111 protein-coding genes, 1 tRNA gene and 2 pseudogenes (1 of these 114 cut by a window edge) are annotated in these 112921 nt (G+C 66.3%); 79 read left to right on the forward strand and 35 right to left on the reverse strand.

The annotated features are described in order from the left end of the window. On the reverse strand, positions 1-881 hold an 881-nt coding region (locus tag KF708C_RS01520), incomplete at its 3' end, for a UvrD-helicase domain-containing protein (RefSeq protein WP_231586356.1). 53 nt (positions 882-934) lie between these two features. After that, positions 935-3073, reverse strand: a complete 2139-nt coding sequence (locus KF708C_RS01525) for an ATP-dependent nuclease (protein WP_059410517.1) — start codon at positions 3071-3073, stop codon at positions 935-937. Positions 3074-3776: 703 nt separating this feature from the next. Between KF708C_RS01525 and KF708C_RS01530 the strand changes: the two genes are divergently transcribed. The 3 genes from KF708C_RS01530 to KF708C_RS01540 all read left to right on the forward strand — a co-directional run bounded on the left by KF708C_RS01530 (position 3777) and on the right by KF708C_RS01540 (position 7794). Continuing rightward, entirely contained in the window at positions 3777-4601 is an 825-nt protein-coding gene (locus KF708C_RS01530) for a DUF932 domain-containing protein (RefSeq protein ID WP_059410518.1), read from the forward strand. Positions 4602-4681: 80 nt separating this feature from the next. Further along, on the forward strand, positions 4682-6724 hold the full coding sequence (locus tag KF708C_RS01535; RefSeq protein WP_059410519.1) for a ParB N-terminal domain-containing protein: 2043 nt from the start codon (positions 4682-4684) through the stop codon (positions 6722-6724). Between the two features lie 755 nt (positions 6725-7479). After that, positions 7480-7794, forward strand: a complete 315-nt coding sequence (locus tag KF708C_RS01540) for a DUF736 domain-containing protein (protein WP_026437459.1) — start codon at positions 7480-7482, stop codon at positions 7792-7794. Positions 7795-7859: 65 nt separating this feature from the next. Here the strand turns inward: KF708C_RS01540 and KF708C_RS01545 are convergent, their stop codons facing one another. After that, positions 7860-8153: a helix-turn-helix domain-containing protein gene (locus KF708C_RS01545; protein WP_082079407.1), complete on the reverse strand. Its 294-nt coding sequence runs from the start codon at positions 8151-8153 to the stop codon at positions 7860-7862. A gap of 318 nt (positions 8154-8471) precedes the next feature. On the opposite strand from KF708C_RS01545, the gene KF708C_RS01550 reads away from it, so the two are divergent. The 4 genes from KF708C_RS01550 to KF708C_RS01565 all read left to right on the forward strand — a co-directional run bounded on the left by KF708C_RS01550 (position 8472) and on the right by KF708C_RS01565 (position 11210). Continuing rightward, positions 8472-8822, forward strand: coding sequence for a DUF2958 domain-containing protein (locus KF708C_RS01550; RefSeq protein ID WP_059410520.1), 351 nt, complete (start codon positions 8472-8474; stop codon positions 8820-8822). Between the two features lie 365 nt (positions 8823-9187). Continuing rightward, positions 9188-9943: a DUF2285 domain-containing protein gene (locus tag KF708C_RS01555; RefSeq protein WP_059410521.1), complete on the forward strand. Its 756-nt coding sequence runs from the start codon at positions 9188-9190 to the stop codon at positions 9941-9943. A gap of 125 nt (positions 9944-10068) precedes the next feature. After that, positions 10069-10350, forward strand: a complete 282-nt coding sequence (locus tag KF708C_RS01560; protein WP_059410522.1) for a helix-turn-helix transcriptional regulator — start codon at positions 10069-10071, stop codon at positions 10348-10350. 86 nt (positions 10351-10436) lie between these two features. Next, entirely contained in the window at positions 10437-11210 is a 774-nt protein-coding gene (locus KF708C_RS01565; RefSeq protein ID WP_231586361.1) for a replication initiator protein A, read from the forward strand. 162 nt (positions 11211-11372) lie between these two features. Here the strand turns inward: KF708C_RS01565 and KF708C_RS36865 are convergent, their stop codons facing one another. Then, positions 11373-11501: a hypothetical protein gene (locus tag KF708C_RS36865; protein WP_269432132.1), complete on the reverse strand. Its 129-nt coding sequence runs from the start codon at positions 11499-11501 to the stop codon at positions 11373-11375. Between KF708C_RS36865 and parA the strand changes: the two genes are divergently transcribed. From parA to KF708C_RS01585, 5 genes are all read left to right on the forward strand, one after another. Then, positions 11500-12138, forward strand: coding sequence for a ParA family partition ATPase (gene parA / locus KF708C_RS01570; RefSeq protein ID WP_059410524.1), 639 nt, complete (start codon positions 11500-11502; stop codon positions 12136-12138). The two genes, KF708C_RS36865 and parA, sit on opposite strands and share 2 nt — an antisense overlap. Further along, positions 12135-12386, forward strand: a complete 252-nt coding sequence (locus KF708C_RS01575; RefSeq protein ID WP_059410602.1) for a hypothetical protein — start codon at positions 12135-12137, stop codon at positions 12384-12386. Before parA ends, KF708C_RS01575 begins: the two co-directional genes overlap by 4 nt. Continuing rightward, the gene (locus tag KF708C_RS01580; protein ID WP_059410525.1) at positions 12383-12928 is read left to right on the forward strand and encodes a DUF2840 domain-containing protein; all 546 of its coding nucleotides are present in this window, start codon (positions 12383-12385) and stop codon (positions 12926-12928) included. Before KF708C_RS01575 ends, KF708C_RS01580 begins: the two co-directional genes overlap by 4 nt. Further along, positions 12925-13512 (forward strand): S26 family signal peptidase, encoded by a 588-nt coding sequence (locus tag KF708C_RS34245; protein WP_082079408.1) that lies wholly within the window; start codon positions 12925-12927, stop codon positions 13510-13512. Before KF708C_RS01580 ends, KF708C_RS34245 begins: the two co-directional genes overlap by 4 nt. A 448-nt stretch (positions 13513-13960) precedes the next feature. After that, positions 13961-15922: a relaxase/mobilization nuclease and DUF3363 domain-containing protein gene (locus KF708C_RS01585; protein WP_059410526.1), complete on the forward strand. Its 1962-nt coding sequence runs from the start codon at positions 13961-13963 to the stop codon at positions 15920-15922. 3 nt (positions 15923-15925) lie between these two features. On the opposite strand, the pseudogene KF708C_RS34255 reads toward KF708C_RS01585, so the two are convergent. The 4 genes and pseudogenes from KF708C_RS34255 to KF708C_RS01600 form a co-directional block, all read right to left on the reverse strand. Further along, positions 15926-16060, reverse strand: a pseudogene (locus tag KF708C_RS34255) (M24 family metallopeptidase); the annotation flags it as partial. Positions 16061-16143: 83 nt separating this feature from the next. Then, on the reverse strand, positions 16144-16908 hold the full coding sequence (locus KF708C_RS01590) for a siderophore-interacting protein (protein ID WP_082079395.1): 765 nt from the start codon (positions 16906-16908) through the stop codon (positions 16144-16146). Positions 16909-16926: 18 nt separating this feature from the next. After that, positions 16927-17325, reverse strand: coding sequence for a hypothetical protein (locus tag KF708C_RS01595; RefSeq protein ID WP_231586357.1), 399 nt, complete (start codon positions 17323-17325; stop codon positions 16927-16929). Further along, the gene (locus KF708C_RS01600) at positions 17318-17734 is read right to left on the reverse strand and encodes a hypothetical protein (protein ID WP_059410603.1); all 417 of its coding nucleotides are present in this window, start codon (positions 17732-17734) and stop codon (positions 17318-17320) included. Before KF708C_RS01600 ends, KF708C_RS01595 begins: the two co-directional genes overlap by 8 nt. Before the next feature lie 390 nt (positions 17735-18124). Between KF708C_RS01600 and KF708C_RS01605 the strand changes: the two genes are divergently transcribed. From KF708C_RS01605 to KF708C_RS35385, 13 genes are all read left to right on the forward strand, one after another. Next, a complete protein-coding gene (locus KF708C_RS01605) occupies positions 18125-19255 on the forward strand; it encodes an efflux RND transporter periplasmic adaptor subunit (RefSeq protein WP_059410529.1) in 1131 nt (376 codons plus the stop codon). Positions 19256-19267: 12 nt separating this feature from the next. After that, positions 19268-22360 carry an efflux RND transporter permease subunit gene (locus KF708C_RS01610; RefSeq protein ID WP_059410530.1) on the forward strand — a complete coding sequence of 1031 codons (3093 nt, stop codon included), beginning with the start codon at positions 19268-19270 and terminating at the stop codon, positions 22358-22360. Between the two features lie 25 nt (positions 22361-22385). Further along, positions 22386-23828, forward strand: a complete 1443-nt coding sequence (locus KF708C_RS01615; RefSeq protein ID WP_059410604.1) for an efflux transporter outer membrane subunit — start codon at positions 22386-22388, stop codon at positions 23826-23828. A gap of 104 nt (positions 23829-23932) precedes the next feature. Next, a complete protein-coding gene (locus KF708C_RS34260) occupies positions 23933-24505 on the forward strand; it encodes a Fur family transcriptional regulator (RefSeq protein ID WP_082079396.1) in 573 nt (190 codons plus the stop codon). A gap of 495 nt (positions 24506-25000) precedes the next feature. Continuing rightward, positions 25001-26002: a tetratricopeptide repeat protein gene (locus tag KF708C_RS01620; RefSeq protein WP_059410531.1), complete on the forward strand. Its 1002-nt coding sequence runs from the start codon at positions 25001-25003 to the stop codon at positions 26000-26002. Beyond that, positions 25999-28293 (forward strand): TonB-dependent receptor, encoded by a 2295-nt coding sequence (locus KF708C_RS01625; RefSeq protein ID WP_059410532.1) that lies wholly within the window; start codon positions 25999-26001, stop codon positions 28291-28293. The genes KF708C_RS01620 and KF708C_RS01625 overlap by 4 nt, the downstream gene beginning before the upstream one ends. 7 nt (positions 28294-28300) lie before the next feature. Then, positions 28301-28984: a Fe2+-dependent dioxygenase gene (locus KF708C_RS01630; protein WP_059410533.1), complete on the forward strand. Its 684-nt coding sequence runs from the start codon at positions 28301-28303 to the stop codon at positions 28982-28984. A gap of 70 nt (positions 28985-29054) precedes the next feature. After that, the gene (locus KF708C_RS01635) at positions 29055-29363 is read left to right on the forward strand and encodes a DUF3649 domain-containing protein (protein ID WP_063922932.1); all 309 of its coding nucleotides are present in this window, start codon (positions 29055-29057) and stop codon (positions 29361-29363) included. Then, the gene (locus KF708C_RS01640; protein WP_063922934.1) at positions 29363-30976 is read left to right on the forward strand and encodes a PepSY-associated TM helix domain-containing protein; all 1614 of its coding nucleotides are present in this window, start codon (positions 29363-29365) and stop codon (positions 30974-30976) included. Before KF708C_RS01635 ends, KF708C_RS01640 begins: the two co-directional genes overlap by 1 nt. Further along, complete coding sequence (locus KF708C_RS34265) at positions 30973-31506, forward strand: DUF3325 domain-containing protein (protein ID WP_082079398.1); 534 nt, start codon at positions 30973-30975, stop codon at positions 31504-31506. The genes KF708C_RS01640 and KF708C_RS34265 overlap by 4 nt, the downstream gene beginning before the upstream one ends. Then, complete coding sequence (gene exbB, locus KF708C_RS01645; protein ID WP_059410536.1) at positions 31503-32372, forward strand: tonB-system energizer ExbB; 870 nt, start codon at positions 31503-31505, stop codon at positions 32370-32372. The genes KF708C_RS34265 and exbB overlap by 4 nt, the downstream gene beginning before the upstream one ends. 4 nt (positions 32373-32376) lie before the next feature. Then, complete coding sequence (gene exbD, locus KF708C_RS01650; RefSeq protein WP_059410537.1) at positions 32377-32805, forward strand: TonB system transport protein ExbD; 429 nt, start codon at positions 32377-32379, stop codon at positions 32803-32805. After that, the gene (locus tag KF708C_RS35385) at positions 32789-33631 is read left to right on the forward strand and encodes an energy transducer TonB (protein ID WP_156173694.1); all 843 of its coding nucleotides are present in this window, start codon (positions 32789-32791) and stop codon (positions 33629-33631) included. The genes exbD and KF708C_RS35385 overlap by 17 nt, the downstream gene beginning before the upstream one ends. 123 nt (positions 33632-33754) lie before the next feature. Here KF708C_RS35385 and KF708C_RS01660 read toward each other — a convergent pair whose 3' ends face one another. Further along, a complete protein-coding gene (locus KF708C_RS01660; protein ID WP_059410539.1) occupies positions 33755-34549 on the reverse strand; it encodes an SDR family NAD(P)-dependent oxidoreductase in 795 nt (264 codons plus the stop codon). Between the two features lie 63 nt (positions 34550-34612). Between KF708C_RS01660 and KF708C_RS01665 the strand changes: the two genes are divergently transcribed. The 3 genes from KF708C_RS01665 (at position 34613) to KF708C_RS01675 (ending at position 37421) form a co-directional block, all read left to right on the forward strand. Continuing rightward, positions 34613-35317 carry a TetR/AcrR family transcriptional regulator gene (locus tag KF708C_RS01665; RefSeq protein WP_082079409.1) on the forward strand — a complete coding sequence of 235 codons (705 nt, stop codon included), beginning with the start codon at positions 34613-34615 and terminating at the stop codon, positions 35315-35317. A 173-nt stretch (positions 35318-35490) separates the two neighbouring features. After that, the gene (locus tag KF708C_RS01670) at positions 35491-36687 is read left to right on the forward strand and encodes an FAD-dependent monooxygenase (RefSeq protein WP_059410540.1); all 1197 of its coding nucleotides are present in this window, start codon (positions 35491-35493) and stop codon (positions 36685-36687) included. Further along, positions 36684-37421 (forward strand): siderophore-interacting protein, encoded by a 738-nt coding sequence (locus KF708C_RS01675; RefSeq protein ID WP_063922937.1) that lies wholly within the window; start codon positions 36684-36686, stop codon positions 37419-37421. Before KF708C_RS01670 ends, KF708C_RS01675 begins: the two co-directional genes overlap by 4 nt. A 50-nt stretch (positions 37422-37471) precedes the next feature. Here the strand turns inward: KF708C_RS01675 and KF708C_RS01680 are convergent, their stop codons facing one another. Continuing rightward, positions 37472-38311: an AraC family transcriptional regulator gene (locus KF708C_RS01680; RefSeq protein ID WP_059410541.1), complete on the reverse strand. Its 840-nt coding sequence runs from the start codon at positions 38309-38311 to the stop codon at positions 37472-37474. A gap of 228 nt (positions 38312-38539) precedes the next feature. Between KF708C_RS01680 and KF708C_RS01685 the strand changes: the two genes are divergently transcribed. The 17 genes from KF708C_RS01685 (at position 38540) to KF708C_RS35390 (ending at position 53258) form a co-directional block, all read left to right on the forward strand. Then, complete coding sequence (locus tag KF708C_RS01685) at positions 38540-38950, forward strand: hypothetical protein (protein ID WP_059410542.1); 411 nt, start codon at positions 38540-38542, stop codon at positions 38948-38950. 58 nt (positions 38951-39008) lie between these two features. Next, positions 39009-39953, forward strand: coding sequence for a LysR family transcriptional regulator (locus KF708C_RS01690; protein ID WP_059410607.1), 945 nt, complete (start codon positions 39009-39011; stop codon positions 39951-39953). Continuing rightward, entirely contained in the window at positions 39950-40204 is a 255-nt protein-coding gene (locus tag KF708C_RS01695) for an EexN family lipoprotein (RefSeq protein ID WP_059410543.1), read from the forward strand. The genes KF708C_RS01690 and KF708C_RS01695 overlap by 4 nt, the downstream gene beginning before the upstream one ends. A 221-nt stretch (positions 40205-40425) precedes the next feature. Then, positions 40426-42426, forward strand: a complete 2001-nt coding sequence (locus KF708C_RS01700) for a conjugal transfer protein TraG (RefSeq protein ID WP_059410544.1) — start codon at positions 40426-40428, stop codon at positions 42424-42426. Beyond that, on the forward strand, positions 42423-42899 hold the full coding sequence (locus KF708C_RS01705) for a ribbon-helix-helix protein, CopG family (protein WP_059410545.1): 477 nt from the start codon (positions 42423-42425) through the stop codon (positions 42897-42899). Before KF708C_RS01700 ends, KF708C_RS01705 begins: the two co-directional genes overlap by 4 nt. Then, on the forward strand, positions 42896-43921 hold the full coding sequence (gene trbB, locus KF708C_RS01710) for a P-type conjugative transfer ATPase TrbB (protein WP_059410546.1): 1026 nt from the start codon (positions 42896-42898) through the stop codon (positions 43919-43921). The genes KF708C_RS01705 and trbB overlap by 4 nt, the downstream gene beginning before the upstream one ends. Further along, on the forward strand, positions 43918-44301 hold the full coding sequence (locus tag KF708C_RS01715; protein ID WP_059410547.1) for a TrbC/VirB2 family protein: 384 nt from the start codon (positions 43918-43920) through the stop codon (positions 44299-44301). The genes trbB and KF708C_RS01715 overlap by 4 nt, the downstream gene beginning before the upstream one ends. After that, positions 44298-44567, forward strand: coding sequence for a VirB3 family type IV secretion system protein (locus KF708C_RS01720; protein WP_059410548.1), 270 nt, complete (start codon positions 44298-44300; stop codon positions 44565-44567). Before KF708C_RS01715 ends, KF708C_RS01720 begins: the two co-directional genes overlap by 4 nt. Positions 44568-44581: 14 nt before the next feature. Beyond that, positions 44582-47056: a conjugal transfer protein TrbE gene (trbE, locus tag KF708C_RS01725; RefSeq protein ID WP_059410549.1), complete on the forward strand. Its 2475-nt coding sequence runs from the start codon at positions 44582-44584 to the stop codon at positions 47054-47056. Continuing rightward, the gene (trbJ, locus tag KF708C_RS01730) at positions 47053-47781 is read left to right on the forward strand and encodes a P-type conjugative transfer protein TrbJ (protein WP_059410550.1); all 729 of its coding nucleotides are present in this window, start codon (positions 47053-47055) and stop codon (positions 47779-47781) included. Before trbE ends, trbJ begins: the two co-directional genes overlap by 4 nt. A 5-nt stretch (positions 47782-47786) precedes the next feature. Further along, positions 47787-48080 carry a hypothetical protein gene (locus KF708C_RS01735; protein ID WP_059410551.1) on the forward strand — a complete coding sequence of 98 codons (294 nt, stop codon included), beginning with the start codon at positions 47787-47789 and terminating at the stop codon, positions 48078-48080. Continuing rightward, positions 48077-49450 (forward strand): P-type conjugative transfer protein TrbL, encoded by a 1374-nt coding sequence (gene trbL, locus KF708C_RS01740; protein ID WP_059410552.1) that lies wholly within the window; start codon positions 48077-48079, stop codon positions 49448-49450. Before KF708C_RS01735 ends, trbL begins: the two co-directional genes overlap by 4 nt. A 23-nt stretch (positions 49451-49473) precedes the next feature. Beyond that, a complete protein-coding gene (gene trbF / locus KF708C_RS01745; protein ID WP_059410553.1) occupies positions 49474-50178 on the forward strand; it encodes a conjugal transfer protein TrbF in 705 nt (234 codons plus the stop codon). Continuing rightward, positions 50175-51164, forward strand: coding sequence for a P-type conjugative transfer protein TrbG (gene trbG, locus KF708C_RS01750; RefSeq protein ID WP_059410554.1), 990 nt, complete (start codon positions 50175-50177; stop codon positions 51162-51164). Before trbF ends, trbG begins: the two co-directional genes overlap by 4 nt. Before the next feature lie 2 nt (positions 51165-51166). Next, positions 51167-52483, forward strand: a complete 1317-nt coding sequence (locus KF708C_RS01755) for a TrbI/VirB10 family protein (RefSeq protein ID WP_059410555.1) — start codon at positions 51167-51169, stop codon at positions 52481-52483. Next, positions 52480-52725: a DUF2274 domain-containing protein gene (locus tag KF708C_RS01760; RefSeq protein ID WP_059410556.1), complete on the forward strand. Its 246-nt coding sequence runs from the start codon at positions 52480-52482 to the stop codon at positions 52723-52725. The genes KF708C_RS01755 and KF708C_RS01760 overlap by 4 nt, the downstream gene beginning before the upstream one ends. 383 nt (positions 52726-53108) lie before the next feature. After that, positions 53109-53258, forward strand: a complete 150-nt coding sequence (locus tag KF708C_RS35390; RefSeq protein ID WP_020205196.1) for a hypothetical protein — start codon at positions 53109-53111, stop codon at positions 53256-53258. 151 nt (positions 53259-53409) lie between these two features. Here the strand turns inward: KF708C_RS35390 and KF708C_RS01765 are convergent, their stop codons facing one another. The 3 genes from KF708C_RS01765 to KF708C_RS01775 form a co-directional block, all read right to left on the reverse strand. Beyond that, positions 53410-53616 carry a hypothetical protein gene (locus KF708C_RS01765; protein ID WP_059410557.1) on the reverse strand — a complete coding sequence of 69 codons (207 nt, stop codon included), beginning with the start codon at positions 53614-53616 and terminating at the stop codon, positions 53410-53412. Between the two features lie 235 nt (positions 53617-53851). Then, positions 53852-54232 (reverse strand): hypothetical protein, encoded by a 381-nt coding sequence (locus KF708C_RS01770; RefSeq protein WP_063922939.1) that lies wholly within the window; start codon positions 54230-54232, stop codon positions 53852-53854. Positions 54233-54355: 123 nt separating this feature from the next. After that, positions 54356-55270, reverse strand: coding sequence for a DMT family transporter (locus KF708C_RS01775; protein ID WP_029044073.1), 915 nt, complete (start codon positions 55268-55270; stop codon positions 54356-54358). 182 nt (positions 55271-55452) lie between these two features. Between KF708C_RS01775 and KF708C_RS01780 the strand changes: the two genes are divergently transcribed. Beyond that, entirely contained in the window at positions 55453-55923 is a 471-nt protein-coding gene (locus tag KF708C_RS01780) for an Lrp/AsnC family transcriptional regulator (protein WP_029044072.1), read from the forward strand. On the opposite strand, the gene mdcH is transcribed toward KF708C_RS01780, so the two are convergent. Genes mdcH through mdcA form a run of 7 tightly spaced genes read right to left on the reverse strand, consistent with a single transcriptional unit; the run spans position 55920 to position 62182 of the window. Continuing rightward, a complete protein-coding gene (gene mdcH, locus KF708C_RS01785) occupies positions 55920-56864 on the reverse strand; it encodes a malonate decarboxylase subunit epsilon (protein WP_059410609.1) in 945 nt (314 codons plus the stop codon). The two genes, KF708C_RS01780 and mdcH, sit on opposite strands and share 4 nt — an antisense overlap. A 5-nt stretch (positions 56865-56869) precedes the next feature. Next, the gene (locus tag KF708C_RS01790; protein WP_059410558.1) at positions 56870-57538 is read right to left on the reverse strand and encodes a malonate decarboxylase holo-ACP synthase; all 669 of its coding nucleotides are present in this window, start codon (positions 57536-57538) and stop codon (positions 56870-56872) included. Positions 57539-57559: 21 nt separating this feature from the next. Then, a complete protein-coding gene (gene mdcE, locus KF708C_RS01795; protein WP_059410559.1) occupies positions 57560-58423 on the reverse strand; it encodes a biotin-independent malonate decarboxylase subunit gamma in 864 nt (287 codons plus the stop codon). Then, positions 58420-59271 carry a biotin-independent malonate decarboxylase subunit beta gene (locus KF708C_RS01800; protein ID WP_059410560.1) on the reverse strand — a complete coding sequence of 284 codons (852 nt, stop codon included), beginning with the start codon at positions 59269-59271 and terminating at the stop codon, positions 58420-58422. Before KF708C_RS01800 ends, mdcE begins: the two co-directional genes overlap by 4 nt. Then, positions 59268-59594, reverse strand: coding sequence for a malonate decarboxylase subunit delta (locus KF708C_RS01805; protein ID WP_020205186.1), 327 nt, complete (start codon positions 59592-59594; stop codon positions 59268-59270). The genes KF708C_RS01800 and KF708C_RS01805 overlap by 4 nt, the downstream gene beginning before the upstream one ends. Then, on the reverse strand, positions 59595-60524 hold the full coding sequence (locus KF708C_RS01810) for a triphosphoribosyl-dephospho-CoA synthase (RefSeq protein ID WP_059410561.1): 930 nt from the start codon (positions 60522-60524) through the stop codon (positions 59595-59597). Further along, on the reverse strand, positions 60524-62182 hold the full coding sequence (gene mdcA, locus KF708C_RS01815; RefSeq protein WP_020205184.1) for a malonate decarboxylase subunit alpha: 1659 nt from the start codon (positions 62180-62182) through the stop codon (positions 60524-60526). Before mdcA ends, KF708C_RS01810 begins: the two co-directional genes overlap by 1 nt. Positions 62183-62461: 279 nt before the next feature. Between mdcA and madL the strand changes: the two genes are divergently transcribed. After that, positions 62462-62866, forward strand: coding sequence for a malonate transporter subunit MadL (gene madL, locus KF708C_RS01820; RefSeq protein WP_059410610.1), 405 nt, complete (start codon positions 62462-62464; stop codon positions 62864-62866). A 12-nt stretch (positions 62867-62878) separates the two neighbouring features. Then, positions 62879-63652: a malonate transporter subunit MadM gene (madM, locus tag KF708C_RS01825; protein ID WP_020205182.1), complete on the forward strand. Its 774-nt coding sequence runs from the start codon at positions 62879-62881 to the stop codon at positions 63650-63652. Here the strand turns inward: madM and KF708C_RS01830 are convergent. After that, entirely contained in the window at positions 63649-64566 is a 918-nt protein-coding gene (locus KF708C_RS01830) for a LysR family transcriptional regulator (RefSeq protein WP_029044070.1), read from the reverse strand. The two genes, madM and KF708C_RS01830, sit on opposite strands and share 4 nt — an antisense overlap. Positions 64567-64829: 263 nt before the next feature. On the opposite strand from KF708C_RS01830, the gene KF708C_RS01835 reads away from it, so the two are divergent. The 7 genes from KF708C_RS01835 to KF708C_RS01865 all read left to right on the forward strand — a co-directional run bounded on the left by KF708C_RS01835 (position 64830) and on the right by KF708C_RS01865 (position 71906). Next, positions 64830-65315, forward strand: coding sequence for a MarR family winged helix-turn-helix transcriptional regulator (locus KF708C_RS01835; RefSeq protein WP_020423897.1), 486 nt, complete (start codon positions 64830-64832; stop codon positions 65313-65315). Positions 65316-65320: 5 nt separating this feature from the next. Continuing rightward, on the forward strand, positions 65321-67411 hold the full coding sequence (locus tag KF708C_RS01840) for an FUSC family protein (protein WP_059410562.1): 2091 nt from the start codon (positions 65321-65323) through the stop codon (positions 67409-67411). 43 nt (positions 67412-67454) lie between these two features. Beyond that, positions 67455-67664, forward strand: a complete 210-nt coding sequence (locus KF708C_RS01845; RefSeq protein WP_020205178.1) for a DUF1656 domain-containing protein — start codon at positions 67455-67457, stop codon at positions 67662-67664. Beyond that, positions 67661-68602 carry an efflux RND transporter periplasmic adaptor subunit gene (locus tag KF708C_RS01850; RefSeq protein WP_059410563.1) on the forward strand — a complete coding sequence of 314 codons (942 nt, stop codon included), beginning with the start codon at positions 67661-67663 and terminating at the stop codon, positions 68600-68602. The genes KF708C_RS01845 and KF708C_RS01850 overlap by 4 nt, the downstream gene beginning before the upstream one ends. Beyond that, entirely contained in the window at positions 68599-70053 is a 1455-nt protein-coding gene (locus tag KF708C_RS01855; RefSeq protein ID WP_059410564.1) for an efflux transporter outer membrane subunit, read from the forward strand. Before KF708C_RS01850 ends, KF708C_RS01855 begins: the two co-directional genes overlap by 4 nt. Positions 70054-70105: 52 nt before the next feature. Next, entirely contained in the window at positions 70106-70939 is an 834-nt protein-coding gene (locus KF708C_RS01860; RefSeq protein WP_059410565.1) for a MetQ/NlpA family ABC transporter substrate-binding protein, read from the forward strand. A 379-nt stretch (positions 70940-71318) separates the two neighbouring features. Beyond that, positions 71319-71906, forward strand: coding sequence for a thioredoxin fold domain-containing protein (locus KF708C_RS01865; protein WP_059410566.1), 588 nt, complete (start codon positions 71319-71321; stop codon positions 71904-71906). Between the two features lie 56 nt (positions 71907-71962). Here the strand turns inward: KF708C_RS01865 and KF708C_RS01870 are convergent, their stop codons facing one another. Next, positions 71963-72610, reverse strand: a complete 648-nt coding sequence (locus KF708C_RS01870) for a hypothetical protein (protein ID WP_059410567.1) — start codon at positions 72608-72610, stop codon at positions 71963-71965. Positions 72611-72846: 236 nt separating this feature from the next. Continuing rightward, entirely contained in the window at positions 72847-74262 is a 1416-nt protein-coding gene (locus KF708C_RS01875) for an aminotransferase-like domain-containing protein (protein ID WP_059410568.1), read from the reverse strand. A gap of 205 nt (positions 74263-74467) precedes the next feature. On the opposite strand from KF708C_RS01875, the gene cyoA reads away from it, so the two are divergent. The 11 genes from cyoA (at position 74468) to KF708C_RS01930 (ending at position 88316) form a co-directional block, all read left to right on the forward strand. Continuing rightward, positions 74468-75529, forward strand: a complete 1062-nt coding sequence (gene cyoA, locus KF708C_RS01880) for a ubiquinol oxidase subunit II (RefSeq protein WP_231586359.1) — start codon at positions 74468-74470, stop codon at positions 75527-75529. Between the two features lie 3 nt (positions 75530-75532). Beyond that, positions 75533-77509: a cytochrome o ubiquinol oxidase subunit I gene (gene cyoB, locus KF708C_RS01885; protein ID WP_059410570.1), complete on the forward strand. Its 1977-nt coding sequence runs from the start codon at positions 75533-75535 to the stop codon at positions 77507-77509. Positions 77510-77512: 3 nt separating this feature from the next. Then, the gene (cyoC, locus tag KF708C_RS01890) at positions 77513-78142 is read left to right on the forward strand and encodes a cytochrome o ubiquinol oxidase subunit III (protein ID WP_059410571.1); all 630 of its coding nucleotides are present in this window, start codon (positions 77513-77515) and stop codon (positions 78140-78142) included. Further along, positions 78139-78513 carry a cytochrome o ubiquinol oxidase subunit IV gene (cyoD, locus tag KF708C_RS01895; protein ID WP_059410572.1) on the forward strand — a complete coding sequence of 125 codons (375 nt, stop codon included), beginning with the start codon at positions 78139-78141 and terminating at the stop codon, positions 78511-78513. The genes cyoC and cyoD overlap by 4 nt, the downstream gene beginning before the upstream one ends. A gap of 229 nt (positions 78514-78742) precedes the next feature. Next, positions 78743-79696: a tripartite tricarboxylate transporter substrate binding protein gene (locus KF708C_RS01900; protein ID WP_020205168.1), complete on the forward strand. Its 954-nt coding sequence runs from the start codon at positions 78743-78745 to the stop codon at positions 79694-79696. A gap of 23 nt (positions 79697-79719) precedes the next feature. Beyond that, positions 79720-80520: an enoyl-CoA hydratase/isomerase family protein gene (locus KF708C_RS01905; protein WP_059410573.1), complete on the forward strand. Its 801-nt coding sequence runs from the start codon at positions 79720-79722 to the stop codon at positions 80518-80520. A 4-nt stretch (positions 80521-80524) separates the two neighbouring features. Further along, complete coding sequence (locus KF708C_RS01910) at positions 80525-82672, forward strand: acetate--CoA ligase family protein (RefSeq protein ID WP_059410574.1); 2148 nt, start codon at positions 80525-80527, stop codon at positions 82670-82672. 113 nt (positions 82673-82785) lie between these two features. After that, positions 82786-83589 (forward strand): IclR family transcriptional regulator, encoded by an 804-nt coding sequence (locus KF708C_RS01915; protein ID WP_020423895.1) that lies wholly within the window; start codon positions 82786-82788, stop codon positions 83587-83589. A gap of 297 nt (positions 83590-83886) precedes the next feature. Then, positions 83887-86211, forward strand: a complete 2325-nt coding sequence (locus tag KF708C_RS01920) for a bifunctional salicylyl-CoA 5-hydroxylase/oxidoreductase (RefSeq protein ID WP_059410575.1) — start codon at positions 83887-83889, stop codon at positions 86209-86211. 40 nt (positions 86212-86251) lie between these two features. Beyond that, positions 86252-87865 (forward strand): AMP-binding protein, encoded by a 1614-nt coding sequence (locus tag KF708C_RS01925; protein WP_020204390.1) that lies wholly within the window; start codon positions 86252-86254, stop codon positions 87863-87865. 58 nt (positions 87866-87923) lie between these two features. After that, positions 87924-88316, forward strand: coding sequence for a RidA family protein (locus KF708C_RS01930; protein ID WP_020204391.1), 393 nt, complete (start codon positions 87924-87926; stop codon positions 88314-88316). Positions 88317-88521: 205 nt separating this feature from the next. Here the strand turns inward: KF708C_RS01930 and KF708C_RS01935 are convergent, their stop codons facing one another. From KF708C_RS01935 to KF708C_RS01945, 3 genes are all read right to left on the reverse strand, one after another. Then, entirely contained in the window at positions 88522-88755 is a 234-nt protein-coding gene (locus KF708C_RS01935; RefSeq protein ID WP_059410576.1) for a DUF2798 domain-containing protein, read from the reverse strand. Between the two features lie 105 nt (positions 88756-88860). Then, complete coding sequence (locus KF708C_RS01940) at positions 88861-89595, reverse strand: cysteine hydrolase family protein (RefSeq protein ID WP_059410577.1); 735 nt, start codon at positions 89593-89595, stop codon at positions 88861-88863. A gap of 116 nt (positions 89596-89711) precedes the next feature. Continuing rightward, a complete protein-coding gene (locus tag KF708C_RS01945; protein ID WP_020204394.1) occupies positions 89712-90302 on the reverse strand; it encodes a TetR/AcrR family transcriptional regulator in 591 nt (196 codons plus the stop codon). A 276-nt stretch (positions 90303-90578) separates the two neighbouring features. On the opposite strand from KF708C_RS01945, the gene KF708C_RS01950 reads away from it, so the two are divergent. After that, positions 90579-91094, forward strand: coding sequence for a helix-turn-helix domain-containing protein (locus KF708C_RS01950; RefSeq protein WP_059410578.1), 516 nt, complete (start codon positions 90579-90581; stop codon positions 91092-91094). Next, positions 91091-91705 (forward strand): PIN domain-containing protein, encoded by a 615-nt coding sequence (locus KF708C_RS01955; protein ID WP_020204396.1) that lies wholly within the window; start codon positions 91091-91093, stop codon positions 91703-91705. The genes KF708C_RS01950 and KF708C_RS01955 overlap by 4 nt, the downstream gene beginning before the upstream one ends. Before the next feature lie 126 nt (positions 91706-91831). On the opposite strand, the gene KF708C_RS01960 is transcribed toward KF708C_RS01955, so the two are convergent. The 5 genes from KF708C_RS01960 to KF708C_RS01980 all read right to left on the reverse strand — a co-directional run bounded on the left by KF708C_RS01960 (position 91832) and on the right by KF708C_RS01980 (position 96786). Beyond that, a tRNA-Met gene (locus KF708C_RS01960) sits at positions 91832-91908 on the reverse strand. A gap of 205 nt (positions 91909-92113) precedes the next feature. Continuing rightward, on the reverse strand, positions 92114-93814 hold the full coding sequence (locus tag KF708C_RS01965) for an MFS transporter (RefSeq protein WP_059410579.1): 1701 nt from the start codon (positions 93812-93814) through the stop codon (positions 92114-92116). A gap of 257 nt (positions 93815-94071) precedes the next feature. Further along, positions 94072-94374: a DUF4212 domain-containing protein gene (locus tag KF708C_RS01970; RefSeq protein WP_020204398.1), complete on the reverse strand. Its 303-nt coding sequence runs from the start codon at positions 94372-94374 to the stop codon at positions 94072-94074. A gap of 74 nt (positions 94375-94448) precedes the next feature. Next, entirely contained in the window at positions 94449-96014 is a 1566-nt protein-coding gene (locus tag KF708C_RS01975; protein ID WP_020204399.1) for a sensor histidine kinase, read from the reverse strand. An 85-nt stretch (positions 96015-96099) separates the two neighbouring features. Then, positions 96100-96786 carry a response regulator transcription factor gene (locus KF708C_RS01980; protein WP_020204400.1) on the reverse strand — a complete coding sequence of 229 codons (687 nt, stop codon included), beginning with the start codon at positions 96784-96786 and terminating at the stop codon, positions 96100-96102. A 286-nt stretch (positions 96787-97072) separates the two neighbouring features. Between KF708C_RS01980 and recA the strand changes: the two genes are divergently transcribed. The 8 genes from recA to KF708C_RS02020 all read left to right on the forward strand — a co-directional run bounded on the left by recA (position 97073) and on the right by KF708C_RS02020 (position 106127). Continuing rightward, positions 97073-98140, forward strand: coding sequence for a recombinase RecA (gene recA / locus KF708C_RS01985; protein WP_020204401.1), 1068 nt, complete (start codon positions 97073-97075; stop codon positions 98138-98140). 390 nt (positions 98141-98530) lie between these two features. Further along, positions 98531-98998 carry a recombination regulator RecX gene (gene recX / locus KF708C_RS01990; protein WP_059410580.1) on the forward strand — a complete coding sequence of 156 codons (468 nt, stop codon included), beginning with the start codon at positions 98531-98533 and terminating at the stop codon, positions 98996-98998. Between the two features lie 367 nt (positions 98999-99365). Continuing rightward, on the forward strand, positions 99366-100040 hold the full coding sequence (locus KF708C_RS01995; protein ID WP_059410581.1) for a DUF2889 domain-containing protein: 675 nt from the start codon (positions 99366-99368) through the stop codon (positions 100038-100040). A gap of 68 nt (positions 100041-100108) precedes the next feature. Next, on the forward strand, positions 100109-101275 hold the full coding sequence (sucC, locus tag KF708C_RS02000; RefSeq protein ID WP_059410582.1) for an ADP-forming succinate--CoA ligase subunit beta: 1167 nt from the start codon (positions 100109-100111) through the stop codon (positions 101273-101275). Positions 101276-101366: 91 nt separating this feature from the next. Further along, positions 101367-102248 (forward strand): succinate--CoA ligase subunit alpha, encoded by an 882-nt coding sequence (gene sucD / locus KF708C_RS02005; RefSeq protein ID WP_020204405.1) that lies wholly within the window; start codon positions 101367-101369, stop codon positions 102246-102248. 324 nt (positions 102249-102572) lie between these two features. Beyond that, positions 102573-103268 (forward strand): TerC family protein, encoded by a 696-nt coding sequence (locus KF708C_RS02010; protein ID WP_059410583.1) that lies wholly within the window; start codon positions 102573-102575, stop codon positions 103266-103268. A 369-nt stretch (positions 103269-103637) separates the two neighbouring features. Then, entirely contained in the window at positions 103638-104135 is a 498-nt protein-coding gene (locus KF708C_RS02015; protein ID WP_063922947.1) for a pilin, read from the forward strand. Between the two features lie 111 nt (positions 104136-104246). After that, the gene (locus KF708C_RS02020; RefSeq protein ID WP_059410584.1) at positions 104247-106127 is read left to right on the forward strand and encodes a PglL family O-oligosaccharyltransferase; all 1881 of its coding nucleotides are present in this window, start codon (positions 104247-104249) and stop codon (positions 106125-106127) included. A gap of 78 nt (positions 106128-106205) precedes the next feature. On the opposite strand, the gene KF708C_RS02025 is transcribed toward KF708C_RS02020, so the two are convergent. The 3 genes and pseudogenes from KF708C_RS02025 to KF708C_RS02035 form a co-directional block, all read right to left on the reverse strand. After that, on the reverse strand, positions 106206-106745 hold the full coding sequence (locus tag KF708C_RS02025) for a glycine zipper family protein (RefSeq protein ID WP_052165950.1): 540 nt from the start codon (positions 106743-106745) through the stop codon (positions 106206-106208). An 85-nt stretch (positions 106746-106830) separates the two neighbouring features. After that, positions 106831-107124, reverse strand: coding sequence for a hypothetical protein (locus tag KF708C_RS02030; protein ID WP_370552782.1), 294 nt, complete (start codon positions 107122-107124; stop codon positions 106831-106833). A gap of 409 nt (positions 107125-107533) precedes the next feature. Beyond that, positions 107534-107713: pseudogene (locus tag KF708C_RS02035) on the reverse strand (cyclic pyranopterin monophosphate synthase MoaC); the annotation flags it as partial. 587 nt (positions 107714-108300) lie between these two features. On the opposite strand from KF708C_RS02035, the gene KF708C_RS02040 reads away from it, so the two are divergent. From KF708C_RS02040 to KF708C_RS34125, 3 genes are all read left to right on the forward strand, one after another. After that, on the forward strand, positions 108301-109278 hold the full coding sequence (locus KF708C_RS02040; protein ID WP_082079400.1) for an ADP-ribosylglycohydrolase family protein: 978 nt from the start codon (positions 108301-108303) through the stop codon (positions 109276-109278). An 81-nt stretch (positions 109279-109359) separates the two neighbouring features. Then, the gene (locus tag KF708C_RS02045; protein ID WP_059410585.1) at positions 109360-110247 is read left to right on the forward strand and encodes a hypothetical protein; all 888 of its coding nucleotides are present in this window, start codon (positions 109360-109362) and stop codon (positions 110245-110247) included. Positions 110248-110302: 55 nt separating this feature from the next. Next, entirely contained in the window at positions 110303-111055 is a 753-nt protein-coding gene (locus KF708C_RS34125) for an FRG domain-containing protein (protein ID WP_156173696.1), read from the forward strand. A 90-nt stretch (positions 111056-111145) separates the two neighbouring features. Here the strand turns inward: KF708C_RS34125 and KF708C_RS02055 are convergent, their stop codons facing one another. Continuing rightward, positions 111146-112921: the 3' portion of a BT4734/BF3469 family protein gene (locus tag KF708C_RS02055; protein WP_082079401.1), read on the reverse strand. The gene runs 1116 nt beyond the window's last position; the window shows 1776 of its 2892 coding nt (coding positions 1117-2892); its start codon lies off the right edge, out of view — the gene reads right to left on this strand; it ends in the stop codon at positions 111146-111148.

The raw sequence follows: 112921 nt of genomic DNA on the forward strand, positions 1-112921 counted from the left end.
ATAAGACTCTGGTAAGCCTTTGCATCTGAGGCCGCCTCGATAACGGTTGCATGAACATTGAAATTTCCGAAGTAATCAATGATGCGCTCCGAAGAGCGGTAATTCCTTGATAGTTCACGTTCCTCAATGTCGATGCCAGCCATCGCCTTGAAATCTTCATACGCAATCGGATAGCCACCGAGCGACTGATAAATCGCCTGATTGGGATCGCCGACAATAAAGGTCTTGGTCGTGCCTTGGCCGGCTTTCAAGATCGCAGCGATGATCGAATATTGGATTCGCTTGGTGTCCTGATACTCATCAACCAGTACGAAAGAAAACAACTGCGCCAGGAGGGTGCTGATCGCAGGATGACGCGCAATCAGTTGGTAGGCATAAAATAGAATGAGTTCGAAGTCGATTTGCCGACTTTCCCGAAGAATATCGAAGTATCTACCCAATATTTCACGCAGGCCGTCGTGCTTCCATGTCTGCGGGCAAGAAAGCACATAGTCGGTTTCGGTGAAATAGAACTCGCAATCCCAGAACGTGATCTTTGGCTTCTGATAAGGCTTGCACAGGGCTTCGAGAATCTTCTCACGCTCAAACTGATCGATCACGCGGAAACCTCGGTCCAACGCTTCGTGATAGACCCCGTATGGCTTCAATATCCATTCCAGACAAAAAGAATGGATCGTTCCTATCCAAAGGCGGGATGTGTCCACCCCAAGGCTCTCGATGCGCTCGTGAATCTCGTCGGCGGCACGATGCGTATAGGTGATCGCAACAACGAACTGCTTGTTCGACTCCAGCCTGGACAGCTCGTAGGCAATCTTGTAGGTCAGCGTGCGTGTCTTCCCGCTACCGGGACAGGCAATGAGAAATACGCTCCCAGCTTCCAAGATGGCAGTTTCCTGCTCCGGATTTAGATCACCTTTGTCCCATATAAACATGGCTAGAAGACCTTAAGGACGTCGTTGATACGATCATCGGGAAAGGTGGCCAGCATCTCGTTCCGGATGCCGACGAAATCGATTTCTCCTCTTCTAAAAGCCAGAAGTTTTTCCCTAAACTCGGTGAAAACCGCCGACGCAGTGACTAGATCGTCCTCATCGATGTAATTCACGCGATAGCTTAGTACGTTGAACCAGACCTCCTTTGCAACTATCGGATGCGCGAAAGCGATGGCGTCCAAAATGTGTTCTGGGATAGCCGTCTCTGGATCGACCTTTTTCCCCAGCAGGATGGCAAACCACCCCTTACCATAGTTGTCCGCCATGGTCAGCGCTCTTTGGCCATACCGCGCAATGTCGGCAGACTCAAGATCTGCCTTGGCTGTCGCAATGGTTGGCGCGTCCGTGTAGATGTCAGGAAGAATGCCCACCACCTTGCGAGCATTACCAGCCGCGACAAAATCGACCTCGAATGTGTGGGGAGAGAAAAACGGCGAAACCCAAGGGTTGTCTTGAAACAACTGTTCTAGAAGCGCTTTTCTAGCGACGCCTTTCTCTTGAGAGGCCTGGTACTTTCTCTTGCGCCGCTGCGTCCCTTCGGCGTCTCCGGCGACGGGCGCTGTGTCAATGATGGACTTGTCGAGATCCGTGACGATGCTGCATCGCTTTCGAATTCGATCATCGTGGAACAGAACCGCGACGTTCTGGAAGCCGGTGCTTCGGATGTTGATCAAGCTGATGCCGAGTTCGTCGAGGCTGACACCTAGCACCTTCTTGATCAAAATCGGGATCAGGATTTCTTCGGCATCACCCTCTACAAGAACGACGCTTTTGGCAAACAGCAGGTTGCTGCGTACCGCATCCAGATAGCGCTGGATATTACCTATTTCCTCGGGGTCCAAACCCGTTGCAGGCTGATAAGCCTCGCATCGATCACGCTCTCTGCCAAGAATGTTCACGTTCTGAACATTGCTGACTTCCGAGATATGTGTCGAATGGGTGGAATAGATGATCTGTGTGTCGTCGTATTGAAGTTTGTCGAACAGCGTCTTCTGAATATGTGTGTGAATGTGCGCTTCGGGCTCTTCGATCAGCAAGAAGTTGGCGATCGATTGCTTGGCCTTTTGATACTTAAATTCCAACAACTTCAACGTAAGGAAGATCAGGTTTGCCCCGCCTAGGCTCAATTCGTGGATAGGTCCTTCGTGGCCTTCTCCCGACTCCCCGACGAACAGCTTGAGCGACTGGAACAGCTTGTCAGCTTCGTCTGGCAAGTCAGACTTGATCGAAAGCGATGAGGGCGAGTAAGCCTCGCCCGCTGCGTCCTTAATGGTGTCTCGTATATCGGCCCGGACTACTTGGACATCTGGCAATGCCTCAATAGAGTCATTCAGTGCTTTCACTCCATCGGTAATCGCTTGGAATGCCACAGGGTCGATATCTCCGCTCTTGCCTTTCAAAAGTGACAGCAGCGGGTTGGTCCTATTGTTGTGAAACTCCGATACAACATCTCGCAGCGCCTGAACGAAAGTGAAGGAAATTTCCTTGGAAACCGACAACACGCTTGGAATCTTGGCGCCGATGGCGGGGAATTCGATTTCTTCGTTGAATCTGACGTTCTCGAAGTCGCCGACCACCTCTTTGTAAAAGGCCTCGTCATTGAAGTCAGCGGCGCTACGACCCGTAAAAATAGTTTCGTAGTCGTCCAGGCTGACTAGATTAAGAATTGCAGCGAGACCAGCGTGGTCGCCATCATCTAACTGAGAAAGGCGAAGCCTGATCTCTTTTTTGGGTCGGAAGATGAGGTTATAGGTGGCCTTGCCGATTTCATCATCCTCGATGCCACCCGTCCCATGTCGGAATAAGGCTTGGACTGCCTCATCCGCGGAGATGTCTTCGAATTCAAGGCTGATGATGATCCAGTGCCCTTGCCACTTCCCCAAGCCTCGATGAAAGTCAGTCGAATCTAACCGAAAGGCCGAGCGGATCATGTTGTCGTCAAGCAGCAGTCGGACCGCTCGAAACAGGTTGGTTTTGCCCGATCCGTTTTCGCCAATGATGGTGTTGATGCCTTTTTTAAAAAGCAGTCTGGTATTGGCAAAATTCCTGTAGTTGACCAGGCTGAGCTTAGAAATGTGCATGGAGGGCCTCGTTCTTTTATTAGGGAAGCCACATCACGTGCCGGCCGCCTCGTGGAATACCTGCCATTTTACAAGGTGCCGCTACTTTCCGGCACTTTAACGACGTGTCTAAGACCGGTGCGCAACTGGTCGATATTTGTCTATCTGCGATCGTTCTCGTTGAGGATGTCAGCATGTTGCGCCTGCCTCAAGGTATGAGGTTCCAGTAACTTGAGAAATGGGCGTCCCCCGGCCGGGAAGGCATGGCCGGGCGCGCTCTCGTGCTTCGCATCGAGCCTCGCTGCGCGAGTCTCGCCCCCTTCGGGCTTCCATCGCTGACGCCTACGGCCCGGCTTCCAGCGTCGGGCCTGCGCGCTTCGCTTGCGTGCAGTCGGCACAAAGGGACGGACGTTGCCTGTCCAGCCATCTTTCCTGACCTCATCACCTTGCTCGCGACTGTAGCCCGCGGCCGTGTGCCGTCAAGGCGCGCAGGGCCGTGTCCTCGCTGCGCTGCGGGCCGCACCAACCCTGCGCTTGTCTCCTTGACGGCCCCCGTCCACGGGCTCCCTTCCGTCGCGGGCGATGAACTCAGGAAAGACGGTGGCAACGAGGCCAACCGGGTTCTTCGTGCCGACCGCACCGAACAGCCGAAAGGCTGGGCTCCAAATCTTGGAATCCGGTGTGCGGTTTGAACAGCCAACCCTTCTTTGTCAGGAGAAAGACCATGCAACTCGCATCCCGTTTCGCTTCCCATTCCCCGACGCTGCGCAGCGATTACCCGCTGTCCGACGACCAAATCCGCCGCGTGGCCCCGTCCATCTTCGCGGACGCCCCGCACGAAAGCCGGTCCGAACGGTACGCCTACATCCCCACCGCCGCCGTGCTGGCAGAACTGCGCAAGGAAGGGTTTGAACCCTTCATGGCAGCGCAAACCCGCGTGCGCCACGACGACCGCCGCGACTACACCAAACACATGCTGCGCCTGCGCCACGCCAGCCAGATCAACGGCGCGGAAGCCAATGAAATCGTGCTTCTGAATTCGCATGACGGCACGAGCAGCTATCAGATGCTGGCCGGGATGTTCCGGTTTGTGTGCAGCAATGGCCTTGTCTGCGGCGACACGGTGGCGGACGTGCGCGTGCCCCACAAAGGCAACGTAGCCGAACACGTCATTGAAGGCGCTTACGAAGTCTTGAGCGGTTTCGACCGGGTGAAGGAATCCCGCGATTCCATGCGCGCCATCACCTTGAACGATGGCGAATCCGAAGTGTTCGCCCGCGCCGCGCTCGCGTTGAAGTACGACGAAGGCAAACCCGCGCCCATCACGGAAAGCCAAATCCTGATGCCGCGCCGCTTCGACGACCGCCGCCCGGACTTGTGGAGCGTGTTCAACCGCACGCAAGAAAACCTGACCCAAGGCGGTCTGCGCGGGCACAGCGCCAACGGACGCCGCCAGCAGACCCGTGCGGTGCAGGGCATCGACCAGAACATCCGACTGAATCGCGCGCTCTGGCTGCTGGCCGATGGCCTGCGCCAGCTCAAAGCCTGAATCCCCACGCGGTAGGGGCAGGCAGCAGCCCTTGCCGCTTCTCTCGTTGCTGCATCCCTGAACCGATAGGAGTTATCACCATGAACGCCGTTACCCAAACCGAAGCCCGCGCCGTCCAATCCCCCGCGCTGGAAGCTGCTGACCCGACCAAGAACCTGATTCTGGTTCCGCTGTCGAGGCTGGTGTCGCGCCCCACTGGCCGCAACGTGCGCAAGACCCCGCGCATGTCGATTCCCGAACTCGCCGCGAGTATCCAGCGCGTCGGCCTGCTGCAGAACCTCATCGTCATTGCCGCCGCCGATGGCGAGCATTACGAAGTCGTGGCCGGTGGCCGCAGGCTGGCCGCGTTGAAGCTGCTGGCGAAGAAGCGCCGTATCAGCAAAGAGTGGGAGGTTCCTTGCCTGCTGGTAGCCGATGGCACCGCACGCACGGCCAGCCTCACCGAGAACGTGCAGCGCGAAGCCATGCACCCCGCAGACCAGTTCGAGGCATTCGCCGCGCTGGTGGCAGAAGGCCGACCGATCGAGGACATTGCCGCCGATTTCAGCGTGTCCCCGCTGGTGGTGCATCGCCGCCTGAAACTCGCCAACGTCTCGCCGCGCCTGCTGGCCGACTACCGCGCCGATGCCGTGACGCTCGATCAGTTGATGGCCCTTGCCATCACCGACGACCACACCGCGCAGGAGGCCGCGTTCTACGATGCGCCAACGTGGCAGCGCAGCCCGCATAATTTGCGTGACCGCCTGACCGAACGCGAAATCGACGCCTACCGGCATCCGCTGGTGCGGTTCGTCGGGCTGGACGCCTACGAGCAGGAAGGCGGCGGCATTCGCCGCGACTTGTTCGCGGAAGGTGACGCGGGCGTATATCTGACCGATGCCGCACTGCTGGAACGGTTGGCGCAGGACAAGCTGGCCGGTATCGCCGCCGAAGTGAAGACCGAAGGCTGGGCATGGGTGGATGCCACGCCCGCCGTGACCCACGCCGACCTGCATGCATTCCAGCACGCCCCGCAGGAACGCCGCACCCCGAGCAAGCGCGAAGCGCAGCGCATCGAGAAGCTGCAAGCCAAGCTGCACGAACTGGCCGAAGCCGTGGACGCCGCGCTGGACGCCGAAGACGAAGAAAAGGCCGACGCCTTGCAGGAGGAAGGCGAACGCCTGGGCGAGCAGTTGCAGGCGCTGGAAGATGGCTTGCAGAACTACGGCGCGAACACGAAGGCCACAGCCGGTGCCATCGTCACCATCGACCGCAATGGCGAGGCCGTGATTCATCGCGGTCTGCTGCGCGAAGCCGAAGCCAAGGCACTGCGCACGTTGGAACGACTGCGGCAAGGTTTCGGCAGCGTGGAAAGCGAAGCCGGGAACGACGACGCAGGCGAGGACGACACGCAGCCCAAGACCGCCGCCATGTCCGACCGGCTGGCGCAGCGGTTGAGCGCTCACCGCACCGCAGCGCTGCAAATCGAAGTCTCCCGGCATCCGCAAGCCGCGCTGGCTGCCGTGGTGCATGGCATGGTGCAGACGGTCTTGCAGGAACGCCGCTACGGCCACGACCTGCCGCTGGGCGTTAGCCTGAAAGTGCAAGACCGGCTGGAAGGCATGGCCCCGGACATACCGGATTCACCCGCCGCCGTGGCGTTGCGCGAGTTGCAGCAGGTGGCAGGCGAAGTCTTGCCGCAGGACAGCGCCGAACTGTTCGCAGTGCTGCTGGCGAGGCCGCAAGACGATCTGGTGCGGCTGCTGGCCGTGTGCGTGGCGTCCACCGTGGACGTGGTGACGCCCCGCGCCACGCAGCGCCAACCCGGCGCGGAACTGGCGCAGGCTGTGGGGCTGGACATGGCCGCATGGTGGCAGCCCACGGCAGACGGGTATTTCCAGCATGTGCCGAAAGCCGCGATTCTGGAAGCCGTGAGTGAGTTCGCGCCGTCGCAGGCTACCCGACTGGCGAAGTTGAAGAAGGCCGACATTGCCAGCGAGGCCGAACGGCTGGCCGATGGTACGGGCTGGATGCCCGCCGTGTTCAAGAGCGGACACGACACAGAGCCGCAGGAAGGCGCGCAGGACGTGGATGCGCCGGAAGATGCCGACGACGAGGTGGAAGCGCACGCGCTGGCCGCGTGAGGTAGCCGCATCACCCCGGCGCACTGCGCCGGGGCTTTCACTCGAACCGGGCGCGGCATGTCTGCCGCACCCGGTTTCAACATCCAAAGCAAAACCGCCACGTCGCCGCCTTCAACCAGGCGGCGACGTGGCGGGCGCACAAGTGCCTTGCACGCGGTACGGCGATCGGTGCCCGCCGATGCGGGCAAGGTTTCGATGACGCCCAGCCGCAATGGGCGGAGCATGTGGGGCTACGCCCCGGCTTGCTGCGGCAGGTTGTGCAAAAGCCTGCCGTCCACGACGCTGGCGGTTCGTCGCCTGTACGTCACGAAGGACGGTTCACCGACACACGCACCCGGCCTTGCTTATGGACTTCCACGCCAGCCTCAAGCACGGGGCCGCAAGCTGCGGCAGGGGCGCTCCCGCCTTGTCGCTGGGTATTGGCCTTGCCGCATCAGGGCACAAGCCAGTGAAGCCATCACGCGGGGATGTCGAGTCGGCCATGTCTCCTTTCGGGAGCGGTCGGCCTGTGCGTCTTTGGTCTGTTGTGAATCCTGGCGAGGGCACGGCTGCGCCTTGGGCTTCATGGCCGCAACCTTCCAGCGCAAACAATTTCCCCGCCGCTGCGCGGCTTCCTCGCGGGACAAATTCTTTGCGCTTCCAGGTTCTCCACGATGTTGCGACCGCTGCGCGGTGCGACCCGCCCATCCCTCGCCGACCGGATCACAACAAGGACGCACTGGCGCGATCTTGTTCAACCCGAAAGGAAAATCATCATGGCTAACATCGGCACCTTCACCGCAGACAAAGACGGTTTCACCGGCACACTCCGCACCCTGACGCTCAACGTCAAGGTCAAGCTGGTTCCCAACGACAAGGGCAACAACGAGAACGCCCCCGACTTCCGCCTGCAGGCGGCAAGCCACGACATCGGCGCGGCGTGGAAGAAGACCAGCGAAGCCGGACGGGATTACCTGTCCGTGACCCTGGACGATCCTTCGTTCCCGGCAACGGTCTATGCCCGCCTGATCGAAGGCGAGGACGGCACGCACGACCTGATCTGGTCGCGCAGCAAGCCTCAAGCGGCCTGACGGCCGCCACCAGCGCCCCGCCCATTGCGGCGGGGCGCAGTGCTGCTAGTGGCAGCACCGCGCGCCTACGGCGCGTCGCGCTTCTTCAAAATTGCCTCCAGCTCTTGGCGCACCTGTGCCAGAAGCTGATCGGCCTTGTGCGGACTGTCGCCGGCATAGGCCAGCGTCAACAGCGTGAGCGGATGCACTTCCATGACCTCGCACAGCTCGGTCAGTTTGTGCAGAGTCGGACTTTTCAGGTCGCGTTCCAGTGAACTCATATAGGTTCGGCTCGACACGTCAGAAAACGCTTCCTGGCTCAAGCCGCGCGCTTTTCTGGCTGTCCGTATTGCCGTTGCCAATGAGTTTTTTGCCGCCACCAATGGTTTTCCCTATAAAACCAAGATGACAACCCATTGCGCCCTATAGGGCTACAATCTATAGTGTTCAATTGGTGTTGTTGTTTTCCGTATTTGTGCCTTTAAGGAAATCCGCCTCTGAGGATTTCGCCAGAACCGGGGAGCCGCATTCGTGCCTTTCCTGACATCCACAATTCCGCGTCTGCGTTTCTGTGCATGTACGGATTCGAGAGTTTGCGCATCCGTGCTTGCGCACGAAAGCGCATATCCGGCTTGGCTGTTCCGTGCTTCGCCAGAAAAGCGTGTTCGTGCATTCGCAGATACGTGGGATTCCCGCCCATGACCCAGCCGCTCACCACCGCCGACGAACGCGCCCGACTGCTCGCCAACGGCGCGGCGCGCGCCGCCGGCCAGAGCATCGACCCACTGCCGGTGGTTCGACTGTTCACGCCCGATGCGCATGCGACCTGGCTGCTGGCCGCGCTCGACCCAGCCGATGGCGACACCGCGTGGGGACTGATCGACCTCGGCATCGGTATGCCCGCACTGGGGACGGTCAAGCTGTCCGACTTGACGGGCGTCGTCGAGCCGCAGCAGCGACCCATCCTGCGTGACCTGTATTTCCGCGCCTCGCGGCCGTTATCGGAATACGCCCATCTGGCGCAGTGCGATGGTTCGATCCCCGACTGACGAACCACCGGCTCCCTGCGGCGGGCCATCCAGAGACAGGCCGTTGCAGCGCATTGTGTCTTTCTCAGTCTGACTCAAGACGGCTGGGGTCTGAATCGGCACTCTTGCACCAAGAGTGTGCGGCTTGACCTAGAAAGACATGATGTGTGTCGCGGGCTGCGGCACGGTGTCAGTGCCGCGCCCCATTTCCGGGATGCGCGGCCGTCGCACTCGGACGACCCGAGCAAGGTTTCGGAGCTAATCGGTCTTGACACTCTCTCTACAGCTTAAGTTACGCCATTCCTGATGGCGCTTTGATGTCTTGATGCCGTAGCTATTCGCGCCCGAGGTCGTGGCGACGTTCCTGTTGAACAGGAGGTCGCGTCATGGCTGATCGAAGCGCCGATTTCTGGTATCCAACCGCCGCGTATCTCTACGTGCTGCACCTGGACGGGCTCGCGCTGGCCTGGGAGTATCTGCGCCGCCACCCCGACTACCGGCGCGACTGGCTGCGCCGTCGCCATCGGCCGGAAGCGGCGCACCCCTGGGGGTTGCGCCTGCTGGAAGACCCGGCGCTGGATGCGCGCGACGCGCATCCAGCCTGGTTCCCCGACCATGACGCCGTGCTCCAGCTCTACCCGGACGCCGACCCGCCACCCGATGCCGACGCGTTCGAGTTCTGGCGCATCCCGGGCCACAAGCATCTGATCCACGACGGCAAGCGCTTGGTGCTGGTGGCACGATGGCCCGGCTGCTGCGTGCGGCTCGCACTGGCACCGGGCCTGACCGATGGCATGGCCTATCTGTATGCCGTCCGCGCGTGCGCTGCGCCCTGCGCGCGCTACCGCACGATGGCGGCCGAACTGGACACCCTAGCCGCAGTAGCGGAAACCGCGCCTGCGGCAGCGGCCCGCTCCCGGCCCACGCCCGCCGCGCTGCTGGAGTTGCACACGCTCCAGGCACTCGACGCGACCTTGGCGGGCGCGTCCTTGCGCGAAACAGCCGCTGGGCTGTTCGGCACCGAAGCCGTGGCCAGCGGCTGGTACGCCGACGGTGGCCTGCGTTCGCGCGTGCGCCGCTTGGTGCAGCGCGGCCGATTGCTGATGCGCGGCGGCTATCGCCGCCTGGCACAGCTCGAATGACCTGCGGAGGGTCGCTGTGCCTGCACTGCAAAACGACCCTCTGCGCTCCGCACCTCTTTCTTGAGACTGCCTCCATCCGGTCGCGTTGTGTGGCCGGGCGTTCCTGACCGATGGAGGTTCTCACCATGCGACCCGCTCCCTTGCGACCTGCCGCCGCTGCCGCCGCCACGCCCGCGCAGCCACAACGCTATCTCACCAACGACGAGGCCGCCGACTATCTGCGCCTCTCGCCGCGCACGCTGGAGAAACGGCGCGTGATCGGCAATGGCCCGAAGTTCCGCAAGTTCGGCCGGCGTGTCATGTACGCGGTGGCCGACCTTGATGCCTGGGCCGACCAGCGCAGCTACGAAACCACATCCGACCCAGAATACGCCGAGCACCACTCGGCCGACAGCCGTGCGCGCTGATCGGTGGCTCGCCGGTGGCCATCGCCCTGTCCAACCCATCGCAGGAGCGGGAACAGCTCGATCTGTTCCGCGCCTTGCCGGGCGACATGGCGCCGCGCGACAGCCAGGACCTGATGGCCTTTCCGTTCTTCTCGCTGGCGAAATCGCGGCGCACGGCGCCGATCGACTTCCGCAGCGGCAACGTCACGATACGCGTGGAAGGGACACTGGAGCACGGCATCGCCACCATCTGGGATGCGGACATCCTGATCTGGGCCGCTTCGCAAATCGTGGAAGCGCGCGATGCGGGCATTCGCCCATCGCGCCTGATGCAAGCAACGCCCTACGAGATCCTGCGCTTCATCGGGCGCGGAACGTCGCTGCGCGACTACCAGCGTCTCAAGGCCGCGCTGGATCGCTTGCAGTCGACCACGGTGGCCACGTCCATCCGAGAGACGACAGGACGACGGCTGCACCGCTTTTCTTGGATCAACGAGTGGAAAGAGTTGGCCGACGCCCGCGGCACGCCGCTGGGCATCGAGCTGATCCTGCCGGACTGGTTCTATGCGGGCGTGCTCGATGCGGCACTGGTACTCACCATCGACCCGGCGTACTTCCGACTCACTGGCGGCATCGAGCGATGGCTCTACCGCTTGGTGCGCAAGCATGGCGGCAGACAGGAGGCTGGCTGGCAGTTCGACTTCCGACACCTGTATCGCAAGTCTGGCAGCAGCACGCGGTTCTCGGACTTCGCCTACGACTTACGCGCTTTGGTGGCGCGGCAATCGCTGCCGGGCTACGTCCTGGGCATCGAACGGATGCCAGGCGATCGAACAGAGCTATTGATCTTCCGGCCCGTGCCGTTCACGGCACGGGGATAACTGCGGGACAACCTGTGGACGGGCTCGTGCTATCAGGAGTAACGGGTATCGTGCTATCGGGAGTACGGCTATCGTGCTATCAGGAGTACGAATCGCCCGCAAAGCCAATAACGGCGCGGGTTTCGACGCCCCTTAACTTACCTAACTTAAATTCTCTAACTTTTAGTAGAAGCGCGCCGTTTCGGTGGACAACTGCCGAAACGCAAAAACCAAAGCAACTCCGAAAGAAAAAACAACCCCGGTTTTCAGGGCAAAAACAGGCTGGCTTTCCAGATCGGAGGGCCGCGCCATGATCGTTGCCTTGCTCAATCAGAAAGGCGGCGTGGGCAAGACCACGCTCGCCACGCACATCGCGGGCGAACTGGCGACGCGCGGGCAATCGGTCATCCTGCTGGATGCCGATCCGCAGGGCTCATCGCTGGACTGGACACAGCGCAGAAGTCAGCAAGGTCTGCCCAGGCTGTTTAGCGCCGTGGGCCTGGCACGCGAAACGCTGCACCAGGAGGCCCCAGAACTCGCCAGGCGGGCCGATCACGTCATCATTGACGGACCACCTCGTATCGCCGCCTTGGCGCGCTCTGCGCTGCTGGCGGCCGAGCGCGTGCTGATCCCGGTGCAGCCCAGTCCCTACGACCTGTGGGCCAGCGCCGAGATGGTGGCGTTGATACGCGAAGCGCAAGTGTTCCGACCTGCGCTGCGCGCGGCCTTCGTCATCAACCGGCGCGTCAGCACCACCATCATCGGCCGGGAGGCGCGGCAGTCGCTGGCCGAACAACCGCTGCCAGCACTGCGCTCGGAAGTGCATCAACGCATCGTCTTCGCCGATAGCGTGGCTGCCGGACGGCTCGCACGCGAGACGGCGCCCGAGAGCGCCGCTGCGCGTGAGATCGCCGCACTCACCGACGAACTGCTGCGGTGGCCGACATGACGAATACGCGCGGCAAACGCATCGGCATCGGCGCACGTCCGCCAGCGAATCCCCACGCTGAGGCGTGGATTCGCCAGGGCAACGCCGACGCTTTGCAAAAGGGCGACCTCTATACCGCGCGCCTGACCCTCGACATCACGCCCGCCATGCGGGCGCGCATCAAGGTGTCCGCCTTCACGCGTGGCGTGACGGTGGCCGAACTGCTGCGCGCACTGCTGGAACGCGAGTTTCCGGAGAACTCCCAATGAACGTACAACCTTCGGCGGTCACGGCCGCCACGACCAACACAAATCCGCCTTCGCTCGCGATGCTCGCCAGACGGGCCGGCACCGTACCGTTGACCCGCGTATCGCTCGCCTACGTCGAGCGGCGCATCGACCTCTATTTGCGCTTTGGCGAACCGTCACGCATCGTCCGGCTTGACCACTGGCGCCGTGTCGCGGTGTTCTTGTCGGGGGCCGTGTTTTGCCGCATCCGGTGGCAGGCCAATGACTACGGCACGACCCGTTGGGAACTCATGGTGATGCAGGCTTGCACGTCGCTGGATGCGGCGCAGCGCATCCCCGGCGTGTTGCCCGGCGCGCGGTTGCTGCTGCATGCCGAAGGGGAACCCGCCGTCCGCGCCGTGTTTGCGCAGCTCGACGCCATCGAGGCGCTGGGCATCGCGCCAGCCGACGTGTCGCCCGCGTACTGGCGCACGCTCGGCAACCGGCTCGCTGCGCGCTTGCCGCTACCCGAATACACCGCCGAGCGACACGCGGCTTGGCTGGCCGGGAGGGCATTGCCATGACGACGCTTTCCACATCCAGCATCGCACCGCATCCTCGTTCGCGCTTGCGCGCTCGCATCGCGCTGACGGGCTTCGCCGCTGCCGGCCTCGCTGCGCTGGCCTGGGCCGCGTTCGTGTCTCCGCTACCGCGTCTGACCTACAACCCGTCCGACAGTGTCGCGGTCGGCTGGTATCGCATCGAACCGTTCGGCCATCGGGCCGCCTCGCTGCCACATCCGTTGTCCGTGGACAGCATCGTGCTTGTCCCACTGCCGGCGGAAGCTGCCGCACTCGCTGCGCAGCGCGGCTACCTACGGACGCGCGTTCCGCTGCTCAAGCGAGTGGGCGCCATATCACCGCAGGAGGTGTGCATCGCTGGCGGTGTCGTTCGCATCGACGGCGTGCCTGCGGCCGCCGCGCTACCGGCCGACCGGCTGGGCCGCCCGCTGCCATCCTGGCAGCAGTGCCGCCGCCTTGAACCTGGCGAATTGTTTCTGTTGAGCGTGACCAACCCGGCATCGTTCGACAGCCGCTACTTTGGGCCGATTTCGGCTTCTACGGTGATCGGTCTTGCGCATCCGGTCTGGCTGGAGACACGCCCATGATGGCCGCCGATTCGCTGCACGTTCTCGTGCATCTCATCGTGTCATCCGGCGTGTCGTCCCGCTGGTCGCCACCGTGTCGTCGCGGGTGCAGTGCGGGCGCATTTGCGCCGCACTTCGCGCAACATCCGGCGCCACCTTCCCATGTGCAGGCGTCTTGCCTCGAACGCGCCCGGCCTGTGGCTGTGGCCGCGTTCGCCGGCGGGCTGGCTGCAGGCAGCGCAGCGCCGCCGGGACGCCGAGGCCCAGAGCGAAAGCGAGGGGCAAAGGCGGAAGGCAAGATAAAAGGTCGCGGCACATGGCCGCTTGAAAACCGTGTCTGCACATGGGGGGAGCGCGGCACGCGCTCAGGGGCGGCAGCGTGCCGCGAAGGTGCACCATGCCGCATCGGCTTTGGCGAAACCGCGTGCTTCGTCCGCTGGACTGCGCCGGTCTTGGATGGAGCCACACCATGAGCCAGCGCGACGATGACTACTTCCGCGTTCGTCCTGGTGCGCCGAAACAGCGCGGCGATGCCTACATCAACAAGGTGCTGCGGCAGGCCAACAAGGCTGGCGCGAAGCTCGGCAAGGCGGCCGGCAAGGTCGGCCAGCGGCCCGGTTCCCGGCTTGGTCGCGGCCATGTCGCGGCGCGCTTCGCTGGGCGCTCGCTGACCGCAACCGCGCGGCGCGTGACGATCAAGGCGCGGCTGGTCAATCTGGCGAAGGCCGGACCGCGCTCGACCGCCGCGCACCTGCGCTACATCGAGCGCGAAGGCGTCGATCGCCAGGGCGGGCCGGGTCACGCCTACGGCCCGACGACCGACACGGCGGATACCACCACCTTCGAGGAACGCGGGCGCGAGGATCGGCACCAGTTCCGTTTCATCGTCTCGCCGGAGGATGCCGAACAGCTTGACGACCTGCGCACCTACACCCGGCATCTGATGGCGCGCATGGAGGCCGACCTGGGCACACGGCTGGAATGGGTGGCCGTCGATCACTGGAACACCGACAACCCGCACACGCACGTCGTCCTGCGCGGCAAGGACGACACCAGCAAAGACCTCATCATTTCTCGCGACTACATCGCCGAGGGGATGCGCCGGCGAGCGTCGGAGTTGGCGACCGAATGGCTGGGGCCACGCACCGAGCTGGAGATGCAGCGCGCCATGCAGCGCGAAGTCGAACAGGAGCGATGGACGGGCCTGGATCGCACCTTGCAGCGCGAGGCCGGTGACGATGGCCTGGTGCACGTCGAACGCTTCGCCGAACCCCGACTGCAACGCCAGCGGCAGGCGCTGATCGGCCGCCTGCAATGCTTGCAGCGCATGGGGCTGGCGACCGAGCAACAGCTCGGCGCGTGGGCCGTCCACGCCGAGGCCGAGCCGACCCTGCGGGCGATGGGCGAGCGCGGTGACATCATCCGCACGATGCAGCGGGCCATGAGCGGTAAGCGGCGCGAGCTGGCCGTGTTCCAGCCGGGCGCAGATGGTCGTACCATCGTCGGCCGCGTCGCCGGCAAAGGGCTGGCCGATGAGCTGTACGACAAGGGTTATCTGATCGTCGATGGCACGGACGGCAAGGCGCACTATGTCGCGCTGCCGCAGAGGTCAGAGCTGGAGCAGTATCCGACCGGCGCCGTGGTGGAGGTAAAAGGTGCCGCTGACGTGCGCGCCGCCGACCGCAACATCGCCGCGCTGGCCGTCGATGGCGTGTACCGCACCGATCATCACCTAGCCGTCGCCCAAGGTCAGGCCACGTCCGACCGCGATCCGCGCGAGGTGGTGGCCGCGCACGTCCGGCGGCTCGAAGCACTGCGCCGCGCCAGCATTGTGGAACGCGAGGCAGAAGGCGTCTGGCGCATCCCCGGCGACCTGGCCGAGCGAGGCCGCCAGTACGACGCGCGGCGCCTCGGCGGCGATGTGGCGGTGGAGCTGAAATCGCACCTGCCGATCGAACGGCAGGCGCGCGTGATCGGCGCTACCTGGCTCGATCAGCAGTTGATCGGTGGCGGCAAGGGGCTGGGCGATTTGGGCTTTGGAGCCGAGGTCAAGGACGCGCTTCGCCAGCGCGCCGATTTCCTGGCCGAGCAGGGATTGGCCGAGCATCGCGGGCAGCGCGTCGTCCTCGCGCGCAACCTGCTGGCGACGCTGCGCGGGCGAGATCTGACACAGGCCGCGAAGGACATTGCCGCCGAAACCGGGCTGGAACATCGGCCCGTGGGCGACGGGCAGCGCGTGGTCGGCATCTACCGGCGCAGTGTCATGCTTGCCAGCGGGCGCTACGCGATGCTCGATGACGGTATGGGGTTCAGCCTAGTACCGTGGAAGCTGGTGATCGAACCGCAGTTAGGACAGCAACTTGCGGCGACGGTCCGCAGCGGCAGGGTGTCATGGGACATTGGGCAGCAACGCGGACAGTCAATAGGGTGACGTGTTGGGATCGCCGGCGAAATACATGCGGCTGGTGTCGCCGAACCGGCCATCCTTGATGATCGCCATGTCGATGTTGACGATGTCGCCTTTTTTCAAGACCTTCTGCGTAGAAGGGATGCCGTGGCAAATCACATTGGTTGACGGAGGTACAAACCGTTTGGTGATTTGATGAAACTGCGCTTGCCCATTTTTATATCTTCTGCGTGGTTCTGGATGGCTCAAGCCTCTTCGTCACGGTGATCGGCCTCGCCGCGCTTCCAATAGCCTGTGGCATGCAAATTGGCACGGTCGATGCCGCGCTCCTTGAGCAGCAGCTTGCGGATGGCGGCGACCTCAGTAGATTCGGCCGCAACCCAGATCGCCGTGACACCTGCCGGAATCTGCGCCGACCTGGCGGCGGCCTCCAGCGGCATTGCAGACGCTCGGGCGTTGTCTTCGCGGAACAACCAGGTCGCGGACAACGCGGCCGGACTGGCCAGCTCTTGCCGCTCGGCCGGGGTGGCTACTTCAGCGAAAACGTGCGCCTTGGCGTGCGCCGGTAGTGCCTCCAGGATCGCACCGATCGCGGGCAACGCCGTCTCGTCACCGAACAACAGGTAGTGCTCTGTGGCGGGATCGATGGAGAAGCCGCTGCGCGGATGCACGTCGCTGATCTCGAACCCGTCGCCCACTTGGGCGCGCTCGGCCCAGGCGGACACGGGGCCGCTGTCGCCGTGCAGGAAGAGGTCGATGTCGAGTTCCTGCGTCGCCTGATCAAAGCTACGCACCGTGTAAGCGCGCCCGTTACTGCGCTGGTCGTCCCCCAGAGGAACGAAAAGCTTGAACCATTGGGCTGGCAGCCCCAGCCGCAGTGTCGACAGACAACTGCCGTCGATGGTGATGCGCTTCATGTGCGGGGAAACCCGTTGGCAGCGTTTGACCGTCACGGGATGCAGTTGGTAAGGGGGACGTTCGGATGACATATCGTCGTGCTCGATGATCAATGGCAGGTGCGTAGCGGGCTACAACGCGGATGACGTGGCGCGCCCGGGCAGCAGTCTTTTTGCAATGTCCATTGCTTCATCGCGTGACGGGGCAAGAATCAGGGGGTAGCCCCAGAACTTGGCGAAGACGACCGAAAATGCCTTGAAGCCCAGGCGCTTGGCCGGGCTGGGCTCGACCAGAACCATCGCCAGAACCAGCTTGCGCAGCTCCGTCTTGTGCTTCTTCATCCAGAGCGAAGTGCGTTTCTTTTCTTCCGGTGTGTGCTCGTGGTCTTCGGCCGGAGCCGAATCGCTCAGGATAACGAACGGCTCGCCGCGCTTCAGGTTGGCCTCGAATTCCTCGAAATCCTTCTCAGAGTCATGCCCTGGCTCTTGCGAAAAGCTCATCCAGACGAAAGGAAAGTTCGAGCTATTCATCGACATCACGCGCTCCTTTGTTTTTGATGTGACGCCAGGAGGCCACGATGGCGCACGCGCCGGGAAGCGCGATGAAGAACACCGCCGAAAAGGCGATATGCCCTCCATCCCTGATCCCATCGAAGACCCCTGCGAGGGTATTCAGGATGACCATCAGGCTGCCAAGAATCAGTGCCGCCCATTGAGCCCCGGCGGTTCCGATCAAGGCGAGTAGGACCGTGACGATCCATGCGCCATAGAACGCGGAAATCATCCATAACGCGCTGGCATCGAACGTAATCGCCGGCATCGCACCGTGCGCCACAACATAGTCGTTGACGTAGGAGAACGACTGCAGCGTCACAAATAGCACGGCGCCGACGGCTGTGGTCAACCAGAACAAGGCGATCTTGTTTTGTTGGCTGTTCATGATCGGAGCTTTTACCTCTGTCGTGAGAGAAGACGTCATTACCAAACAATATCCATTTGCATTTAGATGCCTCATTTAACAATAGGCTGACTCGGCTTGATGGCGAAGTCTGGCCATATTGTTATTCATTTCGGCCAAATGTGAGGCCTTTGAGTCGTCTGGCCGTATTGCGAAATAAATTGACCCGCTTTCGCAATGTGGAGACGTGCCCGCGCGGGTAGGCTGCGCTTCATCGTGGTCTGCCATGCCTCACCAGCGTGCTTGGCCGACCGAACGAGCACTCCGTTCTTCCCGAGGAAATACCCCCATGCACTCACTTTGCCTTGGCGGATCGGCCACGCACAGCCGGTCACGCACCACCCCGATCCCCGTTGTCGGCGGGAGGACCGCATGAGCACCGCCGTTACCTCCCGTGCAAAACCCATCGTCATCAGCGTCATCAGCCTCGTCGTGGTCTTCGGCCTGCTGTATGCCTGGCGCACCACCCGCAGCGGCGGCGCAGACCATCAGGCCATGCCGCCGATGCCCGTCTCGACGCTGCGCGCAGCCCCCCGCAGCGTGGCCGACGAACTACAGGCAGTCGGCAGCTTGCAAGCGGTACGTGAAGTGCTGTTGGCTCCCGACACGTCCGGGCGCGTGACCGCCATCAACTTCGAGGCAGGACAGTTCGTGAAGGAAGGAACGGTCCTGGTTCAACTCTACGACGCCCCCGAACAGGCGGATCGCGCCTCCGCCGCAGCCAAGGCCGATTTCGCACAGTTGCAGCTCAAGCGTTCGCAGGAACTGGCACCCACCGGCGCCGAGCCGCGCGAAATGCTCGAACAACACAAAGCGGAAGCCGCCCAAGCTGTTGCGGCGGTTCGGCAACTGGATGCGCGCATCCAGCAGAAGGCCATCCGTGCGCCGTTCTCCGGCCAGCTCGGCATCCGGCGCATCAATCCCGGCCAGTACCTCAACGCCGGCGATGCGATCGCTACGTTGACCCAGCTCGACCCGCTCTACGTCAACTTCACGCTGCCCCAGCAGGACTTGCCCAAACTGACGCCGGGCGCGCCGGTGCAGGTAACAGTGGATGCCACACCGGGCCAGGTATTCACCGCCAAGGTCAGCACCATCGAGCCACGCATCGACGGCGAAACCCGCAACGTCGCTGTGCAGGCGCTGTTGCCCAATACCGACCGGCTGTTGAAGTCCGGCATGTACGCGACGGCGCGGCTGACGTTGCCAGCCACGACCGACGCCATTGTGTTGCCGCTGACGGCGATCCAGACCTCGGCCTCCGGTGACAGCGTGGTGCTCGTGCAAGGTGCCGATGCGCAGGGGATCGGCAAAGCGGTCGCCGTGCCGGTCGTCACCGGCCGCCGGCTCGGCGAAGAAGTCGTGGTGACGCAAGGCGTCAAGTCCGGCGACATCGTGGTGACAGCGGGCCAGAACCGGCTACCGCCTGGTGCGACCGTGAAAATCAGCACCGCGACGCCTGCGGCCCCGGCCGTTGCGTCCTCCACCGCCAGCGCGCGGTAAGGAGACGACACCATGCGTTTCACCGACATCTTCATTCGCCGACCCATTCTGGCGCTGGTCGTCAGCTTGCTGATCCTGCTGATGGGCGCTACGGCTGTGTTCCTGTTGCCCGTGCGGCAGTATCCCTATCTCGAAAACGCCACCATCACGGTAAGCACCACGCTTCCGGGCGCGACCCAGGACGTGATGCAGGGCTTCGTGACCACGCCGATCGCGCAGTCCATCGCCACGGCCAGCGGCATCGAATACCTCAGTTCGACCACCACGCAAGGCAAGAGCGAGATCAAGGCGCGGCTGGTGCTCAACGCCAATGCCGACCGTGCGATGACAGAAATCCTCGCCAAGGTGCAGCAGGTCAAGTACCAGTTGCCGACTGGCGTGACCGATCCGGTCATCAGCAAGTCCACCGAAGGCGGCACCGCCGTGCAGTACGTCGCCTTCTACAGCGACACGTTGTCGATCCCGCAGGTAACAGACTTTGCCACCCGCGTGGCGCAGCCGCTGTTCACCGGCATCCCCGGCGTCGCTTCGGCTGACATCATGGGCGGGCAGACGCTGGCGATGCGTATCTGGATCGACCCGGTGCGGCTGGCCGCGCATGGGCTGTCGGCCGGCGAGATTGCGGCCGCACTGCGCGCCAACAACGTGCAGGCCGCGCCGGGCCAGCTCAAGAGTTCGCTGACCGTCACCAACATCAGCGCCGCCACCGACCTTCGCGGTGTCGATGACTTCCGCCAGATGGTCATCAAGTCCAGCCCCGAGGGCGGCGTGGTGCGACTGTCCGACGTGGCCACGGTGGAGATTGGCGGCCAGAACTACAACAACGCCGCGTTCGCTACCGGCAAGCCGGCGATCTTCATCGGTATCCAGCCCGCACCCGACGGCAATCCAATCGACATCGTCAAGCAGGCCAAGGAGCTGATTCCCAAGATTCGTGAGATGGCGCCGCCTGGACTCACGGTGGCACCCAACTACGACGTGGCCACCTTCGTGAACGCTTCCATCGAGGAGGTCAAGCACACGCTGGTCGAAGCCATCGTGATCGTCATCGTGGTGATCTTCCTGTTCCTCGGTACCTTCCGCGCAGTCATCATCCCGGTCGTCACCATTCCACTGTCGCTGGTTGGAACCGCGGCACTGATGCTGGCCTGTGGCTTCTCGATCAACCTGCTGACGCTGCTGGCGATGGTGCTGGCGATCGGCCTGGTGGTGGACGATGCCATCGTGGTGGTGGAGAACATCCATCGCCATATCGAGGAAGGCTTGACGCCGGTACGCGCCGCCTTGCTGGGCGCACGCGAGATCGTCGGGCCGGTGATCGCCATGACCATTACGCTGGCGGCAGTCTATGCGCCCATCGGCATGATGGGTGGCCTGACCGGCGCGCTGTTCAAGGAGTTCGCCTTTACGCTGGCCGGCTCGGTTCTTGTTTCGGGTGTGGTCGCGTTGACGCTTTCGCCGGTGATGAGTTCGATGCTGCTCAGCGGCAAGCAAAGCGAAGGACGGCTGGCAAAGGCGGTTGAACACTATATGGAGGGTCTGACAGCGATCTATGGACGCCTGTTGGCTCACACGCTGGCCGCTCGCGGCGCAGTGTTGTTGGTCGGTGCCGTTGTGTTGGCCGCCATCGTGGTGCTGTTTTCCGGCACCCGTCACGAACTGGCGCCGATGGAAGACCAAGGTATCGTCCTGGTCGTCACCAAGGCGCCACAGTACGCGGGCGTGGGCTACACCGCCCGTTATGCCGAGCAGATCGAGAAGATATTCGAGTCGATCCCTGAGTTCGACAGCAGCTTCATGCACATCGCCGGTATCGCCGGTGGCCAGAACCAGATGCTCGGCGGGGCGATCCTCAAGGACTGGTCCGAGCGCAAGCGTTCGGCCACCGAAATCCAAGGTCAGATCCAGGCTGCTGGCGGTGCCATCGACGGAGAAACCGTCACGGCCGTGCAGATGCCTCCATTGCCGGGTTCCAGCGGTGGCCTGCCGGTGCAAATGGTGCTGCGCTCGCCCGATGACTTCAAGACGCTGTACGAGACCGGCGAGAAGATCAAGACGGCCGCCTATGCCAGCGGGTTGTTCCTCTACGTGCAGAACGACCTGTCCTACGACAGCCCGCAGGCGCACATCAGCATCGACAATGCCAAGGCCAGCGAAATGGGCGTGACCATGCAGTCGGTCGCCGATACCTTGGCGGTGCTGGTCGGCGAGAACTACGTCAATCGCTTCAACTTCCACGACCGCTCTTACGACGTGATCCCGCAGGTACGCGGCAGCGAACGCATGACGCCGCAAGACCTTGGCCGCTTCTATGTCAAGGCGACGTCCGGCGCACTGGTGCCGCTATCGACCGTGACCCGCGTCGAAATGCGTCCGCAGGCCAACCAGCTCACCCAGTTCGGCCAGATGAACTCGGCCACGCTGGAAATGCTGCCGGCACCGGGCGTAAGCATGGGCGAAGCGGTGAAGTTCCTACAGGCGCAGCCGCTACCGCCTGGAACCAGCGTGGACTGGCTCAGCGACAGCCGCCAGTTCGTACAGGAAGGCAACCGCCTGCTGGTGTCGTTCTGCTTCGCTCTGGTGGTGATCTTCCTGGTACTGGCCGCGCAGTTCGAGAGCCTGCGTGATCCGCTGGTGATCCTGGTAACGGTGCCGCTGGCGGTCTGCGGCGCGCTGGTGCCGCTGTGGCTGGGTTTTGCCACGCTCAACATCTACACGCAGATCGGGCTGGTGACGCTGATTGGTTTGATTTCCAAGCACGGCATCCTGATGGTCACGTTTGCCAACCACATCCAGCACCACGAGAACCTGAGCCGCATCGAAGCCATCGAGAAGGCCGCGGCGGTGCGTATGCGTCCCGTCCTGATGACCACCGCCGCGATGGTCGCCGGCCTGGTGCCGCTGCTGTTCGCCGACGGCGCGGGCTCGGCCAGCCGCTACTCCATCGGCATCGTGGTGGTGATGGGCATGCTGGTCGGCACCTTCTTCACGCTGTTCGTGCTGCCCACCATCTACAGCTTCATCGCTCAGGATCACCGGGCGGCGGCGGAAAGTCCTCGTGCCCGCGAACTTGCTACTGCGGAGGCACCCGATGTCGCACTCTAAGTCGTTTCCTATTCGCGTTGACGCCATGACTGTTCCTCAACGTCGAGCCATGCTTCCCGCTTGGCGTACCACCTTCCTGGCCATTGCCATTGCGGCCCTCGTCACCGGCTGCGCCAGCGGCCCCGACTATCGCGCTCCAGCTTTGCCGGAAACCGCCGGCGGTCCCTTTGTCAGCAAGCCGGCCACCACGGACGCCGCAGCACCGCTGCCGGCGGACTGGTGGAGGCTGTACGACGATCCCGCACTCGACAATCTGGTTCAGGAAGCCTTGTCGGCCAATACCAACCTGCGCGTGGCCCTGGCCAATCTCGACCGCGCGCAGGCCATCTACAAGGAGGCGCGCGGCGGGCTTTTCCCCTCGACCAATGTGTCAGGAGGCGCGGGCTATGGGCGCGATCAGACCACTTGGTTTGGCACCGGCCAGGCACCCACGCAACGGAGCTACACCGGCGGACTCGACGTCTCCTACGAACTCGATTTGTTCGGTCGGGTCAGGCGAGACATCGAAGCCACACGCGACGACACCGATGCGGTGGCAGCCGCCTACGATGCCGCCCGGGTGGTCGTCGTCGCTGAGACGACGCGGGCCTATGTGGATGCCTGCACCTACGGCGAATCCATCGACGTCGCGCGCTCGTCCATCGAGTTGGCCCAGCGTAGCCTAGACCTCATCGGCAGCCAGGAACACGCCGGCTCGGCGTCGCGTCTGGACGTGGAGCGGGCCGGCGGCACACTGGCCCAGGCCCAGGCCGCCTTGCCGCCGCTGCAAGGCCAACGGGACGCCGCGCTGTTCGAGCTGGCCGCGTTGATGGGGCGAACCCCATCGCAGGTGCCGGAGTCAGCGCGAGCCTGCACCACGGCACCGGAGATCACGGGCGCACTGCCGGTCGGCGACGGCACCGCATTGCTGCGCCGCCGCCCCGACGTGCGCCAGGCTGAACGCCAACTGGCGGCCGACACCGCACGCATCGGCGTGGCCGTGGCGGACCTCTATCCGCGCGTCTCGCTGGGTGCCTCGGGCAACTACCTGCGCAACGACTACCTGAAAGGCAATCGCACCTTGTCCTTCTCCTTTGGGCCACTGATTTCGTGGACCTTCCCCAACATGATGGTGGCGCGCAGTCGTATCGCGCAGGCGAAGGCGCAAAACGCGGCATCGCTGGCCAGCTTCGATGGCACCGTGCTGAATGCTCTGAAAGAGTCCGAGCAATCGTTGAGTGCCTATGGCGCAGCGATGCAGCAACGCGATGCTCTGATTGAAGCGCGCACCCGGGCTGAGAATGCCTTCCGTCTGGCAGACCAGCGTTACCGCGCAGGCTCCATCAGCTACCTCGATGTGATCGTGGCGCAAACCAGCCTGATCGACGCGAAATCGCAGGTGGCCGCTGCTGACCAACGCGTTGGCTCCGCACGCGTCAGTGTGTTCAAGGCGCTGGGCGGGGGGTGGGAACAGGCCAGCACGCAGTGACTCCCGGGGGGCACCGGCCCGCCGGTGCCCCAACACCACCATTAGCCATGCCACATCACGTTGTCAGAACAACCAGTGCGCTGGCATAGCGAAGGAGCACGGATATGGCCCCGCACGACGGCCCCCCTCGAATCATTGATCTGATCGCCTCATTCGGCAACAAGCGCAGTCCGTCATCCAAACGCATGAAGCACATCGTCGCCTCAGCCAGTTCCGAGACCAATGCCCCGAAGTCGCCCCATGAACAACGCTTGGCGGCGAGCCACCTACGGCCAACAATCGCACGTATCAGTGTCCTGGACGCACTGGAGAAGGCCAGGCCCCGCTGCCTCGACGCCACTCAGATGTATCGTATCCTCAGCCCACAGTTCGAGAACATTTCACCGGCTGTGATCTATCGAGCGCTGAATGATTTATGGACTGCAGGGTTGCTGATTCGCACGGAAGGCGAACGTGGCCGCGCCCTCTATGCCCTCAAGCCTGACAGAAAAAACCTTCCCTATGACACCCTGCGTTGCCACTGCGGCGCACGGTTGGTTTTCATCGAAAACCCGGCGTTGCGCGAGCATCTCCGGCTGCTAGCAGGCGAGGAAGGCTTCGACCTCGACAAGGAGCCCGCTTTCACCATCACCATGACCTGTACAGGATGCCAGTCACTCCGCAAAGGTGATCGATAGCGATTCACCCCACTCGCACCAGTACCACCACGGCAAACACAAGGTATGCCGTGGTCGCGTAAGGCTCGAACAACCAAAAGACTGGCACAACCACAACGTCCGCGATCGGGGCGAATCCGAATAGATGCCCCGACACCAAGCGTGGCGTGAACTCTCCGCCAACGCGGCGCGCGCTCCTTTCTCAAAACGGCTCCACCGGGCATTCCACGGGTGCTGTCCTGCCGCGCGCCAAGGTCTCAGGGGCCACCGGGCGTCTTCCGCTGGCCTAAATGGGCAATAACTTGGCCGAACTGGTTAATGCGCCATTGTGACAAGCGCCCCACAATTCTGAATGCGAATTATTTGCATCTAGAAAAAGGGGTTAGGACAGTGGACCAAGTGCGAAACCGTGAGGCGGCCCCAAAGCTGCCTGGTGAACATACCGCTTTCCTGACGAGCTTGGGTCTTCGGCCTTTCTTTCCCGCGCGCGTTGAGCCGGCTCAGGTGCAGCCACCCATGATCGTGCAACTCCGCACGCAGCGGGTCACGGAGGAGCAACTGCGCGACTTGCTGGTACGCAACCCCAGCGATGCCGTCCGCTGGATCTCAACGGCGGCGCAGGCCGGCTTCCCTGCGGCGCAAGTGGTTTGGGGGCAAGTGCTCCTTGATGGTCGTGGTGTGGCCCGCGATCCCGGTGCCGCGTTCGGCTGGTTCGAGAAAGCCGCTGCCGCTGGCGACCTTGAAGCACGCAACATGGTCGGGCGCTGCTATGAGCAGGGTTGGGGCGTCGCTCCCGATGGGAAGCGGGCAACAGAAGCCTTCGAGATCGCCGCGCAGGCGGGCCATGTCTGGGGACAGGTCAATCTCGCGCAGATGCTGATGCGTGCCGGCGATCCCGCCGACCGACCACGCTGCTTCGCGCTGTTCAAGGCCGCCGCCGAAAGCGGGACGACCAAGCCGCATCTCAAGGCGATGAATTCGCTTGCCCGCTTCCTCGAAGAAGGGTGGGCTGGGCCGCCGGACCTGGCCGGCGCGGCGTTCTGGTATCTGAAGGCCGCAAACCTCGGCGATCACTGGGCGCAATACAACCTCGCTACGATCCTGTTTCGCCAGGGCGACAAGGAGGCGGCCGACCAGTGGCTGCGAAGCGCCGTCACCATCAGCGACAACGGGTTTCGCCGCCGCATCGCGCCGCTGTTGCTGGCACGGCCAGAGCTGGCACTACGCCAGCGTGGTCTCGACGCGCTGGCACGTTGCGCGGAAGGCAAGGCGCCCGATGACCTCTACGCCTATGGACTGGCCCTCGACGAAAGCATCGCAGAGACCTGCGACCTCGGCAAAGCTGCGGCGCTTTTCAAGGCAGCGGCGGCCCAAGGGCACGCACAAGCCGCCAGACGCATTCGGTCGAAAAGCAAGTTCGGCGCGATACGCCGCGTTGCCGGCCAGGCATTCACCGTTGTGCGCCGCTTTCCGGGGCGCACCGGGCCTACACCATTGTCTACAGGAGAACATAGATGAGAGTTGAAACCTTGCGACCGGTATTGTCCGGTGTTGGCGCAGTTGCGAGCCTTGCCAGCGGCGCGCTCTTTGTCGCACCCGACCAGGCCCGAGCCCAGGAAACGACGCCTGCGGCAAAGCCCGACGATGCGACGATCCAGCTTCCGGCCGTCAAGATTGAAGGAACGGGTGCCCCATCGACCAACGCGTTGAAGAGCGGCACTGGTCTTGATCGTCTTCCCGACTCACTACAGAGCACGCCGCAAACGATCACCGTCATCCCGCAAGTGGTGATCGAGCAGCAGCAGGCGACGACGGTCGATCAGGTGCTCAAGTATGTGCCGGGCATCACGGTCTCCACCGGCGAGGGCAATGGCGGTATCTCCGGCGACCAGTTCCGCATTCGCGGCTTCGATGCCTCCGGCGACATCTATGTCGATGGCCTGCGCGATTTCGGCTCTTATGTGCGCGACAGCTTCGCCACCGAGAATGTCATGGTCCTCAAAGGGCCGTCGTCGACGAGCTTCGGCAACGGTACCACGGGCGGCGTCATCGAACTGGAAAGCAAGAAGGCCCATCTGGGCGATGCCAATTCGTTCGAGGTGACCGGGGGCCAAGGTCCCTATGAGCGCGGCGTGCTCGACGTCAATCACCAGATCAACGACACGACGGCGGTTCGAGCGGTGGTGATGGGCCAGCACCAGGATGCCGTTGACCGCGACCATGTGTACTCGAACCGCGTCGGTTTCCTCGGTTCGATCGGGTTCGGTCTTGGCACAAGCCAGCAGTTCACCCTCAACTATTTCCACCAGACCAGCAACGGCCGGCCCGACTTCGGTGTCCCGATGGGCCGCATCGGTACGTCCGTTAGTGAGCCTCTTACCGAATATGGGGTGCCACGCTCCACCTACTACGGTCGCGAAAGCGATCACGACCGGATGGGCGCCGACGTTCTTTCGGCTCTATACAAAGGCCAGTTCGGCGATTGGTTGACGCTGACCAACGATACGCGTGTTGGCTACTACACGCGCAATCTCAAGTTCACACCGGCCTTCTGCAGCGACTTCCCTGCTTATCTCGCTTCTGCTTACGGCGTCGCGCCGAGCACCTGCGCCAGCGATGTAGCGGCGGGCAATCTCAACACCGCCTACACCCGCTGGCCGGTTGGCGGCACCAAGCAGACCAGTTATGGCGCAGAGAATGTCACCACGGCAGTCATGCGCTTCGATACGGCGGGCTTCCGCCACGAACTGGTCGCAGGCGTCGATGTGTACTACCAGCACGAAAAGACGAACTTCTACCTGCCGACCGGGTCGGGTCCGACTGGAACCTTGCTGTCTCCGATCTTTCAGAACCCGCCGGGCTTCTCCCTTGATTTGGACCCCAGCGGCACTACCGCCCATAGTTGGGATGTCGGGCCGTTTATCAGCGACCGCGTGTGGCTGACGCCGCAACTGTCCATCCTAGGCGGCGTGCGCTGGGATCATTACCAGGTCGATGGGGCCAACGCTGGCACGTCGATCGCAGCCACCACGAACTTCACCAGCCCCAAGGCCTCGGTGATCTGGGAACCAACGTCGCATCAGAGCTATTACGTCAGCTATGCCCGATCCTTTACCCCGCCCGGTTCCAACATCACGACCCTGGGTTCGTCCTTGTCGCTCGCGGGGGGCGCCAGCCTGGCCAGCATGAAGCCTGAAACTGCCACGACCTACGAGGTCGGCGGCAAGTGGAGTCTGTTTGACGACCGACTCGGCGCGACCGCCGCGCTTTTCCGGGTCAACAAGGGCAACACATCCTATACCGATCCGACCTCGGGCATCCTGACCACGACGGACGACAAAGCTCGCGTGCAGGGCGTCGAACTGGGCCTGACCGGGAAGATTACTTCGGACTGGGACGTGCAGGCGGCCTACTCCTACCAGGACAGCAAGATCGTCGATTCGGCGATCAGCGTTTTCAACCCCGTCTCTGCCGTTGGGAACCGGGTGCCGTATGTCTCCAAGCACAACGCCTCGCTCTGGACGACCTATAACCTGACGAGGCTGTTCCAGGGGCTTCCTGGCCATCTCCTGATTGGAGGGGGCGTCAACTATCGCTCCGACTACTACGTCGACGACGCGATGACGTTGCGCATTCCAGGTGCCGTCACAGCCGACGCGATGCTGTCCTACGACGTCGACCGCTATCACATTGCGCTCAACGTGACGAATCTGACCAACAAGCTGGCTTATAGCGCCGCTTTCGGCAATGGCTATGCCACCCCGATCGCGGGACGCACGATCTCGCTCACTGCCGGCGTGAAGTTCTGAGGTCGCCATGCTGATTGAGATTCCCGAAGTCCTAACGGCCGACGAACTGGCCGAGGTCCACCGCCTGATCCAGGCGGCGAGCCTGGTCGACGGGCGCGCGACAGCGGGCGAACTGGCGGCACAGGCCAAGCACAACCTCCAATTGCCACAGGATGCACCGGCGGCGCGGGAGGCCGGCGAGATCATCCTGAAGGCGCTCGGCCGCAATGCCCTGTTCCACAGCGCCGCCTTGCCGTTCCGCGTGCTGCCTCCTCTGTTCAACCGCTACGACGTGGGCATGAAGTTCGACGCCCATGTCGATGGTGCCGTGCGCGCCGTGCCGGGCGCGGGCATCCGTATGCGCGCCGACGTATCTTCGACGCTGTTCCTGACCGACCCGCAGGACTACGACGGCGGCGAGCTGGTGATCGAGCACAGCTACGGGACCAGCGCCGTCAAGTTGGCAGCGGGTTCGATGGTCGTCTATCCGGCGGGCAGCCTGCATCGCGTCAACGAGATCACTCGCGGCTCACGCTGGGGTGCCTTCTTCTGGACCCAGTCCATGCTCAAGGACGATGGCCTGCGCACGCTGCTCTACGACCTCGACATGGCAATCATCGAGGTGCGCCAGCAACTCGGCCACGACACCCACGGCACGCTCGCGCTAACCAGCGTTTATCACAACCTGCTCAGGCGCGGGGCGGAACTATGAATCGCCGCGTCATCGCCCTTCGGCGCACACGCGTGCGCTCACCTGAAAACGCTCGTCGAGGACATGATTGATGGCGCAATTTAACTCGCCAGCGCCACCTCCATTGCGCAAGCGAGAGGTCATCTCGCGGGTCTGTGCCGCGATCTTCGGAGGCTACGCGGCCACGGCTGCGCTTGCCGTATTGCTGGCGCGTCTGCTGCCCCTGCCGAAGGCGAGCGCGACGACGGCCGCGATCCTGTCGACCGCGCTGCTATACCTGTGCGCAATCCTGTGGGCGTTCGCCGCGCGGTCGCCGTCCCGTGTGTGGGCGGTTCTGGGCACCGTCGCCTTGGTGGCCGGCGCGCTGAGCTGGAGGCTGATTGCCTGGGGTGGCCGCTGATGAAAGGCACTTTCAGATTCTCCATGCAATGGCTGCACACTTGGGTCGGCGTGTGCCTGGGCTGGATCATCTTCCTGGTGTTCTTCAATGGAACAGCCGCCTACTTCAAGCAGGAAATCACCACTTGGATGAAACCGGAGATCGGAGCCGTTTCCGATCCCGCGAAATCGGTGGAGGGAGCGGTCGCGTTTCTGAGTGAGAAGGCACCTGACGCCAGCACTTGGATCATCAGTGTGCCGAGCGATCGCAATCCGGTGTCGGAAGTCTCATGGCGTCCCCGGCCGAAGCCCGGAGCCGGCCCCGACGAAGGCGATGATGATGACGATCGGCCACCGCCGGATCGGCGGGCGACCATCGACGCTTATGGCCATCCTCTGGCAGCACGAGATACCGAAGGCGGGGATTACTTCTATCAGTTTCACTTCGCCTTTCACTACCTGCCGAGATTCCTCGGCATGATTTTGATCTGGCTGGCCAGCTTCGCCTTGATGGTCGCCCTGACCACCGGGCTCATCACCCATCGCCGTATCTTCGCCGAGTTCTTCACGTTCCGGCCGCGTAGCGGTGCGCGCTCGTGGCGCGACGCGCACACGACGTTTGCTGTCCTCGCGCTGCCTTTCCACCTGATGATTACCTATACGGGCGTCACGGTACTGGTCTTTTTCCTCATGCCGTGGGCGGTGTTCGCGCACTATGCAAGCCCGCAAACCTTCTTTGCGGAACTGGTCTCGCGACCGCAGGCGGCCACGCCAAGCGGTCATGTGGCACCGTTGGTGCCGGTCGATTCGGTATTGAGGCAAGCGGAAACGATCTGGAAGGGCGGTCGCGCGGATACCATCCGTATCAGCAATCCAGGCGACATGACGGCGACGATCCAGGTGGATCGACAGATGCACTCCGTGGTTGCGCGCGATGCCGGAAACAGCCTGACCTTCAACGGCGTTACCGGCGCACTGGTGCGAACGTCGCCAGGCATGAGCGCTGCCGCCATCGCCAGTCTTGCGGTGTTCGGCCTGCATGAAGCGCACTTCGCGCGACCGGCATTGCGCTGGCTGCTGTTCCTGTGCGGCGCGGCCGGAACGGCGATGGTGGCGACGGGCCTGATCCTGTGGACGGCAAAGCGCAGGCGCAATCTTTTGAATCCCGACTACGGTCGCCGTGGTTTTCAACTCGTCGAGACGCTGAATGTGGCGGTGATCGCCGGGTATCCGGCAGCGACAGCGGCTTATTTCTGGGCCAATCGCTTGCTGCCCCTGTCGGTCCACTCGCGAGCGGACGCCGAGGTTCTCTGTGCCTTCATTGGCTGGGGGGCGCTGTTGATCTGGTCCACGTTGCGCCCGAAACGAGGCGCCTGGGTCGAAGTCCTGAGCGTCGCGGCGCTTCTCTACCTGGCGCTTCCCTTCGTAAATGCCGTGACCGCCTCACGCGGGACGCTTGGCAACCTGTTACGGGGCGACGCGCTGTATCTCGCATTCGATGCCGTTGCGCTGGCCCTCGGGCTGACCTTTGCCGCGAGCGCGCTCTGGCTCGGCCTGCACCGAGTTAAGCACGCGCCCATGGCGGTGGATCGGCTGGACGCCACTGGCCTGACCACGTTGGGAGACGCTGAATGATGTGGCTGTCACTCACCCTAGCACTGCTGGGCTTTGCGGCGCTCGCCCTGGCAATGCGCAGTCACCATCGCGAACTTTTCGGGGTGGACTGTTCGCGACGCCGAGGCGGATTTCTTCGGGTCGCCGGTGTCGTGTCGCTATTCGCCTCCTACAACGGCCTCCGTGTCGTCTGGGGCGTCGTCGAAGGCACGATCGCCTGGCTGTGCCTGGCGTCGATGGCGGCGATCGTCATCGTCTTCCTTCTCGGCATTGCGACTTCGTTGCTCGCGCCAATTCCGGAGCGATGGCCATCAGGGCTCGGTGGCAACGTCCGACGCGCCCACTCGTGCGCCAGCCCCGGACGGGGAGACGATGCGATGAGAGGCATTTATGCGGCCATCACGACGGCCATCGCCTCGATCGACCCGTCGCTCCCCCACAAGTCGAACCATTCCATCGGGCAGGTCATCGCCCACGCTTCCAACCACCGACCGCGCGGCCGATCACCGATGTCCCGATCCCGCGCGATACCGAGCAGGCTCTTTTTATGACTTATGCCGTCTTTCCTTCCTCTCGCCGCACGAGTGCCCGCACCTGGCGGGTCACAAGTCTGGTTGTGCTGCTGATCGCCGCGCCTGGGTTCGCGTTCGCCCAGACCGTGGCGGCGCAGGCCCATCCGTCGTCGGTTCCGGTGATGAACGCTTTGCTGCCGCATGATCTCTCGCCCTGGTCGATGTTCCTGGCGGCCGACTGGGTAGTGAAACTGGTGATGACCGGCTTGGCGTGCGCCTCCGTTGTCACCTGGACCACGCTGCTCGCCAAGAGCATCGAGCTGACCCGTGCCGTGCGTCGGCAGCGCGTGACGCTGGCCGTTGTGAATCGCGCCCGCTCGCTTGCCGAGGCCGGCGTGCAGATCGACGCCCAGGACGCGGCCGGCGCGGCGCTGGTTGGCGCGGCGCAGGACGAACTGCGGCTGTCGGCCGATGCGACCGAGGATCGGGACGGCCTGAAGGAACGCATCGTCTCCCACTTGGAGCGCATTGAGGCGGCCATCGGCCGGCGCATGTCCAAAGGCACCGGCGTGCTCGCCACCATCGGCGCCACCGCGCCCTTCGTGGGCTTGTTCGGCACGGTGTGGGGCATCATGAACAGCTTCATTGGCATCTCGAAGGCGCAGACCACCAACCTTGCCGTGGTGGCGCCCGGCATCGCCGAAGCATTACTTGCCACTGCAATCGGCCTGGTTGCGGCGATACCTGCCGTCGTGATCTACAACCACTTCGCCCGCCAGATTACCGCCTACAAGGCACTGGTGGCCGATACCTCGGCCGGCGTTCTGCGACTGGTCTCGCGCGACCTGAGTCGCAGCGGCGCGTGCCACGCCCAAGCGTCGGGACGGCCCCGGGTGGCGGGGTAAGACCATGTCCATTCGTCTGAACCACAGCGAGGACGATCTCGCCGAAACCCATGAGATCAACGTCACGCCCTTCATTGACGTGATGCTGGTGCTGCTGATCATCTTCATGGTCGCTGCACCGCTGGCGACCGTCGACGTCAATGTCGACCTGCCGGCCTCTACCGCCCAGGCTCAGCCACGGCCGGACAAGCCGATCTTTCTCACCGTGAAGGCCGATCACACGCTCACGCTCGGCGATCAGTCGGTCGCCAAGGACGATCTTGCTGCGGCGCTCGATCACGCCTCTAGCGGCGACAAGGACCAGCGCATCTTCCTGCGCGCCGACAAAACGGTCGAGTACGACGCCCTGATGCAGACCATGAACACGCTGCGCACCGCCGGCTATCTCAAGATCGCCTTGGTCGGGCTGGAAAGCAATGATGCTGCGCAATAACGCTCGCGCCCGCGTGCATGACCTTCCACTCCGGCCACAGGGTGCGAGCATGATGGAGGCCGCCGCGCCATGCACCGCCCTGGCATCCTCCGGCCAGCGACTCGATGACGGGGACGCCCATGTACGGCGCCGCTGGACGGTGTCGTTTGCCATCATCTTGCTGCTCCATGCGGGGCCTGTGGTCGTGGCCGCATGGTGGCTCCGCCCGCTGCCCACACCACCGGTACCGCCGCCCGCCGTCTTGATCGAGTTGGCACCGCCGCCGGCAACGCCACCCGCATCGCCGATCGAGACGCCCCCTCGCCCGAAGCAGGAACGTGCCAAACCGATCAGGCCAGCGCATCCGGTCGAGACACCGCCATTGCCGCGTGCGACCAAAGCGGCCGTGGCCTTGCCGGAGAATCCGCGTCCGCAGCCGCACCAGTCGGATGAAGACCGCACGCCGGTTCCGCAGACGATTGCGCCTCCTACTGCGGTGGCACCGCCGGCCGCTGCCGCCGCACCAGCGGTCAGTTCCGAAGCGTCCATGAGTGCACCCAGTTGGCAGGCGCTGTTGCTGGGCCGGCTGCAACAGTTCAAGCGCTACCCGCCGGACGCGCAGGCACGCAATCAGCAGGGCGTGGCCTATCTGCGCTTCACCATGGATCGCAAGGGGCGGGTTCTCACGTTCCGGCTTGAAAAGTCGTCCGGCTACGCGCTGCTCGATGAGGAAGCCCTCGCGTTGATCCAGCGTGCGCAGCCCTTACCGGTACCGCCGCCTGCCGTTCCCGGCGATCCGCTGGAACTGGTGGTTCCTATCGAGTTCTTCCTCAAGAATCGGTGGTGACGACGTGTTCGATGAAGAGTCCTGATGTTTCTGCTGTCATGGCTGGCGGCTAAGGTACATGTCTCCATGGACTGCGGCGCCAGGACGAGTCCCCGACGCGTGCATGACGCTCGGCCGGCAGCCTTACGCGACGGCGCGAACCACGCCACCGTCAACCCGAAGCGCCGCGCCGGTCGTGGCCGAGGCGCATGCGCTACACACGTAGGCGATCATCGTTGCGACCTCGTCGGGCGTGCTGAAACGCTGAAGTACGGACGACGGGCGCGCCGTCGCCAGGAACTCGCGCTCGATGGTCATCGCATCGACGCCACGGCTGGCGGCCATCTGCGCTACGAAGCGCCTAGCGCCTTCCGAGGACGTGGGGCCTGGCAACACGCTGTTGACCGTCACGCCGGTGCCGGCGAGGGTTTCAGCAAGTCCGCGCGAGATGGCAAGTTGCGCGGTCTTGGTCATGCCGTAGTCGATCATTTCCGTGGGAATCTGCAAGGCCGATTCGCTCGATACGAACACGATGCGCCCCCAGTTTTTTGCGCGCATTGCCGGCAGGTAGTGGCGCGAAAGCCGCACGCCGCTCAACACGTTGGCCTCGAAGATACGAAGCCAGTCTTCATCCGTGATCTGCTCGAACGGTTTGGGATCGAAGATGCCGAGGTTGTTGACCAGCACGTCGATGTCGGGAAGCTGTGCTATCAGCGCCTTGCAACCTTCGGCATGGCCCAGGTCGGCAGCGATTCCGCTGACGGTGGCATCGGGGAGTTCCTGTTTCAACGCATCCACCGCACTATCGACGCGGGCCTGGGTTCGACCGTTCAACGTGACCAGCGCGCCTTCGGCCGCCAGCGCGCGGGCGGTGGCGAAGCCGATGCCGGCGGTCGATCCGGTCACGAGAGCGCGCTTCCCTTCCAGTCCAAGATCCATGATCCGTCTCCAACGTGTCCGTCAGGTTCCCACTCTATCGACCTTTCCGAAGTCCTGTTGGCGATGCTCGGCCAAAGCGTTTTCCAGTCCGGACAACATTCGGTAAAGTTGAGTCTTTACTCGTATTTGGTAGAGGTCATTGTGACCGCAAAAAAACGCCTATCGTTGAAGCCGCGCAAGATTCCACAGCAATCGCGTGCCGAGCAGACAGTGGCCACGATTCTGGAGGCCGCGGCACGCATTCTCGAAACGCAGGGATTGCAGGCGCTAAATACGAACCTGGTCGCACAGCGCGCTGGTGTCAGCGTCGGCTCGCTGTACCAATACTTCCCCGGCAAGGATGCACTGATCGTCGCATTGATCCAGCGCGAGCGAAGTCTGTTGCTTGCCGAAGCCGAAGGTGCCTTGCAGGAGCCGACGGGCCGCAATGCATTGAGGTACATGATTGCCGTTGCAGCACGCGAGCAACTGCGCAGGCCGATCCTCGCTCGTCTGCTTGACTTCGAGGAAGCGCGCGCGCCGATTGCCAAGGAGCTGGCGCCGACGATGGCACCTTTCGTGGATCTGATGCAGCGAATTATGACGCGCAAGGACATCCCACCTCAGGCAGACACGGATGCGGCCATCCACGATCTGGCGAACATCATGCGCGCAATGGTCGATGCGGCAAACGAGCGTGGCGAAACCAACAGCAAGGTATTGGAGGAACGGGTCGAGCGCACCGTGTTCGGCTACCTCGGCGTGGTTTCGCGCACGCACCGGGCGTGACCTGTGTCGCTGGCGGGAAAGCGAGTAGTTGTCGCAGCCATCTACGGAAACGCGCAAAAAACCGCAAAGATCGCAAGGCCTGCGGCCAAGTCTGTGACAGTGGCGAATGCGAGTTTGGTATGTGAGCAATCACTCGTAAAATGTACCTATCCTGCAAGAGCATCCGTATCGCCATGAACCATCACGAACACGACACCCGTATCCTCGTTTCCGGCGCCAGCGTCGCCGGCCTTTCCACCGCGTACTGGCTTGCCCGCTACGGCTTCAAGGTGACGGTGGTCGAGCGCGCACCGCAACTGCGGCCGGGCGGCCAAGCACTGGACGTGCGTGGCCCGGCGCTAGACGTGGCTGAAGGCATGGGCATCCTCGCCACGCTGCGCGACCGTGCCACCAAGCTGACCGGCATGTCGATCGTGGATGCCGAAGGCAAGGAAATCTATCGCAGCACCGAACGCACCATGACCGGCGGGCGCTTCGACAGCCCTGACATCGAAATCCTGCGCGACGATCTGTGCAAGGTGTTGTTCGAGGCCGTGGGCGACCGCGTGGAATACATTTTCGGCGACCGGGTCACGGCGATTGCGCAGGATGATGCGGGCGTGGACGTGAAGTTCGAGAAAGCGTCGCCGCGCCGTTTCGATCTCGTCATCGGCGCCGACGGTTTGCACTCCGGCGTGCGCAAGCTGGTGTTCGGCCCCGAGGAGCAGTTCCTGCGTTTCGTCGGGTTCTACATCGCGGTGTTCGCCATGCCGAACTTCCTTGGCCTCGACCACTGGCAGGTGTTCCATCAGGACGGCAACCTCATAGGTGGTGTTCTCGCAATGGACAAGAGCGCCAAGGCGCGAACCTATCTTGGCTTCGATGTGAAGGAGCCGCTGGATTATGACTACCGCGACGTCGCCGCGCAGAAGCGCTTGATGGTCGAACGATTCGCCGACGCGGGCTGGGAGTTTCCACAGTTGCTGGAATACATGCAGGACGCGCCCGATTTCTACTTCGACGCGACCAACCAGGTGCGCATGGACGGTTGGTCGCAAGGGCGCGTGGTGCTGGTTGGCGATGCGGCTTACAGCGTCTCGCCGGCAACCGGCCAAGGCACGACCGTGGCGATGGTCGGTGCCTATGTATTGGCTGGCGAACTGGCTATGGCTAATGGCAATTTGCTCGCGGGCATCTCTAGCTATCAGCAGGAATTGCGCGATTACATTACCCACAATCAGGATTTTGCTTTGGTCATGGATTCAGCCTCGCAGGAAATGTCGTTCGGCCAGTCGGAAACGGACAACGATACACACCCGGACGGCATCCCCGATTTCGGCGCGATGGTGCAGCCCATCAACCTCAAGAACTATCCGGAACTCGTGCAATGAACGACACCGCCACGAAAAAACGCGCCGGCCTGCTCGAATCGGCGATGCTCAAATTGTTCACGCGCAGCGCTAACGTGTTGGACGTCGAAGACATCGGCGACCACTTCCGTCTCATCACCCTTGGCGGCGATGCGCTGAAAAACGTGCAATGGACGCCCGGCGACAAGCTCCAGATTCAACTCGGTGGCTGGGCGCAACGTACCTACACGCCGATGGAATGGGATGCCGAAAACGGGCGCACGCGCGTCCTGGCATACATGCACGGCGATGCGCCGGGCGCGAACTGGGCACGCGCGTTGCGCAAGGGTGAGGATTGCATCGTGTTCGGCCCGCGCAAGTCGATTGATCTCACTCAACTCGGTTTTTCCGATGCGGTGCTGTTTGGCGATGAGACTTCGTTCGGGCTGGCTGCTGCGCGGGTGAATATCACGCAATCGGAAAAAACGCATCTGCTCTTCGAGGTGTCTTCGCTCGCCGAATCGAAAGTGGTGCTGGCGAAGCTTGGCCTTGGCGAATCTATCGTCCACGAACGCGCCGGCAACGACGCGCAGCAGCTTGCGCTGGAAGAAAAGATGCTGGCCGTATTGCAGGCGAAGCCAAATGCACGTGTCGTACTGTCGGGCAAGGCCAGTTCGATCCAGCACATGCACCAACTGCTCAAACGATTGAGCATTGGCTCGAACCGCTTCCAGACAAAAGCGTATTGGGCACCCGGAAAAACGGGGCTGGACTAACTCCCACCTCAACCCGTCGCGGTTGCCGCAGCAATCGGTCAGATCAGCCCCTAATCGGGAAGCATGATGCCCGGTACTGCGGCAGGCTCTCGATCGGTCACTCGTTCAGAGAGGTATCGTGCCGGCGGCTTGCCTACCGCCTTGCGGAACATGGTGACGAAGCCGCTGGCGTTCTCGTAACCCAGTTCCAATGCCACCGTCTGCACACTTTCACCCTTGGTCAGGCGTTGCAGCGCGAGGATCACATGCAATTGCCGGCGCCAGTGTCCGAAGCTCATCCCGATTTCGTGCAGAAGGAGCCGACTCATGCTCCGTTCGCTCATGCCGATGCGGATAGCCCAATCGCCCTTCGAGGTCTTGTCGGTCGGGTCGGCCAACAGCATTTCCGCAAGCCGGCGCAACCGAGGGTCGCGCGCCATCGGTAAATGCAGGTCTTCCACGGGAGCGGCCACCAACTCATCCAGCAACGTGGCGATCAGCCGGTCTTCACGGCCGCCGCGTGCGTATAACTCCGGGAATCCCGCCGCCGTCAGAAGCAGTTCGCGCAATAGTGGTGATACCGAGATCGTGCAACAGGTCTTCGGAAGATCCGGCGCGGCATCGGGCTCCACGAACAGGCAATAGCACTCCGTTTCGCCGGAACCACGAGCCGAATGCGGCAGGTCTCCCGGTATCCATACCGCGCATTGCGGCGGCACGATCCAGACGCCGTCTTCGATCTCACAGTTGAGGATGCCGCGCACGGAGTAGATCAGTTGCGCCTTGCGATGCTGATGCCTCGCGTGCTCCCAGTCCCTGGATACCGATGTGGCACCTAGGGCGAAGACAGGCCGCGGGACGCTGTCAACATCCTTGTTCTGAGTCATATCGGTGATGGGGGGGCTCGACATGGCGGATTGGTTTGAGCCTCGAACCGGAGACGAGGCATGCTGGCCTAAATGAATAATATTATGGCCAACTTGTGCAATGACGTCTAGTCCTTCCCTCGGTATCGTGCGATTGACCATGCCGGTTGTTCTGCCCACCAGGATCGCTGCCCACCCGACCCGGGTGAAGCCCTTTTGCTGACGAGCCAAGACTGCTGGCGATTTCTCGCGATGTTCCGAAGGAGTATTGGCATGTTGATTGACGCCGCGCAGTTTCCCCTAGTCTGGATGCAAGTCAACGCGCCCAGCAACAACCCCGAAGCCTCGCCGTTTTCCGAGTTCGAGGCATTGCTTGCACGCAAGGAAGCCTTCGTTCTGATCAACGACGAGGGGCTTGATAAGGGCGAGCACGAACATCCGCCCGAAGAAATGAAGCAAACCTCGCTATGGATGAAGCGCCACAAAAGCGAATTGCGGGCCTTCGTCAAGGCAATGATCTGCATCGAGTCGAGTGCCGCGAAACGGCTGGCGGCCAAGGCGTTCGCCGTGGTGTACGAGAAGTTTTGGGGCTATCCGATGCTCATGGTGGCCACCAAGGATGACGCGCTTGCCTTGGCGCAGGAGTTGTTGTCAGCGCAGAAAGCGGATGCACCGACACGCTAGGCACGGCTGACTCCCATGAGTTTTAGCGATGGGAGTTGCCTCCGTTGAGACGATAACAATGGAACTACGCCACCTCCGTTGTTTCATGGCTGTTGCGGAAGAACTCCACTTTGCCCGCGCAGCAGAACGACTGCACATCGAGCAGTCACCGCTGTCGCGCGCGATCAAAGAACTGGAAGAAGACCTCGGTGTACTGCTGTTCGCGCGCACGACACGGAGCACGCGGCTAACCCGCGCCGGCATGCTGTTCATGGAGCATGTTCCTCGTGTTTTTACCGCCTTGCAGCAGGCCCGCGACAGCGTGAAGGCAGCGGCAAACGGCTACCACAGTCAGTTGCGCATCGCCCTGTCAGATGGCATCACATCCTCGCGCTTATCGGCCTTGCTGGCGTTGTGCCGACAGGAAGAACCGGAGATCGAAATCAGGTTGTTCGAGGTGCCTTTGTCGCAGCAGATCAAGGGGCTACACGATGACCTTTACGACGTAGGACTTGCGCAGTCCGATGAAGTTGGTGACGGAATCCTGGCGGAGTCAGTCTGGTCTGATCCATTGATGGTTGCGGTTCCGACAAGGCATCCTCTATTGACGCACAAGCGCATTCCGCTTGATGAAGTGTTGCGTTATCCGCTGGTATTGTGCGATCCGCAGGTGTGCGAGGGTCATGCACGGCAGGTAGCCCGTGTGTTGCGTGCTATCGACCGCGAGCCGCTCGTCGCAGAACGGGTCGCGTCTTTCGATTTGATGATGGCGCTGGTGGCTGCGGGCTTTGCCTTGGGGTTGGCTGGGGCATCGCAGATTGCTGTCAGCCGCGAACCAGGCATCGTGGCTCGCCCTTTGGCGGGGCGCTCGCCGATGCTCACAACCTACCTATTGCGTCTGGATGGAGAGCCTTCCAAGACATTGAGCCATTTCATGGTTCGGGTTGGCAGCATGGAATCGTCCAACATCAGTAAGCTAGTCTCGCATCCAAAACCCGATACCTCGGAGGAGATTGAGCCATGAAGAAGACCATGCCGCTTATGCTCGCCACGATGCTGATGTTGTCCGCCTGCGGAAGATCTGAGCCGACCGAGACGGTGGAGACACTTGCAGCCAATCCCGAGCGATTGAAGGAGCTGCGCCAACAATGCAAGACGGATCGCGCCAAACTCGGTGACGAACTCTGCAATCGCGTGGCCGAAGCCACGAATCGGCGCTTCCTCGGGGACGGCAAGACGCCCTATAACCCGCCAAAGGAAGCACCGAAGTTCTGATCGTTGCCGATTCGCACGAAACTTCGGTTTTCCAACTCGATACGCCGCAATGCGCCTTTGCTTGCGGCGTTTTTCATTCATTCGCCCATGCGCGAAATCTTGCTTTTTTCTCGATATTTCTCCCGATAACGGTCTTTGACCAGCCCTTGACCTGACTCCGATCCTCGCGTGTACGGCACGTCTTTGTGCCGCGTGTTGCGCAGGAAAAAGCGGAGGCCGGGATGCAAGGTCAAGGCGTGCTGCTCGGGCAGATTGCCGTTGTATTCGGCATCGTGTTCGCCGGTGTGTGGGTCGCCACACAATGGACAGCCGCCGCCCTGGGCTACCAGCTACGCCTTGGCTTGCCCTGGTTCGACTTCTTCGGTACGCCGGTCTATCACCCGTGGCGACTGTTCGGGTGGTGGTTCCTCTACGACGGTTATGCGCCACGCATCTTCAGCATAGGCGGTGCCATCGCGGCCGTCAGCGGCCTAGTGGCGGTACTGGTCGCCATCGCCATGTCGGTGTGGCGCTCGCGGCAATCGAAGCTCGTTACGACCTACGGCTCGGCACGCTGGGCTGAAGTCACCGACATTCGCAAGGCTGGACTCGACAAGCCCGCCGGCGTGTTCCTCGGCCTGCATCGCGGCCAGTACCTCCGACACGAAGGCCCGGAACACGTCCTGACCTTCGCGCCGACGCGCTCGGGCAAAGGCGTCGGTCTGGTGGTGCCGACGCTTTTGAGCTGGCCCGCGTCCGCCGTCATCCACGACATCAAGGGCGAGAACTGGCAGATCACGGCCGGCTGGCGCTCGCGCTTTTCGCACTGCCTGCTGTTCAACCCGACCGATGCGAAGTCGGCTGCGTATAACCCGCTGCTCGAAGTCCGGCGCGGCGCGCATGAGGTGCGCGACGTACAGAACATCGCGGACATCCTGGTCGATCCCGAGGGCGCGCTCGAACGCCGCAACCATTGGGAGAAGACCTCGCACGCACTGCTGGTCGGCGCAATCCTGCATGTGCTCTATGCAGGCGAGAACAAGACGCTGCGCGGCGTCGCCAACTTTCTGTCCGATCCCGCGTGTCCCTTCGAGCTGACGCTGCACCGGATGATGACCACGCGGCACCTGGGCGACGCACCGCATCCCGTCGTTGCATCCGCTGCGCGCGAAGTGCTCAACAAATCGGACAACGAGCGGTCGGGCGTGCTGTCCACGGCCATGTCGTTCCTCGGCCTGTACCGCGATCCCACCGTGGCCGAAGTCACGTCGCGCTGCGACTGGCGCATCGCCGACCTGATCGCATCCGAGCATCCCGTCTCGCTGTATCTCGTCGTGCCGCCGTCCGACATCAGCCGCACGAAGCCGCTGGTTCGCCTGATCCTCAACCAGATCGGCCGACGCCTGACCGAATCGCTCGACGGCAGCGATGGCATCGCACGCCGCCACAAGCTGCTGCTGATGCTCGACGAGTTCCCGGCGCTGGGCCGGCTCGACTTCTTCGAGACGGCGCTGGCGTTCATGGCCGGCTACGGTATCCGCAGTTTTCTCATCGCGCAGTCGCTCAACCAGATCGACAAAGCCTACGGCCAGAACCATTCCATTCTCGATAACTGCCATGTGCGCGTGACGTTCGCCACGAACGACGAGCGTACCGCCAAGCGCATCTCCGAAACGCTCGGCACCGCGACCGAGCTGCGCGCCCAGCGCAACTACGCCGGCCATCGGCTCGCGCCGTGGCTCGGGCACCTGATGGTGTCGCGGCAGGAAACCGCGCGCCCGCTGCTGACGCCGGGCGAAGTGATGCAGCTTCCGCCCGACGATGAAGTGGTGATGGTGTCCAGCGTGGCGCCGATTCGCGCGAAGAAGCTGCGCTACTACACCGACGCCAATTTCAAGCGCCGCGTGCCGCCGCCGCCTGCGCTTGCGACCGGGCGCTATGTCGATGCGCCACCGCTGCGGCCCGACGACTGGAGTGGGCTGGCAATTCCTGCCGTGCCGGTTGCGCCCGCCGCTGGCCTGGCTGGCGATGACGCCGGTACTGCCGACGACGGCGGCCCACGTCGTCAGCCCGAACTCTCCGAAGTCGCCGAATACAGCCCCGAACCGCAATCCGCCGACAACGACCTCGCGCTGCTCGATGACGACGACCTGCCGCTGCTGCTTCCTCGTCAGCTTGATCCGGCCATGCAACGCACGGCCCGGCTGGCGTCCCTCGACCAACAAGACGGGATCGAGTTATGAGCCAGTACCGCCTCAACCTGTTCATTCCGCGCGAACACGCCAAACGCCTCGACGAGCTGGCCACGAAGAAAGGCGTCTCGAAGTCCAGCATCGTTGCGGCGGCGCTCGCATCCTGGTTGTCGCCCGACGCGGGCGACCAGCGCGAGGCCGCTATCGCCAAGCGGCTCGACCGGCTGACGCGCCAGTTCGAGCGCCTGGAGCGTGACCAGAACATCGAGATCGAAACGCTGGCGCTGTTCGTCCGCTACTACCTGACCGTCAGCACGCCGGTTCCCGAAGCGCATCAGGAAGCGGCCCGCGCGCAGGGCAAGGCGCGCTTCGAGCAGTTCGTCGAACAGCTCGGCCGCCATCTGATGCGTGGGCGCAGCCTGGTGCGCGACGTAGTGGAGGAATTGAATCCTGATACCGCGCGACTCGATGACGCGGCGGCTTTGGCCGAGGCTCATGAACGTGATGCGGAGCTTGCCTCATGAGCGCGCAACCGCAATCCTTCGCCACCACGTCGCTCGACCGGCGCATCCGCATGTTGCGCACAGCGATGGGGCCGCTGATCGCCGCCGCGCTCGAAGACCCCGACGTGGTGGAAATCATGCTCAACCCCGACCACACGCTATGGGTCGATCGCCTGTCGTCGGGCCGCGCGCCGATGGGCGCGGAGCTGTCCGAAGCCGACGGCGAGCGCATCATCCGCCTGGTCGCCGCGCACGTCGGCGCGGAAGTGCATCGCGGCCAGCCGCTGTTGACCGCCGAACTACCGGAAACCGGCGAGCGATTCGAGGGCATTCTGCCGCCGGCTGCGCCTGGGCCTGCCTTCGCGCTGCGCAAGCGCGCGGTCGGCGTCATTCCTCTGGAGCGTTACGTCGCAGACGGAATGATGACCGCCGAACAGGCGGCGTTCCTGCGCGACGCCGTGCGCGAGCGGCAGAACATCCTCATCGCCGGCGGCACCAGCACCGGCAAGACCACGCTCGCCAATGCCTTGCTCGCCGAGATCGCCGCCACTGGCGACCGCGTGCTGGTGCTCGAAGACACGGTGGAACTGCAATGTGCGGCGCGCGACCACGTACCGCTGCGCACGCGCGCGGGCGTTGTGTCGATGACGGAGTTGGTACGCGCCACGATGCGCCTGCGTCCCGACCGCGTGATCGTCGGCGAGGTGCGCGGCGGCGAGGCGCTGGATCTCATCAAGGTATGGGGCACGGGCCACCCCGGCGGCATCGCCACGATTCACGCCGGCTCGGCCGTGGGCGCGCTGCTGCGGCTCGAACAACTGATTCTCGAAGTGGCCGTGAACCCGCCGCGTGCGCTCGTTGCCGAGGCGGTCAACGTCGTCATCCATATCGCCGGCCGCGGCCGGCGCCGCCGCATCGAAAGTATCGCCTGCGTCCTTGGCTTCGACGGCGTGGGCTACCGCCTGGCGGATGCGCTGAAACCCGCGCTTCCCGAGCTGCCGCTTTCTTCCCCGTCCCTCGACCATCCTGGAGAACTGCCATGACGCAGATGCACGCCCATGCTTTCCGCTTTTCCGTAAATCCAATTTCCATCCTCGCGCGTCTGCGCCATCTGGCCCGGCCGGCGCACCACGGTCTGCTGTCGGCCGCCGTCATGGTGATGGCGGCCGGCACGGCGAAGGCGTCCGGTTCGTCGATGCCGTGGGAAACGCCGCTGCAATCCATTCTCGATTCGATCCAGGGGCCGGTCGCCAAGATCGTCGCGGTGCTCATCATCATTTCGACCGGCCTGGCGCTGGCCTTCGGCGACACCAGCGGCGGCTTTCGCAAGCTGATCCAGATCGTGTTCGGCCTGTCCATCGCATTCGCGGCATCGAGCTTCTTCCTGTCGTTCTTCAGCTTCTCCGGCGGGGCCGTCGTATGAGCACCGTCAACGACCTGCCGGGCTTCGAGGTGCCGCTGCATCGCTCGCTGACCGAGCCGATCCTGATGGGCGGCGCCCCGCGCACCGTGGCGATTGCCAACGGCACGCTGTCCGGCGCGGTCGGGTTGGGCCTGCAACTGTGGATTCCTGGCATCGCGCTCTGGATCGTCGGCCATTCGCTGGCCGTGTGGGGCGCGCGCGTGGACGCGCAGTTCATGCAGGTGTTTGCGCGGCATCTCCGGCACAAGCCGCTGCTGGATGTGTGACGGGAGACGCCGCGATGCTCAACCTCGCCGAATACCGTCATCGACCGGCCTTGCTCGCCGACTGGCTGCCGTGGGCCGGACTCGTCGCGCCCGGCGTCGTGCTCAACAAGGACGGCAGTTTCCAGCGCACGGCGCGCTTTCGTGGGCCTGATCTCGATAGCGCGACGCAGAGCGAATTGATCGCCACGACCGCGCGCCTGAACAACGCGCTGCGCCGGCTCGGTGCCGGCTGGGCGCTGTACGTCGAAGCCGAACGACGGGCGGCGGCCGACTATCCGCACTCGGATTTTCCCGAACCGCTGTCCTGGCTGGTGGACGAGGAGCGCCGCGCGACCTTCGAGGAATCGGGCAACCACTTCGAGAGCGGCTATCACCTCACGCTGCAATACCTGCCACCGGAGGAATCGCGCGCACGCGCCGCAAAACTGCTGTACGAAAATACGCCTACGTCCGGCGTGGACTGGCACGAACGCCTGACCGCGTTCGTCGCGGAAACCGCGCGCGTCTTCGATCTGCTGGACGGCGTGATGCCGGAAATCGACTGGCTCGATGATGCCGAAACGCTGACCTACCTGCACGCGACCGTCTCGACGCGACATTATCGCGTCAAGGTGCCGGAGGTGCCGTTCCACCTCGACGCGCTGCTGGCCGACATGCCGCTGGTCGGTGGCCTCGCGCCCATGCTGGGCGACCAGCACCTGCGCGTCGTCACCGTGCGCGGCTTTCCGACCTCGACCTGGCCGGGGATTCTGGACGACCTCAACCGGCTCGGTTTCGCCTACCGCTGGAGCACGCGCTTTCTGTGTCTGGACAAGGCCGAGGCCGAGAAGGAACTCGGGCGGCTGCGCCGGCAGTGGTTCGCCAAGCGCAAGAACGTCCTCGCCTTGCTGCGCGAAACGATCTTCCAGCAGGAATCGCCGCTGGTCGATACCGACGCGAGCAACAAGTCGGCCGATGCGGACGCCGCGATGCAGGAACTCGGTAGCGATCAGGTTGCTTTCGGTTTTGTCACGGCGACCGTGACCGTGCTCGATGACGACGCCGACACGGCCGACGAGAAGCTGCGCCAGGTGGAGCGCGTGATTCAGGGCCGGGGCTTCGTGACGATTCCCGAAACCCTCAATTCGGTGGAGGCGTGGCTATCGTCGGTGCCGGGCAATGCGTATGCGAATGTCCGCCAGCCTATCGTCTCGACGCTGAATCTCGCGCACCTGATGCCGGTGTCGGCGGTATGGGCTGGGCCGGAGACGAACGCCCATCTCGATGGCCCGCCGCTGATCGTCACCCGCACCGAAGGCGCGACGCCGTTTCGCCTCGTCACGCACATCGGCGACGTGGGCCATACGCTGATTGCCGGCCCGACCGGCATGGGTAAATCCGTGCTGCTCGCCACATTGGCGATGCAGTTCCGCCGCTATCCCGGCGCACGCATCTTCGCTTTCGACATGGGCCGCTCGATGCGGGCAACGGCGCTGGGCCTTGGTGGCGAGTATTACGACCTCGGCGCCGATGGCGCGATCGCGTTCCAGCCGCTCGCCCGCATCGACCAGGAGGGCTATCGCACCTGGGCCGCCGAATGGGTCGAAGGCCGCCTGACGCACGAAGGCGTCGCGGTCGGCCCCGACGAGAAGGCGGCCATCTGGTCGGCGCTCGGCAGTCTCGCCGGTGCGCCGCTCGAACAACGCACGCTCACGGGCCTGTCGGTACTGCTGCAATCGAACGCGCTGCGCCAGGCGCTTGCGCCGTATGTGCTCGGTGGCGCGCACGGCAAGCTGCTCGACGCCGACCACGACCGGCTCGGCATGGCCGACGTGCAGTGCTTCGAGATGGAAGAACTGATGCACAGCAAGGCCGCGGTGCTGGCCGTGCTGGGCTATCTGTTCGCGCGCTTCGACGAGCGATTCGATGGTGCGCCGACGCTGCTGATCCTCGACGAATCCTGGCTGTTCCTCGATGACCCGGTATTTGCCGCGCGCATCCGGCAATGGCTCAAGACGCTGCGCAAGAAAAACGTCAGCGTGATCTTTGCCACGCAGTCGCTCGCGGACATCAAGGATTCGACCATTGCGCCGGCGATCATCGAGAGCTGCGCGAGCCGCATCTTCCTGCCAAACCCGCAGGCCACTGAACCGCAGATTCGCACGATCTACGAAGGCTTTGGCCTCAACAGCCGACAGATCGAGATCGTCGCCACCGCGCAGCCCAAGCGCGACTACTACTACCAGTCCCGCGCAGGCAATCGCCTGTTCGATCTTGATCTTGGGCCGGTCGCGCTCGCATTCGCGGGCGCTTCGACACCGCAAGACCAACGCGCGATGGATCAAATCCGCGACCGCGTGCTGACGCAGGCGGGCGCTCCCGGCTTCGCCGGTGTGTGGCTGCGTCATCGCGGCCTCGATTGGGCGGCCGACCTGTTGCCCGCGTTTCCCAAACCGGCGCCATCCGCCGCGTCCTTCCTCGCTCCTCAACCGCTGGAGGTTTCGCCATGAAGATTCGCTTTCTTGCCCTCGCCGTTGCCACGTTCATCGGCGTAATGCCCGCTGCGCACGCGCAATGGGCCGTCATCGACGCGACCAATCTCGTGCAGAACACGATGACGGCCGCACGCACGCTGGAGCAGATCAACAACCAAGTCCGGCAACTCCAGAACCAGGCGCAGTCGCTGATAAATCAGGCGCGCAATCTGGAGAGCTTGCCGTTCAACGTCGTTAGTCGGCTGCAATCGAATCTGGCGACCACGCAGCAGCTCATCACGCAGGCGCAGGGGCTGGCGTTCCAGGTGCAAAACATGGATCAGCAGTTCGCGCAGCTATATCCACAACAGTACGCCGCGACCGTGAGCGGCAACCAGATGTACCAGGACGCGCATCAACGCTGGCAGAACACGCTCAACGGCTTGCAGACCGCGATGCAGATGCAGGCGCAGGTGTCGCAGAACGTGACCACCGACCAGGGCGTGCTGACTGACCTCGTAGGCCAGAGCCAGTCCGCGACCGGCGCATTGCAAGCACAGCAGGCGACCAATCAGCTTCTCGCGTTGCAGGCCAAGCAGTCGATCCAGTCGCAGCAGCTCCAGCTCACGCAGGGCCGCGCGTCGGCGCTGGAACTGGCGAGGCAGGCCGCCGCCGTCGAGCAAGGCCGCGTCATCACGCAGCGGTTCCTCGGCACCGGCACGCCGTACACGCCGGAAACAGTGAGCTTCTACGGGAACTGACGGCCATGAACCGCGTGCCCGTCCTGTTCGTCATCGCGTGCCTGCTGGCCGGTTGCGACCGGCCGCAGGCGCTGTCGGTCGATGCGCTCGCCGCCGACCCCGCACGATTGCACGCGCTGCACGGGCAATGCCTGCACGGCCAGCACGATGCCGCTTTCTGCGCGCAGGTCGAACAAGCCAACCTGCGGCGCTTTTTCTCCGGGCGCGTCGGCCCCGGCGAGTACCAGACGCTCGCCGACCTGCCGCCCATTCCGGCCAGCTTCGACGGCCCCAGCGAATCGACGGAGCAACGGCCATGAACGATGTTTCGATCATCGACCACTTCCTCAATGTCTTCTCCACCTACATCGACTCGGGTTTTGGCCTGCTGCGTGGCGAGGTCGGATTTCTGACCGCGACGCTGGTGGTCATCGACATGACGCTGGCGGGCCTTTACTGGTCGCTCGGCCACGCCACCGGCCAGAGCGAAGACGTGATGGCGAAGCTCATCCGCAAGGTGCTCTACGTCGGCGCCTTCGCCTACATCATCGGCAACTTCAACATGCTGTCCGGCGTCGTGTTCCGCTCTTTCGCCGACCTCGGCCTGACCGCCACCGGCTCGGCCGTGAGCATGGAGACGTTTCTGCAACCGGGGCATCTCGCCAAGACCGGCATCGACGCCGGTATGCCGATCCTCGAACAGATCAGCGACATGGCGGGCTTTCCCGAGGTGTTCATCAACATCACGCCCATCGTCGTGATGTTCCTCGCCTGGCTGACCGTCATCGTCTGTTTCTTCGTGCTGGCGGTGCAGCTTTTCATCACGTTGATCGAGTTCAAGCTGACCACGCTGGCCGGCTTCGTGCTGGTGCCGTTCGCGCTCTGGAACAAGACTGCGTTCCTCGCCGAAAAGGTACTCGGCAACGTCGTATCGGCGGGCATCAAGGTACTGGTGCTGGCGGTCATCGTCGGCATCGGCACGGGCCTGTTCGCGCAGTTCCCGACCACGCCCAGCGAGCCGTCCATCGACCATGCGCTGGTGGTGATGCTGGCCTCGCTCGCCTTGCTCGCGCTCGGCATCTACGGGCCGGGCATTGCGACCGGCCTCGTGTCCGGCGCGCCGCAGCTCGGCGCGGGCGCAATGGCCGGTGCCGCCGTGGGCGCAGCCGGCGCCGCTGTCGCCATTGGCGCGGCGGCTACGGGTGTCGGCGGTGCAGTGGTGGCCGGGGCACGCATGGCGCCCGCCGCCGCCAGCGCGCTCGGCAAAGGCGCACGCATGGCCGCCTCTACGGCCAGCAGTGCCGGCTCGGCATTTCAGGCGGGTTCCGCTGCCGCCGGTGGCGGCGCGAAAGGCGCGATGGCGGGCTTTGGCAACGTCGCCAAGACCGGCGCACAGACTGTCGGCCAGAAGGCCGCCGCTGGCGCGCGCTCGTTCGGGCAACGCGCCGCCGCCGCGTTCCGTTCGGACAGCGCAAGCACCAGCGCAGGTGCATCCGGTAGCGGCGGCACGTCTCCCGGCGCGGCTGCATCCGGCGAATCCACTGCTGACCAGCCGCAACCCGCGTGGGCCAAACGCCTGCACCGCCGCCAGCAGATCACCCATGCCGCGACCACCGCCGCGCACACGCTGCACGGCGGGGACGGCGGCGGTTCGGCGCAAGGCCCGAGCCTGGGCCAACCCGACGAATGAACGCCTCTTGAGGAGAACCCGCCATGCGATTCAAGCGACCGCAGGTGCGCTACGCCAGTACGCCGCAGCCTGCCACTCCGTACCAGTCCGCCGCGCAGGTGTGGGACGAGCGCATCGGCTCGGCCCGCGTGCAGGCGAAGAACTGGCGCTTCATGGCCTTTGGCTGCCTCGCGCTTGCGCTGCTGATGGCCGGTGGCCTCGTGTGGCGCTCGGCGCAGTCCATCGTCACGCCCTACGTGGTGGAGGTGGACAAGACCGGCCAGGTGCGCGCGGTCGGCGTTGCCACTACGCCGTACCGGCCCGCCGATGCGCAGATCGCCTATCACCTGGCGAACTTCATCATGCTGGTTCGCTCGCTCTCCATCGACCCCATCGTGGTACGGCAGAACTGGCTCGACGCCTACGACTACACCACGGACAAGGGCGCGGCCGTGCTCAACGACTACGCGAGCAAGAACGATCCGTTCGCGCGCGTCGGCAAGGAATCGGTGACGGTGCAGATCACCAGCGTCACGCGCGCCAGCGATGCGTCATTCAACGTGCGCTGGACGGAACAGCACTTTGCCAACGGCGCACCGACCGGCACCGAACGCTGGAACGCCGTGGTGTCCATCGTCCTGCAAACCCCGCGCACCGAACAGCGGCTGCGCAAGAACCCGCTCGGCATCTACGTCAACGGCCTGTCGTGGAGCCGCGAGCTGGACGCGTCTGAAGGAGCCAAGCCATGAACCTGTCTTTCCGCTTTTACGCTTTCGTGCTGACCGTGGCAGTCCTGTCGGGCTGCGCCTCGCAGGGCAAGCCACCGCCACACATCTCGCTCGACGAGCCGGTGCAGGCACAGAAGCAGCCCGATCCACCCAAGCCGGTCGAAGTGGTGGAGGTGCCGAAGGTGTTGCCGATGCCGGCGCAGATGAAGCCGCTGCCGGACGTGGATGACACCAAACCCGCACCGGAACCGACCGACGAAACCGCGCGCGTCTCGCGTGCGAATGCCGAGGCACGTATGGCCCCCACGCGCGAGGGCTTCGTCAACGCGATCCAGGTTTGGCCCTTCACCGACGGCGCGCTGTATCAGGTCTATGCCGCGCCGGGCCGCGTTACCGTGATTTCGCTCCAGGCCGGCGAGGAGCTGGTGACGGTCGCTGCCGGCGACACCGTGCGCTGGATCGTCGGCGACACGTCCAGCGGCGCCGGCGACGCGCTGCGCGTGAACGTGCTGGTGAAACCGATCCGTTCGGGCCTCAAGACAAACCTCGTCATCACCACCAGCCGGCGTACCTACCTGATCGAACTGACCTCGACCGACAAGGCATGGATGGCGTCGGTGTCGTGGGAGTATCCGAAAGACCAGATGCTCGCCTTGCAGCGGCAGGATCAAGCCGCGCAGGCAGCGGCACCCGTCGATACCGGCCTGTCGCTGGAGAAGATCCGCTTCCGCTACGCGATCAACGGCAGCAATCCGCCGTGGAAGCCGCTGCGCGCCTTCGACGATGGCGAGAAGGTCTATATCGAGTTTCCACCCGGCATCGCCCAGGGCGAACTGCCGCCGCTGTTCGTCATCGGCGCGCAGGGTGATGGCCAGCTCGTCAACTACCGTTTCCGCCCGCCGTATTACATCGTGGATCGGCTGTTCGGCGCGGCCGAACTACGCCTGGGCGGTGACAAGGGCGATGTGGTGCGTATCGAGCGCACGGACGGCACGCGGGGGAACTGACCATGAGCCAGGACAACACCCCCGACGTGCCGATCCCCGATACCGCGCCGAAGGTCACGCCGGAGAATGTGACACTGCGGGCGCAGCCGCGCCCGGTAACGCGCCTCAACCGCCGCACGCTGGCGCTGCTGGCCGGTGGCCTCGGCATTGCGGTGCTCGGCGCAACGATGTGGTCGTTGCAGCCGAAGCACTCGCGCGGCAACACCGATGCGAGCGAGCTTTACAACGTCGATCGCGTATCGAAGTCCGAAGAACTCGGCCAGCTTCCCGCTGACTACTCGAAGCTGCCGCCGCAGCCAACACCGCTGCCGGCGAAAGTGCCAGAGCTAGGGCCGCCGCTGCCGGGCGATCTCGGCCCGGCTATCGTCCAGTCGCAGCAGCCGGCGGTGGCGAACTACGCGCCACCCGGTCAGGACGCGGCGGCGGCCGAGCGCGACGCGCTACGCAAGGAGGCCGAAGCGGCAGCGGGTTCGTCGGTGTTTTTCCGTTCCAGCAACACGCAGCGCGCCGCTGCCGCGACCGCTGCGCCCACACAGACCGCTTCGGCTGCGCCCGCATCCGGTCTGGCGGGCTTCGACCCACAGGCCGCAGGCCCGGCCTCGACGGCGGCGCAGCCGGCCGATCCTACTGCCGTGCAGAACCGGCAAGACCAGAAAGAGGCGTTCCAGAAAGCCGGAACCACGCAAACCCGTAATTCCGGCAGTCTGCAAACGCCGGCCTCGCCGTATCAGGTGATGGCCGGCACCGTGATCTCGGCAGCGCTGGTGACGGGTATCAAGTCTGACCTGCCGGGCGACGTGATCGGCACCGTGACGGCACCGGTGTACGACACGGCGACGGGCCGCTATCTGCTGATTCCGCAGGGTTCGCGCATCCTCGGCAAATACAACAGCCAGGTCGCCTACGGGCAGAGTCGCGTGCAGATCGTGTGGAACCGCATCATCCTGCCGGACACGTCTTCGCTCACGCTGGACAACTTGGCTGGTGCCGATCCCGCCGGCTATGCCGGTCTGGAGGATGGCGTCGATTGGCATTGGGGACGCATTCTGGCGGGTGCCGCGCTGTCCACTATATTGGGCGTGGGTTCCGAGCTGGCCGTCTCGAACCAGGGCAATGCCAACGGCAATACCGTGATCGCGTTCCGGGATAGCGCTCAGGACACGGCCAATCAGGTCGGCCAGGAATTCACGCGCCGAAACCTCAACATCCAGCCGACGTTGACCGAACGACCGGGCCTGCCAGTCAGCATCATCGTCAACCGCGACATCGTGCTGCGGCCGTACCAGCCACTGTTCTTCAATCGGGGAGTTTCGCCATGAGTACGACGCGCAAGCTGCGGCTCGGGCCGCTGCCGAAGACCACAAGCATCAAGCTGACTTTTGCGTGCCCGACTACGCTCAAGGCTGACCTTGACCGCTACGCGGCCATGCACTCGCAGACCTATGGCGAAGCAGTCGATGCCACGGCGCTGATCCCGCACATGCTGGAGGCGTTCATGGCAGGGGATCGGGGATTCAAGAAAGGAGCGACGGCCAAGGCGCCGCCGCCGAAGCAGCCTTGATGATGCGGATGCTTCGATAATCGCTCAATGACGAAAGCGCAGCCCACGGGCTGCGCTTTCGTTTCTGGAGGTTGGATGGCAAGTCGAAGCTATGATGGCGGGTGCGACCTTGCCCGCTGCCGCGCCCTTGGGCTTACCGCCGCGAGGCGCCTACATGGCACCTAGCTCGATAAGCAGCAAAAGTGTGCAGCGGTCGAAATCTGGCCTAACCTGTTGCCCCACAAGACCTTTCAGACCGCCGCTCGATTGCAATACGAACTTGACAGCGGACATTTTTTAGGCGTTCTTTGCGCGCGGCGGCCGCATCGATGCGCAGTCTTGATGCGGCCGCGCCTACGCTGCAGGCAGGAACATTGCGCCGGGCTTTCCCCCGGCTTGCCGTCATGTCGACCTGGATCGTTTACCGGCTGGCGCTCGGCGCGCTGGCCATCGCCGCGCTGGTGCTGCTGTTCGCCGCCGAATACGGGCTCGCCAGCGCCATCGCGCGCCGCGAGCATGGCTTCGCGCGCGCGCCGGACGAGCAGGGGCCGTAGCGGCCCGGCGCCGCGCCCGCGCGGCGCGCCTAGTTCTGGAGCACCTGCGCGGCGAAGCCGGCGAGGTAGCCGCTGCCGATGCAGGCGGCCAGCCAGCCGGCCAGGATGAGGGCGCTTTCCTTGAAGGTCATGGCGTGCTCCCGCGCGCGGCTCAGACGGCGAAGCCGAACGGGTACTCGTTGACCACGGTGCGGGCGCCGCCGCCGAAGGCATCCGCGCCGCCGGCAGCGCGCGCATGGCCGTGGCCGTTGCCGGCATCGGCGCCGCGCGCGTCGGCGGCGAAGGCGGAGTTGAGCGAGAGCAGGGCGGCGCCGGCGAGGGCGGCGGCGAGCAGCAGGCGGGTGGTGGTGATGGTCATGGCGGATCGCTCTTTGTTGAAATCGGCAGAAGCGTTCGCGCTTCCATGCCACCAAGAATAGATCCGCGGCCTTGCCGCAATGCGGTGCCGTCTCGTATTCGATATTCAGGAAATTTGAATATACATCCGGCCGATGGGGTCATGCGGCGGGCCATGAGGCGGGGTACGCGGCGGGCCGCCGGCCCGGCAGGCGCCGCCGGCCCGGCGGCTCAGCGCGGCCCCGCGCCGGCGGGCTTCAGCGGCGCCATTCGCGCTCGTGCCCGCGATCGTCGTACCGGTCGTGCTCGTGATCGTCATGGTGATCGCGCCAGCGCCGCTCGCGCCATTCGCGCTCACGCCAGGCCCGCTCGCGCCAGCCCGGGCCGTAGTAGCCCGGACCGTAGTAGCCGGGGCCCACCACCACGGGCGCCGGCGCGACGTACACGGGCGCCGGCGCATAGACCGGCGCGGGCTGGTACACCGGGGCCGGCTGGTACACCGGGGCCGGCGCGACGTACACCGGCGCGGGCACGCCGATGCCGATGTCCACGTCGACGCGCGCGCTGGCCGCGCTCGAAGCCAGCGCGGTGGAAACCGCGACGGCGGCAAAGGTGCAAAGGGTGGCGATGTTTCGCACGGGGGCAGCTCCGGTTGGCAAGTGACTGCACTTTAGCCGGTCGCGCCGGCGCCAGGTATTAGCGGCCCAATACAACTGTGTCCGGGTGTAACGTCCACGCCCGGGTCCGCGCTCGGTTTGCCCCTACGCGCTGCGCCACGGCATGCGCCGGCCCAGCCACGGCGCCAGCGCGGTGGTGGCCACGCCCAGCGCGATCAGCGCCAGCCCGGCCGACAGGTCGGCGGAGATGCGCTCGTGGAAGGCCGCCGCGGAGACGATCAGCCCGATCACCGGCACGCACAGCATGGCCACCGAGGTGGCCGCCGGCGGCAGCGCCTGCGTCATGTTCAGCACCACGATGAAAGTCAGCGCGGTGGCCAGCGGGCCGGTGTAGAACAGCAGCGGCCAGATCTCCGGGATGGACAGGAAATGCGGCGCGCCGTCGCGCAGCAGCGCCAGCAGCACCAGCGGCACCGAGGCCACGGCGGTCTCCCACGGAATCATGTCCGCGCCCAGGCGCACCGCGCGGCTGGCGCGCAGCTGGATGATGCTGAGCGACCACGCCAGCGAGGCGCCGAGCAGCATCGCCAGCCCCACCACCGTATGCAGCTGCCAGCCGCCCAGCGCCGGCGCCACCATCAGCGCGATGCCGGCGTAGCTCAGCCCGGTGGCGATCCACTGCGGGCGCGACAGCCGCTCCTTGAGCACCAGCGACGACAGCGGGATCACCCACACCGAGGTGGCATAGGCGATCACCGAGGCGCGCCCGGGCGGCACGTACTGCAGCGCCCACAGCGCCAGCGCGGTGAAGGCCGCCATCTGCAGCAGGCCCACGCCGATCACCAGCGGCCATTCCTGCCGGCTCGGCAGCCGCAGCCGGCGCAGCATGCCCAGCACCACGAAGCTGATCGCCGCGGCCGAGACGAAGCGCGCGGCGGCGAACCACAGCGGGCTGACGTGGGTCAGGCCCAGTTTCATCACCGGCCAGTTGCCGCCCCAGATCGCCACGGCGCAGGCCAGCGGAACGAACCGGCGCCATCCTTGTTGTGCTGCTTGCATGCTTCGACTCGTATTGCGGTGCCGCCAGTGCGGAAACGTCCTTTGCGCCCGGCGCGCGAATGCACCTGGGCGACCCGGAAAGTCTACGTTCTGGTGCGCCGCAGCAAAAACCGAAGTTCGCTGCATGGATCGCGCATGGCGGCATAGAATGCCGTCATTCGATCGAACCGGAGTGCAACGTGCTGGAAGACCTGGAACTGGACGCCACCGACATCCGCATCCTCAACGAGCTGCAGCGCGACGCCAGCCTGACCAACGTGGAGCTGGCCAGCCGCGTCAGCCTGTCGCCGTCGCCGTGCCTGGCGCGCGTCAAGCAACTGGAGAAGCGCGGCGTGATCTCGCGCCGGGTGACGCTGCTCGACGCGCGCCGCCTCGGGCTGAAGGTGGTGGTGTTCATCCAGGTCTCGCTGGACAAGCAGCGGCGCGAAAGCCTGGACGTGTTCGAGCGGCGCATCGCGGCGCTGCCGCAGGTGATGGAGTGCTACCTGATGTCGGGCGACGCCGACTACCTGCTGCGCGTGATCGTGCCCGACGTGGAAGCGCTGGAGCGGCTGATCATCGACCAGATCACGCGCATCCCCGGCGTGTCGAACATCCGCTCGAGCTTCGCGCTCAAGCAGGTGCTGTACAGCACGGCGCTGCCGCTGGCCTAGTCCCGTCCCGCCTGTTGCCGGGCCTCCCGCGCGCACAGCGCCACCACGCTGTCGAGGCGCGTGTCGGCGCAGGCCACGGCGATGCCGCCGGCCAGCAGCGGCGCGGCCAGCCGCGTGAGCACGTTGCCGGGCGGCATCTCCACCGCCAGCCGCATGCCGCATTCGCGCGCCAGCAGCATGGTCTCGTGCCAGCGCACCGGCACCGCGAGATTGCGCGCGAGGTCGGCGGCGATGCGCGCCGGGTCGCGCAGCTCGCGCGCGGCGCTGGCGCTGAAGTAGCGCAGGCGCGGCCGCGCCACCGCGACGCCGGCGAAGGCGCGCTCCAACTCGGTCGCCTGCGGATCGAGCAGCGCGCAGTGCGACGGCACGCTGATGGCCACCGGCTTGGCCGCGTGGGCGCCGGCGGCCAGCGCCAGTTCGGCCACGCGCGCCATCGCCGCCTCGGCGCCGGCGATCACGATCTGCATCGGCGCGTTGAAGTTGGCCAGGTAGACCGGCGCGGCCGGCGCGCATACCCGCGCCACGATGCGTTCGAGCGGCGCGCGCTCCAGCCCGAGGATGGCCGTCATGCCGTAGCCGCGCGGATAGGCCTGCGCCATCAGCCGCGCGCGCAGCGCCACCAGCCGGACCGCGTCGGCATGCTCCAGCACGCCCGCGCACACGGCCGCCGCATAGGCGCCGATGGACAGGCCCGCCACCGCGTCGGGCCGCGCGCCTTCGGCCAGCAGGCAGCGCGCCGTCGCCACGCCGGCGGTCAGCAGGCAGAGCTGCACGGCCACGGTGGAGGCCAGCGCCGCCGCGCTGTCGAGCGCCAGCACGTCCTCGCCGAGCGCCGCGCTGGTCTCGGCCACGGTGGCGCGCGCGGCCGGGTGGTCCGGCAGCGCGTGCAGCATGCCGGGCCGCTGCGCGCCCTGGCCGGGGAAGGTGAACAGCGTGCTCATGGTGCTCATGGGCGTGCCGCCGGCGCCAGCCACGGGTCCTCGCACATGACCGGGCCATCCGCGGTCTTGAGCAGCACGCGCCCGCCCGTGCGCGCGCGCTCGCGCAGCGCGAACGCGCCGCGCGGCGTGCCGACCTGGATGTCGAGGCGGGGATCGTCGAGCAGCGCGATCAGCGCGCGCTCGGCGGGCGGCGCGAGCGGCGCGGCGGCGGTGACGAGCAGGTCGAGGTCGCTGCCCTCGTGCAGCAGGTCGAGGCCCGACGCGAGGCTGAAGCCCACGCTGCCGGCCACGCCCCAGTCCACCCGCATGGCGTCCAGCAGCGGCGCGGCGCGCGCGAGCGCGGCCAGCGCGGGCAGCGCCCGGCGCGGATGCTCGCGCCAGCGCGCCAGCCGCGCGATCCTGCGCGGCGTGACGGCGCGCGCCACCTGCGCGGCGGGCAGCCACGCGGCGTGGCGCTGCGCGCGCGTGACGCCGCGCAGGCCCACCGGGATGCGGCCGCGCGCATCGGCGCGCGCGCGCCGCACCACCAGCGGCGCCTGCGCCAGCCACGCGGCGCTCGCCCACGCGGGCAGCGCGCAGTCCGCGCGGTCCGCATGGTCCGCGCAGTCAGCAACGAAGGCGGCGGGATCGGCGAGCCACAGCAGGTCGTGCGGCAGCGGGGCGGATGCGGTCATGGCCTGCGGGCGCGGCGCGCGTCAGTCATCCCACTGCCGCGCCAGCACTTCGCGCACGCGGCCCGACGCCTGGCGGTTGGGTCCGCCCAGGCGGCTGCGCAGGTCGCGCTGCGGGTCGGCCAGGATGTCGGCGAGCGCGGCCAGCAGCGCGCCCTGCACGGTATCGAGGTCGGCCGCATCGGGCGCGGCCGCGTGGCCCACGCGGATGCGCCGCCACAGCAGGCCCAGCGTGGCGTAGCTGCCGATGTCGTAGGCCATCGGCGGCACGCTGGCGGCGAACGTTTCCAGGTCTTCCACGCTGCGCATGGTGATGCGCGCGGCGGCCTGCTTGCCCATCGCGTGGACTTCCACGCCGGCGTCGTCGAGCGCGAGCAGGCGGTTGGCCTGGTAGCCGTGCGCGAGGAAGGCGCCCGACATGGCGGGCCCGACCAGCAGCGCGATGACCGGGTGCCCGCGCAGCCGCGCTTGCGCGTAGGCGCCGGCGGCGCCGGCCAGCGACTGGTGGATCCCGAACGCTTCCTCGCGCCGGCCATAGGCCTGGCTGGGCGTGTCGACGATGGCGACGACGGGCCGCTTGATGGCGGTGTCGCGGTCGGCCTGCACCACCTCGTGCACGGCGCGCGCCAGCGACCAGCCTTCGATCACGCCGGCCTCGCCGTGGCGCGCGCGCGGCCACGCGCTGGCCGGGTCGGGCACCAGCGCGACGAAGCGCGCCGGCTGGCCGCCGAGGGCGGCATCGGCCACCTGCACGCTGGCCGGGTAGCCGGCCACGCGCGCGGCGTTGCCGCTCAGCGCGGCCAGCCAGGCGGCGCCGCGGCTGGCGGCGGGGTTTGCGGTCTCGGTCTCGGTCGCGGTTGCGATTGCGGTTGCGGTTGCGATATTCATGACGAAGCTCCGTCGGCGTAGATGTCGCGCACGGTCTGCGGCTCCGGCTGGCGCGCCGGATCGTACGACCGCAGCCGCGCCAGGTAATGCGCGTAGCGCTCGCTGCGGTGCGTGGCCGGCGGCCCGGCCGCCAGCAGCGCGCGCACGGTGGCGCGGATGGCCGCGCTGTCGTCTTCCACGTAGCGGTCCGCCAGCCCGGTGGCGATGCGCTGCTCGCCGCCGGTGAAGCTCCAGATGAACGGGCGGTCGCGCGAATCGTATTCGGCCACGCCGGCTTCCTGCTCGATCACGGCCGGGCCGTTGAGGCCGAGCCGCGCCTCGCGCGTGACCACCAGATAGCTGCACAGCCCGGCGGCGATCGACATGCCGCCGAAGCAGCCGACCTGCCCGGCGATCACGCCGACCACCGCCTGGTAGCGGCGCAGGTCGGCGATGCCCGCGTGGATCTCGGCGATGGCGGCGAGGCCGAGGTTGGCCTCCTGCAGGCGCACGCCGCCGGTCTCGAACAGGATCACCGCGCGCGTGGGCACGCCGCGGCGGTTGTCCTGCGCGGCCAGCTCCAGCGCGCCGGCGATCTTGGCGCCGCCGACCTCGCCCAGGCTGCCGCCCTGGAACGCGCCTTCGATGGCCAGCACCACGGCGCTGTGGCCGTCGATGCGGCCCTTGGCCACGATCACGCCGTCATCGGCCTGCGGCACCACGCCCTGGCGCGCCAGCCACGGCGACACCAGCCCGTCGAACGGGCCGGCCAGTTCGCGCACGGTCCCGGCATCGAGCAGCGCATGCGCGCGGGCGCGCGCGCCCAGCTCGACGAAGCTCTCGCGTCCGAGCAGCGACGGATGGTTCATGGCTGCTCCTTGCTGTTGTCGTCGGCGGATGCGTCCAGCGCTTCGAACGCCTCGGCCAGGCGCATGCCGACCACGCCCGGCGTGGCGCCGAAGTCGTGGATGCGGATGCGCATGGCCGCGCGCGGCCCGGCCTTGAACACGCGCGCGAGCTGCGCGTCCCACACCTTGCCGTAGCCGTCCACCGAGGTGGTGACGTCGATCACGGTGGTGCCGGCGCTGCCGGGCTCGACCAGGACCTCGAGGTCGCCGGAGCCGACCACGCCGACCAGCACGCGGCGGCCGGCCGGCGCGCCGGCGGGATATTCGAACTGAAGCTGTTCCATTTACTTGTCTCCTTGCAGGCTGGCGGGGGCGGCGTCGAGCGATGCCATCGCCAGCGGCAGGCGGTCGAGGAAAAAGGTGGCGGCGAGCAGGTCGGCGGCGCCGCCGGGCGAGGCGTTGCAGGCCAGCATGCCGGCCTCCAGCGCGCGCAGCAGGCGGCGCCCGGGCAGCGTGGCGATGCCGCCGGCGTCCAGCACCCGCGCCGCGCCGGACTGCATCAGCGCCAGCCCGTCGCGGCCGGCGCGGGCCAGCACGCAGGTGTCGTCGAGCCGGCTCATGATCGCCAGCAGCGCGTTGACGCGCGCGCTCGGCTCGGCGTCGCCGCGCGCGCGGCTGCGCCGCAGCTCGGGCAGGCCGGCGCGCAGCACGTGCGGAAAGCCGGCCTGCGCCTGGCCGCGCGCGCCGCGCACGCCGTAGTCGAGGCAGGCGCGCTCGCCCTTGTGGCCGGTGCGCGCGGGGCGGTGGCGGTCGGGCAGGCGCGCCACGGCGCCGGCGGTGCGCGCCACGGCATGGGCGGAATGCGGCGAGCGGGTGGCGCGCGGCTGCTGGTGCCAGCCAGCGGCGCCGACCAGCAGGCCCAGGCTCCAGATCGCGCCGCGGTGCGTGTTGACGCCGCCGGTGGCGCGCATCATCGCGGCCTCCGCTTCGCGGCCCAGCGCGCCGAGCGTCTCGCGCAGCGCCACGCCGGGCCGCGCGGCCCGTAGGCCGGCGGCGGCCATCGCCGCGAAGGCGGGATGCAGCGCGCGCGCCGAGCGGCACATCAGGTCCAGGTCGAGGTCGGCATGGGCGCCGCTGCCGCGGCCGTCCACCAGGCCGGGCTTGGGCGACAGCGCGGCCTCGTCGAGCAGCGCGGCCACGGCGAGGTCGGCCAGCATGGCGGCGGCGGGCGGCAGGCCCGCATCGGGCCGCGCGAGCAGGGCGGGGCTTGCCATCACCAGCTCCTGAAGCGTGCCGGCGGCTGGTACAGCCCGCCCGACCAGTCGACCAGGTCGGCCATGCTTTTCGCCGCCAGCAGCGAGCGCGTGGCCTGGCTGCGCTGCACGCCGAGATCCTCGGGCAGCGCGATCAGGCCGTCGCTGCGCATGCGGCGCGTGGCGGCGGGGTCGTGGCGCAGGCCGACCGGCGTGACGCCGGCCACCGCCGCCAGCATGGCGCGGCGCTCCTCGAGCGAGCGCGCCTTGTACAGGTAGGCGATGCCTTCCTCGGTCAGCACGTGGGTGACGTCGTCGCCGTAGATCATCACCGGCGCCAGCGGCATGCCGCTGTCCCTGGCCACCTGCACCGCGTCGAGCGATTCGACGAAGGTCGGCTTGCCGCCGGCCTGGAAGGTCTCCACCATCTGCACCACCAGCTTGCGCCCGCGCGCGAGCGGATCCCCGGTCTCGATCAGGTCCAGCCACGCGGGCGTGGCATGGCGCCGCCCGCCCGGGTTGTGGCCCATGTTGGGCGCGCCGCCGAAGCCCGACAGGCGCCCGCGCGTGACCGTGGAGGAATGGCCGTCGCCGTCGATCTGCAGCGTGGAGCCGATGAACAGGTCCACCGCGTACTGGCCGGCGAGCTGGCAGAGCGCGCGGTTCGAGCGCAGCGAGCCGTCGGCGCCGGTGAAGAAGATGTCCGGGCGCGCGGCCACGTAGCCTTCCATGCCGAGCTCGCTGCCGAAGCTGTGCACGCTCTCCACCCAGCCCGACTCGATCGCGGGGATCAGCGTGGGGTGCGGGTTGAGCGCCCAGTGCTTGCAGATCTTGCCCTTGAGGCCGAGCGACTCGCCGTAGGTCGGCAGGATCAGCTCGATCGCCGCGGTGTTGAAGCCGATGCCGTGGTTGAGCGACTGCACCTGGTGGCGCTCGTAGATGCCGCGGATCGCCATCATCGCCATCAGCACGTGCACCGGCTTGATCAGGCGCGGGTCGCGGGTGAACAGCGGCTCGCAGAAGAAGGGCCGGTCGGCCTGCACCACGTAGTCGATCCACGAGCCGGGAATGTCCACGCGCGGCAGGCCGGCGGGGTCGTCCACGATCTCGTTGACCTGCGCCACCACGATGCCGTCGCGGAACGCGGCGGCTTCCACCAGCGCGGGCGTGTCCTCGGTGCTGGGGCCGGTGTAGAGGTTGCCGTCGCGGTCGGCCTTGTAGCCGGCGATCAGCACGATGTCCGGCGTGAGGTCGACGTAGAGCCGCGCGTACAGCTCGATATAGGTGTGGATGGCGCCGATCTCGAGCTGGCCGTCCTCGAGGAACTGCGAGATGCGCAGGCTCTGCGCGCCGGCGTAGGCGAAGTCCAGCTTGCGCGCGATGCCGCGCTCGAACAGGTCCAGGTGCTCGACCCGGCTGACGCTCGGGATGATCATGTGCAGGCCGTGCACCTTGGCCGGGTCCACCTCGGCCAGCGCGCGCGAGAGGAAATCGGCCTGCTTCTGGTTGTTGCCTTCTAGCACCACGCGGTCGCCCGGCGCGGCGATGGCTTCGAGGAACGGGACGATGTCGGCGGTGGGCACCACGCGGCCGTTGGCGAAGGCCGCGCCGCGCGCCTGGCGCTGGCGCTTGCCGGCGCGGCGGGTGTCCCATTGTCGGTCGGTGGCTGGATTCGGCATCGCGTCTGCCCTGTGTGGTGGCTGGGAATGTCATCACGATAGGGGGCCGGCGCGGCGCAAGCAATGACGCCCGCCGCGGCATCGTTACTCCGGGCGTAAGTGTCGGCGCCGCCGCAGTTAGCGCCAGGCTAACGATCCGTCCGCCGGGTTGATTGATGCGTCCCGGCGGCCTGCCTAAGGTAGACCGTGACGGAAGCCCGCATGGCGCGGCGCGTTCCGCGCACCCGCAAAAACAGCCTGCGCGCAAGCACGCCGGCAGGCCATCTGGAGACAAGCACCATGATCATCTACGGAACCGCCTTGCTGGCGGTCTGCCATCTCGCCGGCCTGTTCCTCGGCGAACTGCTCGGCGTGGCCATCGGCGTCAAGGCCAACGTGGGCGGCGTCGGCATCGCCATGCTGCTGCTCATCGGCATCCGGCTGTGGCTGCACGGGCGCGGCCTGCTGCCGCGCGAGACCGAGGCCGGCGTGGGCTTCTGGGGCGCGATGTACATCCCGGTGGTGGTGGCGATGGCGGCGCAGCAGAACGTGGTCGCCGCGCTGCGCGGCGGGCCGGTCGCGCTGCTCGCCGCGTTCGGCGCGGTGCTGGTGTCGGCCGGCTGCATCGCCGTGCTGAGCCGCACCGGCGACCACGCGCCGCTGCCGCCGCTCGACGCCGACGGCGCCGCCGTCTCCACGCACTGAGGAGCCGCCATCATGCATTCCATCCCGCACATGTTCCAGGCCGTGCTGCTGCAGAACGGCCTGGTCACGGCCTTCGCCGCGGTCGGCATCATCATGTGGCTGTCGTCGCGGCTGTCGCGCTGGCTGACCTTCGGCCGCGTGCACGGCTCGGCCATCGCCATCGTCATCGGCCTGCTGCTGGCCTACTACGGCGGCATCGTCACCGGCAAGGAAAAGGGCCTGGCCGACCTCTCGCTGTTCTCCGGCATCGGCCTGATGGGTGGCGCCATGCTGCGCGACTTCGCCATCGTCGCCACCGCGTTCGAGGTGCAGGTCACGGAAGCGCGCAAGGCCGGGCTGGTGGGCGCGGTCTCGCTGCTGCTCGGCACCGTGCTGCCGTTCATCGTCGGCGCGGCGGTGGCGCGCGCGTTCGGCTACAGCGACGCGGTCAGCATGACCACCATCGGCGCCGGCGCCGTGACCTACATCGTCGGGCCGGTCACCGGCGCGGCGCTCGGCGCCAGTTCCGACGTGATCGCGCTGAGCATCGCCACCGGTCTCATCAAGGCCATCATCGTGATGGTCGGCACGCCGATGGCGGCCGGCTTCCTCGGCCTGAACAACCCGCGCGCGGCGATGGTGTTCGGCGGGCTGGCCGGCACCGTCAGCGGCGTCTCGGCCGGGCTGGCCGCGACCGACCGCCGGCTGGTGCCCTACGGCGCGCTGGTCGCCACGTTCCACACCGGGCTGGGCTGCCTGCTGGGGCCGTCGCTGCTGTTCCTGGCCACCAAGGCGGTGGTCGGCTAGCCTTCGCGCTCGCGCATCGCCAGCCGGCACACCGCGGCCAGCGCGAGCAGGTTGGGATCGCGCTCGCGCCGGCGCAGGAAGCTCAGGCCGATGCGCTGGCGCAGCCGGTATTGCGGCGACAGCGGGATCAGCGTCACCTTGTGCGGCAGCATGTCGCGCACGCGCCCCGGCAGCAGCGCGTAGCCCACGCCGCCGCTCACGAGGTTCATCAGCGAGAAGATGTCGCCGGTCTTCATCACCACCTTGGGCGTGAAGCCGGCGATGCGGAAGGCTTCCACGAAGCCCTGGAAGGTGACGAAGCCTTCGCTGAGCGAGACGAAGGCTTCGTCGCGGCAGGCGTGCAGGTCGACCGACGCCTGGCGCGCGTAGGCCGACTCGGCCGGCGCGGCGAAGTGGATCTCGTCCTCGAACAGCGCGATCGACTCGACCTCCGGGTCGGGCTCGGGCACCGCCATCAGCGCCGCGTCGATGGCGCCCTGCTTGAGCTTGAACAGCAGGTCGGCGTTGGAGCCGAGCACCAGCTCGGGCTGCAGTTCCGGGCGCCGCAGCTTGATGCCCATCACCACTTCCGGCACGGTGCGGATGGTCAGCGAATACAGCGAGCCGATCTTGAGGTGGTCGGCCGAATAGCCGGCCGCCTCGCGCGTGGCGCGGATGCCGTCGGACATGGTCTTGATCACTTCGCCGGCGATCTCGGCCAGCACGTGCGCGGCCTCGGTGGGAATCAGGCTGCGCCCCTCGTGGCGGAACAGCGCGCAGCGCATGCCTTCCTCGAGCGAGTGCAGCGCGCGGTGCACGCTGACCGCGCTCACGTCCAGCGCCTCGGCGGCCTTGGCGAGGTTGCCGGCTTCCATGTACGCGAGCAGGACTTCGAGCTTGCGGAAGGTGATCTCTTCGTTGATGCGGTTGCGCATGGGGATGCGGACAGGGCGGCGGGCGGTGGCGATGCGGGCCATGATAACCAGATTCGCGCACCGCGGCGGGTCCGGCGCCGCGGTGCGCGGGGAACGCGGCGCGGGTGTGGCGGTGGCGTGGCGGTGATGTGCGGTGGCGTGGCGGCGTGGGCGGAAGGGCGGCGCGGGCGCGGATGCCTGCCCCCCGACAAAACCCCTTCCGCCGGAATGGTTAGCAGGATAATAGTTTGCAACCTAACTATATGGTTGCTATCATTCCCTCCATGCCCCCGCTCGACGCCCTCCGTTTCGCCTTCACCGGCCAGCTCATGCTGGCCGGCCGCCAATGGCGTCACATCTCGCAGGGCGCGGTGACCGCCTACGGCATCTCCGCCGCCGCGGCCGGGCCGCTGCTGTTCATCCGCCGCCTCGGCGGCGGTGTGCGGCAGGTCACGCTGGCCGACTACGTGGGGCTGGAAGGCGCGTCGCTGGTGCGGCTGGTCGACCAGCTTTCCGCCGCGGGCCTGGTGCGCCGCGAGGTCGACGCCAATGACCGCCGCGCCAACGCGCTGTGGCTGACCGACGCCGGCGAGGAACTCGCCACCAAGATCGAGGCCGAGCTCAAGCAGTTGCGCGCGGATGTCTTCGCGGGCCTGACGGAGCAGGATTTCGAAGGCGCGCTGCGCGTGCTCGACGCGCTCTCGCGCGCGGCCGCCGCCGCGGGCGGCAATGCCGGCAACATCACCATCTCCGGCCTCACGGAATCCTGACGGCAATGATGACCTGGCCTTCCGGAAGAGACTGGCTCTTTTCCTTCAAAGCCTTCGTGGCCGCCATGCTGGCGCTGTTCATCGCGCTCTATCTTGGCCTGCCGCGCCCGTACTGGGCGATGGCTTCCGTCTATATCGTGGCGCACCCGCTGACCGGCGCGACGCGCTCCAAGGCGCTGTACCGCGTGCTCGGCACGCTGCTGGGCGCGGCCGCCGCCGTGGTCATGGTGCCCACGCTGGTCAACGCGCCGGCGCTGCTGATGGCGGCGGTGGCGGTGTGGACCGGCGTGCTGCTGTACGTGGCGCTGCTGCACCGCACGCCGCGCAGCTACGTCTTCATGCTGGCGGCCTACACGCTGCCGCTGGTGGCGCTGCCTTCGGTCAACGACCCCGGTGGCATCTTCGACATCGCCGTGGCGCGCGCCGAGGAAATCTGCATCGGCATCCTGTGCGCCAGCGTGGTCGGCTCGCTGCTGTTCCCGGCCGACGTGGCCACGGTGCTGCGCCAGCGCTCGGCCCAGTGGCTCGGCGACGCCGCGCTGTGGGCCACCGACATGCTGTGCGCGGACGCCGCCGCCAAGGTCTCGCGCCATCACAGCCGGCACCGGCTGGCGGCCGACATCCTGGCGCTGGACCAGCTCATCAGCCAGCTTTCCTACGACACCGAGACCGCCGCGCGCGTGCGGCAGGCGCAGGAGCTGCGCGGGCGCATGACCATGCTGCTGCCGGTGCTGTCGTCGCTGGCGGCGGTGGTGGAAGCCCTGCACCAGAACCCGGCCGGCATGCCCGGGCGGCTGTCGCGCAACATGGCGCGGGTGCAGAAGTGGATCGCCGGCGGCGCGCAGGCGCCGCTGCCCGAGCTGGAGCTGCCGCAGGCGTCGCCGATGGCGGACGCGCAGGCCCGGCTCGATGCCACGGAGGCCGACGATGGTGCCGAGGGCGCCGAAGGCGCGCGCGGCCCGGACTGGCACGACGCGCTGGCCGCCACCGCCGAGGGCCGCCTGCGCGAGCTGATGGAGCTGTGGCAGGACTGCGTGGCATTGCAGCGCCGCGTCGGCGCGGCCGCGCCGGAAGCGGAGTGGACGCCGGCGTTCCGGCGCTGGGAAGTCGGCGCCGCGCGCCATTACGACCACGGCATGCTGCTGTTTTCCACGGTGACGGTGGCGCTGGCCATCTTCAGCATGGGCATGATCTGGATCTGGTCCGGCTGGGCCGACGGCGCTGGCGCGGTGGCGCTGGGCGCGGTCGCCTGCTGCTTCTTCGCGGCGCTGGACGAGCCCGCGCCGATGATCCATTCGTTCTTCACCTGGAACGTGGTGTGCCTGGTGATCGCCACCATCTACCTGTTCCTGGTGCTGCCCAACGCGCACGACTTCGAGATGCTGGTGCTGATGTTCTCCGCGCCCTACCTGGCGATCGGCGTGCTGATGGCGCAGCCGCGGCTGGCCCTGATCGGCCTACCGCTGGCGGTCATCACGGCCAACGACATCGGCATCCAGGGCGCCTACAGCGCGGACTTCCAGGCCTTCTTCAACGGCAACGTGGCCGGTATCGCGGGCATCCTGTTCGCGCTGATCTGGACCCTGGTGTTCCGCCCGTTCGGCACCCGGGTGGCGGCGCGCCGGCTGGTGCGCGCGAGCTGGGACGACATCGCCCGCAACGCCACCGGGCGCGAGCCCGGCGAGCACGCCCACCTGCGCGCGCGCATGCTGGACCGCCTGGCGCAACTGGTGCCGCGGCTGGCCGCCAGCGAGAGCGAGCTGTCCACCGACGGCTTCTCCGAAGTGCGCGTGGAGCTGAGCACGTTGGCATTGCAGCGCGAGATGCCGGACCTGGCGCCGGACCACCAGCATGCCGTGCGGCGCGTGCTGCACGGCGTGGCCAGCTACTACCAGGCGCGCCTCGACGCGCGCGCCGAGGCGCCGCCGCAGGTGCTGCGCGAGCGCATGGGCAAGGCCATCCGCGCCGTCGCCACGCGCGCCGACCACGCCTCGCGCGAGGCGTTCGCGGCGCTGGTGGAGATGCACGTGGCGCTGTTCGCCGCGGCGCCGCCGGCACCGCTGCCGCCGCCGTCCGGTCCGGCCGGGAGCCGATGATGGTCATGGCAATGAATAACCGTTACCCACGCGGAGGCGCGCAATGAGCGGCGAGATCGACGTCTACGGCGTGTTTGTCCCGAGCCTGCTGGCATGGATGCTGGTGGCTTTCCTGATTACCGCCTGCGCGCGCGCCGTGCTGGCGCGCACGGGCTTTTACCGGCTGGTCTGGCACCGGTCGCTGTTCAATCTGGCGTTTTACGTGATCGTGCTGGGTGGCGTCGTCTACCTCGCGCATCGGCTGCAGTCATGAAACTGAATCTTCGCACGCTCGGACCTGTGGTCCTTACCCTCGTCGTCACCGCGGTCGCGGTGGTCGTCGTCAAGCACCTGTGGGACTACTACACCATCGCGCCGTGGACGCGCGACGGCCACGTGCGCGCCGACGTGGTGCAGATCGCGCCGGACGTGTCGGGCCTCGTGACCAAGGTGCTGGTCAAGGACAACCAGCTCGTGCGGCGCGGCCAGCCGCTGTTCGAGATCGACCGCGACCGCTTCGCGCTGGCGCTGCAGCAGGCGCAGGCCACGCTGGCCGCGCAGAGCGCCACGCTGGCGCAGGCGCGGCGCGAGTCGCGCCGCAGCCAGACGCTCTCGGAAGTGGTCTCCAAGGAAGTGGTGGAAGAAGGCCTGGCCAAGGTCCAGCAGGGCGAGGCCGCCGTGCAGCAGGCACAGGCCGCGGTCGACCTGGCGCGCCTGAACCTGACGCGCACCAGCGTGCTCAGCCCGGTGGACGGCTACGTCAACGACCGCCTGCCGCGCCTGGGCGACTACGTCACCACCGGCCGCCCGGTGCTGTCGATGGTGGACGCCAACTCGTTCCACGTGGAAGGCTATTTCGAGGAAACCAAGCTGCACGGCATCCACATCGGCAACCCGGTGGACATCCGCATCATGGGCGAGTCGCGCGTGCTGCACGGCCACGTGCAGAGCATCGCCGCCGGCATCGAGGACCGCGACCGCACCAACGGCTCGAACCTGCTGCCCAACGTCAACCCGACCTTCAACTGGGTGCGGCTGGCGCAGCGCATCCCGGTGCGCATCGTGCTGGACGAGCCGCCGCCCGACCTGCGCCTGGTGGCGGGCCGCACCGCCACCGTGTCGGTGCGCGAGGCGCGCGCGCAGGGTCCGGCGCAAGAGAGCGGCAAGGCCGCCTCGGCCCCGGCCGCGGCCAGCCAGGGAGCGGCGCGATGAACGCGCTGCGCCTGGCCCTGCTGCCGGCGCTGGTGCCGCTGCTGTTCGCGTGCACCACGGTGGGCCCCGACTACCGCGTGCCGGACGATGCCGCCATCCATGCGCCGGCCGCCAACGGCGCGCTGCTCGGCGCCGACAACGCGGCCGTCTCCGTCGGCGAGGTGCCGGACGGCTGGTGGCGCCTGTACGACGACCCGAAGCTCGACCAGCTCGTGCAGCAGGCGCTGGCCGCCAACACCGACCTGCGCGTGGCCTCGGCCAACCTCAAGCGCGCCATCGCGGTCTATCACGAGGTGGAGTCGGAGAACCTGCCGCAGGGCGCCTTCGGCGCCAGCGTGGCGCGCGGGCAGATCGCCGGCGAGCCGCTGCTGCACGAAGAGAAGATCCCGGTGTTCAACTTCGGCGACGTGGGGCTCAACGTCTCCTACCTGATCGACTTCTTCGGCAAGCTGGCGCGCGCGGACGAAGCCGCGCTGGCCGGCGCGCAGGCCAGCGCCGCCGCGCTCGACCAGGCCCGCGTGGTGGTGGCGGTCGAGACCGTGCGCGCCTACGTGCAGGGCTGCGCCGCCACGCACGAGCTTGAAGTGGCCGAGCACCAGCTCGTGCTGCAGAACCGCGGCGTGGAGATCGCCCGCAAGATGGTCGAGGCCGGCCGCGGCCAGCCGGTCGACCTGCTGCGCGCCGAGGCCCAGTCCGACGCGCTGCGCGCCAACCTGCCGCGCTTCAAGGCCGAGCAGGACGGCGCGGCCTATCGTCTCGCGGTGATGCTGGGCAAGCCGCCCACCGCGGAGTCGCGCGCCGAATACGCCTGCCATGAGGAGCCGCGCCTGACCCAGCCGCTGCCGGTGGGCGACGGCGCCGCGCTGCTCAAGCGCCGGCCCGACGTGCGCCAGGCCGAGCGCGAGCTGGCCGCCGCCACGGCGAAGATCGGCGTGGCCACGGCGGACCTGTACCCGTCCATCCGCATCGGCGCCTCCACCGGCCTGAGCGGCATTCTCGACCACCTCGGCCAGGGCCAGACCGCGCACTGGACCGTGGGCCCGCTCATCACCTGGAACCTGCCGACCAACGGCACGCGCGCGCGCATCCACGGCACCGAGGCCGGCGCCGAGGCCGCGCTGGCGCATTTCGACGGCGTGGTGCTCAAGGCGCTGCGCGAGACCCAGACCGCGCTGAGCAGCTACACGCGCGAGCTGGAGCGCGCCGGCGCGCTGCGCGACGCGCGCGACAAGGCCAGCGAGGCCGCGCGCCAGAACCGCCAGCTCTACCAGGCCGGCCGCTCGCCGTACCTGTCCAGCCTCGACGCGGACCGCACGCTGGCCAGCACCGAGGCCCAGCTCGCCGCGGCGCAAAGCCAGGTCGCGCTCGACCAGATCAGCCTGTTCCTCGCGCTCGGCGGCGGCTGGCAGGGCGCGCCAAAGGTCGAAGCGCATACAATGGGCGAGCGCTGAGCCGGCCTGCCTTCGGTCCGGCCGGCCGGTCTCTCATTATTCGAAGCACAACATGGCAATCACTCCTTTCCCCTATTCCCGTTTTTCCCTCGGCAAGACGCTGGCCGCGGCCGTGGCCGCGCTCGGCATCGCCGTCTCGGGCGCCGCGCTGGCGCAGGAGCAGGCCGTGCGCGTGGGCACCGTCAGCGGCCCCGACGCGCAGGTCTGGCAGGTGGTCCAGAAAGTGGCCAGGCGCAACGGCCTCGACGTCAAGGTCGTGGAGTTCAACGACTACGTGCAGCCCAACGCCGCGCTCGACGCCGGCGACCTCGACGCCAACAGCTTCCAGCACCAGCCGTACCTCGACAGCCAGATCAAGCAGCGCGGCTACAAGATGACGAGCGTGGGCTACACCTACATCTCGCCGCTGGGCATCTACTCGCAGAAGCTCAAGTCGCCCAAGGACCTGCCGCCGGGCGCCAAGGTGGCGGTGCCCAACGACCCGTCCAACGAGAACCGCGCGCTGCTGCTGCTGGCCGCGCAGGGCGTGATCAAGCTCAAGCCCGGCGTGGGCAGCAACGGCGTCAACGCCACGCCGCTAGACGTGAGCGACAACCCGAAGAAGCTGAAGCTCGTCGAGCTCGACGCGGCGCAGCTCGCGCGCGCGCTGCCCGACGTGGCCGCTGCCGTGATCAACACCAACTACGCGCTGGCGGCCGGCCTGCAGCCGCTGCGCAACGCCATCGCGCTGGAAGACATCCACAGCCCGTACGCCAACATCATCGTGGTGCGCACGCAGGACAAGGACAAGCCGTGGGTGAAGAAGCTGGTGGCGGCGTACCAGTCGGAGGAAGTGCGCCAGTTCATGAAGAGCGAGTTCAAGGGCGCGATGGTGCCGTCGTTCTGAGCTGTCGGGTTTGACGGGCGGGCGCGGCGCATTCGCGGGCGCCTGCCCTCTCCCCCGACCCCTCTCCCGCACGCGGGAGAGGGGAGCAAACCTGAAGCGATTGACGAAGCCCGCGAACGGGCCCACGCCGCGCGAGCCAGCCCAAGCAAGGTGTCCTCCCTCTCCCCTCACGGGGAGAGGGGCGGGGAGAGGGGCGGTTCGGCTAGGAGCCACATCAAGCGAAGCCAACGGTGTTACCCAACACACCAGCCCCATCCAGCACCCCCGCCAATTTAGGACAAGTCCTAAATACGGAGCACTCCCCCGCACGTACACTGGGAACCGATGCGCACGAGCCACCTCGGCCCGCGCCGGAACCGCTCCTCCACCATCGGACGCCATGTACGCAAAACTCCTCCTCCCAGCCCTTCTCGTCCTCGCCCTCGGCGCCTGCGGCAAGTCCGCGCCCGACGCGCAGGGCACGGCCCCGGCATCGGCCGCCGCGCAGCCGGCGACCGCGATCTCGGTGGACGCCATCGCCGCCGCGACCAAGGGATTCAGCGCCGGCAACCTGCTCAGCGCGAAGAAGGTCTACGTTTTCTTCGACCCGCAGTGCCCGCATTGCGGCGAGCTGTGGAAGGCCGCCACGCCGCTGATGTCCTCGGTGCATTTCACCTGGATCCCGGTGGCGCTGCTGACGCCGGAGCGTTCCGCGCAGCAGGGCGCCGCGCTGCTCGACAGCAAGGACGCGGTGAAGACCATGAACAGCCACGAGGCCACGCTGGCGACCGCGCAGCGCGGGCTCGACACCGCCGGCATGGTGCTGTCCGAGCAGGCGCTGGCGCAGGTCAAGGCCAATACCGAATACTTCCTGCGGCTGGGCATCACCAGCGTGCCGTTCGTCGTGTTCGCGGGCGAGGGCGGGCAGGCGCAGACCTTCGAGGGCGCGCTGTCCACCGATGCCCTGAAGGCCCGCCTCGGCGTCTGAGGCGGCGCGGCGGATTGCCACATGCGGCAATCCGCCGCGCGGGGTTTGTATAAGGCTTATCTGGCCGCCAGCCGCCTTGCCGGCGCCGTGCCGGCCAGCCCGGCCGCGCCGCTCCAGTAGACCCAGCTGCGCGTGCGCCGCAGCCGGTCCAGGTAGTCGTTCTCGAAGCCGCGCGGGAAGCGGCTCGCGGCTTGCCGCGCGGCGTCCTGCAGGCCCGCCGCTTCCCACACCCGGATCGTGCCCGAGGCGAGCCGGCCGGCCATGCCGAGGTCGAAGTAGGGCACGGCCAGGCCGAGGTGATGGCGCGACTGCGACACGCCCGCGCTCCAGTCGCGCATGGCGTCGGCCAGCGCCAGCAGCGCCGCCGAGAACGACTGGCGGGTGCGCGCCATCAGCATGCGGCCGCTGAGCACGCCGTCCACGAGGTCGCGCTGCGCGTCCGACAACCGCGCGCGCTCGAAGCTGCCCAGCGTCGGATGGCGCGCGGCGAGCAGGCGCAGGCAATCGGCCAGCCCGGTGGCGCCTTCGTCGTCGATGGCGAGCGCGGGGCAGCGCGGGTCGGCGTCGGAGAGCAGCGGCAGCACTTCGGCCGCGTGGCGCGGCGAGGCCAGTTCATGGACGGTGTGCGCGATGCCGGCGTCCTGCATGAACAGCGCGAGCGTGGCGCAGGCCGGGCATCCTTTCGATACGAAGAGTTGGTACATCGCGAGGACGAGACATCCCGTCCCCCAGGGCAAGGTATTGCCGGGGGAGAAATGCCGTTCGGGGGGAGGTCTGGACAGGCGGACTTTACGGCCGCGCCGCGCGCGCGGAAAGAATCAGATCCGGCGAATATGACCGGATCAGCGCAAGCCGCCGCATCTGCGCGGCACGCCCGCAATAGTCCCGCGGTATTCCCGCGGTATTCCCGCAGTACCTCGCTGTCGCCCCCGGCGCGCGGCTACACCACGATCTCGCGGTGCTGGCGCGGCATGCGCGCGAGCAGGTCGGCCAGCTTCTTCAGCGCCAGCGCCAGGCGCGCGCGCTCCTTGACGCCGCCCAGCGAGATGCGGATCGCGTTGGGCGGGTTGGGCCCGGCGTGGAAGGCGTCGGAGGCGGTCACGCGCAGGTCTTCGGCGTGCGCGGCCTGGGTCAGCTCGCGCGAGGTCCAGTAGCTCGGCAGCAGGTGCCACATGTGGATGCCGGCCGAAGGCGGGTGGCCGAGGCTGCCCAGCATGCCGCGCGCGAGCGCCAGGCGCGCGGCGCATTCGGCGCGGATGTTGCCCAGCAGCGCAAGGGCCGTGCCGTCGTGCACCCACTGCGTGGCCAGCGCGGTGGACAGCGGCGTGGACATCAGCGCGAACGAGCGCAGCGCGGCCAGCACCGCGCCCTGGTCGGCGGCCGGCGGCGTGACGAGGTAGGCGGTGCGCAGGCCCGGGCTCAGGCATTTGGACAGCGTGGCGATGTAATAGACGTGCGCGGGCGAGTAGTGCGCCAGCGGTGGCGGCGCGTGCGGCGTCAGCAGCCAGTACGGGTCGTCCTCGATGATGGCGATGCCGCGCTGCTCGGCCACGCGCGCGATGTCGCGGCGGCGCTGCGCCGGCATGGTGCGGGCGTTGGGGTTCTGCGAGGTCGGGTTGAGGTAGGCCACGCGCGCGCCGTGCTCGCGGCAGGCCGCCTCCAGCGCGTCGGGGCGCATGCCCTGGTCGTCCGCGGCGACGCTCGCCACCGCGCGGCCGAGCTGCTCGGCGGCCAGCCGCAGGCCCGGGTAGCACAGCGGCTCGGTGACGATGGTGCCGCCGGGCGGCGTGAGCGCGAGGATCAGCGCGGCCAGCGCGGCCTGCGCGCCGGGACAGGCGACCAGCCGCGCGGGCGCCACCTCGCCCAGCATCGGCGCCAGCCACAGCGCGCCGGCGGCCTTGTCGGGGCTGCTGCCGCCGCCCAGCTGGTAGGTCATCAGCAGGTTGGCGTCGGTGCGCATCAGCACCTGCGACATGCCGCGCCGCAGCAGGTCGTCGAAGTCGAGCCCCTCGGGCGGCGGCGGCACGTTCATGCTGAGGTCCACCATCTGCGCCAGTTCCACCGTGGGCGCGGCGACGAAGGTGCCGAGCGCGCCGCGCGCCTCCACCAGGTGGCGGCGCTTGGCTTCGGCCAGCGCGCGGGTCACGGTGGTGAGGTCCACGCCGAGCAGCTCGGCGAGCTGGCGCTGGGGCGGCAGGCGGTCGCCCGGACTGAGCCCGCCGTCGGCCACGGCCTGCTCCATCGCGGCCACCACCTGCAGGTAGCGCGCGCCCTTGCCGGGGCGGAAATCGGGTAGCCACGCCGGCCGCGCGGCGGTTTCCGTGGCTGGCTCTCGTGGGGTGGATTTTCTAGGCATAAACCCTCGTTGTATGGCTTTTGTCTTACCTTAAGATCCGGCACCGCATCGCATTAAGCCATACATTGAGCCGTTTTGTATGCCCTCCCGCCTTCGTGGCGGCCGTCGCTCGCAGCAAGCCCTCGCCCCATGTATTCCGCGTGCCGTGGCATTCCGTCCCGACAAGTGCATAGGTTATGTGATGCATAACTAAGGTGATTCAGATATGCGCAAATCGACGGCCGGGCCAGCCATGGCGATCCGGCGCCCCCTACATGCCCGGGCAAAGGCGTGGGCCGGCAAGCTGCCGGGCTCCGCGCTGGCCTGCGGAGCCGCAGCGGCGCTGCTGCTCAACGGTTGCTCGATGGAACTCTTCTCCCCGAAGGGCGCCATCGGGCACCAGGAAAAATCGCTCATCGTCATCTCGCTCGCGCTGATGCTGATGGTGGTGATTCCGGTCATCGTCCTCACGCTGTATTTCGCCTGGCGCTACCGCGCTTCCAACACGCGCGCGACCTACGCGCCGAAGTGGGCGCACTCCACCGCCATCGAGGTGGTGGTGTGGACCATCCCGTGCGTGATCGTGATCTTCCTCGGCATCCTGATCTGGGACACCACGCACAAGCTCGACCCGTACCGGCCCATCGAGTCGGCCGCCGAGCCGGTGGAAGTGGAGGTGGTCGCGCTGAACTGGAAATGGCTGTTCATCTATCCGCAGTACGGCGTGGCCTCGCTCAACCAGCTGACGATTCCGGTGGATACGCCGGTCAACTTCCGGATCACGGCCGAGTCGATGATGAACTCCTTCTTCATCCCGCAACTGGGCAGCCAGGTCTACGCGATGGCGGGCATGCAGACGCGCCTGCACCTGATCGCCGACACGCCGGGCGTGTATCTCGGCCAGTCCGCCGCGTTCAGCGGGCAGGGCTTCTCCGACATGCACTTCAAGACCTTCGCCACCTCGCGCGCCGACTTCGAGCGCTGGATCGCCGAGGCGAAGCAGTCCGCCCGGCCGCTCGACGAGAAGGCCTTCCGCATGCTCGAGCGCCCCAGCAGCAAGGACCCGGCCACGCTGTACTCGAGCGTGGCGCCGGCGCTGTTCGCCGGCGTGGTGAACAAGTACATGAAGGGCGGCGACGCGATCTGCCGCGCGAACAGCCCGGTCACGCTGGAGGCCGCCGCCCCGCCCGCCGCCGTGACAGTTGCCACGCCCGCCGCCGCGCCCGCCTCCCGGGACCTTTCGCAAGTCTCGATTCCGCGCTCCGGCGCCACGGCCACGGAGCTATAAGCCATGTTTGGAAAACTCACCCTCGACGCCATCCCGTACCATGAGCCGATCATCATGGGCACGCTGGCGGTCGTCCTGCTGGGCGGCGTCGCGCTGCTCGGCGCGATCACCTACTTCGGCAAGTGGAAGTACCTGTGGACCGAGTGGTTCACCTCGGTGGACCACAAGAAGATCGGCGTGATGTACATCATCATGGCGCTGGTGATGCTGCTGCGCGGCTTCGCCGACGCCATCATGATGCGCGCGCAGCAGGCCCTGGCCTACGGCGACGCGGCCGGCTACCTGCCGCCGCACCACTACGACCAGATCTTCACCGCGCACGGCGTGATCATGATCTTCTTCGTGGCCACGCCGTTCATCCTCGGCCTGATGAACGTGATCGTGCCGCTGCAGATCGGCGCGCGCGACGTGGCCTACCCGTTCGTCAACTCGCTGAGCTTCTGGCTGGCGGTGGCGGGCGCGGTGCTGGTGATGCTGTCGATGTTCGTCGGCGACTTCGCCGCCACCGGCTGGGTCGCCTACCCGCCGCTGTCGGAGCTCGGCTACAGTCCGACGGTCGGGGTGGACTACTACATATGGTCCCTGCAGGTATCGGGGCTGGGCACCACGCTGACCGGCATCAACTTCATCGTCACCATCCTGCGCATGCGCGCGCCCGGCCTGAACCTGATGAAGATGCCGGTGTTCACGTGGACCGCGCTGATCACCAACATCCTGATCGTGGCGGTGTTCCCGGTGCTGACCGCGACGCTGGCGCTGCTGACCGCCGACCGCTATCTGGGCATGCATTTCTTCACCAACGAGCTCGGTGGGAATGCCATGATGTACATCAACCTGATCTGGGTCTGGGGCCACCCCGAGGTGTACATCCTGATCCTGCCGTGCTTCGGCGCGTTCTCGGAAATCATCTCGACGTTCTCGGGCAAGCCGCTGTTCGGCTACAAGTCGATGGTGTACGCCACCTCGTCGATCGGCATCCTCTCGTTCTTCGTCTGGCTGCACCACTTCTTCACGATGGGCTCGGGCGCCAACGTCAATGCCTTCTTCGGCATCATGACCTCGATCATCTCGATCCCGACCGGGGTCAAGCTGTTCAACTGGCTGTTCACGATGTACCGCGGCCGCATCCGCTACCACTCGTCGACGCTGTGGACCATCGGCTTCATGGTGACGTTCGCCATCGGCGGCATGACCGGCGTGCTGCTGGCGGTGCCGGGCGCGGACTTCGTGCTGCACAACAGCCTGTTCCTGGTGGCCCACTTCCACAACGTCATCATCGGCGGCGTGGTGTTCGGCTGCCTGGCGGCGATGAGCTTCTGGTTCCCCAAGGTGTTCGGCTTCACCCTCAACGAGCGCTGGGGCAAGATCTCGTTCTGGTGCTGGCTGGTGGGCTTCTACCTGGCCTTCATGCCGCTCTACGTGCTCGGCTTCAAGGGCATGACGCGCCGGATGAACCACTACGCCAACGTCGACTGGCATCCCTACCTGGTGGTGGCGCTGTGCGGCGCGGTGATCATCGGCGCCGGCATCCTGGCGCTGCTGATCCAGCTCTACGTCAGCGTGCGCGACCGCAAGCAGAACATGGACCCGACCGGCGACCCGTGGAACGGCCGCAGCCTGGAATGGGCCACGGCCTCGCCGGCGCCGTTCTACAACTTCGCCCACGTGCCGCACATCACCTCGCTCGAGCAGCACTGGGACGACAAGGAAAGCGGCCGCGCCTACGTGCAGCCCGCGCGCTACGAGGACATCCACATGCCGAAGAACACCGGCGCCGGCATCATCATCTCCGGCTTCAGCCTGGTGCTGTGCTTCGCGCTGGTGTGGCACATCTGGCCGCTGGCCATCGTCGCGCTGGCCGGCATGATCGGCACCTTCATCCTGCGCAGCTACGACCGCGACGTGGACTACTACGTGCCGGCGGCGGAAGTCGAGCGCATCGAGAACTCGCGCTACGCGAAGCTGCAGGAGGCGGCGTAAACCATGAGCAATACCATGACCGCGCACACGCACGCGCATTCGCACGCCCACGCGGCGCACGACCACGCCCATCACGACGACGGCACCAAGACCACGCTCGGGTTCTGGATCTACCTGATGAGCGACTGCCTGATCTTCTCGGTGCTGTTCGCCACCTTCGGCGTGCTGGCGGGCAACACCGCCGGCGGGCCGGGCGGGCGCGAGCTGTTCGAGCTGCCGTTCGTGCTGGGCGAGACCATGCTGCTGCTGCTCAGCAGCTTCACCTTCGGCGTGGCGATGCTGTACATGCATTCCGGGCGCAGCCAGATGGTGGTGCGCTGGCTGGGCGTGACCTTCCTGCTCGGCGCCGGCTTCATCGCGATGGAGCTGTACGAGTTCACCGAGCTGCTGCACCGCGGCGCGGGCCCCGGCGTGAGCGCGTTCCTGTCCTCGTACTTCACGCTGGTCGGCACCCACGGCCTGCACGTGACCTGCGGGCTGGTGTGGATCGCCGTGATGATGCACCAGATCAAGCGCTTCGGCCTGGACGGCGTCACCAGCCGCCGCCTGAACTGCCTGAGCATGTTCTGGCACTTCCTGGACCTGATCTGGATCTGCGTCTTTACCTTCGTTTACCTGCGTGAGTTCGTATGAAGACCAAGCATCTCCACCCGGCCGGCGCCGCCGACGCCGCGCACGGCAGTTTCAAGGGCTACGTGGTCGGCTTCGTGCTGTCGGTGCTGCTGACCTTCGCCTCGTTCGGCGCCGTGATGCTCGACGTGGTGCCGCGCCACCTGGGCCTGGCGGCCATCGTCGCGCTGTGCGTGGCGCAGCTGCTGGTGCAGCTCGTGTTCTTCCTGCACATGGGCGCCGCGCGCGACCAGCGCCAGAACACCGCCATCTTCATCTGCAGCGCGCTGCTGATCGCCATCATCGTGGCGGGCTCGCTGTGGGTCATGCATAACGCCAACGTCAACATGATGCCGACGCAGATGTCGATGGAGCGCGCCAAGATGCGCGACTAGCCGGCCCGGCCGGCTCCGCGCGCACCGCCGCGCCGCCTTTTCAATTCCACCGCACGGAATTGAAGGGCTGCAAAGCGGGGCGCGCGGGCCTATTCTCGTCTCCAACAAACGGGGCACCGCGCCGCTGGCGCACGGTGCCCCGGATTCCACGGAGACGACAGTGCATTCCCTTTCCCGTCGCGTCGCCAGCAGGCTGGCCGCGCTATCCGCCGCGCCGCTCGGCGCGTGCTTGTCCGCGCTGGCCCTCGCCGCCGCGTGCCTGCCGGCCACCGCCACGGCGGCCTTTCCCGACAAGCCCATCCGCATCGTGGTGCCGTTCTCCCCGGGCGGCGGCACCGACCTGATCGCGCGCACCATCGGCGTGGCCATGTCGCAGGACCTCGGCCAGCCCGTGGTGGTCGACAACAAGCCCGGCGGCGGCACCATCATCGGCACCGACAACGTGGCCAAGAGCGCGCCGGACGGCTACACGCTGGTGATGGCGACCTTCGCGCACGCCGTCAACCCGAGCCTGCAGCCCAAGCTGCCCTACGCCACCGACAAGGCGTTCGCGCCGGTGGTGCTGGTGGGCCGCTCGCCCAACGTGCTGGTGGTGCGCCCGGACAGCCCGTACCAGACCGTGCAGGACCTGATCGCCGCGGCCCGCGCCAACCCCGGCAAGATCTCGTTCGCCTCGCAGGGACCGGGCACCTCGGCGCACCTCGCCGGCGAGCTGTTCAAGAGCCTGGCCAAGGTCAACCTCAACCACATTCCCTACCGCGGCGCCGGCCCGGCCATCACCGACCTGCTCGGCGGCCAGGTGGACCTGATGTTCGCCACCGCCTCGGCGGTCGGCAACCTGCTGGAGTCCGGCAAGCTGCGCGCGCTCGGCGTGACCAGCGCGCAGCGCTCCACCAGCCCCGACCTGGCCAGGGTGCCGACCATCGCCGAGAGCGGCGTGCCCGGCTACGTGGCGGAAAGCTGGTACGGGCTGTTCGCGCCCGCCGGCACGCCGGCGCCGGTCATCGCCCGCCTCAACGCCGCGGCCAGGAAGGCCGTGGCCACCGACGCCTTCCGCAAGCGCGCCGACGCCGAGGGGCTGATCGTCAGCCCCGGCACGCCGGAGGCGTTCGGCCGCTACGTGCGCGGCGAGCAGGCGCGCTGGAGCCAGGTCGTCAAAGACGCAAAGATCACCATCAACTGAACCGAGCCGCAGCCAGACACACCATGACCGACTATTCTTTCATCGAGCTGGAAACGCAGGACGGCATCGCCGTGCTGACCCTCAACCGCCCCGACAAGCGCAACGCCATCACCGACGACATGCGCAGCGAGCTGATCGACGCGCTGGAGCGCGTCACCGCCGAGCGCGGCATCCGCGCGCTGGTGCTGACCGGCAGCGGCAAGGGCTTCTGCGCCGGCGGCGACGTGGCCGGCATGCAGAAGCGCATGGACGCGCCGCAGGGCGAGGTCGGCTTCAACGGCTGGGCGCGCCAGCAGCGCGTGCATCACTCGGTGGCGCTGCTGCACGACATGCCCAAGCCGACCATCGCCGCGGTCAACGGCGCGGCCGCCGGGCTGGGCGCCGACATGGCGATGGCCTGCGACTTCGTGGTCGCCTCGGAGAGCGCCAGCTTTGCCTGGTCCTACATCCACCGCGGGCTGATCCCCGACGGCGGCGGCATGTATTTCCTGCCGCGCCGCACCGGCCTGTCCAGGGCCAAGGAACTGATCTTCAGCGGGCGCAAGGTGGACGCGGCCGAGGCGCTGCGGCTCGGCATCGCCGACCGCGTGAGCGCGCCGGACGCGCTGCTGGCCGACGCGCGCAACTGGGCGGCGGAGCTGAGCCACGGCTCGCCCACCGCGCTGGCGCTGGGCAAGTCCATCCTCAACCAGAGCTTCGAGCTGCCGGCCGGGCAGGTGTTCGCGCAGGGCAGCCAGGCGCAGGGTATCTGCTACACCAGCAGCGAGCACCGCGCGTCGGTGCTGGCCTTCCTCAACAAGACCGCGGCCGCGGCGAAGGGCTGACGCGATGGCATCCGACCTGATTTCCAACGCGGCCACCGCCTCCACCGCTTCCGCCATCGCGCGCCTGGTCAAGCCGCGCAGCGTGGCGGTCATCGGCGCCTCGGCCGACCCGGCCAAGACCTCGGGCCGCCCGGTGTCCTACCTGACGCGGCACGGCTTCGGCGGCGCCATCTACCCGGTCAACCCGAAGGTGGACACCATCGGCGGCATCCGCTGCTACCCGGACATCGGCTCGCTGCCCGAGGTGCCGGACGTGGGCATCGTGCTGCTCGGCGCCGAGCGCGCGCAGCACGCCGTGCGCGAGCTGGCCGCGCGCGGCACCGGCGCGGCCATCGTGCTGGCCAGCGGCTACACCGAGACCGGCGCCGAGGGCGCGCGCCGCCAGGCCGAGCTGGTCGAGGCGGCCGGCAGCATGCGCCTGCTCGGGCCCAACACCATCGGGCTGGTCAACGTGACCGACGGCATTCCGCTGTCGGCCAGCGGCGCGCTGGAGATGGAGCATTTCCCGGCCGGCAGCATCGGCGTGGTGTCGCAGAGCGGCGGCATCCTCGGCGCCCTGCTGTCGCGCGCCGCGGCGCGCGGCATCGGCCTGTCCAAGCTGGTCTCCACCAGCAACGAGGCCGACCTCGACCTGGCCGACTTCATCGACTACCTGGCCGACGACGAAGCCACCCGCGTGATCGCGCTGTACGTGGAAAGCGTGCGCGACCCGGCGCGCTTCCGCGCCGCCGCGCTCAAGGCGGCGGCCGCCGGCAAGCCCGTGGTGGCCTTCAAGATCGGCCGCTCCGAGGCCGGCGCGCGCGCGGCGGTCTCGCATACCGGCGCGCTGGCCGGCGCCGACCGCATGTACGACGCGCTGTTCCGCCAGGTCGGCGTGATCCGCGCGCAGACCTTCGCCGACCTGATCGACATTCCCGCCGCGCTGGCGGCCGGGCGCGTGCTGCGCGGCCGGCGCGTGGCGGTGCTGACCTCGACCGGCGGCGCCGGCACGCTGGTGTCGGACAGCCTGGGCGTGTCCGGCTTCGAGACGCCGCCGCCCGACGCGGCCACCGCGGCGCAGCTGCGCGCGCTGCAGAACGGCGACCACGCCGCGCTGGACCGCAACCCGATCGACGTCACGCTGGCCGGCCTGCAGCCCGACCTGCTGCGCGCGGCCATCCGCACGCTGCTCGACAGCCCGGGCTACGACGCCGTGGCGGTGATCGTCGGCTCCTCCGGCCTGGCCATGCCGGACCTGATGGCCGACGCCATCCGCGACTGCCTGCCGGGCAGCGACAAGCCGGTGCTGGCCTACGTCAGCCCGCACGCGCCGCACGTGGCCGCGGTGCTGAACCAGCGCGGCGTGCCGGCCTTCAGCGCGCCGGAAAGCTGCGCCGCGGCGCTGGGCGCGATGTTCGACGCGGCGCGCCTGCGCGCGGCGGCGGAGCAGGCGTTGGCGGCCGCGCCTGTCGCGCCTGTCGCGCCCGCCGCCGGCATCGCGGACCTGCCGTCCGGCTCGCTCGACGAGGCGCAGGCCAAGGCGCTGTTCGCGCGCTTCGGCGTGCCCACGGTGCGCGAGACGGTGGTGCGCGACGATGCGCAGGCGCAGGCCGCCGCGCGCGCGCTCGGCGAGCGCGTGGTGCTGAAGATCCTGTCGTCGGAGATCACGCACAAGAGCGACGTCGGCGGCGTGGCGGTCGGCGTGGCGCCGCAGGACGTGCCCGCGCGGCTGGCGGCGATGCGCGCCGAGGTGGCCGGCCACACCGGCCGCGAGCCGGAGCGCTTCCTGGTGCAGGAGATGGTCGGCGGCGGCGTCGAGATGATCCTCGGCCTGCACCGCGACGCGCTCGGCACCGCGGTGCTGCTCGGCATGGGCGGCGTCGCCGCCGAGCTGTTCCAGGACACCACCCTGCGCCTGCTGCCGCCCGGCGGTGCGCTGTCGCGCGAAGAGGCGGCGGCGATGGCGCGCGAGCTCAAGACGTGGCCGCTGCTGGACGGCTACCGCGGCCGCCCCAGGGCGGACGTGCCGGCGCTAGCCGAGGCCATCGTCGCGTTCTCGCGCATGGCCGCCGCGCTCGGCGAGCGGCTGGTGGAGGCCGAGATCAACCCGGTGTTCGTGCTGCCGGCCGGGCAGGGCGTGCGCGCCGCCGACGGCGTCGCGGTCATCGCCTAGCCGGGACTCGCGCCGGGGGCTCGCGCGCCGGGCCGGTCTGTGCCAGACTGCTGCCCTCGGCGCCGCATTTCCGTCCAGCGGAAATGCGGCGTCCCATGCCATCGGAGGCCGCAGTGGATTCGGAGGATGCAAGCAGCCGCGCGCGCGGGCGGCCAGCCAGCCAGCTTGCCAACCGCTCGCTGGAGCGCGGCATCGCGCTGCTGCGCGCGTTCCGGCCCGGCTCCGAGGTGCTCGGCAATGGCGAGCTGGCCGAGCGCACCGGGCTGGCGCGCTCCACCGTCAGCCGCCTGACGCAAAGCCTGGTCGAGACCGGCTTCCTGCAATACGACCCCGACCTGCGCGCCTACCGCCTCGGCGCGCCGGTGCTGAGCCTGGCGCACGCCATGCGCACCGGCTCCACCGTGCTGCAGCTGGCCGCGCCGCTGATGCGCGAGCTGGCGCAGGCCGAGCACATCAACGTCGGGCTGGCGATGGCCGACCAGGACGAGATGGTCTACCTGGAATCGATCCGCTACAGCCGCAAGGTGTCGCTGCGCAACGTGGTGACGGGCCAGCGCGTGCCCATCGCGCTGACCTCGCTGGGCCGCGCCTGGCTGGCGGCCGCGCCCGCGCATGAGCGCGAGGCGCTGATGCGGCAGTTCCGCCAGCGCTTCTCCGCGCACTGGCCCGAGCTGGAAGCGGAGATCCTCGAGGCCATCGACCACGTGCAGCGGCACGGCTGGTGCGCCGCCGGCTGGCAGCCCGAGGTGGTGGCGCTGTCCACGCCGATGCAGCTTGGCCACTATCCGCTCCACGTGCTCAACGTCAGCACCTCCACGCGCGCCGGCGTGGCGGCGGCCAGCCGCGAGCTCAGGCCGCACCTGATGCGGCTGGCGGCGCAATTGCGGCAGGCCTTCGAGCAGGCGCGGCCGGACTGACGGGACGGGCAGGGCGCACATGGCGCGGCGGCGCGGATCGGTCCGTCCGCCGCGCCACGTGGCTGGCCGGCCATTTCCCGCGCCGCGGTCGGGCGGCGCCTGACTGCCTTCCTGCGCTTCTTCCTGCATCTCCTCCTCATCCCGCCGGGGACCGCGTCCGCATAATTACTTGACATATAAACTATATAGATCTAAATTAAATTGCGCCCCACGATAACGGAACCGCTGAATGGCCGGATGCCGGAACAGCGGCCGGAACAGCGCAACGGACGAGCGCAAGCTCAAGGAGACCTGGTGATGAAGATCGTTTGCATCGGCGGCGGCCCGGCGGGCCTGTATTTCGCGCTGCTCATGAAGCAGCAGAACCCGCGGCACGAGATCGTGGTGGTGGAGCGCAACAAGCCTTATGACACCTTCGGCTGGGGGGTGGTGTTCTCGGACGCCACGATGGACAACATGCGCCGCTGGGACCCCGTCACGGCCGACGCGATCCAGCAGGCCTTCAACCACTGGGACGACATCGAGCTGGAATTCAAGGGCCAGGTGATCCGCTCGGGCGGGCACGGCTTCGTCGGCATCGGCCGCAAGAAGCTGCTCAACATCCTGCAGGAGCGCTGCGAGCAGCTTGGCGTGAAGCTGGTGTTCGAGACCGAGGCCGACTCCGACACCGACTATCCCGACGCCGATCTCGTCATCGCCAGCGACGGCATCAATTCCCGCGTCCGCGACAAGTATGCCGGGACCTTCCGGCCCGACGTGGTGGTGCGGCCCAACCGCTATATCTGGCTGGGCACGCACAAGCTGTACGACGCCTTCACCTTCCTGTTCGAGAAGACCGAGCACGGCTGGTTCCAGGCGCACATCTACAAGTTCGACGACAAGACCACCACCTTCATCGTCGAATGTCCCGAGCACGTGTGGCTCGCGCACGGGCTGGACAAGGCCGACCAGGAACAGTCGATCGCCTTCTGCGAGAAGCTGTTCGCCGCCAACCTCAAGGGCGCCCCGCTGATGACCAACGCGCGCCACCTGCGCGGTTCGGCGTGGCTCAACTTCCAGCGCGTGGTGTGCGAACAGTGGTGGCTGCGCAATGCGCACGGCAGCCACGTGGTGCTGATGGGCGACGCCGTGCACACCGCGCACTTCGCCATCGGCTCGGGCACCAAGCTCGCCTTCGAGGACGCCATCGAGCTGACCCGGCAGTTCCGCCTGCTCGGCGACAGCCCCGACCAGATCGAGGCCGTGCTCACGCGCTACCAGGAAGCGCGCCGCATCGAGACGCTGCGCCTGCAGAACGCGGCGTGGAACGCGATGGAATGGTTCGAGGTCTGCGGTGAGCGCTACTGCGACCAGTTCGAGCCGCCGCAGTTCATGTACTCCATGCTCACGCGCAGCCAGCGCATCAGCCACGAGAACCTGCGCCTGCGCGACCAGCCGTGGCTGGAAGGCTACGAGCGCTGGCTGGCGCGGCGCGCGGGCGTGCCGGTGGCGGACGGCAGCGCGCCGCCGCCGCCGATGTTCACGCCGTACACGGTGCGCGGGGTCACGCTCAAGAACCGTATCGTGGTCTCGCCGATGGCGCAGTACTCGGCCGTGGACGGCGAGCCCGGCGACTATCACCTCGTGCATCTGGGCGCGCGCGCGATGGGCGGCGCCGGGCTGGTGTTCGCCGAGATGACCTGCGTCAGCGCCGAGGGCCGCATCACACCGGGATGCCCGGGCATGTACACGCCGCGGCAGCAGGCGGCGTGGCAGCGCATCGTCTCGTGGATCCATGCCAGCACCGACGCGAAGTTCGCCATGCAGATCGGCCATGCCGGCGCCAAGGCGTCGACGCGCGCGGCCTGGGACGGCATCGACCAGCCGCTGGCGTCCGGCAACTGGCCGGTGATGGCGGCCTCGCCGCAGCAGTATCTCGAAGGCGTGAGCCAGACCGCGCGCGAGATGAGCCGGCGCGACATGGACGAAGTCAAGGCGCAGTTCGTCAACGCGGCCAAGGCCGCGGCGGAGATCGGCGTGGACTGGCTCGAGCTGCATTGCGCGCACGGCTACCTGCTGTCGGGCTTCATTTCGCCGCTGACCAACCACCGCACCGACGAATACGGCGGCAGCCTGGCCAACCGCCTGCGCTATCCGCTCGAGGTGTTCGCCGCGGTGCGCGCCGCATGGCCGCAGGACAAGCCGATGTCGGTGCGCATCTCCGCGCACGACTGGGTCGAGGGCGGCATCACGCCGGACGACGCGGTGGAGATCGCGCGCGCGTTCAAGGCCGCGGGCGCCGACATGATCGACTGCTCCTCGGGCCAGGTCAGCAAGAAGGAGAAGCCGGTCTACGGCCGCATGTTCCAGACGCCGTTCGCCGACCGCATCCGCCAGGAAGCGGGCATCCCGACCATCGCCGTGGGCGCCATCAGCGAAGCCGACCACGCCAACAGCATCCTCGCCGCGGGCCGCGCCGACCTGTGCGCGGTGGCGCGCCCGCACCTGGCCAACCCGGCGTGGACGCTGACCGAGGCGGCCAAGATCGGCTACGCGCCGGTGGACTGGCCGCGCCAGTACCGCTCAGCCAAGGCCCAGATGGAGGCGAACTTCGCGCGCGAGAAAGCCGCTTCGGCGAACTGACGCACGGCGACCATCCACACCGCACCGAGGAGACCGCGACATGGCCGACAGCGCCCACGTCGACACGTTCGCCCGCGACAACCTGCCACCGGCCGAACTCCAGCCGGCGTACCGGTTCGAGCTGCCCGAGCTGCAGTTCGGCGAGCGCCTGAACTGCGCCACCGAGCTGCTCGACCGGCACGTCGGGCAGGGCCGCGGCGAGCGCATCTGCATCCGCGCGCCGGGGCTGGCGTGGACCTACGCCGAGCTGCGGGACAAGGCCAACCGCATCGCCAACGTGCTGGTGCGCGACATGGGGCTGGTGCCGGGCAACCGCGTGCTGCTGCGCGCGCCCAACAACCCCATGCTGGTGGCGTGCTGGTTCGCGGTGATGAAGGCCGGCGGCATCGCGGTGGCCACCATGCCGCTGCTGCGCGCCAAGGAGCTCAAGGCCATCGCCGCGATCGGCCGCGTCACGCACGCGCTGTGCGACGCGGCGCTGGCCGCCGAGTTGCGCCTGACCGCGCTCGACGCGCCGGCGCTGCGCCAGATCCGCCATTTCAACTACGACGGGCCGGACAGCCTGGAAGCGGCGATGGAGCGCGCCTCGCCGCATTTCGACAACGTCGACACCGCGGCCGACGACACCTGCATCTTCGGCTTCACCTCGGGCACCACCGGCGTGCCCAAGGCGACCATGCACTACCACCGCGACGTCATGGCCATCTGCGCCTGCTGGCCGCGCCACGTGCTGCGCGCGAACGAGGACGACGTCTTCATCGGCAGCCCGCCGCTGGCGTTCACCTTCGGCCTGGGCGGGCTGGTGCTGTTCCCGATGTCGCTGGGCGCCTCCACGGTGCTGCTGGAGAAGGCCAGCCCGCCGCAACTGCTGGACGGCATCGGCGAATTCGGCGCCACCGTGCTGTTCACCGCGCCCACGTCCTACCGCACGCTGGCCGCGCGCAGCATCGAGGTGCGGCGCACGCCGCTGCGCAAATGCGTGTCGGCCGGCGAGGTCCTGCCGGCGGCCACGCGCGCGCTGTGGAAGGAGGCCACCGGCATCGAGCTGATCGACGGCATCGGCGCGACCGAGATGCTGCACATCTTCATCTCGCACGACGAGCGCGGCGCGCGCCCGGGCGCCACCGGCAAGCCGGTGCCCGGCTACCGCGCCAGGGTGGTGGACGCCGACGGCCGCGAAGTGCCGCCGGGCACCGTGGGCCAGCTTGCCGTGCAGGGTCCGACCGGATGCCGCTACCTGGCCGACGCGCGCCAGCGCGACTACGTGCGCGACGGCTGGAACCTCACCGGCGACGCCTACCTGATGGATGCCGACGGTTATTTCTTCTACCAGGCACGCGCCGACGACATGATCGTCTCGGCCGGCTACAACATCGCCGCGCCCGAGGTGGAGGACGCGCTGATCCTGCATCCGGCCGTGGCCGAGTGCGCGGTGATCGGCGTGCCCGACGGCGAGCGCGGCCAGATCGTCAAGGCCTTCGTCGTGCTGCGCCCGGGGCAGGCCGGCGACGCGGCGATGGCGAAGGCGCTGCAGGACTTCGTCAAGCAGACCGTGGCGCCCTACAAGTACCCGCGCGCCGTCGAATTCACCGACAAGCTGCCGCGCACGCAGACCGGCAAGCTGCAGCGCTTCAAGCTGCACGGGCCGCAATGAGCGCGGGCTTGACCGTCAGGCAACCGACAAGAACCCAACCGACCTGGAGCCAATCGTCATGCAAGTCCTCCTTCCTCCCGGCTGGCCGCGCCCGCGCGGCTACGCCAACGGCGTATCCGCGCGCGGCCGCACGGTGTTCGTGGCCGGCATGATCGGCTGGGATGCCGACGGCGTGTTCCACACCGACGACCTCGCGGGGCAGGTGCGCCAGGCGCTGTCGAACATCGTCGCGGTGCTCGCGGCCGGCGGCGCCCGCCCCGAGCACATCGTGCGCATGACCTGGTACGTCACCGACAAGCGCGCCTACGTGGCCGCCTACCCGGAGATCGGCAAGGCCTTCCGCGAGATCATCGGCAGCTTCAACGCGGCCATGACCGCGGTGGAGGTCTCGGCGCTGATCGAGGACCGCGCCAAGGTGGAGATCGAAGTCACGGCGGTGGCGCCGGACTGAGGGCAAAAAAAAGAGCCCGTGCGGCGGACTCGAAGCGGCTCTCTCTGGTTCATCCTCTTGGCGGGTTTCTCCTCCAACTCTTCCGGTCGGGCGCTCGTGTCGAATGAGCGGGACCAGTGTAGCGGCGGAGGTTCGCCACGGCAGCTAGGGAAAGCGATCAGGCACGCCCGCGTGTTTCCACGCTTGCGCCGCGCTGCCGCCATCGCTATCGCTCCGGCCGGGTGATGCGCTCCACGGCACGGCGGATGACGGGCGCCGCCAACACGACGACCGGCAGCATGACCAGCCACGACATGGCCCACGAGCGCAGCCAGTGACCGATGAAGGTGCCTTCGGCGACGAAGGGCAGGTTCGCGATGGCCGCGGCGATCGCGCAGGTCAGTCCCGACTGGAGAACGCCAAAGACGAAATGGCCGTATCGGCTGGGAATATGCGGCATGGGGTCCGGCCTGCGTTTGCGAAGGCGTTTGCTGAGGCGTTTGCGACGGAGGAGAGGCGCCGGCGGGAGCGGCACGGCGCGCCGGCCGTGCCGCTCCCGGCCGCGCTACGCGAGTTGCGCCACCGCTTCCCGGGTCGTCCACAGCGCGTGCGCGAGGAACCGGTAGTTGATGATGGCGGCCAGATAACCGTCCCCGTCGGGCAGGCGTGGGCCGGCGGTGGCGTCCCGGACCACGGCGACCTCGAAGCCCTGTTCGATCAGTTCGCGCAGATGCGACTCGATGCACATGTTGGCTGCCATGCCGGCCAGGATGACCTGCGAGACGCCCTTCTTGCGCAACTGCAACACGAGATCGTTGGTCTCCGGGCCATAGACCTTGTGCGGCGAGGCGATGACGGTCTTGCCGTCGAGGATGTAGGGCTTGTATTCCTCGAGGAAGTCGGCGCCGGAACCCTCGAACTCGTCCACGGTGAGCGAGCCCTTGCGGTCGAACATGCCGATGCTGTGCATGACCTTCTCCAGGGGGCCGCCGAAATGCCATTCGTGGTCCTGGGGATAGTAGTAGTGCGGCGACACGGCGACCGTGATCGCGGCGGCCTTGGCGGCCTGGAACAACCGGCCGATGTTGGCCACCGTGTCGTTCTCCGTGATGCTGGCGCCGACCATCGACCAGGTTGCGCCCTGCGGGCTCAGGAAGTCGTTCTGGGGATCGACCACCACCAGCGCGGCCTTGGTGAGGTCCAGTCTGAAGCCGGTCGCCGGCAAGGCGGGGTTCGCCGGATCGGCGTAGGGGCTGGCCGCGGTCTGCTGGTTCGCGTCGGAGCTGCTTTGCTGGGTCATGACATTCCTCTGTGCTCGGGATGGATTGGTGCTTCGGGGACTGGCGGACGGCTCCCGCCGGATCCGGCCGGTCTCTTTTATAAGTGACCAGTCGGTTTATAAAAAACGGAAAAAAATCAGCGCAGCAGGCGCGGCAGGACAAGGCTCTCGAAACGCGCGAGCGCCGCGCCGCTGCGCTCGACCTTGCCGCGCATCACCGCGCCTTCGAAGCCTTCGACGAGAATCGCCGCGAGCGCGTCCGGATCCTGCCCGGCCGCCAGATCGCCGCGCTCCTGCGCTTCGCGCAGGCAGGCGCTCAGCGCGCTTTCCCAGCGGCCCAGCACGCCGGACAACACCTGCCGCGTTTCCGCGCTGTTGTTCGACAGCTCCAGCGACAGGTTGCCGATCAGGCAGCCCAGCGTGAAATCATGGCGGCGATGGTCCTCGGACAAGGCATGGAAGAACCGCGCAACGCGCTCGAGCGGCCGGACGCGCGCGTCGTACAGGAGCGGCCCGTGCCTGGCCTCGATCGACAGCCAGTAGCCTTCGAGGATCTCGCCGGCAAACGACTCCTTGCTGTCGAAGTAGTTGTAGAACGAGCCCTTCGGCACCTCGGCCGCGGCCGTGATGTCCTGCACGCCGCAGCCGTTGAAGCCCAGCTCGAGCACCACGTCGCGCCCGGCGGCCAGCAGGCGGGAACGGACTTCGGGATTGGCGGGTCTTGGCATGGTGGATCGTGCTATGGGTTGGGACGGGTTTTAAGATAGTCGGTCATCTATTTATTGTCAATGGGAAGTTGGTTTGTTTCGTTGATTGGATGATCGAGGGGGAGAAGCCCGGCGTGTTGCCGGCGTTCGGGACGACGCGCGCCAAGGGGAGGTGAGTCGTGCGCAGTGTTCACTTGCGGAAGACCGGCGTCATCGGACGTGTTCATTCTTCTGGTCGACATCGGGATGTCGTTTCGAATATTTCGAGTATTTCGAGAATGTGCTAGCATGGAACGCATGACTACCAAGCAGGCTTCCTCCCCTTCCCGCAAGCGACGTACCGCGCCGGCCGCCAGCCAGGCGACCAGGGCGCGCGCGGAGCCTGCCCGTGGCGTACCGATGTTCGAGCTGTCGTTCGACGTCGAGCCGGTCGTGTCCGTTGTCCGGCGCCACGTCAAGCTCAGCAAGGAAGCCGACGAGGCTATCACGCACGAACTGGTCGAATTGCTGGGGGGCGCGATCGTGCAGCTGCGGACCACGGAGCACAAGGCGCCGGCTCGACGGGCCGCGCCGGCTCGCAAGGAGGATCCGCTGCTCACCACCGAGCAGGCGGCGCGGCTCGTCGGCGTCAGCCGGCCCTACATGGCCAAGCTGATCGATTCCGGCGCGGTGGAACTGCATCAGAAGGTCGGCAACCAGCGCCGTGTGCTGCGCAGCGCCGTGACCCGCTGGCAGGAGGCTGAACGGGCGCGGCAGGCCAGGGCGCTCAAGCGTCTGACCGAGGATCTGGACGAGGAAATCCTCTCGTCGTGAGCATTCCTGTCGTTGCCGATGCCGATACGCTGTTTGCGGCCACGACGCGCGGGATGCTGATCTATCTCGACTACGAGGGGCCGATCAAGCTGCACTGGTCGCCGCTGATTCTCGATGAGGTTGGCCGGGCGCTGGTGGAGACCGGACGGAAGAAGACGCTGGAAGATGCCAGGGCGCACGAGGCGCGCATGCGCGATGCCTTGCCCAATGCGCTGGTGTCGGTGAAAGACGTGCAGGCCCAGTTCCAGGCCGTGGCGCCGGCAGTGCGGTCCGCGAAGGACGCGCACGTTGCAGCTTGCGCGCACTACCTGATCGCCGCCAAGGCATATCCCGGCACGCCGGCGGTCGCGCTGGTGTCGCGCAATACCAGGGATTTCAGGAAGGCCGCGCTCGCCGGGCTAGGTATCGTGCTGCAAAAGCCGGATGCCTTTCTCGACGGATTGACCGTGGCACAGCCGGATGAGGTCGCGGCGGCGTTCCGCCGGTTCCGTCTGGATCTGGCTTCCAGGCCCGAACCGGAGGCGCTGCTGGCGCGCCTGGAGCGGGATGGGCAGGTAAAGACCGCACAGCGGCTGCGCGGCTTGCATCAGGCGCGGACGATCGCGCTCTAGGCTGTTCCTCAGGCGATGGTGGCGCCCGGTCGATTTTCCGTCCCGGGAGCAAACTCCGCGCAACCGCAGGCAAATCGCAGACAAGAAAAAAGGGCTTCCAGTTGCCTGGAAACCCTTTTCAAATACTGGTGGCGAATCAGGGACTCGAACCCCGGACCTGCGGATTATGATTCCGTCGCTCTAACCGACTGAGCTAATTCGCCGTTGAAGACCGAAATTATACCTGGGCTTTCAACGCTGTCAACACCTTCCCTGAAAAAGTTTCAGGACGCCGCCGCGGGCCGCGTAGGCCGTGTGCGCAAAAAAAGCCGGCGGACCTTGCGGCCCGCCGGCTGGAGCGACTGATTACCGGATCAGTCTTGCCTGCGCATTCCTGCAGCCTGCTGGCCACGTATGCGCGAGGTCCGTTCAGTCATTGGCGTAGATGTCGAGGTCCTTGGTTTCCCGCACGAACAGGGAGCCGAGGACCAGCGTCACGCCGGCGATGATGATCGGGTACCAGAGGCCGTAGTAGATGTTGCCGTTCTGCGCCACCAGCGCGAAGGAGATAGTGGGCAGCAGGCCGCCGAACCAGCCGTTGCCGATGTGATACGGCAGCGACATCGAGGTGTAGCGGATGCGGGTCGGGAACATCTCCACCAGCATGGCGGCGATCGGGCCGTACACCATCGTCACGTAGATGACAAGGATGACGAGGACCACCAGCACCATGATGGTGTTCATCTGCGCCGGGTCGGCCTTGGTCGGATAACCGGCCGAGGCCATCGAGCCGCCCACTTCCTTCTTGAATGCGGCGATCTGCTTCTTGCTGGCGTCGTCGAAGCTGTGGCCGGCCGTATCCAGCGAAGCGTTGAAGGCGTCGATCTGCTTGTCGCCGATCTTCACCGAGGCTACCGTGCCGGCCGGGGCTTCCACCACTTCATAGCTGGCGGAGGCTTGCGCCAGGGTCCGCTTGACGATGTCGCAGGAACTGCGGAAATCGATCTCGCGGGCAATCGGGCTGCCCTGGAACGAGCACTGCTTGGGATCGGCGGTGACGACGATCTGCGCGGTCTGCTGCGCGCGTTCCAGCGCCGGGTTGGCGTAGTGGGTGAGCGCCTTGAACAGCGGGAAGTAGGTCAGCATCGCCAGCGCGCAGCCGGCCATGATGATCCACTTGCGGCCGATCTTGTCGGACAGCGAGCCGAAGAAGATGAAGAACGGCGTGCCGATCACCAGCGCGCCCGCGATCAGCAGGTTGGCGGTGGTGGCGTCGACCTTGAGCACCTGGGTCAGGAAGAACAGCGAGTAGAACTGGCCGGTGTACCAGACCACGGCCTGGCCGGCGGTCAGGCCCACCAGCGCCAGGATCACGATCTTCAGGTTGCGCCATTGGGCGAACGCTTCGGTCAGCGGCGCCTTGGAGGTCTTGCCTTCGGCCTTCATCTTCTGGAACGCCGGCGATTCGTTCATCGACAGGCGGATGTAGACCGATACCGCGAGCAGCAGGATCGAGACCAGGAACGGAATGCGCCAGCCCCAGTCGTCGAAGGCCGCGCCGGTCAGGTTGCGGCACAGCAGGATCACGATCAGCGACAGGAACAGGCCGAGCGTGGCGGTGGTCTGGATCCATGCCGTGTAGGCGCCGCGCTTGCCGTGCGGGGCATGCTCGGCCACGTAGGTGGCCGCGCCGCCGTACTCGCCGCCGAGCGCCAGGCCCTGCAGCATGCGCAGCGCGATCAGGATGATCGGCGCCGCCCACCCGATCGTGTTGAAGCCCGGCAGCAGGCCCACGATGAAGGTCGACGAACCCATGATCAGGATGGTCACGAGGAAGGTGTACTTGCGCCCGATCATGTCGCCGAGGCGGCCGAACACCAGCGCGCCGAACGGCCGCACGATGAAGCCGGCGGCGAAGGCCAGCAGCGCGAAGATGAACGCCGCGGTGGGGTCCAGCCCGGCAAAGAACTGCTTGGCGATGATGGCCGCCAGCGAACCGTAGAGATAAAAGTCGTACCACTCGAATACCGTGCCGAGAGAGGAGGCGAAAATCACCTTCTTCTCTTCGGCGGTCATTGACGAACCCTGGGCGCTGCCGCCGGGCATCGCTACGTTCTGCGCGTTAGCCATTGTCTCCTCCGTTTTGAGATCGGAATCGTTCGGGTGGGCAGCGGGCACGCGTGGCGCGGACACAGCACAGCCACCGAAGTTCAATGGATTGTGGGAGGCGAAACTTACTGCGTTCTGACAATTTCCGCCCCGTTCGCCACTAAACGCTCGGGGTATACGCTAGGCAAAAAAACGCGCCGCGATTGCTGCGGCGCGATGCCTTGCGGCCTTGTCGGCGGGCCGCTTCCGCACTGGGCGCGGCGGTAGCGGTTTTCCTGCTATGCAGCATCCTGGCCGCGATGGCGGGGCGTGGTCGATGTGGTGGTTCCGTCATCGCTTTCGTCGGCCGTCAGGTTCATGCGCCATGCGTAGAGCGCCGCCATCAGCACGTAGACCACCAGCGCGCCCTGCGCGCCGACCCAGAACGAAAACGGCCAGCCGAAGAAGTCGAAGCGCAGCTCGCGCGCGAACCAGGCGACCACGAACGTGACCACGAACCAGATCGTCAGCAGCACGGCGATCCAGCGCAGGTTGTGGCGCCATGCGCGGCGCGCGGCCGGGGAGGGCTGGCCGGCCGGCATGGGCGGCGTAGGCTGAACAGGCGAGATGGGCGGAACGTGCGCCGCAGGCTCGACGGGCGACTGGCCGGTATCGCTCATGCGGCATCCCCGGCGACGGGCCGGCGCAGCGTGACGCGGAAGCACGCCCCGGCCAGGCGCGGCTCGGTCTGGTAGACGTTGTCGACGATGGCGACGTCGCCGCCGTGCTGCTGCACGATCTCGCGCACGATGGCCAGACCCAGGCCGCTGCCCTGGGTCTGCGTGCCCAGCACGCGGTAGAAGCGCTCCATCACGCGTTCGCGCTCGGCCACCGGGATGCCGGGGCCGGTGTCTTCCACCTCGAGGTAGGCGAACGGCTCGAACGCGTCGGCGCGCACGCGCACGGTGGCGTGGCCGCCGGCGGGCGTGTAGCGGATCGCGTTGTCGATCAGGTTGTTGAGCATCTCGGTGAGCATCAGGCGGTTGCCCTGCACCATGACGGGATGATCGTCGGCGTCGACGCCGAGATCGATACGGCGCGCCCACGCCTGCGGCAGCCAGTCCTTGACCACCTCGCGCGCGAGCGCGCCCAGGTCCAGCGGCGCCATGCTGCCGGCGCCGGCGAGGTTCTCCATGCGCGCCAGCGACAGCAGCTGCGTGACCAGGTGGGCGGTGCGCTCGGAGCTGCCGGCGATCTGCGCCAGCGACTTGCGCAATTCCTCCGGCGTCTGCTCGCGCTGCGCCAGCTCGGCCTGCATGCGCAGGCCGGCCAGCGGCGTCTTCATCTGGTGCGCGGCATCGGCGATGAAGCGCTTCTGCGTCTGCACCGACATGTCCAGGCGCGCGAGCAGGTCGTTGAAGGACGCCACCAGCGGCGTGATCTCCTGCGGCGCGGCGTGCTCGTCGATGGGGCTGGTGTCGCCGGGGTTGCGCGCGCGGATGCGCTGCTGGATCGCGTTCAGCGGCGCCAGCCCGCGCGTGAGGCCGAACCACACCAGCACCACCGCCAGCGGCAGGATCACGAACTGCGGCAGGATCACGCCCTTGATGATCTCGTTGGCCAGGCGCGCGCGCTTGTCCAGCGTTTCGCCGACCTGCACCAGCACCGGCTGGGTGTCGCTGCCGTGCTTGAGGTCGACGTAGGTATAGGCCACGCGCACGTCGTTGCCGGCCACGCGGTCGTCGCGCAGCGACACCAGCCCGGCGTGGCCGCGGTCTTCCTCGCTGGGCAGCGGCAGGTCGTTGTCGCCGGCGACGAACTCGCCGTGCGTGCCGACCACCTGGTAGTAGATGTTGTCGCTCTCGTCGGCGCGCAGGATCTCGCGCGCGGATAGCGGCAGCTGCAGCGTGACGCGCCCGTTGACCTCGCGCACCTGCTGCGAGAGCACGATGGCGCTGGCCTCCAGCGAGCGGTCGAACGGCCCGTTGGCGATCGACTTGGCCACCAGGTAGGTCACGGCGATGCTCATCGGCCAGAGCAGCAGCAGCGGCGCCAGCATCCAGTCCAGGATCTCGCCGAACAGCGAGCGCGGCGACGGGTGGCCGGCGCTGTCCTCCAGATGGGGCAGCGCCTCGGCCAGCGCTTCGTCGCCAGGACTGGCATCGGGCGCGGCGGAGTCGGGAGGCGGCGTGGCGGGCCGGGCGGCCCGCGCGCGCCGCCGGGGCAGTCGCAGCAGGCTCATGGGGAAGGGTTCGGGTGGTCCGTGGCGGGGAGGCCGGAAGAACGACGCGGGGCGGGCGGCAGGATGGGCGAGGTCTCCCGGCCGGCTAGCCGTGCACCGCGGCGGCCTGGTATTTCTCCAGGCAATAGCCCAGGCCGCGCACCGTGGCGATGCGGATGCCGCCCACCTCGATCTTCTTGCGCAGCCGGTGCACGTAGACTTCGATGGCGTTGTTGCTGACTTCCTCGCCCCATTCGCACAGGTGGTCCACCAGTTGTTCCTTCGAGACCAGCCGCCCGGTGCGGGTCAGCAGGATTTCCAGCAGGCCCACCTCGCGCGCGGAGAGGTCCAGCATCTCTTCGTTCAGGTAGGCGATGCGGCCGACCTGGTCGAAGGCCAGCGGGCCGTGGTGCGTCAGCGTGGCGCCGCCGCCGGCGCCGCGCCGCACCAGCGCGCGCACGCGCGCTTCCAGCTCGGACAGCGCGAACGGCTTGGCCATGTAGTCGTCGGCGCCGAGGTCCAGCCCCTTGACGCGCTCGTCCACGCCGTCGGCGGCGGTCAGGATCAGCACCGGCAGCATGGCGCCGCGCGCGCGCAGGCGCTTGAGCACCTCCAGGCCGGGCAGGCGCGGCAGGCCGAGATCGAGGATGAGCAGGTCGAAGGTCTGGGTGGACAGCGCCGAATCGGCCTCCATCCCGCTGGCCACGTGGTCGACGGCATAGCCGGAGTGGCGCAGGGAGCGCGTCAGGCCGTCGGCCAGCACGTCGTCATCTTCAGCGATCAGAATACGCATGGTTGTCTCCACCCAGGCTCGGCTTTGTCGCCCCTTTGCCACCGGGTGTCGCCGGCGGTGCGGGCAGGGCTTGCCAAGCATACTGTTTTTTTATACAGTACCCGCTTGTTCCGGTCGCATTGTGCGCGGCCGGCATTTACCGGATTTTTCCGCCGCCTCTCATGCTGCGCGCCGATGCCACGGGCGGGTCGCGTACCGGGGCGGGCGGCGGAGCGGGCGCAAGCCCGCAAAAGCAGGCAGCGCGCCACATGCGGCCTATTTATACACCATTGACGGAAGGACGACCATGGATGACGGCAAGAAGGCGGGTGCTGGCGTAAGCGCCGAAAAGCAGAAGGCGCTGGCGGCCGCGCTGGCCCAGATCGAGAAGCAGTTCGGCAAGGGCTCGATCATGAAACTGGGCGAAGCCGAAATCGACCAGGACATCCAGGTCGTGTCCACCGGTTCGCTGGGCCTGGACATCGCGCTGGGCGTGGGCGGCCTGCCGCGCGGCCGCGTGGTGGAGATCTACGGTCCGGAATCGTCGGGCAAGACCACGCTGACGCTGCAGGTGGTGGCCGAGATGCAGAAGCTGGGCGGCACCTGCGCGTTCATCGACGCCGAGCACGCGCTCGACGTCAACTACGCCGGCAAGCTCGGCGTCAACGTGGGCGACCTGCTGATCTCCCAGCCGGACACCGGCGAGCAGGCCCTGGAAATCACCGACGCGCTGGTGCGCTCGGGCTCGGTCGACCTGATCGTGATCGACTCGGTGGCGGCGCTGGTGCCCAAGGCCGAAATCGAAGGCGAGATGGGCGACTCGCTGCCGGGCCTGCAGGCTCGCCTGATGAGCCAGGCGCTGCGCAAGCTGACCGGCACCATCAAGCGCACCAACTGCCTGGTGATCTTCATCAACCAGATCCGCATGAAGATCGGCGTGATGTTCGGCTCGCCCGAGACCACCACCGGCGGCAATGCCCTCAAGTTCTACGCCTCGGTGCGCCTGGACATCCGCCGCATCGGCTCGATCAAGAAGGGCGACGACGTGATCGGCAACGAAACCAAGGTCAAGGTGGTCAAGAACAAGGTCTCGCCGCCGTTCCGCGAGGCGTTCTTCGACATCCTCTACGGCCAGGGCATTTCGCGCCAGGGCGAGATCATCGACCTCGGCGTGGACGCCAAGATCGTCGAGAAGTCGGGCGCCTGGTACAGCTACAAGGGCGAGAAGATCGGCCAGGGCAAGGACAACGCGCGCGAATACCTGCGCGAGAATCCCGACATCGCCGACGAGATCGAGAACAAGGTGCGCGAGACGCTGGGCGTGGCACTGATGAACGGCACGCCGGCCGCCGCGGTGACGGCCGACGCGAGCTGAGCGGGGCCGGGCGGGGCGCGTTGAGGGCATCGGAGGGCCATCGGGGCCGGCTGGAGTTGAGCCTGGCTCCGGTGGTCGGTGGTCCGCCGATTTCGCGGGGCTTTCTCGTCCGTTTTCTTGCCTGCTGTTTTGTTCGATCTCGCCTGATTTCGCTTGATCCCGGCCGGGGCGGCGCGTGCGTTGGCACGCGCCGCCCCGGTGTGCATTCCGCGGCCGCAACTCGCCGGTGGCCGCGATTGCTGGCGGTTGCCGGCTGTTGTTTGCCCGCCGTTGTTTGCCGGTTGTTGCTTGTCAGTCGTCGCTTGCTTGCCGTCGCCGGTTCGGCGCCGCACCAGGCAGCCATATTCCACCGTTGCATTCGCGCCGCTTCCCATCGCGCCGCTTTCTTTCATGGCCACTCGTCCTCCCCTTTCGCTGAAGGCCCGCGCGGTCGGCTACCTGTCGCGCCGCGAGCACAGCCGGGCGGAGCTGGCCCGCAAGCTGGCTCCCCATGCGGAATCGCCCGAGGCGCTCGAGCAATTGCTGGATGCGCTCGAGCGCGAGAACTGGCTGTCCAACGCGCGCTTCGTCGACAGCCTGGTGCACCGCCGCGCCAGCCGCTACGGCGCGGCCCGGGTCATGCAGGAAGCGCGCACCCACCAGCTTGGCGGCGACCAGTTGGCGGATCTGCAGGAGCGCCTGCGCGATTCCGAACTGGAGCGCGGCCGCGCGGTCTGGCAGAAGCGCTTCGGCGCGCCGCCGGCCACGCCCGAGGAACGGGCAAAGCAGATCCGCTTCCTGGTGGCCCGCGGCTTCTCCCGCGCCGTGGTGAGCCAGATCATCAAGGGCGCCGACGAGTGGCTGGACGGTAGCGACTGACGCCGCGTGCGGCGTTGTGCGACCGCAGCACGGAGGGTGCCGCCGCGACGCTGCCATGCACCGGCACGGGGCGCATACCTGCTTTGGCAGTAGGCGTATTCACCGCGCCCGGCATCCGTTCCGCCCGTCGCCCGAGCGCCGCCCGAGCGCCTTGCGCCGCGCATTCCCGCACCGCAGCAGGCCATCCGCGGGACGACAATCGCCGGCAACGGCACTCCGCACAGTTTGTTCCCGGTCAAACTTGTGCGGCATGTTAAAATCCTGCGGTTTCCCGGCCCAGCCGTCCTGAGTCGTTCTGAGTCGTGTCTGTTAAGCCGTTCCTGGTCATATCCATTAGCCGCCTGTTCCCCCGCTCCAGCCTGGTGTTATGCCGCTTTCCCCGCCCGTCAACCGTTCCCTGCGCCATCGCCGTGCCATCACGGCCGAGGCCTATCTTAGGGACGATGGCCTGTGGGACATCGAGGCGCGCCTGACCGACACCAAGCCGCGCGACATTCCGCTGGCCGGCGGCGGCGTGCGCCCGGTCGGCCAGCCGCTGCACGACCTGTGGCTGCGCGTCACCATCGACCTGCGCATGAACGTGGTGGACGCCGAGGCGTGCTCCGACTGGGTGCCGTATCCCGGCCAGTGCGACACCATCGGCCCGGCCTACCGCAAGCTGATCGGCCTGAACCTGATGAAGGGTTTCCGCAAGGCGGTGCGCGAGCGCCTGTCGGGCGTGGCCGGCTGCACCCACCTGACCGAGCTGGCCGGCGTGCTGCCGACCACCGCGATCCAGGCTTTCGCCGGCGACGTCTTCAACATCCGCGACGCCGGCACCGAAGACACCAATCCCGAACCGCCTTACCAGTTGCACGGCTGCCATGCCCTGCATTTCGAAGGTGAGGTGGTGCGCCAGTTTTACCCGCGCTGGTATGGTCACCAGCCGAAGCCGAGGATCAGGGCCGAAGGGTCCCCGATCCCGGCGGCGCAGCCAGCGGAGGCGCTCGCCGCCGCCGACGGCGGCGCCGACTCCCGCAGGCTCACCGGCACCTCCGGCTAAGCCGCACGGCCTGCAAAACGCCGAGATTCCATCTCCACACTTTTACGCCTACCCGAAAGGAAACACGCATGAATATCCATGAGTACCAAGGCAAGGAAATCCTGCGCAAATACAATGTGCCGGTTCCGCGCGGCATCCCCGCGTTCTCGGTCGAAGAGGCCCTGAAGGCTGCTGAGCAACTGGGCGGCCCGGTCTGGGTCGTCAAGGCGCAGATCCACGCGGGCGGTCGCGGCAAGGGCGGCGGCGTGAAGGTGGCCAAGAGCATCGACGAGGTCAAGACCTACGCCACCAACATCCTCGGCATGACCCTGGTCACGCACCAGACCGGCCCGGAAGGCAAGAAGGTCAACCGCCTGCTGATCGAAGAAGGCGCTGACATCAAGAAGGAACTGTACGTTTCGCTGGTGGTGGACCGCGTGTCGCAGAAGGTGGCCCTGATGGCCTCCAGCGAAGGCGGCATGGACATCGAGGAAGTCGCTGCCCACACCCCGGAAAAGATCCACACCCTGATCATCGACCCGGCCACCGGCCTGGCCGACGCCGATGCCGACGACATCGCGCGCAAGATCGGCGTGCCCGACGCGAGCGTGGCGCAAGCCCGCCAGGCCCTGCAAGGCCTGTACAAGGCGTTCTGGGAAACCGATGCATCGCTGGCCGAAATCAACCCGCTGATCCTGACCGGCGACGGCAAGGTGATCGCGCTCGACGCCAAGTTCAACTTCGACTCCAACGCCCTGTTCCGCCACCCGGAAATCGTCGCCTACCGCGACCTGGACGAAGAAGACGCCAACGAAATCGAAGCCTCCAAGTTCGACCTGGCCTACATCTCGCTGGACGGCAACATCGGCTGCCTGGTGAACGGCGCCGGCCTGGCGATGGCCACGATGGACACCATCAAGCTGTTCGGCGGCGAGCCGGCCAACTTCCTCGACGTGGGCGGCGGCGCCACCACCGAGAAGGTGACCGAAGCCTTCAAGCTGATGCTGAAGAACCCGAACCTGAAGGCCATCCTGGTCAACATCTTCGGCGGCATCATGCGCTGCGACGTGATCGCCGAAGGCGTGATCGCTGCTTCCAAGGCCGTGTCGCTGTCCGTGCCGCTGGTCGTGCGCATGAAGGGCACCAACGAAGAGATCGGCAAGAAGATGCTGGCCGACTCGGGCCTGCCCATCATCGCTGCCGACACCATGGAAGAGGCCGCCCAGAAGGTGGTGGCCGCGGCCGCGGGCAAGTAAGCCAAGACGCACGAACGCCAACAAAACGCGAACGCGAGCGGCGCGCCGGGCCTGGCCCCGCGCTGCTACGAGCCAAGCAAAGGATTACAGCATGTCGATTCTGATCAACAAAGACACCAAGGTCATCACCCAGGGCATCACCGGCAAGACCGGCCAGTTCCACACCCGTGGCTGCCGCGACTACGCCAACGGCAAGAACGCCTTCGTGGCGGGCGTGAACCCGAAGAAGGCCGGCGAAGACTTCGAAGGCATTCCCATCTACGCCAGCGTGAAGGACGCCAAGGACTCCACCGGCGCCACCGTTTCCGTGATCTACGTGCCGCCCGCGGGCGCCGCCGCCGCGATCTGGGAAGCCGTCGACGCCGACCTGGACCTGGTGGTCTGCATCACCGAAGGCATCCCCGTGCGCGACATGATGGAGCTCAAGGACAAGATGCGTAAGGGCAACAAGAAGACCTTGCTGCTCGGACCGAACTGCCCTGGCCTGATCACGCCGGACGAAATCAAGATCGGCATCATGCCGGGCCACATCCACCGCAAGGGCCGCATCGGCGTGGTGTCGCGCTCGGGCACGCTGACCTATGAAGCCGTGGGCCAGCTGACCGCGCTGGGCCTGGGCCAGTCGTCGGCAGTGGGTATCGGTGGCGACCCCATCAATGGCCTGAAGCACATCGACATCATGAAGATGTTCAACGACGATCCCGAAACGGACGCCGTGGTCATGATCGGCGAAATCGGCGGTCCGGACGAAGCCAACGCCGCGCAATGGATCAAGGACAACATGAAGAAGCCGGTGGTCGGCTTCATCGCTGGCGTGACCGCGCCTCCGGGCAAGCGCATGGGCCACGCCGGCGCGCTGATCTCGGGCGGTGCCGACACGGCGCAGGCCAAGCTGGAAATCATGGAAGCCTGCGGCATCAAGGTCACCAAGAATCCGTCGGAAATGGGCCGCCTGCTCAAGTCGATCCTGTAATCGCCGCTGTCTGGTGAATCCCGCCCGCGAGGGCGGGAGAATTACCGGGCCGGCGCGCGGTTGCCCCAGGGCAGCCGCGCCGCCAGCCACCGATGCCCCCGCCTTCGTGCGGGGGCGCGTCATTCTGGGACGCCAGGAACCTAGGGTATCTCCCGAGGCGGGCGGGAAGGCGATTGAAACCGAATCGAAAGCTTGATACGGTAAATCTCATGTCTGAAAAATCAGACATCCGAATTTTGTCGTTGGCTGAACATCGTCGGTTGCGCATCGCCCGTCGCCATGCGGCGTTCGAACCATAATTCAAGAAACTCGAGGAGCTTTACCGTGGAATTGTTGTCCTCCACCGCATTCTGGATCGCGCTGGGATCCATCATCCTGACCAACATCGTGCTCTCCGGCGACAACGCCGTGGTGATCGCGCTCGCCTCGCGCAACCTGCCGCCCGCGCAGCAGAAGAAAGCGATCTTCTGGGGCAGCGCCGCCGCCATCGTCATGCGCGTGATCCTGACCGTGGCCGCGGTCAAGCTGCTGAGCCTGCCGTACCTCAAGATCGTCGGCGCCGCGCTGCTGGTCTACATCGGCGTGCAGCTGCTGACCGGCGACGACGAGGAAGATGGCCACGCCGCCAAGGAAAATATCTGGGCCGCGATCCGTACCATCCTGATCGCCGACCTCGTGATGTCGCTCGACAACGTGGTCGCCGTGGCCGCCGCCGCCCAGAAGGGGCCGGAAGGCAGCCAGCTGATGCTGCTGGTGCTGGGCCTGGGCCTGTCCATCCCGCTGATCGTGTTCGGCAGCACCATCCTGCTCAAGGTCATGGACCGCTTCCCCATCATCATCGTGCTGGGCGCCGCGCTGCTGGGCTACCTCGCCGGCGAAATGCTGGTGAGCGATCCGGTCGACTCCGCCTGGTTCGAAATGCACGTGCCGCATGCGCACCTGGTGTTCGGCATCGTCGGCGCCGCGCTGGTGGTGGTGATCGGCAAGCTGATGCAGAAGCGCGCGGCGCAGCCGGCGTGATGGCCTGATGCCAGTCCCGCTCGCAGGGGCGGGATCGCGATCAGGCGGGGCGGTGCTCTTGTCGCACCGCGGGACGGGCGGCCCTGGGGTCGCCCGTTTCGTTTTCCGAGACAGGAATCTGGTTGTGAATTCAGTGTGCTTTCGTACTGAATTAAGCGGAACCCTCGGTTTACTGACTGTCTGCGTCATCGCAAGTGACAAAATTTGCGCGCTGTCAAAGCTAGGAGTGCTCTGAAGTGGCGAAAATTGTCACCTGCCAACGAGAGTTCAAGGGGCGCCGGGCTGGCACGCAAACTGCTAAAGATTGTGCAGCATCACATGAAACAAGATGTTTCTATTTGTATCCAAAATTCCTTCGAGGGGTCAATCATGCAACAACGGGTTCAACTGAAGAAACTGGGCCGCCGTGTCCAGAAGGGCTTTACGCTGATCGAACTGATGATCGTGGTTGCGATCATCGGCATCTTGGCGGCGATTGCGATTCCGCAGTATCAGGACTATACGGTAAAGGCCAAGTTGTCGAAGGTGGCATCGTGCGCCGAACCCCTCAAGCTGGCAGTTGCGTTGTATGCGCAGACGAATGGTGCGCTTCCTACGGCGACGGACGACTGGACCGGCCTGGGTCTGTCGGCAGCACCCACGGCGACGACCGAGTGCTCCGCGATCTCGGTCACTGCGACCACCGGCGCAGTGGTTGTTACCATGGCGAACATCAAAGCAGCTACCATTGACGGTCAGACGGTCACCTTCACGCCTAAGGTCGATAGCACCGCTGTGAACTGGACTGCGTCGACGAACAGCACCGATCCCTTGGTGCTGGCCTACTTCAAGTCCACAGCTCCCGCCGCAGCTCCGCAACAACCTTGATGTAGCGGCTAGGTTCAATGAAAAAGAAAAAGCGCCTCCGGGCGCTTTTTCTTTTCCCATCCCCCAAGCTATCATCCGCCTTTTGCCAACCCGGCATAACAAGGCACCCGCATGCTGCCCTCCCGGTCAGCCATTCCCCTCAGTTTCCTCGCCGCCGCGCTCGCCGTGCCTCTGCTGGTCTCGCGGCACACGCTTCCGCTTGCCACCTTCTATGGCGAATGGACTGCCGCGCTGTTGTTCGCGCTTGCCGTGATCGTGCTGGGGTCCGTGGCGCCCCGGCAGGCCGGCGGCCTCGCCGGTCGGGCGGAGCCGGCCCGATTCCCCTGGATCCTCCTCTTCCCGCTCTGGCTCATCGCCACCGGCATCGCGCAGGGCCTCGTTGGCATGGCCGATGTTCCCGGTAGCCGGCTGATCACCGAGCTGACGCTGGCGCTGGCCGCCGCGGTGATGTGGGCGGCGTGGCGGCAGGGCCGGGCGGCGTCCGCGCAGGAGCGGCAGGCGCTGGCCGATACGCTCGCCACTGCGTGGCTGGTGGCCGGGCTGCTGGGCACGCTGGCGCAGTGGGTGCAGGTCTTCAGCCTGGAGCCGGATACGTTCGGGCTGGTGTCGACCTATTTCTACGATGACAACCGCCGCCTGTGGGGCAACCTGAACCAGCCCAATCACCAGGCCACGGTCGAGGGGCTGGCGCTGGCGGCGGCGGTGTGGCTGGCCGCGCGTGGCTGGCTGCGCGCGCCGGCGTGGCTGGCGGCGGTGCTGTTGCTGGAGAGCGGCATCGTGCTGTCGGGTTCGCGCACGGGCGTGCTGCACGTGGGTCTGGCCGCGGCTTATGCGCTGGTGGCAGCATGGATGGCGCGGGGGCAGGGCGCCGGCGCTGGCGTGCGGCAGCGCGGGTCCAACCCGATGCGCCGCCCGGCCGGGCTGGTGTTCGCCGCGGTGGCGATGGTGGCGATGCTGCTGGTCCTGCAGCCCGCGATCAAGAGCGCGGGTCAGGCGATGGGCTGGCGGCTGTTCGACACGGTGGCGCAGTTGCAGGGCGCCGACCAGCTTTCGGCGCGCGGCGCGCTGTGGGCGCATGCGTGGGCGATGTTCCGCGCGCATCCGTGGCTCGGTGTGGGCTGGGGCGAGTTCGGCTGGGCGCAGTTCCTGCAGATGGCGCAGGTCGGGGTCAGGGTGGAGATGTCGCTGCATGCCCACAATGCCGTGCTGGACCTGTTGGCCAAGACCGGCATCGTGGGCGCGGCCGGCGCCTTGCTGTCGCTGCTGGCGTGGCTGGGCCGCGTGGTCTACCGGCGCTTGTGGCGCGGCGACGCGCCGGAGCGCGCGCAGACCGTCCTCGTGCTGACGTGGCTGGCGATGCTGGGTGCGCATTCGATGCTGGAGTACCCGCTGCACTACCTGTATTTCCTGCTGCCGTTCTGCTTCATGCTGGGCTGGCTGGAGCCGTCCGGCTTCGGCCATGCGCGGCTGCCGCGCGCGGCGGCGGTGCTGGCGGGCCTGGTCTTCGCCGGTGTGTCCGCCACCGTGCTAGCGACCATGTGGATGGATTTTCGCCGCGCCGAGGCGCGCGAGTATGCGCACGCCGGGCACCGGGCCGCGCTGCCCATGCCGCAGCGCTGGTTCCGCCAGGCGGCCGAGTCCGACGCGGCCGAGGATGCGGTCATCACCGCGGCCAACGCCGCGCAACTGCTCGGCCCGCATATCGCCGCGGTCCACCTGCTACCCACGCCGACGCTGATCGCGCGCACCGCGTGGCTGCTCGCGCTGACCGGCGACCCCGTGCAGGGCCGTGCGTGGCTCGAGCGCCTGCGCTTCTATTACGCCGGCGACGAGGCCCGGCAGTTCGCCGAGGTGGCGCGTGCCTGCGCCGGCGTGGACGCGGCCGCGCGGCCGCGGGAATTCTGCGACTGGGCCGAGGCGCGCAGCAAGGCGTGGCCCGGCTCGGCGCCGGCCCATGATGCGGAAGACGATGCGGAGGATGGCCCCGCATAGACACATCCCGCGCCGCGGCCGGCCTCGGGGCCGGCGCGCGCGCGGGATGCGGGGACCAGCGTGGCGGCCAGGCGCCGCTTACTGTGGCGGGGGCGCGTAGCCCGGCGGCGGAGGCGGATAGTAGTAGGTCGGCGCCGGCGGCCGCGGGGACGAGGACATCATCTGGCCATAGACCGGCACGCGGTGGCCGCTGGCGTACATGCACTGTACGTAGGCCGCGTCGTAGCGGCGCTGGCTGCCGTAGCCGGACGCCTGCGCATTGCCCGCGCCGACGGCGGCGCCGGTCAGCAGGCCCACGCCGGCGCCCACGGCCGCGCCGGAGCCGCCGTTGAACGCCGCGCCGGCGGCCGCGCCGAGCGCGGTGCCGACGGCCGCGCTGCCGAGCGCGCTGCCGGTGGCGGCCTGGTTGGCGGTGACGCCGCCGACCTGCCCGAAGGCGAACTGGCGGCAGCTATAGTCGTCGGCCCGGAACTGGTCGAAATTCTTGCCCGTGCCCGGCAGCACCATCACGCTCGGGCCGCTGGGCATCACGGCGCAGCCGGCCAGCGCCAGCGCGGCCAGGGGCAAAGCCAGCAGAACGGGCCGCCTGCACAGGCCCGGGCGGGTGAACGCTTTCATCTGGGTACCTCGATACTGGTCAACAAATCGTCTCGCGCGGCCACCGGCGGTGCCGCGCGTCGTCGCATGCCACAGCGGCATCGCGTCAGGCCGGGGGCTGGGCGGGGACCTTCTGCCAGCCGCCCGGGCACGCCTTGATGTACGGGTAGTAGCCGTCCGGCTGGCTGCAGTGGTACCAGAACGCCTGCTCGGGCGCCGGCGCGGCGGCACCCGCGCCGCCTCCCATGTCGACCGGGCCGTCCTGGCCCTGCTCGATGTATTGCGGCGGCGCCGATGGCACCGCGACCACCGGCGGGTAGTAATACGGCGGAGCGTAGTACGGATACGGGTAGCCCCAGCCGTAGCCATAGCCAAAACCGGGGCCGATCACGACGCCCACGTTGCCATGCCACCCGCCGTGCCATCCTCCTCCATGCCCATGCCATCCGCCGCCGCCGTGCCACCCGCCGCCGCGGGCCGCCAAAGCGGCTCCGCTCGCACCCAGCGCCGCCAACACCAGCACTATCTGGCCAACCCTACGCCCGTTCATCTTGCTCACCTTGGATTGATGCGGGGCCGCGCCCCGCGGGTAGCGCAACAGCGCTCCCTGACTGCATTGAATACCAATTTTCCCGATGTGGCGCGTGCCTCGCGGCTGGCGAAATGCGGCGTTACGCTTGTTACAGCGGAATGGCACGGGCCGTAAGACCGTGTCATGCACGGTAAGAAAACCAGACGCGCACGCAACGGATACGATACATGACCGGCGCGGGAGTGATCCCACGCGTCGGACCGTGCTCCGGCGCGCCTCAACCGGCCGCCACCCAGTCCCCCGACTTCCCGCCATGCTTCTCCAGCAGCTTCACGTCGTCCATCACCATGCCGCGGTCCACCGCCTTGCACATGTCATAGATGGTCAGCAGCGCGACCTGCACGCCGGTCAGCGCTTCCATCTCCACGCCGGTCTGGCCGCGGGTCTCGGTGCGGACGATAGCGAGAGTAATTACTAACTTATGGCAACGAACGAATCATCGATCTTGACCAATCCGGTTGATCAAGTGGTCCCGGCATTGGAGCATGAGTGGAGCAGAAATGGAGCAAGCGTCCACGGCACCAACGCCAGCCAAAAGTTTACGCGGTGGCGAAGTGGTTCGCGATAGCTGTCTGCATGATGAACGCTGTCAGGGTCATCGCCGGGGCGGTGCCACAGTTGATCATCACTGGTACACCAGTACCCCTAACCAGTACCCCAGCCAGTACCCCAGCCAGTACCCCAACCAGTACCCGGACCAATGTCGGGGCCAGTGTCGGGGCCACTACACCGGACCAGTGTCGGGACCGGTCCCCAATGGTCACCATCAATGCTGACCAGTCCGGCAATTGCAGTGCGGGCAGTAAACGGATTCTCCGCGTCATCCGTTTCCATACGTCCCCAAGGGTTGCCGAAGTTGCGCGACCGTTGCTTGATCCCGTAACCATTGCCATTGGTGGGCACTGGTCCCATCGGTACCATTGACACCATTGGTATCGTCGGTGGCTTCCATTGGGGGCAACCAATACCAATTCGGAGGACGCATTGACGAACAGTGAGAACAACGGATTCGCAGGGTTGTTGCTGGACTATGGCAACAGTGTCCGCGTTGGCGGCCTTGTCGGCCTGCTGGTTGGGGACTCGTTGGGTGTTCCGTGGGAATTTTATTCACCAGAGAATCTTCCCGCCCGCGATCTCATCGAGATGGCTGTCCCAGAGGGATTCCCGCATGCCCATGATGTCCCGAACGGAACGTGGTCGGACGATAGTTCCCAAAGTCTCTGCCTTCTCGCAAGTCTGCTTGACCAAGGCCACCTCTCATTGACTGACTTCGCAGACCGCCTGCTGCGCTGGTACGACGAGGGCTATCTTGCGGTGGACGGCCACGTATTCGACATTGGCCTGCAAACCGCAGATGCCCTTGACAGGTTGCGGGACGGTACATCGCCGCTCGAATCTGGTGGGAACGATGAACGCAGCAACGGTAATGGGTCCATCATGCGTGTTTTGCCGCTGGCCCTCTGGCACACCGGAACCGACGAAGCATTGGTCCGCGACGCACACCTTCAGTCCCTGCCGACCCATGCACATCCCCGGTCACAGGTCTGCTGCGCCTTCTATTGTCTCGTCGCACGCGGTTATCTGCACCAGCTTGCCGATCCGTGGTCATGGGCAGACCGCCGTCTAGAAGAGATATACAACGGCTTCGATGGTCAGGAACGGCAGGTCCTGGTGCGTGAACTGGAAGTGCTGCGCAGCTTCCTGAGGACTGAACAGGCACGCGGGACCGGCTACGTGCTGGATTGCTTGGCTACCGCCAAGAGAAGCATGGAAGATGGGGATTCGTTCGAGGATGTGGTCAAGACTGCCATCCTCTTCGGCCACGACACGGACACTAGCGCAGCGGTGGCGGGCGGCTTGGCCGGGATTCGCTCCGGAGGCATTGTCGCGTTGCCGGTGCGCTGGTTGGAACAGCTTCGCGGGTTCGAACTGGTGGAGCCGTTGATCGCACGGTGCAAGTAGGACAAGGACCAGTAGACTACTGATCCATCCCGGCCACCGCGCCGGACCAGTTTCCACCGATACCCTGCAAAACGAAAAGATATGGAATTGAGCCAAGTTGTGCTATGCCGTGGCCTATATGGTGAAGCGGAGGCCTACCTTGCCAAGGACGGCGGGATGTACGTCGGCATGGCCGTTTCAATCGCGCAGGATGCCGTGGAGCTTTTCCTGCGGGCAGTGATGAAGGATCGTCCCGTCGTAGGCAGGAAAATCCCGGATGATTTCGTCCAGTGCATGGACTATATCGACAGTGCTGCGTCCCAAGACACCAACCAGCATGTTCCTTTTCGAGCGAAGCTGATCGATCTGAACAAGGCACGCGTCAACTTCAAACACTATGGGCTGATTCCAAACCGAACGGACGCACGTAGGTTGTTGGGATATGTGGCGGACTTCTTCGAAGAAGCATCGTGGCAGTACTTCAACATACGGTTCTCCGACATTTCCGCATCAGACCTAGTAATGTCGAATGGGGTCCGCGAACGTCTGAAGAGGGCCGAACAGGCGCTGCGGGATGAAGAATTGGAACAGTGCTTGGGCTATAGCGCAGAGGCAGTGGACGTGGCAACGAAGGAATTGATCCAGCCTCTCAACAGAAGATCGCATTGGGCGGGAATGTCATTCAGCATGGGCGGTACTGACCTGTTGGGGCGACGTTTCTTTGATGACCTTGAACGCTATGTCTATGGTGTGGTGTCAGATTCCGACAGGATGGCGCTGATGCTGGCGCTTTCGGTGAACCTAAATGACTTGGCTAGGTTCGAGAAGGTTGCCCCCTTTGTGACGCAGATGCTTGCCGGAAACTATACATGGCAGCGAATGAATGATCCGACTGGTCTGACCGCCTCGGACGCTGCCTTTGCTGTGAACTTCGCCACCAAGTTTGCGCTATCGGCCCAAGGCCGCCTTTCTAGTGCCGACGCAGACTGATATGTTTTGTCTTTTGACCACCTGACATCAACGGCCACATTGGTCGTGGCACAGAGTGGATGCAATCATCAAGCAATCGAAGACTATGGATCATGGGACGATCAACCTGACCGATGTGGACATGCTTCACAAGGTCTTTCGCGGATTCAGAAGTCACGATGGATTCGGTTACGTATTCAGAGGACACGCTCAGGCGACTTGGGATTTGTTGCCGAAGGCGGGACGCGCCGAGTTCTATCTACCCGACAACCGTGATCTAGGGCGGTTCCATGATTGGAATAGATACGCGATTGCCTATGCGTCGCCTTCGTCAAGCTATCTCGATCAACTGGCTTTAGCGCAACACCACGGTCTTGCGACGAGGATGCTTGACTGGTCGATGAATCCGTTGGTCGCTTGCTACTTCGCGTGTGCAGATCACGCCGATAAGGACGGTACGGTCTGGATGTATGAGATGGGCGGCGACGGATTCCTGACAGACCAGATCACCCGCGAGATGTTGGCGGAGAAGCGGGGTGTATTCGGCTATCGCCCCAAAGCAGCATTTCCGCGAATCATCAATCAGAAAGGGCTGTTTACAGTTCATTGTGATGCGGCCAACGTGATCGACGTGAAGGAGTCGCTGGTAGGAAATGGATACCCCAACTTGATACGGCTACACATTCCGGCGAACCTGAAGGCCGATGTTGTGAACCTTCTCGCTGACTATGGTATCGACCGTGCGCATCTGTTCCCCGATCTTGATGGCCTTTCCGCGCATATCAATACTGCCACGTCCCGAATGCGAAAGCTCGGTGAAGAGAAGTAGCCGATTCACTGCATCCGAGTTCGGCGAACGCTTCCATGTTGTCATGTCCGAAGCCGTGTGTTCGCTGACATTTGTGCGAAGCACCGGTGGTCATCCGATCAGCCGTTCCCCTCGGTCTGCGAGTGCCTGTTCCAGCTTCCCCATGTCAAAGACCAAGTAGGTTCGCGGCCCGGTCTTGCCCTTCTGGTATCGGACCTCGGCGTCGATTCTCGCTGCACCATTGGCGATCAGTTCATCCGCGATCTGGTCCTTCTTCTCTGATGCCTTCACCTGATGGGCTGTCAGGCCCAACTGTTCGATCAGGTCGGCAGCCTTCAACTGTATGAAGCCACGTTCCCGGACGCGTTCAAGGGCATCCGCCGTAACGAGGGCTGCTGGCTGGCGTGGCCCGGATACCGGCCATTCGAAGTACCGTTCGAACGGGAAGAATTCGGCCACTTCTGTGTTGATGGACAGGTTCTCGTTCGAGAAGACGTAGATGTCCTTCGTCGACCCATGAACCGGTCGTCCCCGACCGATAGCTTGCAGGGTTTCGGCCACCGACGTGTGGTCATAGACCGCCTGATGCATTGGGTCCTTCACGATCTGGGTATTGAGTGAGACCGTACTGCCGTCCTTCATCCGAACTGGCAGATCGGCATATATTGTTTCCCACTTGGCATCGATTCCAAAGATGGCGCGGGCGTAGTCCTGCATCGTGTTCATCCGCAATGAATGTCGGCCTACCACCAGCAGGCAGTCCACGTCTTCCATCGTGTTGATGCCCCGTAGGTTCCCGAAGTGCGCCCATACCTCTGCACCGATGGCCTGCGCCAGCGTCGTGGCGAACTGATCGTCCTTGCCGATCTTCTTGTAGGTGATTAGCCCGACCTTCTTGTAGGGTTTCACGATCTCCTTCAGGCCGTTGATGAGCATCGGAATGTTGCCTGGTTCTTCTTGCAGCCACCCCTTTGTGATCGTCTTGTTCAATAGCTGGAACAGACGAATGGCCTCATTCTGGCGCACAGGGAGGGTGTGGAACCGGACACCGGGAAGCAGGCGGCCAACGACGGCAGGGTGTGCGGTGGCATCCATGTACAACGTCGGGATGCCTTCATATCGTTCTGCTGCTGCCGGTAGTGGCAACCACTTGATCGTGTCTTCTTCGACCCACATGCCATCGAGGAACGCCGGATCATCGGATTGGCAGTAGCTTGCAAGCTGCGCAATGATCTTCGAGTACCGCTTGTCAGCGGCACTGCGCCGGTTCGCATCAAGATATTCGGCAGGTGAGAGGTCCGGCGACGGCATATCCGGCTTCTGGTTGGCTGCGGCGTCACGCAGGACCTGTTCGCAGTGCTGCCACACAGCGTCGTGCAGAGTGCTTCCCGCATTGACGCTGGCAATGATCAGCCCCACCGAAGGGAGTCGCGCCGATGCGGCTTCTGTCAGTACCCCGCCAAGTTTGAGGATGTCTTCATCGATGACGATGTAGTCTGGCACCCAAGGGGCACAGTCGCGATTCGGTTCGACGCTGCCGTTGTTCGTCAGTCTGCTTCCATTGAACCACGCCGACTGTTCGTTGAACCATTCGTTGTGGGTCATCACGCGGATGTTCGCCATCGTGTTGAACTGTTCCGTGTACTGACATTCGCCCCGGAACGTGCACTGCGACAGGCAGTATTGGACCGGGATGCTGACGCCGTTCTCTTCGAGGGTCGTTCTGGCGTCATGGTTCTCGCAAAGCGCCTTACGCGAGTGGAATTTGACGACCGTCGAACGCTGTACTTTGCCACGGAGCGTGTCGGCATTGGCTACATCGGCAGCCCGGATTTCCTTATAGGTGCCAACAATGTCGTCGGCCAGCATGTGCGTCGGAACGAGGAC

It is taken from the genome of Cupriavidus basilensis (assembly GCF_000876015.1).
GTDB lineage: Bacteria > Pseudomonadota > Gammaproteobacteria > Burkholderiales > Burkholderiaceae > Cupriavidus > Cupriavidus basilensis_B.

Bases quoted from the DNA above. Each gene is read 5' to 3' on its own strand.
- KF708C_RS01560 (WP_059410522.1), top strand. From the start codon at position 10,069: ATGCGACCCGCTCCCTTGCGACCTGCCGCCGCTGCCGCCGCCACGCCC.
- KF708C_RS01525 (WP_059410517.1), bottom strand. From the start codon at position 3,073: ATGCACATTTCTAAGCTCAGCCTGGTCAACTACAGGAATTTTGCCAAT.
- trbL (WP_059410552.1), top strand. From the start codon at position 48,077: ATGAACGATGTTTCGATCATCGACCACTTCCTCAATGTCTTCTCCACC.
- KF708C_RS01810 (WP_059410561.1), bottom strand. From the start codon at position 60,524: ATGGCAAGCCCCGCCCTGCTCGCGCGGCCCGATGCGGGCCTGCCGCCC.
- KF708C_RS01875 (WP_059410568.1), bottom strand. From the start codon at position 74,262: ATGCCTAGAAAATCCACCCCACGAGAGCCAGCCACGGAAACCGCCGCG.
- KF708C_RS01980 (WP_020204400.1), bottom strand. From the start codon at position 96,786: ATGCGTATTCTGATCGCTGAAGATGACGACGTGCTGGCCGACGGCCTG.
- KF708C_RS01950 (WP_059410578.1), top strand. From the start codon at position 90,579: ATGACTACCAAGCAGGCTTCCTCCCCTTCCCGCAAGCGACGTACCGCG.
- KF708C_RS01690 (WP_059410607.1), top strand. From the start codon at position 39,009: ATGGAACTACGCCACCTCCGTTGTTTCATGGCTGTTGCGGAAGAACTC.
- KF708C_RS01935 (WP_059410576.1), bottom strand. From the start codon at position 88,755: ATGCCGCATATTCCCAGCCGATACGGCCATTTCGTCTTTGGCGTTCTC.
- recX (WP_059410580.1), top strand. From the start codon at position 98,531: ATGGCCACTCGTCCTCCCCTTTCGCTGAAGGCCCGCGCGGTCGGCTAC.
- KF708C_RS35390 (WP_020205196.1), top strand. From the start codon at position 53,109: ATGTCGACCTGGATCGTTTACCGGCTGGCGCTCGGCGCGCTGGCCATC.
- KF708C_RS01625 (WP_059410532.1), top strand. From the start codon at position 25,999: ATGAGAGTTGAAACCTTGCGACCGGTATTGTCCGGTGTTGGCGCAGTT.
- trbB (WP_059410546.1), top strand. From the start codon at position 42,896: ATGAGCGCGCAACCGCAATCCTTCGCCACCACGTCGCTCGACCGGCGC.
- KF708C_RS01535 (WP_059410519.1), top strand. From the start codon at position 4,682: ATGAACGCCGTTACCCAAACCGAAGCCCGCGCCGTCCAATCCCCCGCG.
- KF708C_RS01695 (WP_059410543.1), top strand. From the start codon at position 39,950: ATGAAGAAGACCATGCCGCTTATGCTCGCCACGATGCTGATGTTGTCC.
- KF708C_RS34260 (WP_082079396.1), top strand. From the start codon at position 23,933: ATGGCCCCGCACGACGGCCCCCCTCGAATCATTGATCTGATCGCCTCA.
- KF708C_RS01905 (WP_059410573.1), top strand. From the start codon at position 79,720: ATGACCGACTATTCTTTCATCGAGCTGGAAACGCAGGACGGCATCGCC.
- KF708C_RS01840 (WP_059410562.1), top strand. From the start codon at position 65,321: ATGATGACCTGGCCTTCCGGAAGAGACTGGCTCTTTTCCTTCAAAGCC.
- KF708C_RS01945 (WP_020204394.1), bottom strand. From the start codon at position 90,302: ATGCCAAGACCCGCCAATCCCGAAGTCCGTTCCCGCCTGCTGGCCGCC.
- KF708C_RS01855 (WP_059410564.1), top strand. From the start codon at position 68,599: ATGAACGCGCTGCGCCTGGCCCTGCTGCCGGCGCTGGTGCCGCTGCTG.
- KF708C_RS01700 (WP_059410544.1), top strand. From the start codon at position 40,426: ATGCAAGGTCAAGGCGTGCTGCTCGGGCAGATTGCCGTTGTATTCGGC.
- KF708C_RS01575 (WP_059410602.1), top strand. From the start codon at position 12,135: ATGACGAATACGCGCGGCAAACGCATCGGCATCGGCGCACGTCCGCCA.
- cyoD (WP_059410572.1), top strand. From the start codon at position 78,139: ATGAAGACCAAGCATCTCCACCCGGCCGGCGCCGCCGACGCCGCGCAC.
- KF708C_RS01775 (WP_029044073.1), bottom strand. From the start codon at position 55,270: ATGCAAGCAGCACAACAAGGATGGCGCCGGTTCGTTCCGCTGGCCTGC.
- KF708C_RS01705 (WP_059410545.1), top strand. From the start codon at position 42,423: ATGAGCCAGTACCGCCTCAACCTGTTCATTCCGCGCGAACACGCCAAA.
- KF708C_RS01665 (WP_082079409.1), top strand. From the start codon at position 34,613: ATGCTCGGCCAAAGCGTTTTCCAGTCCGGACAACATTCGGTAAAGTTG.
- KF708C_RS01670 (WP_059410540.1), top strand. From the start codon at position 35,491: ATGAACCATCACGAACACGACACCCGTATCCTCGTTTCCGGCGCCAGC.
- KF708C_RS01565 (WP_231586361.1), top strand. From the start codon at position 10,437: ATGGCGCCGCGCGACAGCCAGGACCTGATGGCCTTTCCGTTCTTCTCG.
- KF708C_RS01765 (WP_059410557.1), bottom strand. From the start codon at position 53,616: ATGACCATCACCACCACCCGCCTGCTGCTCGCCGCCGCCCTCGCCGGC.
- KF708C_RS01720 (WP_059410548.1), top strand. From the start codon at position 44,298: ATGAGCACCGTCAACGACCTGCCGGGCTTCGAGGTGCCGCTGCATCGC.
- cyoA (WP_231586359.1), top strand. From the start codon at position 74,468: ATGCGCAAATCGACGGCCGGGCCAGCCATGGCGATCCGGCGCCCCCTA.
- KF708C_RS01930 (WP_020204391.1), top strand. From the start codon at position 87,924: ATGCAAGTCCTCCTTCCTCCCGGCTGGCCGCGCCCGCGCGGCTACGCC.
- mdcA (WP_020205184.1), bottom strand. From the start codon at position 62,182: ATGCCGAATCCAGCCACCGACCGACAATGGGACACCCGCCGCGCCGGC.
- KF708C_RS01550 (WP_059410520.1), top strand. From the start codon at position 8,472: ATGACCCAGCCGCTCACCACCGCCGACGAACGCGCCCGACTGCTCGCC.
- KF708C_RS01675 (WP_063922937.1), top strand. From the start codon at position 36,684: ATGAACGACACCGCCACGAAAAAACGCGCCGGCCTGCTCGAATCGGCG.
- exbD (WP_059410537.1), top strand. From the start codon at position 32,377: ATGTCCATTCGTCTGAACCACAGCGAGGACGATCTCGCCGAAACCCAT.
- KF708C_RS01910 (WP_059410574.1), top strand. From the start codon at position 80,525: ATGGCATCCGACCTGATTTCCAACGCGGCCACCGCCTCCACCGCTTCC.
- trbF (WP_059410553.1), top strand. From the start codon at position 49,474: ATGCGATTCAAGCGACCGCAGGTGCGCTACGCCAGTACGCCGCAGCCT.
- KF708C_RS01940 (WP_059410577.1), bottom strand. From the start codon at position 89,595: ATGACCCAGCAAAGCAGCTCCGACGCGAACCAGCAGACCGCGGCCAGC.
- KF708C_RS34245 (WP_082079408.1), top strand. From the start codon at position 12,925: ATGACGACGCTTTCCACATCCAGCATCGCACCGCATCCTCGTTCGCGC.
- KF708C_RS01610 (WP_059410530.1), top strand. From the start codon at position 19,268: ATGCGTTTCACCGACATCTTCATTCGCCGACCCATTCTGGCGCTGGTC.
- KF708C_RS01970 (WP_020204398.1), bottom strand. From the start codon at position 94,374: ATGCCGGCCGGCCAGCCCTCCCCGGCCGCGCGCCGCGCATGGCGCCAC.
- KF708C_RS01865 (WP_059410566.1), top strand. From the start codon at position 71,319: ATGTACGCAAAACTCCTCCTCCCAGCCCTTCTCGTCCTCGCCCTCGGC.
- KF708C_RS01715 (WP_059410547.1), top strand. From the start codon at position 43,918: ATGACGCAGATGCACGCCCATGCTTTCCGCTTTTCCGTAAATCCAATT.
- KF708C_RS01635 (WP_063922932.1), top strand. From the start codon at position 29,055: ATGGCGCAATTTAACTCGCCAGCGCCACCTCCATTGCGCAAGCGAGAG.
- KF708C_RS01755 (WP_059410555.1), top strand. From the start codon at position 51,167: ATGAGCCAGGACAACACCCCCGACGTGCCGATCCCCGATACCGCGCCG.
- sucC (WP_059410582.1), top strand. From the start codon at position 100,109: ATGAATATCCATGAGTACCAAGGCAAGGAAATCCTGCGCAAATACAAT.
- KF708C_RS01630 (WP_059410533.1), top strand. From the start codon at position 28,301: ATGCTGATTGAGATTCCCGAAGTCCTAACGGCCGACGAACTGGCCGAG.
- KF708C_RS01845 (WP_020205178.1), top strand. From the start codon at position 67,455: ATGAGCGGCGAGATCGACGTCTACGGCGTGTTTGTCCCGAGCCTGCTG.
- KF708C_RS02025 (WP_052165950.1), bottom strand. From the start codon at position 106,745: ATGAAAGCGTTCACCCGCCCGGGCCTGTGCAGGCGGCCCGTTCTGCTG.
- KF708C_RS01580 (WP_059410525.1), top strand. From the start codon at position 12,383: ATGAACGTACAACCTTCGGCGGTCACGGCCGCCACGACCAACACAAAT.
- KF708C_RS01925 (WP_020204390.1), top strand. From the start codon at position 86,252: ATGGCCGACAGCGCCCACGTCGACACGTTCGCCCGCGACAACCTGCCA.
- KF708C_RS01975 (WP_020204399.1), bottom strand. From the start codon at position 96,014: ATGAGCCTGCTGCGACTGCCCCGGCGGCGCGCGCGGGCCGCCCGGCCC.
- trbG (WP_059410554.1), top strand. From the start codon at position 50,175: ATGAACCTGTCTTTCCGCTTTTACGCTTTCGTGCTGACCGTGGCAGTC.
- KF708C_RS01835 (WP_020423897.1), top strand. From the start codon at position 64,830: ATGCCCCCGCTCGACGCCCTCCGTTTCGCCTTCACCGGCCAGCTCATG.
- KF708C_RS01830 (WP_029044070.1), bottom strand. From the start codon at position 64,566: ATGCGCAACCGCATCAACGAAGAGATCACCTTCCGCAAGCTCGAAGTC.
- madM (WP_020205182.1), top strand. From the start codon at position 62,879: ATGCATTCCATCCCGCACATGTTCCAGGCCGTGCTGCTGCAGAACGGC.
- KF708C_RS01585 (WP_059410526.1), top strand. From the start codon at position 13,961: ATGAGCCAGCGCGACGATGACTACTTCCGCGTTCGTCCTGGTGCGCCG.
- cyoB (WP_059410570.1), top strand. From the start codon at position 75,533: ATGTTTGGAAAACTCACCCTCGACGCCATCCCGTACCATGAGCCGATC.
- KF708C_RS01995 (WP_059410581.1), top strand. From the start codon at position 99,366: ATGCCGCTTTCCCCGCCCGTCAACCGTTCCCTGCGCCATCGCCGTGCC.
- mdcH (WP_059410609.1), bottom strand. From the start codon at position 56,864: ATGAGCACGCTGTTCACCTTCCCCGGCCAGGGCGCGCAGCGGCCCGGC.
- KF708C_RS01680 (WP_059410541.1), bottom strand. From the start codon at position 38,311: ATGTCGAGCCCCCCCATCACCGATATGACTCAGAACAAGGATGTTGAC.
- exbB (WP_059410536.1), top strand. From the start codon at position 31,503: ATGACTTATGCCGTCTTTCCTTCCTCTCGCCGCACGAGTGCCCGCACC.
- KF708C_RS01595 (WP_231586357.1), bottom strand. From the start codon at position 17,325: ATGAATAGCTCGAACTTTCCTTTCGTCTGGATGAGCTTTTCGCAAGAG.
- KF708C_RS01600 (WP_059410603.1), bottom strand. From the start codon at position 17,734: ATGAACAGCCAACAAAACAAGATCGCCTTGTTCTGGTTGACCACAGCC.
- KF708C_RS01790 (WP_059410558.1), bottom strand. From the start codon at position 57,538: ATGACCGCATCCGCCCCGCTGCCGCACGACCTGCTGTGGCTCGCCGAT.
- KF708C_RS01640 (WP_063922934.1), top strand. From the start codon at position 29,363: ATGAAAGGCACTTTCAGATTCTCCATGCAATGGCTGCACACTTGGGTC.
- recA (WP_020204401.1), top strand. From the start codon at position 97,073: ATGGATGACGGCAAGAAGGCGGGTGCTGGCGTAAGCGCCGAAAAGCAG.
- KF708C_RS01805 (WP_020205186.1), bottom strand. From the start codon at position 59,594: ATGGAACAGCTTCAGTTCGAATATCCCGCCGGCGCGCCGGCCGGCCGC.
- KF708C_RS01615 (WP_059410604.1), top strand. From the start codon at position 22,386: ATGACTGTTCCTCAACGTCGAGCCATGCTTCCCGCTTGGCGTACCACC.
- trbE (WP_059410549.1), top strand. From the start codon at position 44,582: ATGCTCAACCTCGCCGAATACCGTCATCGACCGGCCTTGCTCGCCGAC.
- KF708C_RS01800 (WP_059410560.1), bottom strand. From the start codon at position 59,271: ATGAACCATCCGTCGCTGCTCGGACGCGAGAGCTTCGTCGAGCTGGGC.
- sucD (WP_020204405.1), top strand. From the start codon at position 101,367: ATGTCGATTCTGATCAACAAAGACACCAAGGTCATCACCCAGGGCATC.
- KF708C_RS01735 (WP_059410551.1), top strand. From the start codon at position 47,787: ATGAACCGCGTGCCCGTCCTGTTCGTCATCGCGTGCCTGCTGGCCGGT.
- KF708C_RS34265 (WP_082079398.1), top strand. From the start codon at position 30,973: ATGATGTGGCTGTCACTCACCCTAGCACTGCTGGGCTTTGCGGCGCTC.
- KF708C_RS01605 (WP_059410529.1), top strand. From the start codon at position 18,125: ATGAGCACCGCCGTTACCTCCCGTGCAAAACCCATCGTCATCAGCGTC.
- parA (WP_059410524.1), top strand. From the start codon at position 11,500: ATGATCGTTGCCTTGCTCAATCAGAAAGGCGGCGTGGGCAAGACCACG.
- mdcE (WP_059410559.1), bottom strand. From the start codon at position 58,423: ATGAATATCGCAACCGCAACCGCAATCGCAACCGCGACCGAGACCGAG.
- KF708C_RS01760 (WP_059410556.1), top strand. From the start codon at position 52,480: ATGAGTACGACGCGCAAGCTGCGGCTCGGGCCGCTGCCGAAGACCACA.
- KF708C_RS01860 (WP_059410565.1), top strand. From the start codon at position 70,106: ATGGCAATCACTCCTTTCCCCTATTCCCGTTTTTCCCTCGGCAAGACG.
- KF708C_RS01540 (WP_026437459.1), top strand. From the start codon at position 7,480: ATGGCTAACATCGGCACCTTCACCGCAGACAAAGACGGTTTCACCGGC.
- KF708C_RS35385 (WP_156173694.1), top strand. From the start codon at position 32,789: ATGATGCTGCGCAATAACGCTCGCGCCCGCGTGCATGACCTTCCACTC.
- trbJ (WP_059410550.1), top strand. From the start codon at position 47,053: ATGAAGATTCGCTTTCTTGCCCTCGCCGTTGCCACGTTCATCGGCGTA.
- KF708C_RS01870 (WP_059410567.1), bottom strand. From the start codon at position 72,610: ATGTACCAACTCTTCGTATCGAAAGGATGCCCGGCCTGCGCCACGCTC.
- KF708C_RS02015 (WP_063922947.1), top strand. From the start codon at position 103,638: ATGCAACAACGGGTTCAACTGAAGAAACTGGGCCGCCGTGTCCAGAAG.
- cyoC (WP_059410571.1), top strand. From the start codon at position 77,513: ATGAGCAATACCATGACCGCGCACACGCACGCGCATTCGCACGCCCAC.
- KF708C_RS01850 (WP_059410563.1), top strand. From the start codon at position 67,661: ATGAAACTGAATCTTCGCACGCTCGGACCTGTGGTCCTTACCCTCGTC.
- KF708C_RS01620 (WP_059410531.1), top strand. From the start codon at position 25,001: ATGATCGTGCAACTCCGCACGCAGCGGGTCACGGAGGAGCAACTGCGC.
- KF708C_RS01555 (WP_059410521.1), top strand. From the start codon at position 9,188: ATGGCTGATCGAAGCGCCGATTTCTGGTATCCAACCGCCGCGTATCTC.
- KF708C_RS02020 (WP_059410584.1), top strand. From the start codon at position 104,247: ATGCTGCCCTCCCGGTCAGCCATTCCCCTCAGTTTCCTCGCCGCCGCG.
- KF708C_RS01965 (WP_059410579.1), bottom strand. From the start codon at position 93,814: ATGGCTAACGCGCAGAACGTAGCGATGCCCGGCGGCAGCGCCCAGGGT.
- KF708C_RS36865 (WP_269432132.1), bottom strand. From the start codon at position 11,501: ATGGCGCGGCCCTCCGATCTGGAAAGCCAGCCTGTTTTTGCCCTGAAA.
- madL (WP_059410610.1), top strand. From the start codon at position 62,462: ATGATCATCTACGGAACCGCCTTGCTGGCGGTCTGCCATCTCGCCGGC.
- KF708C_RS01685 (WP_059410542.1), top strand. From the start codon at position 38,540: ATGTTGATTGACGCCGCGCAGTTTCCCCTAGTCTGGATGCAAGTCAAC.
- KF708C_RS01920 (WP_059410575.1), top strand. From the start codon at position 83,887: ATGAAGATCGTTTGCATCGGCGGCGGCCCGGCGGGCCTGTATTTCGCG.
- KF708C_RS01530 (WP_059410518.1), top strand. From the start codon at position 3,777: ATGCAACTCGCATCCCGTTTCGCTTCCCATTCCCCGACGCTGCGCAGC.
- KF708C_RS02045 (WP_059410585.1), top strand. From the start codon at position 109,360: ATGGAATTGAGCCAAGTTGTGCTATGCCGTGGCCTATATGGTGAAGCG.
- KF708C_RS01660 (WP_059410539.1), bottom strand. From the start codon at position 34,549: ATGGATCTTGGACTGGAAGGGAAGCGCGCTCTCGTGACCGGATCGACC.